Raw genomic sequence first — 103,466 nt, 5'->3', positions numbered from 1 at the left:
GAAAATTACGAATATCCGAAATAACCATATCCATCAAGCAACAGCTAAATTGGTGAAAACCAAACCAATGAGGATTGTTGTGGAAGACTTATCTATCTCAAACCTGTTAAAAAACAAAAAACTATCGAAAGCATTTTCCTTTCAAAAATTAAACTTCTTCTTTCAATGTTTATCGTACAAGTGTGAGAAGTACGGCATTGCGTATGTAAAAGCTGATAAATGGTTCGCCTCAAGTAAAATTTGCTCATGTTGCGGCGTAAAATACGACCATTCAGTTCAACCAGAAGGACAGTGGAGTTTAAAAATACGTGAGTGGCGTTGTGTTCCATGCAATAGTCATCACGATAGGGATGTAAATGCTGCGATAAATTTATCAAGATGGGTAAAATAAATGCTTGATAATAGGAGGTAACGATACTGCCTCGTGTGGAGTGTTATACCCTTCGTCCCTTCGGGGTTGCGAGAACACGATGAAGCACTAACTTGTATAAATTTGATTGAATTGTATAGATTTAGTTAAGTTTATTGTATCGGAGAAGGAGCTTTAACGGGAGAGAAACGTTTACAGTTTGCCAAAGAGGTGCAAGCACTTTGCAAGGAGTATGGTGTACCGTTTATTGTAAATGACGATGTTGAATTAGCCATTGAACTAGATGCAGATGGTGTTCACGTTGGACAGGATGATGAGGGAATTACATCTGTTCGTGAAAGAATGGGTGATAAAATTATCGGTGTATCTACACATACAATTGAAGAAGCGCGCTGGGCAATTGAAAATGGGGCTGACTATTTAGGCGTTGGACCTATTTTCCCAACGAGTACAAAAAAAGACACGAAAGCTGTTCAAGGAACGAAAGGATTAGCTCATTTTAGAGAACAAGGAATTATGATACCGATTGTCGGTATTGGTGGGATTACGATTGAAAATACTGCTTCTGTTATAGAAGCAGGTGCGGATGGTGTCTCTATTATTTCTGCGATTAGTTTAGCGGAATCTGCTTATGAAAGTACGAAGGAGCTAGTAGAGGAAGTAAGTAAGAGCTTGTAGAGGTGTAAAGCGAGCTATTTCGTTTATTTAAACAAACGTTTGATTAAAAAAGCACAAACCTTTTTAAATATAGGTTTGTGCTTTCTATTTAAAACATAATGGAAATTAAGAGCATTCCAATTCCGATAGAAGTAAAGGTTGCGATTAGACCAGGAATCATAAAGCTATGATTTAGTACATATTTCCCGATGCCTGTTGTACCAGTGCGGTCAAAGTTAATGGCAGCAACGATTGTCCCGTAGTTTGGAATGAAGAAGTATCCGTTTACTGCAGGGAACATCGCAATTAGTAATGCTGGTGGAATACCAAGAGATAGTCCAAGTGGCATTAAAGCACGAACTGTTGCTGCTTGGCTGTACAGTAAAATAGATAGAATGAATAATGCGATAGCAAATAGCCACGGTGCACTTGTTACTAAATGCTGAATAGATCCTTGAATCATATTTAAGTTTCCGTTAAAGAAAGTATCTCCCATCCAAGCGATACCGAAAATAGCAACAACTGCTGTTGCGCCCGCTTTGAAGACATTACCAGAAACAATGCTTTCTACATTTGGTTTACAGAAAATAATAATAAGAGCTGCGATCGTTAACATAACCATTTCAATTGTGTTTGGCATGGAAAGACGTGCTAACTTCCCATCAACTATCCATCCTGGACGAAGTGCTTCAAATGAACCGAGAAGTACGACAAGGAAAGTTCCTAATAGGAAAAGGATAACTGATAATTTAGCGCCTTTTACACCGACAAATTCTTTTTTCTCTTCAATCTTAGGAATCATTCCTTCTTTTAATCGTTTTAAGTATTCAGGGTCTTCATTTAATTCTTTCCCCATTTTGCTAGCAACAAATGCAGCAACCATACAAGCGATGAAAGTGGAAGGGATACTTACTTTTAAAATATCTAATAAAGTGATTTTATAGTCAGCTAACATTGCTAAAAGAGCAACTGTGGCAGCTGAAATGGGACTAGCTGTAATTGCTTGTTGAGAAGCGATTACGGCAATTGACATTGGGCGTTCAGGTCTAATTCCTGATTCACGAGAAACTTCTGCGATAACAGGAAGTACGGAATAGGCAACGTGACCAGTGCCAGCACATAGTGTGAATAAATAAGTAACAATTGGAGCAAAAAAAGTAATACGCTTTGGATTTTTTCGTAATGCTTTCTCAGCTAGATGAACAAGATAGTCCATTCCTCCAGCAGCTTGTAAAGCACCCGCAGCAGTAATTACTGCTAAAATCATAAGCATTACATCGATAGGAGGAGCGGTTGGTTGTAAGTGGAAGACAAAAACAAGTATTGCCATACCAACTCCACCCATTACTCCTAAACCAACTCCGCCTAAGCGTGCACCAATAAAAATACAGAGTAATAAGGTAAGAAATTGTAGCCAAAACATGATAAACTACCTCCGAAATTCATAAGTTAAGATATATTCGAATAGTTTAATTTGAATGAAAATTAAATAAATAATCAAAAGAAACCTCGATTTTTCTACATTTTTTATTATATAACACAAAAAAAGTAACATTCATGTATTTTTTGAAATTATTTCGAAAAAATAATACATTGGAACTTTACATTTATATCTCTAAATAAGTGGACATTTTAATCCGTATGTTGTAATCTTTGAAAGAGAATAATTTAATTCTCATAGAACTCCCATATCGTTCAACTCGTTCAGCGAGAAAGGCAAACTGATGGAAACATGAGGACGCAAAACTACAGGAGCTAAGGTCGAAAGGCTATGCTAGCCAGTTACCGGACGGATAGGGTTGGTCTTGACCAATGCTTTTTTCATTGGTCTTTTTTTTATATTTATAACCGTTTGAGAATGGTTATCGATTAGGTATGAAGATATTTTAATATTTAAATTTTATGTGGGTTTAATTTAGAAAGGTGATGTTAATGAAAAAATATTGGCACAAGCTATCGTTCCTTCAAAAAAATGTATTGTTAACTGTACTCGTTATTTTGACGCTTGTAGGTAGTATGGGGGCGTTAAGTTTTAACATGTTTCAAAATAGTATGATGTCTTTATTTGAAAGGCAGTCTTTTGAAACTGGAGATGCGGTATTACATAAATTAGATGCAGAAATATTGAGAGATGTTGCGAAGGACCCAACGGCACAGAGAGAGAAAAGAGAAAAGTTAACAGAGCAGTTAGATGAAGTTACAAAAGAATTGAGAAGTGTTGGACAAACGTATGTTGTTGGAGCAAAAACAAATACAAAAGGTGAGCTGCAGGTAGTTGGTTTGACTACGGAATTAGCAAATGCTGTTCCAGTAAAACCGGGAGATTATTATGAACAACCCGCTCATTGGATGAAGGCATACGATAAAGTAATGAGCACACAAAAAGCACAAATAACGGAAATATATGAAGATGAGCTAGGGTCATGGGTAACGATATTAGAGCCAATTACAGATGGTGAAGGGACCATTGTTGCGATTGTTGCGGCTGATGTAGATGCTTCTATTGTTCCTAGTACAAAGAAGAAATTTACGATGCAAGGTTTAATGTTTATTTGTATTTCAGTTTTAATTGCAACAGTTATCCAATTCTTAATTGTGCGCAATTCACTTGCTCCATTGCGAGATTTACGCGAAGGGTTGCGTAAAGTGGGCGAAGGAGATTTAAGTATTAAATTAGAAGAAAGACCAGATGACATTGGTATTATTAATGCATATTTTAATAATACTATCGAGAAGTTTAAAGGAATTATAGATAAAGTGAAACAGACGGCAGAACAAGTTTCTTCATCTTCACAAGAATTGTCAGCAAGTACAGAGGAGAATAGCATGGCAGTTCAAGAGATTGCGAGTTCTATGGTAGGATTAAGAGCTGGTGCCCAGTCTCAAGAAAATTCTGTACAACAATGCTTAGGTATTGTACATGAAATGGAAAATAAGATGGAAGAAATAACAGGGGCTGCGAAACAAGTCGCGGTTGCCTCAGAAGGTATGGAGCAACATTCAATTGAGGGTAATGGAGTTATTGAACAAATTATTAATCAAATGAGTTTGATCCAAAATGCAGTACAAGATTTATCTTCTATTATTTATTCGTTGGAAACAAGATCAAAAGAAATTAGTGATATTGTAACTGTAATTACTGGCATTTCAAATCAAACAAATTTATTAGCTTTAAATGCTTCTATTGAAGCTTCACGTGCTGGAGCTGCTGGACGAGGATTTGCTGTTGTTGCTGATGAAGTGCGAAAATTAGCAGAACAAACGGAAGCATCAGCAAAAGATATAGCTAAATTAATTGGGGAAACACAGGCCGAAGCAGAAGAGGCTGTAGTTTCAATGCAAAAAGGTTCAAAAGAGGTAGAGTCTGGAATTACACTCGTTCAAAGTAGTGGTTCCTTCTTTGAGAAAATTTCAAAGTCAGCCCAATCTGTTACAAATCAAGTTAGAGCCGTTTCTAGCAATTCAAGTGATATATTGCAAAATAGCCAGAACATTGTTCGTGTTGTAAATGAACTATCACATATTGCAAATACGTATGCGAATAGTAGTAGTAATATTGAAGAGAGTATGAAAGAACAGGAAATGTCAGTACAAGATATAGCTGAATTAGCTACTTCTTTAAGCTGGCTTTCACAGGAGTTACAAGAGTTAATTGGGGAATTTAAAAGTTAATATGACAATATAAGGTGTAGATATAATCTGCACCTTTCTCTCTAAAAATAATAATCAAATATCCGAATTTTAGGATGTTGTAGTGTGATTTTAATCATTGGGGGAAGATGTCCTCCGATGATTAAAGTTTCATTATATTTTTATACTATGGAGAGCGAGAGGATTCAGAATGAGTATTTTGTTAAAACGTTCATATATGGAGAGATATGAACAATTTTTGCAACATAATTATGAACCGCTTATGATACCGAAAGATTTTCAAGTAAGCGAATATAAGCAGAGGAAAGTAAAGGATAGCAAAGGGATTGAACAAAAGAAATTAGATGTAATAGTAGCAGCTTTTATATGGCTGCATCATATTAGTAATGAAAAGCGAATAGTCATTCCTTATTATATAGGACATAGCAGTTATCCGTTATGTATTACGATTGCACAAAAGCTTTCTTATGAAGAGTTGAAATTAGAAATTAGTGATCAAATGATGCAGTTAGAGAGCATGGAAGAAGTACAAAAGGTGTTGTTACAGTACGATGAAGAAAAGTGGGGGAAACCTGCAATTACAGTCGGAAAAGAAAATAGAAATAGTCAATTAAACATTATTGAATTCAAGGATAATTGTTTCGAAGTTTCTTATAATGAAATGCAATTAGAGGAAAAAACAGCGCTTCGCTATATGAACCAAATTCAGTATGTAATTCAGCAAGGTATTGCAAATGAAAAGCAATGTGTTGTAGATATGAATATTATTACAGAAGAAGAATTAGCGATATATAAAGAAATGAATGGCACAGAAGTACCATATCCGAATAAAAGTATTGCGGATATGTTTTATGAAACCGTAAGGAAATTTTCGAATCGTATAGCTTTATCTTCAGTGGAAGGAACATTAACATATGAACAATTAAATAAAAAAAGTAATCAAATTGCTCACATGTTATTACATAATGGAGTGAAACAAGGTGATTATGTCGGTATCTTTATGAAGAGAAGTATTGATACGGTAGTCAGTATAGTAGCCGTTTTAAAAACAGGTGCGGCATATATTCCGATTGACCCAGATTATCCAGCAAATCGAGTGCAATATATTATTGAGGATAGCCAATCAAAATTAGTTTTAACGAAAGAAGCGAAAGTACCGTTTGAGGATATTCGGGAATTATCTCTTTACGATATGGAACAGTTTCCGGAGACGGATGTAAACTTGTCTATTCACCTTGATGATATTGCATATATGATCTACACGTCTGGTTCTACAGGCAATCCAAAAGGAACCATGCTTGCACATCGCGGAGTAGTGAATTTATGTACATGGATGCAAAGACATTACGAATTAAGTGAAGAAGATATTTTCGCACAGTTCCCGTCATTTAGTTTTGATGCATCTATTTGGGAGTTATTCGCATCATTATTTTGTGGTGGAAATGTATATGTATTATTAGATGAGCAAAGAATGTCAGTGGATGCTTTTGCAAATGCAATTTATAAAGCAAAGGCAACATCTATTTTAGGTTTAGCTACAATTTTCTTACAACAAGTAGCGACATATCTTCCAGACGAAAGTAAGTATAAGCTGGATTCATTAAAGAGAATTGCAGTTGGTGGAGAAATGCTTACTGCTGAAGTGGTGAAATTATGGCGAGAGAGAATTGGTACCCATGTTCAGCTAAATAATGCATATGGTCCAACAGAGTGTACAATTACAACAACAACATATCCAATTCCAGCGGATTTAAATGACAAACTTGCTAGTATTCCAATTGGAAAGCCAGCAGATAATTATAAAGTTTGGATATTAAATGACAACATGAAGATTTGTCCAATTGGTATACCGGGAGAATTGTATATAGAATCAGTGGGTTTAGCGAAGGGTTACTTTAATAAACCAGAAAAAACAGAAGAAGTATTTATTCCGCACCACATAAAACATGATAGTAGGATATACAAAACAGGTGATATTGTCAAAGTATTGGAAGATGGAAACATTGAGTTTCTATATCGTAAAGACAATCAAGTGAAAATTAGGGGGCACCGAATTGAGCTTGGTGAAATCCAAAATACAATTGCGAAATACGAAATGATAAAAGATGCAGCTGTGTTTACGAAAAAAAGTGAAGAAGGTAGCCATTATTTAGTTGCTTTCTATACAACAATTAATGAAGTTGCTATGGAAACCTTAATACACGATTTAAGAGAACAATTACCAGATTACATGGTACCATCTAAATTAATTTATATTAATGAATTGCCACTTACACCGAATAAAAAAGTTGATTTGAAGCGATTAGCACAACTGGAAGAAGAATACGAACCAGTTCGTCTACAAGAATATGTTGCACCGTCTACTGAGGCGGAAAAGAAAATAGCACAAGCTTGGGGTGATGTATTAGGAATCTCGAAAATAGGTGTTCATGATGATTTCTTTACAATTGGTGGACATTCATTGAAGGTGTTACGAGTTTTAACTTTACTGAAAGAGAATTTTCCATATTTAACAATTCAAGACTTCTTCCAGGAAAGAACAATATATGGGTTAGCACAAATTCAAAGGGTAGTAAAAGTGGAGGAAGAAGAGGCATTTCGCGCATATAAAGTAATTCATGAGCCAGGGCCAATTTCACATATAAAAGAAGTGAAAAGCGGCATAGTTTCAAAAATCTTTTTAACAGGAGCTACAGGCTACTTAGGTTCCCATATTTTATATGAATTACTAAAAGATACAACAGCGCACATTTATTGCTTAGTAAGACCGACACAAAACATACAACAAAGAATTGTTAACACATTAACAAGTTATTTTAATGATATAAGTAAGGATTGGCTACAACGTATAACGGCAGTACCTGGTGATCTTGGAGAAGAGTATCTTGGTATGAGTGAAGAAGAGTTTCTACTCATACGTTCTAAGATTGATACGGTAATTCATTGTGGTGCAGATGTAAGGCACTTTGGAGATGTAGCTCAGTTCATAAATGTAAACGTTCATGGAACAAGCCGCATGCTAGCATTAACAGAAGAAGGAGCGTCATTCCACTTTATTTCAACAATTGGTATTCCGATAGAATTAGCGATAGGGCAATGGGATACATATATCGAAACAGGTGATTTTAATTACGATGTAGAGTTAGAGAATGTGTATTCTGATAGTAAATTGCAGGCAGAGAGCCTTGTTCGTGAAGCTTTAAAGAGCGGTGTACAAGGAAATATTTATCGTGCAGGTAACTTAGCGTGTCATTCGAAGACAGGTGTATTCCAACAAAACATTGAAGGGAATGCATTTTACCGTCTTATTAAAGCGATGTTACTCATTGGACAAGCTCCAAATGTGAAGTGGAAAATCGATTTTACACCAATTGATTTTGCTAGTAAATCAATTGTAGCGTATTTACAAGATTCAAAAATTGTAGGGGAAACGCTACATATATGCCATCCAAATCAAATTGAATTTGAACATTTCATACAGCTAATTGAGGAATGTGGATATAATCTTGAAATGGTTTCACTCTCACAATATATAGATACTGGACTTAAGTTAGCGAAGGAAGATGAAGTAATAGCAGAGCTAATTGCTTCGCAAGTTGCAGGTGATGGAGCACAACAATCCGAAATTGTAATGGGTACTCGTAGAACGAATGAATGGATTAAGAAAAAAGAACTGGTAGTGCCAGCAATTAACAAAGAATTTATTCAGCAATTATTAGTTCATGGTGAACGCGTTGGATATTTTCCAAAGATAATGAAATGATTATGTATGGTTTTGTTTGTTCAATAAAATAAATCATGCTACAATGAAAACGAATTAAGAACCGGGGAGCCAATTGGCTGAGAGGATGTAAGTATACATCGACCCTCAACCTGATCTGGATAATGCCAGCGTAGGGAGTTACTTTAAAGTGATGTAGCATAAGTTATTATAGAATAACTTGCATACAAGGCTTTCCTACATGGTAGGAAAGCCTTTTCTTTTTTTGAAAACTTATTTTTAAGGGGGATTTTATTATGTCACAACAAGTTACAATTTCATTTTCAGTAGTACCGCAAGCGAAGAACAAAGATGTATATTCTGTTGTTGATAAAGCAATTGAAGTTGTGCAACAATCGGGAGTTCGTTATGAAGTAGGAGCAATGGAAACAACGCTGGAAGGAGAATTAGATGTACTTCTTGATGTCATTAAACGTGCACAACAAGCATGCGTCGATGCTGGAGCAGAAGAAGTGATTACTTCAATTAAAATCCATTATCGTCCAAGCACTGGTGTAACGATAGATGAAAAGGTTTGGAAGTACCGTGATGAATATGCAAAACCAGAAGCAATCTAAACTTATTACAACTATTTGGCTTATCCTTCTCATTGCGATATGGGAAGGATCTGTTTCATTATTTAAAATTGAGCCGTGGATTTTACCGAAGCCTTCTGCCATCGTTCAAGAGTTAATTGGAATGAAAGATTTACTATTACCAAATACGATGCAAACACTGCAGGAAGTTATAATCGGACTGTTTTTTGCGATTTTACTTGGGACGAGCATTGCAATTCTTATGGACGTTATCCCTTTATTTCGTATTTTAATAAACCCATTGCTCGTGATTTCGCAAACAATTCCAATCGTTGTACTTGCACCGTTATTTATTATTTGGTTCGGCTATGGGATGTTACCAAAAGTAATGGTAGTCATACTCGTTTGTTTCTTTCCAATTGCGCTTAGCATTTTAGAAGGTTTTCAAACAGTAGATAAAAATATGTTGAAATTGTTGCAAACAATGAAAGCAACGAAATGGCAAGTTTACCAAAAAGTAAAGTTTCCAGCAGTGCTCCCATACTTTTTCTCAGGTCTAAAAATTGCAGTTACATATAGCGTAATGGGGGCAATTATCGGAGAATGGCTCGGTGCAAGTGAAGGGCTAGGGGTTATGCTTACGAGAGCAACAAAATCCTTTTTAACTGCTCGAGTATTTGGTGTTGCTGCGATTATCGTCATGGTGACGTTATGCCTGTATTTTATCGTGGAGTTTATGGCAAGAATAACAGCACCATGGATATATAGAAAGGACGGCAGAAAATGAAAAAAGGTTTAAAAGTTATGTTAGCTGCTTTATTAGCAGTAGGTGTGGCTGGATGTAATCCGGCGAAGAAAGAGGAAAGTGCAAGTAAAGATCAAAAAGTAAAAGTAGTATTAGATTGGTTTCCAAATACGAATCATACTGGCTTATATGTAGCGCAAACGAAAGATTATTATAAAAAGCAAGGATTAGATGTAGAAATTATCCAGCCAGGTGATAATGTAACTGCGGAGCAAATGATAGCTTCAGGAAAAGCTGATTTCGCAATAAGTGCACAAGAAAATGTAACGTTAGCCCGTGTGGAAGGGATTCCTGTTGTGTCTGTAGGAGCAATTATTCAGCATAACACTTCAGCTTTTGCATCGCTTAAGAAAGATAATATGACATCACCGAAGGATTTTGAAGGTAAACGTTACGGAGGCTGGGGAGGACCAGCGGAAGAGGCAACGTTAAAAACAATCATGGATAAGCATCAAGCTGACTTTAATAAAGTTGAAAAAATTATTTTAGGACAAACAGATTTCTTTAAATCAATTGGCCGAGATGCAGATTTCGAGTGGATTTATTACGGTTGGGATGGGATTGAAGCGAAGCGTCAAGGGAAAGAGTTAAATACGATTATGGTAAAAGACCTAGATCCAGCGCTTGATTTCTACAGTCCTGTTATTATTACGAGTGAAAAACATACGAAGCAAGATAAAGATTTTGTGAAAAAGTTTATGACTGCAACGACAGAAGGTTATAATTTTGCAATTAAAGAACCGAAAGAAGCTGCAGATATTTTAATTAAAGCTGTCCCAGATATAAATAAAGAGTTAGTACAAGAAAGTCAAAAGTGGTTAAGCACAAAGTATCAAGATGATGCTAAATCGTGGGGAGTACAGAAGGAAGAAATTTGGACAAATTACATGAATTTCTTATATGACAACAAAGTTATTAAAAAGAAAATCGATGTAAAAGATGCCTTTACAAATGAATTCCTTCCAAGTGAAAAATGAGCGGATTACAAATAAAAGATATTGTAAAATCTTTCGATGGAAAGAATGTATTAACAAATATTAGTGCTTCTATACGAGAGGGAGAATTCGTTTCCTTTGTAGGTCCGAGTGGTTGCGGGAAAAGCACATTATTAAACATGATTGCACACGTTGAAAATCCAACAAGTGGTAGCGTCACGTATAATGATAAGTACGTACAAGAGCAAGATGTTGTAAGCTACATGCCGCAACAAGATTTATTATTACCGTGGCGATCTGCTTTGCAAAATATTGTTCTTCCACTGGAGATTGAAGGAAAGCCTAAAAAACGAAGGCTGGCAGAAGGAATGGAAGCATTAAAGCAGTTTGAGTTAGATGAATATGCCGATCATTACCCAGATGCATTGTCTGGTGGTATGCGCCAAAGAATTAGCTTTCTTCGCACATATTTATGTGAAAAACCGATTATGCTCCTTGATGAGCCTTTTGGAAAATTAGATGCATTTACAAAAATGGAAGTACACAGTTGGCTTTTGAATTCCTGGCACCAGGAAAAGCAAACAATTGTTATGGTCACCCATGACTTAGATGAGGCCATTTTGCTTTCTGATCGCGTATTTATTTTATCTCAAAGGCCAGCATCAATAGTTGGCGAAGTACAAGTGAAATTACCTAGGCCGCGAACGATGGATATGTTAACATCACTTGAGTTAAAGAAGGATAAGGAAGAGATTTTAAGAGTATTAGCTCCTTATATGAAAAAATAGAAAAAGCCTTTTAACAGTTTTTAGCGTAATTACTGTTAAAAGGCTTTTTTATATAGGAGGAGAAAAATGAAATCTATTGAGAAAATAGTGGATTCATTAACAGTAGATCATTTTGAAGAAGGAACAAAAGAAAAAATGGAGAATAGAATATAACAGAGTAGTTTATACTCTTAATATAACAAATGTTAAAGGAGTGAAAGGATAAAATGACTTTATCAACTGTTCTTCAAATGGTTTTAGCTTAAGACGGGAGAAGTCTGCCCATTTTTAACAATTAAGCTAAATTGAAGACAGCAGGTAAAGAACCTTAATCCTTTTTTACGATAATATGTAATGGGTAAGGTATATTCACCTTACCCATTTTTATATACACAATTAAATAAGGCTTTATACTGTGAGTCTCTCTATTTAGCTTATGGATGATAAGTAAAGGAGAGAGAAAAATGAGTATATTAACAGTAGAAAATGTAAGTCATTCTTATGGTGAGAAAACCATCTTATATAATGCGTGTTTTCGACTATTAAAGGGAGAACATGTTGGGTTAGTTGGAGAAAATGGCATTGGAAAATCAACACTGTTACGTCTGTTAACAGGAGAAGTTATACATGATGATGGAAACATTGAATGGTTTCCACATGTGAAGGTAGGATTTTTACAGCAACATATAGATTTGCAAGAAGGCATTACAATTGAAGAATACTTGCAAAGTGCATTTTCTAATTTGTATGCGATTGAATGTGAAATGTTAAAACTTGCAGAAGAAATGGCGGAAGCAGAAGAAGTAACAAAATTGTTAATAAGGTATGGAGAATTACAAACGATATTGGAGAGTTCTAATTTTTATCAAATTCATACAGAAATTGAAGAAGTGGCAACAGGTTTAGGGTTGTTTGAAGTAGGGATGAAGAAGGATGTTTCAAAATTAAGCGGAGGGCAGCGGACAAAGTTGTTACTTGGAAAGCTTCTTTTAGAAAAAGCTGATGTTTTATTGTTAGATGAGCCAACAAACTATTTAGACACAGCACATATAGAATGGTTGCAATCCTATTTACAAATGTATGAAAAAGCTTATATTATCATTTCGCATGATGAAGTATTTTTAAACAATATTACGAACGTTATTTATCATCTAGAAGAACGAAAGGTTAAGCGTTATGTAGGTGGTTATAGAAGTTTTGTACAGAATTATGAAATGCAAAAGAAACAATTACAAGTAGCGTATGCGAAGCAACAAAAAGAAATTGCCCAGTTAGAAACATTTATTCAAAAAAATAAAATTCGAAAAGCGAAACAGGCAAAGAGCCGAGAAAAAGTATTGAAGAAAATGCAAAGGGTTGAAAAAGTTATTAATGTGCCACGGTCCCGTTTTGATTTTACTGTTTATAATGAACCGGTAAGCCGCATATTGCAGGCTGAAAAACTAAGAATAGGCTATAGGGATCCTTTATTTCCAAAATTGGATTTGCAAGTGAAAAAAGGAGAAAAGATAGCCATCGTTGGTCATAACGGTATTGGAAAAACGACAATGTTAAAAACGTTATTAGGTCAACTCAAGCCGTTAAGTGGTTCAGTTTCTGTTGGGGAACGAGTAAATCCTGCTTATTTTGCACAGGAAGAGTTTGCTTCAGAAATAACACCGTTAGAGAAAGTTTGGAAAGAACGACCAGATATGACAAAGAAAGAAGTACGTCAAGCATTGGCGAAGTGTGGATTGAAAGAGGAACATGTATTAAAGCCGCTTTGTTTATTAAGCGGAGGGGAACAAACAAAGGTACGACTTTGTGAACTTATCGTAACGAAAAGTAATGTTTTAATTTTAGATGAGCCGACTAATCATTTGGATATAGAAACTAAGAAGGCTTTGCAGGAAGCGCTACAACGATATAAAGGAACGGTCTTAATTGTTTCACATGAGCCTTCTTTCTATGAATCGTGGATAACGAAAATATGGAATATAGAAGAATGGCATGCTGAACAATATGAATAAAGAAAAGGCATTAGCTTTATGAGCTAATGCCTTTTCTTTGTGATTAACATGATTTTCGAGAACTCTTACATGAGAAGTGTATGAAGAAACACTCTTATGGTGCGCTTATAAGCGTGCTTTTTCTTTTGTTATGTTTATATTTGTAATAATACTAGATGCCTTTCCCTAATAGGCCACTATCTTTCTTTGTATATATAGATAGTTTGAAATGGAATGAAAATAATTCCTATATGTAAAGGATAATGTGATTAGTATAGGAAGACAATAGAAGTAAAAGGAAATTCATGTAAACTTCAGGTAAACTTCACATAAACTTCATATTAGAAATCGAATATAATTATAATAGGTTATTATAATGTTTGCTAGGATTCCTCTGACTTCGTCCTTGATTGTAACGGATTTATCAGAAGGAATAGTAATTTTATATATTCTTTAAAAAACTGTATGGAGTCAAACTTGAATGGCGTAGCAAGATAATGAAATTTCATGTAAAATAATAGTAAAAATATGTAAGGGAGGGAGTAATGTGGATGTGTTTTTGAATATTGCCGAAGAAAAAATTCGACAAGCAATACGGAACGGTGATCTCGATCATATTCCGGGAAAAGGCAAACCACTACAATTAGAAAACCTTTCAATGGTACCTCCAGAACTTAGAATGAGCTATAAAATTTTAAAAAACGCGGGAATGATTCCACCAGAAATGGAACTACAAAAAGATATATTAAAAATAGAGGATTTAATCTCTTGCTGTTACGATGAAGCGGAGAGAAAAAAGTTACAAGAAGAGTTAACAGCGAAAACACTACGTTTTCAGCAAGTAATGGAAAAGAGAAAGATTAAAGATAGTTCAGCTTTTCGTATGTATCAGGATAAAGTATTTCGTAAATTACGCTAAGAGGGATAAGATGAATACATTTGAAACGATAGAAGAATTAGCAACATATATTGAAGAACAACAAGTAGTACTGCTATTTATTAAAACGGAAAATTGCGGTGTTTGTGATGTCATGTTAAGGAAAGTAAATTACGTATTAGAGAATTATGATTACGTAGAGAAAATAGAGATATTGCTACAAGACATGCAAGAGATTGCGGGGCGATATGCCGTATTTACAGGTCCAACAGTTTTATTATTTTATAAGGGAAAAGAAATCCTTCGTGAATCGCGCTTCATTTCACTTGAAAATCTAGAAAGAACTATTCAATTATTCGAAGATTAAGGGAGGCTTTTATATGGAATTTATTATTGTCATACTATTATTTGTTGTAGTTGGAACAATTGTAACAGCAGTTCGATCAAACAAAAAGAAGGTAAATCTTACAAAACAAAATAACATTCATAACTCATCTAACAACTCATCACCACTATTTTTCTTTGCTGGATCTGATAATGATAGCTCGCACAATGGAGGCTCGCATGATTGTGGAGGGTCTTTTGGTGGAGATGGTGGGGGAAGCTGCGGTGGCGGCGGTGATTGATGAAAATGCGCCTTATATAGGCGTATTTCTTTTTAAACAAACGTTTGATTAGTTGGCTTACATATGCATAAAAACAGTTAAACAAACGTTTGATTAACTATTTTTAACATACTAAGGGGAAAGTAATGTTATTTTTATTAGCTGCGGGAGGCGTATTTCTTGTTAAATTAGGATTTAAAATTGGAACAATACATATGATTCGAACGTGGTTTGAGAGTACGTTTTCTTAAATAAGGAATATAGCCTCTTGCGATAGAGGTTTTTGATTTGTTATTATTAGACTGAACGGTCGGTTTAAAGAGGTGTGAATATGAGAAGAAGCGCAGAAGAGATAAAGAAAGAAATTGCATATAAAGCAGAAAGTCTGTTTTCACAGAAGGGCTATGCAGCTACATCTATGGAAGAGATTTGTGAAATTACAGGGCGAAGTAAAGGAAGCATTTATTATCATTTTAAAAGTAAAGAAGAATTATTTTTATTCGTAGTGAAACAGCATACGTATGATTGGCTTGAAAAATGGAATGAAAAAGAGAAGTTATATAGTACTAGTACCGAAAAACTATATGGTCTCGCGGAATATTATGTAGAGGACATACAGCAACCAATTTCAAATGCGATAGAGGAATTCTCTATGAGCCAAGTTGTAAGTAAAGAGATTCTGGATGAACTGTTAGCTTTAACTAGAGAATCATATGTTATGTTGGAGAAATTAATTGAAGCAGGCATACAGTCTGGAGAGTTTCGTGAAGATAATACGCGCGATCTTATGTATATTGTGAATGGATTATTATCAGGGCTTGGAGTACTTTACTACGAGTTAGATTATAAAGAGCTGAAACGTATTTATAAAAAGGCGATAGATGTATTGTTAAAAGGGATGGCAGCTGAATAATAGGTCAGTTGCTTTTCTTACAAATTAAATTAGACCGAACGGTCGGTTTATGAAAGGGGAATGAGAATGAACGCTTTATTTAAAAATCGAGCATTTATGCTCGTTATGGCATCTGATATTTTACAACAATTTGCAATTTGGATCAGAAATATGGCCCTTTTGTATTTCATAATGGAGCGAACGAATAATGATCCGGTTTCCGTTTCATTGTTATCGGTTATGGAATATGCACCTATCTTTATTTTCTCGTTTATCGGTGGTGCGTTAGCTGATCGCTGGAATCCGAAAAGAACGATGGTTGCTGGAGATGTGTTAAGTGTACTGTCTATTATAGGTATTGTTTTGTTGTTACAGCTGGATTATTGGCAGGCAATATTTTTTGCAACACTCATTTCCGCGATTGTAGGCCAGTTTTCTCAGCCATCATCTTCGCGTATATTTAAGCGCTATGTAAAGGAAGAACAGGTAGCAAATGCGATTGCATTTAACCAAACATTACAGTCATTATTTATGATTTTTGGACCAGTGGTAGGATCGCTTGTGTATACACAACTTGGTTTATTTACGTCGCTATATAGCTTAATCATTTTATTTTTGTTATCTGCTATTGCCCTTTCATTTTTACCAAAGTGGGTTGAACAAGAGCAAGTGGCGAGAGATTCATTGAAAAATGATATAAAAGAAGGTTGGAAATACGTTCTTCATACGAAAAATTTACGTATGATTACGATCACTTTCACCATTATGGGCTTAGCTGTTGGACTAACGAATCCATTAGAGGTGTTTCTTGTAATAGAACGCCTTGGAATGGAAAAGGAAGCAGTTCAATATTTAGCCGCAGCTGATGGAATAGGTATGTTAATTGGTGGTATTGTTGCTGCAGTTTTCGCTTCAAAGGTGAATCCGAAAAAGATGTTTGTATTCGGTATGAGCATATTAGCGATGTCATTTTTAGTAGAAGGGATATCTACATCATTTTGGATTACTAGTTTCATGAGATTTGGAACAGGTATTTGTTTAGCTTGTGTTAATATCGTTGTCGGTACGCTTATGATTCAACTTGTACCAGAAAATATGATTGGAAGAGTAAATGGAACAATTTTACCACTGTTTATGGGGGCAATGTTAATTGGAACTTCACTAGCTGGAGGATTGAAGGAGATGACCTCACTAGTTACCGTATTTTGTATAGCAATGTCACTTATTTTATTAGCAATAGGCCCGGTTTTACGTATGCAAATAAAGAAAGAAGATGTTGTTAATCGAGAGGAAATGACGAATTCATTAGCTTCGAAATAGCTATTGTAAGGGGGCTCAATTGCTCCCTTTTTTCATGGCAATCTTTTGACAATGAAATGTACCGACTATATACTAATGTTGTAAAAACGATTTTACATGTTAGGAGCAATGGTGTGAAAAATCAAATCTATGAATTACGCACTGAAAATAATATTTCACAAGGCGCATTAGCTGATAAATGTAAAGTTTCTAGACAGACGATAAATGCAATTGAGAATAATAAATATGATCCAAGCTTAGCGTTAGCTTTTCGTTTAGCGGAAGTATTAGGAACAACTGTTGATAAATTATTTTTGTACAAACAGTAGGGCCTTTCATTGGAAGGTGAACCGTTAAAAATAAAAAAGATCCCCTTCTCATATGAAGAGGATCTTTTTCTTATATCGTTTTAGTTTTCGGATTAGGTGGTGTAACAGATGTATTATTTTCCGGAACTCTAGTTAGTAAGAATCCACCGATAACGAACAGTACAATAATACTAAGTACGCCAGCGTTTGTTTTTCCTGTTAATTGAGTCGTCACACCAACTAATACTGGACCCATAATCGCGGCAAACTTGCCAAATATATTATAAAATCCGAAGAATTCATTTGCAGATTCTTTAGGTACTAGTTTCGCAAAGTAGGAACGACTAAGTGCTTGAATACCACCTTGAGAAGTGGCAACTAACATTGCTAAAATCCAGAAATCGAGTGTCGTTTTTAAGAAATAAGCATATGTGCAGATAATGATATAAATAATAATACCGACATATAGCATTTTTTTACCTGTAAATGTTTCTGATAGTTTGCCATACAATAAAGCGAATGGACAAGCTACAATTTGTGTGACAAATAAGATGATTAATAGATTCGTTGCACTAATCCCGAGATCAGTTCCGTAAGCTGTAGACATAGTAATAATTGTGTCGACCCCGTCAATATAGAAAAAGTAAGCGATTAGGAACATAAAGACAGTTTTATATTCTTTAATATTTTTAAAAGTATCAGCAAGGCGTTTGAAGCTCATTGTAATTGGTCTAGGATGACGTTCAATATAGTGCGTTTGCTCTACGTTTTTTAGCATTGGAATTGTAAATAACCCCCACCAAAGAGCTGTTATCGCAAAGGAAATTTGACTAGCAATGCCAACGGATAAAGGGATAGTTCCTTTTTGAGCAAGAATGATAAGTGCAATACAACCGATAAAAGGAATTGTACTTCCAATATACCCTAAGGCGAATCCTCTCGTAGAAATTCGGTCCATTCTATCTTTAGAAGTAACATCTACTAAGAATGCATCATAAAAAATATTTGCTCCAGCAAAACCGACTAATGCGAGCATATAGCATCCTAATAACAAGTACCATTGAGAGGTTGGAACAACTGCTAGCATACTTGTAAAGACAATACCGAGTCCAAAGAAAAATGTAAAAAATCGTTTTTTGAATCCTTTATAATCAGCAACCGTTCCGAGAATAGGAGCAAGTATAGAAATTAAAAGTGTTGCGAACGAGTTTGCATATCCCCAATATGCTGTTGAAGTTGCACCGGATAGTCCAGCTTCCTTTGCAGCGGCTTTAAAGTAGATTGGAAATAATGCAGTTGTAATGACGAGCGAATATACGGAATTCGCCCAATCGTATAATATCCAGCTTTTTTCTTGTCTGGACATTTTCTTCATATAATGTTCCCCCTTAAATTTGTTCTACTAACAGTGTACAAAAATAAAAATTATAAAAAGAGAAACAGTGATGATTTTTACATAACTTTTACATATATACACAGTTCTTTACAATTGAAGTAAATCCTCTACAATTGATCCGTCTGTTTCACCTAAGTGTAAACCAAGTAGTCTAGCAATAGTTGGACCTTCGTCAATCAGTCTCATATACGGAATGGTAACGCCGCTTTGAATACCTTTCCCAGCAGCGATAAAAATCGTTTCATAGTTAGGTTTTGTTGGAGAGTATCCGTGAGTTCCAAATGTATATTTTTTACTAGGCGTAACATCTTTTTCGGTAATTTCTTTTATAAAATCTCCTGTATAATTTTCAGTGAAATAATATCCTTCTTGTGCTTCTAACATAAATAAACAATTACCGTCTGCACCGCATTCTTTCGCATCCTCATCATGAAGTATAAATTCAATACCGTTTTGTTTATTTTGAAGCAGTTCTTCAAGGAGTAGTTGTACTTCTCGAATCGTATCTGTATCGTTTTTGTCTTTCACATATACATAGGCGGATCCATCGCAACTTTGGCAATAAGCATTCCAGTCTACTAATTTACCCTTTGAATTTATAGATATAAGCCCTTTTTGATGAAATAGTACATTTAATTGAATGGATTTGTTTTCACTTAAAGCGCTATGATCACCAAGAGCGATAATAGTGCTCTCTTCGTATAGGTCACTGTCTTTTAAAGCTTGAATAATTTTTCCTAGTCGCTCATCATGTCTATGAATTGCGGCTATTGTTTCTTTTGATTCAAAGCCATGATAGTGTCTTTGGGTGTCTAAATCGGTGAAATGTACAAACATGACATTAGGCTTTTTCGTCTGGATTGTATGCACAGCAGAAGCAAGTACGAAATCATCGAGTTCAGGTTGTGACAATCCATTTCGTATATGGCCGAAACGGCGATTTAAATCTAATTGATATAGCGGGCTACCGCTAAATAATGAAACTAAAACTTGATTTTGCCACGGTCTATTTGGAAAGATTTCTGGTAAATTGTAATCAATATTTGCTCTGCCGGTAACAGGCCATAGAAGGGCTGCTGTCGTTAAATTTGCTTTATGTGCTTCATCATATAATGTTGTTCCTTGTATTGATTTTCGGTACCAATGCCAATCTGGTGATTCACGTCCAGGTTGAAGTAACGTATTGCTAACAACACCATGCTTATTAGGGTAATTACCAGTTACGATTGTTGAGTGACTTGGATAGGTTACAGAAGGATAGATGGGCTCTACCTTTTCCACAATTGCGCCCTTTTTTATTAGAGATTGGAAATGAGGTAATGTTTGTAATATAGGAAAATCTAAAGCTGATAAACAGTCGAATGATAAAATGATGACACGATTAGTTAATGCTTTATCCATAAAGTAATCCTCCTAATTATATAAAACCTATTACTATATATTACTATTAATACCTAGTAATAAAAATATATTTTCGAATAAAATTTATTATTTATTTTCAGAAAAATTAAACATATAATCAAGTATAAGGGAATCTATGGAAGGAGGAAACAACATGGATTGGTTAGATGGATTTGGTATCTTTTACATCATTGGCGGAATTACGATTATTCTTGTATTTGCTATTTCGTATTTACTAAAGAAACGCTTTCCAGACAAGCAGTTCGATATTATATTTGCACTTAGTTTAATACTTCTGTGCTTAGCATCCTTTCCCGTTACAATGATGGTTATTGGTGGATGGGAAGGAATGGGATATGGATTTATTGGTTTCTTCATTCTACTTGGTACACTTATTGGTATGATTGCACACCAACTTGTGAAAATTACGCGGAAAAGCTACGTATAAAACTGTAAAAAATGAAAAGAATATATAAAAATAAGAAAATTCACTCTTGTTTTGTGGTGAAATTTATATTATGATATTCAACAAATTTATTTCGTTATAACGATGAAAAAGGACTAGTACATGTTCAACCTTTTTGGCAGAGAGAGAATCCGTCAGGCTGAAAGATTCTTAAAAAGGCGATATGGAACCTACCTTTGAGTTCTGCATATGCAGCGGGAATTTCCCGTTATCAAAAAGAGAGCATGCGCAATTTTTGTGCATGAATCAGGGTGGTAACGCCGGCAAAGCTCGGTCCCTATTTAGGGACGCGGGCTTTTTTGTATTTTCTAGAAGGAGGAAGACTGACTATGGTAAAAGAACAAGTACAAGCGATTACGAAGATGGAAGAGGACTTTGCGCAGTGGTACACAGATATTGTGAAAAAAGCAGAACTTGTTGATTATTCGAGTGTAAAAGGATGTATGATTCTACGTCCGTACGGTTATGCCTTATGGGAAAATATGCAAAAGGTTATGGATGAGAAATTAAAAGCAACTGGTCATGAAAACGTGTATATGCCAATGTTTATCCCAGAGAGTTTATTGCAAAAAGAGAAGGATCATGTAGAAGGATTTGCTCCTGAAGTAGCATGGGTGACACATGGCGGGGATGAAAAGTTAGTGGAACGACTTTGTGTACGTCCTACATCTGAAACTTTATTCTGTGAGCATTTTTCAAAAATTGTGCAATCCTATAATGATTTGCCAAAGCTATATAACCAGTGGTGTTCAGTAGTTCGTTGGGAAAAGACAACGAGACCATTCCTTCGTACAACTGAATTCTTATGGCAAGAGGGTCATACGATCCATGAAACGGCAGAGGAATCTCAAGCTGAAACGTTAAATATTTTAAATCTATATGCTTCTTTCTGTGAAGACTACTTAGCGATACCAGTAATTAAAGGGCAAAAAACAGACAAAGAAAAATTTGCGGGTGCAAAGGCGACTTATACGATTGAAAGTTTAATGCATGATGGAAAAGCACTTCAAACAGGAACATCTCATAACTTTGGAACGAATTTCTCTGAAGCATTTGATATTAAATTTTTAGATCGTAACGGTAAGTGGCAATATGTACACCAAACATCTTGGGGTGTATCAACAAGAATGATAGGTGGACTTATTATGGTTCATAGTGATAATAATGGGCTTGTAATGCCACCAAAAGTCGCTCCAGTACAAGTTGTTATCGTACCGATTGCGCAGCATAAAGAAGGTGTGTTAGAAAAGGCAACAGAGTTACAAGGGCGTATTCAAAACGTTGCACGTGTGAAAGTAGATGTTAGCAATAAAACACCTGGTTGGAAATTTAATGAGTATGAAATGAAGGGCATTCCAATTCGATTAGAAGTTGGTCCAAAGGATATAGAAAAGAATCAAGTCGTACTTGTAAGAAGAGATACGAAAGAAAAAGAATTTATATCAATGGATCAATTAGAAGAGCGTATTCCATCATTACTCGAAGAAATTCATAATTCTTTATTTAATAAGGCAAAAGTATTTCGTGATGAGAATACGTATAGTGTGACGAATTTCGAAGAGATGAAAAAAGTAGCTGATGAAAAGCAAGGATTTATTAAGGCGATGTGGTGCGGAGAATTAGCTTGTGAAGAGAAACTAAAAGAAGAAGTTGGAGTATCTTCACGTTGTATGCCTTTTGAGCAAGAGCAATTAGCTGACGAATGTATTTGTTGTGGTAAAGAAGCTAAGCAAGTGGTGTATTGGGGAAAAGCGTATTAATACTTTGTTGATAGATGATAAAAAGGACTTTGGGCTGCGTAATAAAATGCAATCCAAAGTCCTTTTTAGTTTTACAATTTGTTTCATGTATTTTTTAGATGGAGGGATGTGTTTTTATTTTGCATTTTTACGGCGAATAAATAGTAACATACCAATTAGGAACGTTGAAAGTCCCATTAAAATAGATGCAGGATAATGTGTTGCAGTATTAGGTAACTTATCGCCTTGTTTTTTCGCGTTATCTTTTGCATTACCATCTTGGGAACCATTGCCGCCTTGAGAGCTGCTATCGCCTTTAACACGGCTACCTTGAGAGTCATCGCTACCTTGAGAACTGCTATCGCCTTTAATACGGCTGCCGCCAGAACCGCTACCACCGGAACCGTTGCCACCAGAACCACTGCCGCCAGAACCATTGCCGCCAGAACCGCTACCACCGGAACCATTGCCACCAGAGCCGTTGCCGCCAGAGCCACTGCCATCAGAACCACTACCACCGGAACCATTGCCACCAGAGCCGTTGCCGCCAGAGCCACTGCCATCAGAACCACTGCCATCAGAACCACTACCACCGGAACCATTGCCACCAGAACCACTATCGTCCTGAGAACCACCATTTCCTGGTGGTTTATTATTATCTTTTGAGTTATCTTCTGCGAAATGATTATTATTTTGTACAATCGCGTTTGTTACTGGAGAGAAGTTTTCTGTTGCTGCATTACCGATATTTAAACCACTAAAAAAAGATAAAGAAAGAGTTGATGCTAAAATGAAGATTTTCGTCATTGATTTCCTCCTGAAAAATTAATATTCCATCTAAAATACATCCCTTTGTAATATTTCATAGGAAAAAGAGTTTTATGCAAAAAAAACTATATATAGAAAAAGGTGGTGTATTTCTAAAGAGAGAAAAGAGTTAGTGTAAACTCTTTCCCCCGCTATTCGCCGGGCGGGGTGTCCGTAAAAGCCTGATTGGTGAAGGCTAAGAATCAGTGGGGGATGAACAAAACACCCACTGATTAAAGTTTCACTGTATAAATAGTAGAGCAGTGAGAATTTTACATTCATTACAGTAGAGGAAGTGACAGCAGATGAAAGAATACATTGCATTTGATATTGGTGGTACGCAAATTAAATATGGAATCGTTTCAGAAGCAGGAACAGTACTAAAGCATAAAACAGCTCCAACAGAAATTCATTTGGGCGGGGAACAAATCGTTCAAAAACTCATCCTTTTATCCCAAAAATTAATAAATGAACATACGATTTCGGGAATTGGTATTAGTACTGCGGGAATTATTAATATTTATAAAGGGGTTGTAACGGGAGGGGTGGATCATATTCCGAACTACGCTACTATTCCTATTATTGATAGATTGCAAGAGGTATTAAAAGTTCCTGTATCCATTGACAATGATGTGAATTGTGCAGCATTCGGAGAAAAGTGGAATGGTGTTGGAAGAGATAAAAGAAACTTTATTATGCTTACCCTCGGAACGGGGATTGGAGGCGCAATTTTTATAGATGGAGAGTTATATAGAGGGCATTCGTTTAGTGCTGGTGAATGGGGGAATATGTTAATAGAAGGAAAAACTTTTGAAGAGGTTGCTTCTATTTCAGGGTTAATTTGTCTTGTAAGGAAATATAAAGGTGAAGGTGAGTGGGATGGGAAAACGATTTTTGAGTTGTATGATAAAGGAGATAGAGAGGTTACGAAAGCAGTTGAGGTTTTCTTTAAACATTTAGCGATTGGAATTAGTAACCTTGCGTATATTTTTAATCCAGAAATGATTGTTATAGGTGGGGGAATTACTGATAGAGGAAATCAGTTCTTAAAAGAAGTAAAAGAAGAGGTAGAAAAATATTTAAACAAAGAGATTTACAGTAATTGTGAGATTGAACTGGCACAAAACGGTAATTGCGCAGGAATGATTGGTGCTATTTACCACTTCTTACATCAGCATAAGTAAGTTATATGAATGTTTTCATATAACTGAGAATTTATCCTTTTTCTCACTAGGTAAATAATGCTACAATATAAGAGAAGAATACAATATTTTCCGATTCGGAAAATGCTTTGTAGAAAGGGAGAAACTTCATGCCTATTATTTTAGAAAAAGGTCAAAAGATCGATTTAACGAAAGGACAACCAAAAGTAGCAAAACTACAGGTTGGCTTAGGCTGGGATCCAATTGGGCAATCAGGTGGATTTCTGTCTTCATTATTTGGAAGTAAACCAAATGTAGATTGTGATGCATCTGTTGTTATGTTAGAAGGGGATCGTTTTTTAAATAAAAATGATTTAGTTTACTTCGGAAACAAACTTTCTACTTGTGGTAGTATTATTCATTCAGGAGATAATTTAACAGGTGAAGGCGCTGGTGATGACGAAACAATTTTCGTAGAATTACATAAAGTTCCGAGCCGTATTAATCGTTTAGTATTCGTTGTAAATATTTATGATTGTGTAAATCGTCGTCAAGATTTCGGGATGATTCGTAATGCATATATTCGTATTCAAAACCCGCAAACTGGTGAAGAATTAGCACGCTATAATTTATCGGATAATTATGCTGGCAAAACGACTCTAATCGCAGGTGAAATGTATCGCCATGGAAGTGAATGGAAGTTTTCAGCTGTTGGAGAAGGCACACAAGATAAAAACTTAAGTGAGATTGTATCACGTTATCAATAAAATAAACCGAGGAGGAATTGAATATGGCATCAATTTCATTGAAAAAAGGGCAAAAGGTAGACTTAACAAAAACGAATCCAGGTCTTTCAAAAGTTCTTGTAGGACTTGGTTGGGATACGAATCGTTATGACGGACAAAACGATTTCGATTTAGATGTTAGTATTTTCTTAGTAGGTGCTAACGGTAAAGTTTCAGGTGCAGAGGATTTCGTTTTCTATAATAACCCTAAAGGTGCGAATGGTGCTGTAGAGCATTTAGGAGATAACCGAACTGGTGACGGTGAAGGTGATGACGAAGCGATTAAAGTAGATTTAAAAAATGTACCTGCACATATCGAACGTATTTGCTTCACAATTACAATTTATGATGGAGAAGGACGTAGCCAAAACTTCGGACAAGTTTCTAACTCTTTCGTACGTATTTTAGATGAAGAAAAGAATGCAGAATTAATTCGTTATGATTTAGGAGAAGATTTCTCTATTGAAACAGCTGTTGTAGTAGGTGAATTATACCGTCATGCAGGTGACTGGAAGTTCAATGCAATCGGAAGTGGATTCCAAGGTGGATTAGCGTCTCTATGTAATAATTTCGGTTTAGATGTAGAGTAATAGATTTGCCCGTAAAAGCCTGATTGGTGAAGGCTAATAATCAGTGGGGATGAAGAAAACCCCCACTGATTAAAGTTTCACTTTATATATCCATCGGTGAAACAGATGTTTACTGATGGATATATTTTTAAATATTAAAATATAGAGGTGAATATAAATGGTAATTCAATTGCAAAAAGGACAGAAGATTGATTTAGGTAAGACAAGCCCTGGTTTAACAAAAGCAGTAATTGGTCTTGGGTGGGATATTAAATCTTATGACGGTGGATCAGATTTTGATTTAGATGCATCTGCTTTTTTATTGGATGTGAACGGAAAATGTACGAAGGAAACTGATTTTATCTTCTATAACAATTTACAGTCTCCTTGTGGATCTGTTTTACATACAGGGGATAACCGTACAGGTGAAGGCGACGGGGATGATGAACAACTTGTTGTAGATTTGAAAAAGGTTCCAGCAGATGTTCATAAAATTGCTATTACAGTTACAATTTATGATGGAGAAGGCCGTAATCAAAACTTTGGACAAGTCGGAAACGCATTCGTTCGTTTAGCAAATGAAGAAACAAACGAAGAAGTTCTTCGTTTTGATTTAGGGGAAGATTTCTCCATTGAAACAGCAGTTGTCTTTTGTGAATTATACCGTCATAATGGACAGTGGAAGTTTAATGCAGTAGGAAGTGGATTCCAAGGTGGCTTAGGTGCGCTTGTAAGAGCGTATGGCTTGGATGCATAGAAAGGAAACGATATTCGTTTCCTTTTTTTGACCTTTCTATAAATCTAGCAAAGAATAGGGGATAAAGGTAAGATGAGTATTTTGCAAGGAATCCTTGATACGTATGCTCAGTTTTTCGACTTGGACATGTGGATTAAAGTGTTGCAAGATCCAGTATCTTGGGGATTAATCGGTACACTTGTTGTACTTGAAGGGTTGTTATCAGCTGATAACGCACTTGTATTAGCGGTAATGGTAAAACACCTTCCAGAAGAAAAACGTAAAAAAGCATTATTCTATGGACTTATTGGAGCTTATGTATTCCGATTTATTGCGATTGGAATTGGGATGTTCTTAATTAAATTAGCATGGGTAAAAGTGTTAGGTGCACTTTACTTAGCTTGGCTTTCAGTTAAATACTTCATTGATAAAAGAAAAGGTAATGCAGAAGAAGAGGAAGCACATGGTATGAACCAAAATAGTATTCTCTTCAGAATGTTTGGTGTCTTCTGGGGAACAGTTGCGATGGTTGAATTAATGGATATCGCGTTCTCTGTAGATAGCGTACTTGCTGCATTTGGTGTATCAAATGAAGTTTGGATTCTATTATTAGGTGGAATGCTCGGTATTTTAATGATGCGCGGTATCGCTGGTGTATTCTTAAAATTGTTAGAGCGTATTCCAGAACTGGAAACGACAGCATATATTTTAATCTTAATTATTGCAGCAAAAATGTTACTGTCTGTTGTTCATATTGAAATAAGTCATGCAGTATTCTTTATCATTTTAGTTGTAGCCTTTGGAGCAACATTTATACTTCACTACATGAAGAATTCTGGACAAGCTAAAGAAGAAGTTGCAGCTACTAAAAATAATCATAAATAATTGAAATGGGTTTGCTCGTTTTACGAGCGCCCATTTTTTATAACCAAAAATAGTTTATAATAGAAGAAGGACTTAGAAAAAACGTAAATGTTTTTGGAGGTGAACTGTTGTGTTTTCACGTTTTACACTTCAACCATATGCATTAAAAGATGAATCAGATTTAAAGCAATTTGAAACACTTTTAGAAAAACGCCCACAATATGAGCTGACAGAGAATGAGATGAAATTTAGTTATATAGCAAGTCGAATCCTTGGTGTTCCTAATGATGTAGATGAATATTTTAATGAACTGTTTGATTATAGTGAAGCGAAAGGAATCGAAGTTTTACACGAACAAAATTTAAACAAAGTGATTGATTCGGAAAAGCTTCGTCATATTCAAGAAGTGTTTGGATTACATCAAGAAGCACCAAATGGTCTGACAGTAAATAGGTTAGTTGCACACTTATCAGGGAAACAACTTTTACCGAAAGTAGATAACCCTGATTTACAGCATTATATACATACGACGTTTATTTCTGTATTGAAATTATATGAGAAACAACATAATCAATCTTTAAAGACAGAAGGTTTCCGTCGTTTCTTAATCGATATGATTAAATTAAGCGAAAATTACGTAGCGAAGTGGTTCTCTACGATCAATTATAAGAAACAAATGCCGCGTATCGTTTGGTATGGTGATGCGACAGAGAGTCGTATATATTTCTTATATTTTCTTATTATGCTCGGTTGCGATGTACTTTATTATCATCCAGAAGGAAAAGATGGCTTTGAGAATGTGGATGAGGACGGCAGAACTTTTGTCGTATCGCACCAAAGTCGTATTTCATTGGAACCATTTCCCGACCGCCGTCGTGAACGTGTCGCAACGGTAGCGTATCAAGCTTCAAAGGAAATTGAGCAAGTGCTTCACCATGATAATTCACTATTATACAAACCGTGGCAATTCCGTTCATATACACCTGTAGCGCGTACATTAAAAACAACATACGATGAACTCTTTTTAATTACGAAAGAAAAGGCATTTGTACGCCCGACATTCTTTGTTGAAAATAAACATATTTATATCCCTTCTTTATTTGCAAAAATATCAGGTGTGTCAAAAAATGATAAAGAATATTTTCAACGATTAAAAGCTGTTACATCATTTGATAATAGTTTATTAATCAATACATTCCCGTTTACGAAAGAACAAAAAGCGAATTTCCAATATCATTATCGAGATGCATTAGACCGCGGGGGGAAATTACATCCAGATTTAATTATGAACAGTCATTGGTGGCCGCATAAACGATTGCCAGAAGGATTACAACATGGTATTGCAGAAGCGATTATTCATACGTGTGAAAGTGAAATGTGCAAACCAATTGCAAAAGAGACGAAACAAGATGTAGCGCTATATGTTTTCGCGCAACTTTCTCAAATACCACCGAATATTCTAGAACATCTTGAGAAATTTGATTATTCACAAGATGTACCGAAAATTGTTATATTTAATAATGAGAAGAGTGGAGAATTAACTCGTTCTGATGCTGTTTTATTACTATTTTTAAACCAAATTGGAGTAGATGTATTCCATTTCAATCCAACGGGAAGAAACGATATTGAACCGTATATTGAAGCGGGGGCATTTGATTCACATTGGCTTGAAGAAGTTAATTTCGATCTTGAGTTTCATGGTTCATCAGCCTATAAAAATTTATCACAAACAATAAAAGGACTATTTCGTCCATTTTTATAAGGAAAGGGAGAATACCATATGAATAACCCAGTCGTACTAGATTCGAAAACAGAATTAAATGAGCAAACAGCACAAGATGTTCGCTTGCAACTTAGACAAGATGCGGATGTACAACGTATTTATAATGCGGTAGATATTAAAGACCAATTAGAATTAATTGAGCTTGGAAAAGAACCATCTATGGAAATTTCACGCTTTGCAGATCAAATTTTACATACAATGTCTCTATCAAAAATAGAAGACTCTGGTGAGTTATTAAAACAGCTTGGTAAAATTATGGACCGATTTGATAGCAAAGATTTTGCGGAAGAGAAAAGCGGTTTCTTCTCACGTATGTTCAAAAAAGCGGATAAAATGATTGAACAAATCTTTAGCAAGTATCAAACGATGGGCCGTGAAATTGATAAAGTGTACGTGGAAATTACGAAGTATCAAGATGAAATGAAAAAATCAATTGGTACGTTAGACGGATTATATGAGCAAAACTTAAAATATTACTTAGACTTAGAAAAATACGTAGTAGCAGGAGAAATGTTATTAGATCGTTTAAATACAGAGCTAGTTCCGATGTATGAAGAGCGTGTACGTAATAATGATCAATTAGCAGGTATTGAATTAGAGTCGCTTAAAAACTCTGTTGAAATTTTAGAACAGCGTATTGACGATTTAGAAAAGGCACGTATGGTTGCTTTACTTACAGCACCACAAATTCGTATGATTCAACGTGGTAACAATAAATTAATCGGTAAGATCAATACAGCATTTATTACAACGATTCCTATCTTTAAAAATGGTATCATTCAAGCGGTAAATGCGAAGCGTCAAAAGCTTGTTGCAGATTCTATGGCTGAACTGGATCGTCGTACAAATGAGTTACTTAAGAAAAATGCACAAAATATTGCAACTCAAAGTGTGGAAGTGGCAAGGCTATCAGGCTCTTCTAGTATTAAGATGGAAACACTTGAAGAGACTTGGAACATCATTTCAAGAGGTATGCAAGAAACACAACAAATTGAAGAGCAAAACAAACGTGAGCGTGAAGAAAGTCGCAAGCGTATGGCTACATTAACAGAGAACATCAAAAAAGAATTACAAGGATAAATGAAAAGGCAATGAGGACTAGTCCTCATTGCCTTTTAGTTTCTCTTCACTAATTTAATGATTTCATTCACAACAAGCGGAATGATACTTAATAAGAGAACAAATCCCCAATCTCGCATCGTTAATGCATGCACACCGAATATATTGGCAAGAGGTGGGATGGAAATGATACAAACTTGCATAAGAACACCGATAAGAAGGGAGAAGACTAAATATTTATTTGTAAAGATCCCAATTGAAAAAATCGATTTCGTTCTTGAACGCAAGTTAAATGAATGAACGAGCTGAGAAAAACTAAGAACGACAAATGCCATCGTTTGAGCATGTAATAGGGCATCTTCATCAATTCGCTCTGGGAAAAGAGGGAATAAATTTGTATCTCCAGTATAGAATTTTGCTCCGGCGATAAAGGCTACTAGCGTTAAAAGTCCAATGACAGCCCCATTGAAAATAAGAAAAGGGATGCTACCGCTAAATAGGCTTTCTTTCGCACGTCGTGGCTTTTCCTTCATCACATCTGAATCTTCAGGGTCAACACCAAGTGATAGTGCAGGAAGTGTGTCGGTAATTAAATTGACCCACAAAATGTGGATTGGGCGTAATGGTGTCGCCCAGCCAAGTAAAATGGCTAAAAATAAAGCGATAATTTCTCCAAAGTTACAAGAGAGTAGGAAAAGAATTGATTTTTTTATGTTGCGATAAATATTTCTACCTTCCTCAACAGCTTTCACGATAGATGAGAAATTATCATCTGTTAACACGACATCTGCAGCCCCTTTTGCAACGTCTGTTCCTGTAATACCCATCGCTACGCCAACATCTGCTTGCTTTAAAGATGGAGCGTCATTGACGCCATCACCAGTCATAGAAACGATATTTCCTTTCGCACGTAATGCTTTTACGATTTTTACTTTATGCTCTGGAGAGACCCTAGCAAATACATTTAAGTGATTAATTTTGCTTGCTAGTTCTGTATCTGAAATGTTATCTAATTCAGTTCCTATCATAATTTCAGACTTTTCTTCAGCAATGCCAAGTTCTTTGGCAATTGCAAATGCGGTGTCTTTATGGTCACCAGTAATCATAACTGTGCGAATACCGGCTTTTTTACATTCTGTAATGGAATCTTTTACTTCTGTACGCGGTGGATCAATCATACCGACAAGACCAATAAAGATGAGGTCTTCTTCAAGATGATCTATATCCACATCGCTTGAATTGTATTGTTTAAATGCGAATGAAAGTACTCTTAAAGCTTCTTGCGACATGGACTGAGCAGCTTCCAATATTTGATTTTTATCAGCCTCTGTTAGAACTTCGATTTTACCGTTTTTAAATATGTGAGTACATCGAGGTAAGAGTTTATCGATAGCACCTTTCGTCATGCTATAGTAGCTTTCATCGTATGTATGTACAGTTGACATCATTTTACGATCGGAATCGAAAGGTACTTCGTTAACACGTTTATGCTTATTTTCTAAATCGTCCTTCTGAATGTTAAAAGAGCTTCCCGCAACGAGAAGAGCAATTTCAGTTGGATCTCCGGTTTGTGATTCACTACTATAAGACGCATCATTACATAGCACCATATTCTCTAACAGTAGACGTTGCGTATCGTTATTCACATTTAAACTTTCTAAGCGATTGTATGTGGTATCACCATAAAAGTGAGTAACGGTCATTTTATTTTGCGTTAACGTACCAGTTTTATCTGAACAAATAATTGTAACAGACCCAAGCGCTTCAACAGCTGGTAGTTTACGAATGATAACATTTTGTTTGATCATGCGCTGCACACCAATTGCTAGAACGATGGAAACAATAGCTGGTAAGCCTTCTGGAATAGCTGCAACAGCTAAACTAATAGCAGTCATAAACATTTCTAACGTATCTCGTCCTTGTAAAAAGCCGATGAGAAACATAACGATACAAATAGCTACAGCGACAAAGCCTAAATACTTACCGACTTGTGCTAAGCTTTTTTGAAGTGGTGTCATATCATCGTCTGCTTCATGTAAAAGGGTAGCAATCTTACCAATTTGTGAATTCATTCCAGTTTCAACAGCAACACCGACACCTCGCCCGTATGTAACAAGAGTAGACATAAAGGCCATATTTTTTTGATCGCCGAGTGGTACTTGTTCATCCGTTTGCATAGAAGGATGATAAAGTGCATCCTTATCAACAGGAACGGACTCACCAGTGAGAGCAGATTCTTCAACTTTTAAATTTGCCGTTTCGATTAGTCGCAAATCACATGGGATATAACGTCCTGCATCGAGCATGACAATATCACCTGGAACGACTTGTTCAGATGGAATTTCTTGTAGCTCACCGCCGCGTTTTACGATAGCTTTAGGCGTTGCCATTTTCTTTAGTGCTTCTAAAGCTTGCTCAGCTTTGGACTCTTGGATAACGCCGATAACTGCATTTAATATGACAACGAGTGCGATAATGCTTGCATCGGCCCATTCTCCTACAAAGGCAGAAATAAGGGCGGCGATAAGAAGGACGTATACGAGGACATCATTAATTTGGGCAAAAATCCGTTGCCATAAAGTGCGCTTTTGTTTTGCGATCAACTCATTTGGTCCATACTGCTTTACACGTTCATCTACGCTTTCGGTTGTTAAGCCATTTTGTTCATTTGTTTTAAAATCTGTTAATATTTGATCTTTCGTCTTACTGTACCAATTGCTCATAAGTAAGCACCTCCAGTAAAAACAGTTAGCAATGGTAGTGTTGCTATTATTTGTGAGTAGTATGTATGGAGAAAAAATCTAAGATGAGGTTCTACTTCTATTGTACAGTATTTTACAGTTGGTTGAGGGAAACAGAAGAGTTGTCATGAATTTGTTGGAAATAAAAAAGAGCCTCATATAAGAGAGGCTTTTTTATTTTTTAATTAATGTACCTAATTCTTCTGTAATAGCTTGCATTTCACTAATGCTGAATGTTTCACGTTTCATAACATGCTCATAAATGTCACGTAAGTCTTCGTACATTTCTTCATTAAAGCTAGCAGCTCTCATTGCTCCAGCATTAACCATACGTAATTTTTCTTTAATAGCTTCGACCATATATTCAACGTTTTCTTCTGACTTTACGGATAAATCCACCGAAGTGTCCCCCTTTAAAATAACATAAGGCTATCTTAACATTTTTTATCATTTTCGTTAATGAATCTTTTCAATCCTATTAAATTAGTAGGGATTTCCTTTATATTTAATAATTGGTTGTTTATACTATAAGTATATATTAAGAAATGCACCAAGAAGGGAAGAGACAAAAATATGGTTCAAGTATTGTTTGTTTGTCTTGGGAACATTTGCCGTTCTCCGATGGCAGAAGCGATTTTTCGAAATCTTGTCGTAAAAGAGGGACTCGAAGGGAAAATTGTCATTGATTCTGCAGGAACTGGAGATTGGCATATTGGTCATCCGCCACATAAAGGAACACAAAAAATTTTAAAAGAAAATGCAGTCACTTTTGAAGGAATTAAAGCAAGGCAAGTAGAAAAAGAAGACTTAACAAAGTTTGATTATATTATTGCCATGGACAACAAGAATATAGCAGATTTAAAAAGTTTAGGTAAAACTGGAGGCTATATTGGTAGGCTGTCCGATTTTGTTCCAGACGGTGGCTGGACAGACGTTCCCGACCCTTACTATACAGGGAATTTCCAAGAAGTATATGACCTTGTAACAGAAGGGTGTGCAAAGCTATTAGCTTTCATTCGAAATGAACAAGGAATATGAGGAAGCTTAGAAAGAAATACTTTCTAACATAAGAAATGAAAGGGTGAAGGAATATGGCGAAGAAAAATAATATTGCTCGAAATATTGCACTTGGTGTAGCTGCAGGTGTAGCTGTATCTATGTTGAAGAAAGAAAACCGTGAAAAAGTAAAAAATACTGCGGAAAAAGCAAAAACGAAGATGATTGAAATTGGTGAAAATGCAAAGATCAAAGAAAAAGTGCAAACTGTTACAGATAAAGGACGCGAACTTGCTGATTTCAATGTAGTGAAAGCGAAAGTAGCAGAAATCAAAAAATTGACGCCGTCTGTTGTAGAAACGTTAAAAGAAACGAAAGAAATTTTTAGTAAGAAAAAAATTGAGCAAGTAGAAAAGCCAGAAACAATTGAAATTCAAGCTGTATCGTCGAAGGTAGATGAGCTGAAAGCAGAAGAAGAGCCAGTAGTAGCTGAAGATGGTGGTATGAAAGAAGCGCGTGAATTATTTATGAAAGACTCAAATGTAGAGGAAAAAAAAACTGAAGCGTACATTGAGTTAAAGCAAGATAAAGAAGAGAAGAAAAGCGTTTAAACATATATGAAAAAATTTTTAGAAAAGGTGAGGAGAAATCGTACTTATTCGTTTGGTAAAGATTTGTATGACCGAACGATGCGCGATGATGTAGCGGGCTTGGCAGCACAGCTCGCTTATTTCTTCTTGCTTGCGATTTTTCCTGGGCTTGTTTTCTTAATTACGCTTCTTGGATTCATTGACCTTCAAACAGAAAGTGTGCTCAATTTATTAGAACCGTATGTACCGGAAGATGCAATGTACTTAATTGAAGTGAACGTAGATAAAGTTGTAAATGAGCAAAATGGTGGTTTATTATCATTTGGTTTACTATCCATGCTATGGTTTGCTTCAAACGGAGTGAATGCGGTTATGAATGCTTTCAACCGTGCGTATGATGTAACAGAAACACGCTCTTTTATTAAAACGAGAGCGTTATCAATTGTGTTTACATTAGCGATCATTTTCATGATTGTGTTTGCACTCATTGTTCCAGTTTTCGGACAAGTGATTGGGGCAGCGGTATTTAAAGCAATTGGTTTATCGGATAGTTTTTCTTACGTGTGGAGTATTACACGATTAGTAGCTAGTTTCTTCGTACTATTTGCGTTGTTTAGTTTTTTATATACATTTGCACCAGATCGAAAGTTAAAAAGAAGAGAAGTCATTTCAGGAGCAACATTCGCTACTGTAGGATGGATTGTGGTATCGTACTCATTTGCTTATTATGTAGATAAGTTTGCAAATTACGCCAATACATATGGTGGTCTCGGTGGTATCATTATTTTAATGTTATGGTTTTACTTAACTGGATGGGTAATTTTACTTGGCGGTGAAATTAATGGTTTACTCCATCATTATAGAACGGGTGACAATAATTCCCGTAATTAAAAATGAGCTCTTGTTCCATAATAAAAGGGAACAGGGGGGATATTTCATGAGTAATAATAAAAAGAACCACAACAATAAAAATAACAATAAACAAAAGAGCAGTTCGCATCCAAAGCATAAAACGAGTAGTAGTGCGAACGGGCATAATAGCTACCATTAAAAAAACGGGTCCTCTATGAGGGACCCGTTTTATTTGTTTCCTTTTAATAATCGTAAGCCATTCAAAATCACAAGAATCGTACTTCCTTCATGCCCGATAACACCGAATGGAAGAGCTAAAAATTGCAAGAAATTTGAACAAATAAGCATTGCGATTACAGCTAGCGAAAAGATTACGTTTTGTTTCACAATACGGTTCATTCGTTTTGATAAACGGATTGCTTGCGAAAGTCGAGATAGTTCGTTCTTCATAAGTACAACGTCTGCAGTTTCTAAGGCTACATCAGTTCCTTCACCCATTGCCACACCAATGCTAGCAGTAGCGAGCGCAGGGGCATCATTTATACCGTCTCCGACCATTGCTACTGTACCGTATTTTTCTTTTAACTTTTTAATCGTTTCAACTTTTGTTTCTGGCAAACACGATGCGTAATATTCCTTTATATTACTTTCAGAGGCAATTGCTTTTGCTGTTTCCTCATTATCGCCGGTAATCATAATGGCTTCAACACCAATACTTTGTAAATCACGGATGGCAGCTATTGTTTCTTGACGAAGCGTATCTTTTAAAGCGATAAGTCCAAGAATACCTTCTTCATCACTAATATAAACGACAGTTTTACCTTCTTTTTCAAGCGCGGCAGAAATACCATTATGAAATGTCTTTGTTTCTTCACCGATAAAATCAGCTTTACCTATTTTATAAGCTTTGTTTTCGAATATTCCTTTTAGCCCAAAACCAGTTACATCTTCAACATTTTCTGGTTTTATTAATGTAATGTCATACGCATGTTGTGCATATTTCACGATGGATTCAGCTAAAGGATGTGTAGAGTGACTTTCAATTGATGCTGTAATAGAAAGTACTTCTTTTTCTGTTATATTTTCTCGAACATATACATCTGTTACGGTAGGTTTTCCTTCTGTTAATGTTCCTGTTTTATCAAAGGCAATTGCTTTTACTGAGGCGAGGCGTTCTAAATGTATGCCACCTTTAAAGAGAATTCCATTTCTCGCTCCATTAGAAATTGCAGATAAAGTCGCTGGTGTAATGGCAGCAACGAGTGCACAAGGAGAAGCGACTACAAGTAAGATCATAGCGCGATAAAACGTTTCATTCCAGCTCCAGTCAAGTAAGAAATGAGGAACGAACATCATAAGCGCAACAACGATTAGTACCCCTTTTACATATGTTCCTTCAAATTTTTCGATGAATAGTTGTGATGGGGATTTTTCGCTTTGTGCACTTTGAACGAGACGGATAATCTTTTGAAATAGTGTTTGATCGCTCGGCTTCGTAATTATAACTTCGATAGCCCCACGTAAATTTACAGTGCCGGCAAATACTTCATCACCATGTTTTTTTTCATTAGGAATAGGTTCCCCGGTGATAGCTGCTTCATCGATATTTGTTTCACCATTATGAATTGTACCGTCAGCAGGAACGCGTTCTCCAGGTTTAATTAAAATAATGTCGTTAATTTGTAATTGTCTAACAGGAACACGTTCTTCGGTTCCATTTGAAATACGTAACGCTTCTTCAGGTTGTAAATCAAGAAGCGCTGAAATTTCTTTTTGACTTTTACTTAATGTATAAGATTCCATCGCACCGCTTAGTGCAAAGATGAAGATCAAAATAGCACCTTCTGCCCAGTAGCCAATTACTGCAGCCCCAATAGCAGCAAAGAGCATGAGCATTTCGACATTTAGCTCTTTTTCTTCAATGGTATCTTCAATACCTTCTTTCGCTTTTGCATACCCACCAACTATATAAGCAAGGATATAGCAAGTAATACCCACATGTATTGCATCGTTCTTTGTGAGTAACCAGCCAACTAAAATAAAAATACCAGATGCGATTGCAAATATAAGTTCATAGTGCTTTTTTAATGTTTGAATCCAAGATGGAGTAGGTACGTTTTGTTTCGATGGTAATGTTTTTACTTCCGAGTTCATTATTACTCACCCCTTTCAAATTCTTATTGAGAAGAAGAATCAAAATCGAAACCCCTATAAAACGACGAAAGCTGCCATCCATTAATGGATAGCAGCATTTCTGTTGAAAATAATTTTAATAGTTATTATGTTGTAATTATTCTATAGTATAACATATGTTTTTGAAAGATGGTATGTTTTTGTTTTAAGTATAAACTGAAAACTTGTGTTTTCACAGTTCCTTTGGTATATATGGATATTGTTCATAAAAAGATCGGAAAGGAAGACAACAAGTGAAGACAGAGAAATTTTTTACCCATCCGATTGGCGTATTTATTGCTGCAATAGTAGCAACTTTTTTATGGGGGAGCGCATTCCCTTTCATTAAATTAAGTTATGCTGAACTTGGAATTCAGCCACAAGAAGTTGGAGAGCAAATATTATTTGCTGGTTATCGCTTCTTCTTATCTGGAGTCATGCTCTTATGCTTTTTTAAAGTGTTAGGAAAAGATATGAACTTTAAAAAAGGAACGGGGAAACAGTTAGTACAAATTGGTTTATTTCAAACATTTCTTCAATATATATGTTTTTATATCGGAATGAGTTATAGTTCGGGAATTGAAGGAGCTATTATTTCGGGCACATCATCATTCTTTCAAATTATACTCGCGCACTTTTTATATAAAGATGATGCTCTCAATATGAGAAAAATAATTGGAGTCTCTATCGGCTTTTGTGGTGTCGTTTTAGTAAATGTACCGAGTGATGGTAGTTTATCATTCCATTTCGGAATCGGTAGTTTATTACTTCTTAGTGCAGCAATGCTGTATTCTTATGGGAATATATTGGCGAAAGAAGGTAGCAAAACGTTAGATGTTGGATATATGACAGCATATCAAATGATTTTTGGGTCAATAGGATTGTTATGTATAGGAGTATTTCAAGTAGGTGCAATGCCATTTACATTTAGTTTACATGCAATACTTATGCTAATCTATTTATCTTTCTTATCTGCAGCTGGTTTTTGCATCTGGAATACAATTATGAAGTACAATAAGGTTGGACAAGTATCAATGTATATGTTCTTTATACCTGTATTTGGTGTATTATTATCGAGTATGATTTTAGGTGAAACAATTCATTCATTTGTATTATTCGGTTTAGCATGTGTAGCTGCGGGAATTATCGTGGTGAATAGAACGCCAGCTAAGCAAAAAATAGAGCAAGAAAAACAAGTAGCATAGATAAAGGGAAAACGATTACAATGGAAGAACAGTACTGTTCTTCTTTTTTATATAGAAAAAGGATAATAGACTAGGTGCAACGAAAAAAGATACAAAAAGCATTTATTGAGGAGAACATATTATGAACGTACTTTACATGGTGTTAATCGGGCAAATCATTCTTTTTTTCATGGGGGCGATTTATGCAATACGGCAGACAAAAAGAACGAAGGAAAATATGCCGTTGCCTTTAGCAATTCGTCTTATTCTTAGTTTTTCTTTAACAGGTAGTGCCATTTTCATATGGTTACAAGACCCATCGGCAGAATATAGTACGTGGGTTGCGCTTGGTATGACTTTATCGACTGTAGGAGATTTGTTTATGGCCGGATTAATTCCAATTGGTCACAGGCTAATTGGAGGGATGGTTACTTTTGCTCTTGCTCATTGTTTTTATGTAAAAGCATTTTTGCAAACAGGAATTTCGTGGAATGGTTTTTGGATTGGTTTACTCGTATATGGACTTTTTCTCATTATAGGATGGTTCTTTTTTATCCGAAATGAAAAACAGGATAAGTTGTTTACGATAGGAGCTCTCGTATACGGATTATGGGTTGGAGGAATGGCTTGCTTTGCATTCGCCTTATATTACGGGAATTCAGGCATATGGTGGGCACCAGCGTTTGGTGGTTTATTGTTTGTGATTTCAGACTTCATTATTGGTGTAACAGATATTGGTGGACGCAAACTGAAGTATGAACCACTTTGGATTTGGTTTACATATGTCGCGGCTCAAATGTGTATTGTATATGTAGGATTATAAAAAAGATACTCTCAAAAATAGTAGATTAACTATTTTGAGAGTATCTTTTTTATTACTATGCTCCAGTCGAATTTGAGGTAGAAGTCGGGCTGCCTATAAAATCCCGATTGGTGAGGGGTGATTAAAGTTTCACTTTATGAGGATGTTATTTTTAAGTTTGTAATATTATGATTATATAATTCAGAATTTTATGGAAATTCATTAACGAAAGTCCTTATAATAAAAGTAAAAAGATGATGAGATGGTGGAATGATGCAAAAGAAAAAACGTTGGCGCGAATTTTTTGGAACAATTGCAATTGCATGTTTATTGGTATTTTTGGCGAAAATTTTTGTGTTTTTTCCTACGACTGTAAAAGGAGCATCTATGAGGCCAACGCTACAAGATGGGGATAAGGTAATTATTAATAAGTTAGCAAAACAATTTGAAAGCTATGAAAGGGAAGACATTATTGTTGTGAAGACAGATAATTTTTATGTGAAAAGAGTGATTGGTTTACCTGGAGATATAATTGAGATGAGAAACGATCAATTATATGTGAATCATGAAGTGAAAAATGAAGAGTATTTGCACAGTAATAAAAAACAAGCGGAAAAAAAACTTATGAATTTAACAGAGGACTTTGGGCCGATTACAGTTCCTAAAAATAAGATTTTTGTTATGGGTGATAATCGCTTAATAAGCAGAGATAGTAGAAATGGTTTAGGGCTTATTGATAGAGCAGATGTATTAGGAAAGTTAGCAGCTATTTATTATCCATTTGAACATATGAAAATAATAAATTAAAGTAAAAAACCAAGCAAATTGCAGTTTGCTTGGTTTTTTCTGTTAAATAGTAGGAGATTCGTTGGATACAAAGACATGTTCATGTTTCTTAGTAGTACTTAAAACGAACTTATGCTGTAGCAATTGTAGTTTAAATAATGCTAAAGGATCATGATACGTTTCTGGATTGCTTCTTAGTGTTGCCAATGTTTGTTCGTCTGTTTCAATCTCAAGATGAGCTGTTTCCACATTTTGTTTCAATATACTAAGTGGATCTTTAAAGAACATCATGATATCACGTTCTAATGCTCCTTCAAATACTTCAAATTGAAGGAAGAATTGTTTTGAGATTGCTTGAGCAATTTCTGTATAATCCTCTGTTTCAATATATTGTTTATATTTGTTTGCGAGCATAGATTGGTTTTTCTGCATATTACCAAATAGTTTTCCAGCACTTTTTAAGAAAAATTGTGTCGGTGTAAAGCGTAATAAAATATTGATGTTCGTTACTGTAATTCGATTTGTCATTCGTACAACATCTCGATTCCAATCATCTAATAATTTGAAATCACAAGGAAGTTTCATACGTTCTTCTTTATAGAGTTTATTGAAAGTTTCGCTCATTTCATCTAAATAAGCTTGTGCTTGAATAAATTCGTTATGAGCTGTTTCAATCCATTCTTGAATAGACCCAGTAAATTTAGGAAGAAGGACTTGTTGCACATGTTTTTGAATTCGTTCGTTCATTGCCGTATTTAATTCTTCATGAACTAATTTAAAATCACTATCTTCTTGAACTAGGTCAGAGCAACTCTGTAATAATTCAGGAATTTGAGAATGTATATCTCGTGTAATTTCTTCTTTCGTTAATAGATAGGATTCTGTAATCGAACGAATTTTATCTTTTTCAAGAGCAGTAAGATTGTTAATAAATCCATTCAGTTTTACTGAGATATGTTTATTCCAGCGTACTGCTTTCACTAATGTATTTTCTAATTCCACACGTTCATTCACAAGGTATGCGATTGTCTTTTGAGTAAACCATATTAGTTTTTCTATACGTTCTTGTTCCATGTTGCGTTTTGCAAGATTAGAGAGAACAGATTCTGTTACATCCCCAAGTTGCTGGCTACTCTCTTGTGAAGGAGAGTATGGGAAGAATTGTGCATTTGGGAAATGAACTTTAAGTTTACTAATTAATTTTTCATTAGTAGTCGTATTATTCGTATGTAATACGAAGTGAATTTTTAAGTTTGGCACCTGTTCACGTAAATAAAGTAATGTATCAAGTTCTTCACCATGTAATGGTGAAGCAGAATTCAATACGTAAAGGAGGCTATCTGCTGCTTGTAAGTATTCAAAATAGGAGCTATTTTTATCCAATTGTCCCTGAATAGATGGTGTAACAAGAAATGCAAACTTATTTTTTCTTAAAAATCTACTTGGTAGCTTAATTTCTATACATTTTTTCTCAAGTTCTAACTGGGAAGATGTAGCCATTATTTGATGGAGCTCATCAAAGTTCGGTATATTTCGTACATCCAACTCATTGAACTCTGTTATTTCAGTTTGGCTATCGTCTTTAAATAAAATAGGAGTTGTTAAAGTCTCAGTTAAGATATTTTCTCCTAATATGGAGTTGACGAATGATGCTTTATCATGGTCACTAGTGCCAGCTATTAGTAGTTGTGTAACATTTAAATCGCATAGTTCATGGACGAGTAGCGTAAATTGATGACTTAAATCTACATCATTTTTCTCAGCCCAAACAGCAATTGTTTCGAATAAATGAGAAACGGTTTCCATATTCACATTCTCTTCAGCTGATGAATTAGAAAGTAAAGCACCAGCACTTTTTACGAGTAATGATTCTAAAGTTGTAGGTGAAACTTCATTCCATGCTAACACTGCCGCAGAGACAATTAGAGAATCTTTTGTTTTCATTAAGCTAAACCAATTTGTTAATAAATCTGGTACAAGTCCTTGTAATTCATGCATAAAATGCTCACCAGTAATTAATGCAAAGTATGTCTCTTGGTAGCGAGAGGAGATTTCAGACCAATCATCATTATTATCTGTTTCAATATGTAAGAATAAGTGATTTATCGTTTGAATCCACGGTAGATACAACGTGTCATCTTGATAGCTATTCCAAAGAGCAATAACAAGTTCTTTAAATTGTACTTGATCAATTGTATATAGAGCTTTTAAAGACTCATAGAAATATTCTGGTTTAATTTGTTTAGTAAACCCTTGATTCACATAATTAATTAAAGTATCGAACCAGTGTAATGAGTTTGTTCGAATTCCTTCTTGAACTGCAAGCTCTATGGCGTTATTCCAATCTTCCTGTTTTTCATAGAAAGAGCGAGCAATGGCAGTAATATTTGGATAGTCAGGTTGAAATGCGACAGCCTCACTAATGGTTTTAAATGCTAGTCCTAAACGATCTTGTTCGATATAAAGAGAAAGGAGTTGCAGGGAAACTTCCATCGTAAGAGTCGTATCTTCTGTTTGAATAGATTGATACATTTCTTCTGCTTTTGGTAAGAAGCCTAGTTCAAAATAAGCGTCTGCAATATTTTTGGTTGCCCAAAGTGCAAGGTCGTTATTTACTTTGTCCCATTTAAATATGGCTGCTTCAAAGTCTTTATTTTGGTAATAAAATTCACCTTGAGCAAAGCGGACATTAGAAATGTTTGAGAATTCATTTTTTGATTCATTTATATATGCTTCACCAAGTACTTCCGATACTGGAGTAGAAGTTTCTTCTGTTAAAAATGTTTTATAGTAAACCTTTTGGATAAATTGATTTTCAATGGTCATGTTCGTTCCCCCTGTATAATTTAGAAAAATGATGTTGTATGTTAAAGGGCGCATGTTTTTTTATAGGTAGAAGTTGCATTATATAGACCAAACTATGTTTTTGCTAGATATATCATTTTTCCTGAGAGTTAAACCGTTGCGAAAAGTAACTTTCCTTTATTGTAACAAAAAAACAAGCATATGAATTTTTATTTTTTAATCCGGCTGTTTACAAGTAGTAAGAATTTCATCTCAAAATTGGATGAATATAAGGGAATAAAGTCGGAATTGGGCTGTTCGTAACAGCCCGATTCGAGCGGGCTAATAAGCAGTGGAGATGAACAAAACCCTCACTGATTAAAGTCGTCTTTTATCTCATCTAAAGGGATGAATAGAAGTAGAGTTCATTATAAAAACAATGTATAGTGAATATGTATACCATGTTTGTCTCAAAGATAGAAAGGGCACAATGTGGAATAACGATCGTGCATAGGATGTGTCTTCCGAATGGAACAACATATTGGCGAGTTAATCGCGCATTATGGGTATTTTGGAATTATTATAGCTTTGGCTGGTGGGATTGTAGGATTACCAATACCAGACGAGTTTTTATTGACCTTTATTGGTTATAATGTTTCAAAAGGAGTTATGTCAGGAACTGCTGCTTTTTTAAGTGGGATGGCTGGTGCAATGTTAGGTATTACATTAAGCTACATATTAGGTTTAAAACTAGGTCTTCCTGTTTTAAAAAAATATGGGCCGAAAATTAGAATTAAAGAACATCACATTGAAAAAACACATGTTTTATTTGAAAAATACGGTCCATTTCTTTTAATGATTGGTTATTTTATACCAGGAGTCCGTCATTTAACAGCGTATTTTGCTGGGGTTTCGAATTTAACACTTTGGCGTTTTTGTTTGTATGCTTACGGTGGTGCAGTCATTTGGATAAGTGTTTTTATCGGGCTTGGCTGGAAGCTAGGGGAGAAGTGGCGTTTCGTTGAGTATAGTTTACATCATTATGGAATATGGATTTTACTCATTTCGGCAGTTGTTGCATGTATTGTATGGTTTTACATAAAGAAAAAGAAAAACCGCTAAGAGCGGTTTTTTAGCTGAAAGCAATAAATAGTACACCAGCTGTAATGAAGATTACACCAATACCGGTCATAAAGTTTAACTTTTCACCGAGTATAATCATCGCGAGAATAATAGAAAACACTACACTTAATTTATCGACAGGGGCTACTTGAGAAACCTTTCCTGTTTTTAAGGCAAGAAAATAAAATAACCATGACGAAGCACCTGCAACCCCACTTAATGTGATAAATAGCAGTGCTTTTTTATTTAGCAGTACGTCGCCAATATTTTGAAATTTACCTTGTATAATAATAACGCCTACCATAAATAATGCCATAATAATAGAACGAACCGTTGTCGCAACATTGGCATCGATTCCATCTAAACCAATCTTTCCGAAAATAGATACAAGGGCAGCAGCAATTGCTGATAATAGTGCGAATAAGAGCCATGAACTCATAGTAAAATTCCTCCAATCTTACATTATTATACATGAAAACCATTCTCATGTATAAAGTGAAACTTTAATCGGTAGGGGTTCATCGCTCACTGATTATTAGCCTTCACCAATTGGGTGATTACTGCTGCAAATCGCGTGATAAATAACGAAAGAATCCCCACCTTATTTTTTTAATAAGATGGGGATTCTTATACTACTCTGCAATTTCCTCATATAAAAAGTACGTTACATTATAAATATGCTCTACTTCATCGTCCGTCATAAATAATAATTCGTCACGCTCAATCCCTTTTTTCTTTTCGATAAACTCAATCATATTTTTTCTTTCTTCTCTTTTCATCAATTTTATTTCTCCTCTCAATCTGTTTTAATACAGTTTATTTAAGTTATTGCTATTATATAACAGAATCTTTAGAAAGTTCCACCTATTTTATTGTTTTTTTCAGAAGAACTTTTCGACAAAACAAGCCCACCTAAAGGGGGCTTGTTTTATTTTATAGTCGTAAAAACTCGGGCTCCGTCGTACCAGCACCATCGATGTAATAAATTGTGTCAGGATTGATTTTAATTAGTACATAATTAGGGTCTTCAGGACCGAGTAACCAGCGTTTTAAGCTATTATTCCAAAACTTGTTTTTTAATGTGGAGTCTTCCTCGATGGAGGCTAAGCCCTCAACTTCAATATAATCTTCATCTAATTTTTTTCCTTCACGCCCAAGTAGTACATATACATTTGGATTTTTTTCGATATCTGTTATCTTTTTTGATTTTCGATCTGTTGCAACATATAGTACAAAATCTTCATGGAAAAACATCATAAAGGCGCTGTGAGGTTTATTTTCACGTACAGTAGATAATACACCGGTTCGTTGACCGCAAATAATTGTTTCAATTTTTTCTTTTAAATGCATGCTTTTAACCTCTTTCCACGATTTGTAATTTTTCCCGTCTAAACAAGAAAATGAAGTATCTTTCATACTTTTTTCATCAACATGATTTTTTAAACGTAATTGTGATGAAATGGGACAAGTTAGGAGAAGAATAATATTAATGATGAGGAGAAATACATACGATGGAAGGATGAAAAACATGTTTAATAAAATATTTCTTATAGTAGCACTTATAGGTGTACCACTTTCTGTACTCGGGAAAACACTTCACTGGCCTCAAACAATTATGTTTGCTGTATACTGTATTACTATTATTGCATTAGCGGGTTTTATGGGGAGAGCAACGGAAAGTTTGGCAATTGTTTCTGGTCCTAGAATAGGTGGATTATTAAATGCTACTTTCGGTAATGCTGTTGAACTGATCATTTCGATTTTTGCACTTCAAGCGGGATTAATTGAAGTGGTGTTAGCCTCTTTAACAGGATCTGTACTTGGAAATTTACTATTAGTAGGGGGACTATCTTTCTTTGTAGGAGGTCTTAAATACAAAAGGCAAAGTTTTAATGTGTATGATGCAAGGCATAATTCAGCTTTATTAATATTTGCTGTTGTCGTAGCTTTTGTTATTCCAGAGATTTTTTCGATGAAGATGGATGCCGGAAAGACCTATCAATTAAGTATCGGTGTTTCTATTATTATGATTATTATGTACCTTGCTGCTTTGTTCTTTAAGTTAGTTACGCACCGTGGTGTATATCAACATAAAAGTGATGAAGTAGCGCATGAGGAAGAGCCAGAGTGGTCAAAAGGTAAAGCATTACTCGTTTTAGCAATAGCGACAATTGCGGTAGCTTATGTGTCAGAAGCGCTCGTGCATACATTTGAAACAGTCGCGAAATCATTTGGCTGGTCAGAGTTATTTATAGGGGTTATTATCGTTGCGATTGTTGGGAATGCAGCAGAACATGCATCTGCAATTATTATGGCTTATAAAAATAAAGTGAATATTGCAGTTGAAATTGCAGTAGGTTCTACATTACAAATTGCCATGTTTGTTGCGCCTGTATTAGTACTGCTATCCATGTTTTTTGCAAACAGGATGCCTTTAGTATTTACCATACCAGAACTTGTTTCTATGATTACAGCTGTTTTCTTAACGATAGCGATTTCAAATGATGGAGATACAAACTGGTTTGAAGGAGGAACTTTATTGGCGGCATATGTCATTATGGGAATTGGTTTTTATTTATTGTGAAAAGTAGGCATAACAATTGTACCTAGAGAAAACAATAAACAAAGTAGTATATATACCTTTACGTAGGAAGGAGCCAGACAGGTGAAACGAGTATACAGCATATGTCTTTCAATTATGTTCTCGTTTATTTTATTATTTCCTAACAGTAGTTTTGCAAAGACGACAGTAGAAGTAAAAGTGCCTTCATCTGTTTTAAATATTTCAAAAGATAATACATTTCCAAATGACGCACAAGATTTGCCGCGTTTACAGCCGAGTAAATTTGCTCAAGAATTATTGAAAACAGCAAACATTAAAATTGAAAATCCAGACTTAATTCGGATGTTTAACGAAACGACAATTTCAAATGCACCACTTGCTGTAGGGTACAGGGCAAAAATTTATTTAGGGCAATGGGCATTAAATTATGAATCGATAGATACATCAATTAATTGGGAATATAAGCAAGTGAATCGCAATGTATATGATAATCGTGGAGGAGATCGCTTATATCCACTTCGCTATAAACAAGAAACGCAAAAGACGGTTGAGGGTGATTTAACAGCCGACATGAAAAATTCTACAGATGTGAAAAAAATGATGCTTTTAAAAGCACTTGAAAAGGTACAATTGCCTCTTTCATTTAAAACGACTGTTGGTTATGGTACGGGACATGAGCGTGTGTATAATATTAGTCCGAGTCAACTTGGATATTTATACGCTTATACACCAGCTGTAAATGAAAAAGGAAAAGTAACATTCGGAGAAGTGTACCTTGTGTTAAAGGGAAACCAAAAAAGGCTTGTTGTGAAAAATATTACCTCGCAAGGAATTGGAGCTGCAATTCCAATTCATGATCATTTATATTTTAAATTCATTTCATCTTCTCACTCGCAATAACGTGAAAAACGTCAGCTTATAAGCTGACGTTTTTTTTATAATGTAATGTTTGCTGTTTTTGATAAGAAATCTTCTGTCGGATAGTAGCTGTTTTTTACAAGAACATTCGGCCCAAGGCATTTTACTGCAGGACAGTGACAGCTTAATGATTTTGCTGTTTTTGAAGCGCTCCATTTGTCATATGCTTCTTGTAATGTATTTGTTTGTACGTTACCTAGAAGGGGAACGTCACCAAAATCAGTTACAATAATATTTCCATCGAAAATATTGACGTTTAAACGAGAACGACCATCTGGATCGTTACGAACTGTTACATTTTTGCTCTGTTGTAATTTTTTAAATGTGGCAATGTCTCGCTCGTCATCGCTACAAGCATAGAAAGGTAAAGTTCCAAATAACATCCATACATTTTCATCGCGAATTTCTAGTAAATGCTCAATTGCATCACGAATTTCAGCTTTTGTTAAGATCTCTAGATTACTCGCGAAATCACTTGGATACATTGGGTGAACCTCATGACGTTTACAGCCCATTTCCTCAACGATTTGACGATGAATATGTTCAATGTGTGGTAGAGTTCGTTTATTCAGCATTGTTTCGGCTGATACGAGTACACCAGCATCTGAGAGAGCTTTACTATTTGTAATCATTCGTTCAAATAATTTTGCACGCTGTTCATAAGTAGGTTTACGCTCCATCATTGCAAATCCGCCTTCAACGAAATCATCAATCGTTCCCCAGTTATGAGAAATGTGCAGTACGTCTAAATAAGGAATAATTTGTTCGTAACGTGCTAAATCTATAGTTAAGTTTGAATTGATTTGAGTGCGAACGCCTCGTTCATGAGCGTATTTTAAGAGTGGTGTTACATAGTTGTCGACGGATTTCTTTGAAAGCATAGGTTCTCCGCCAGTAATACTTAAAGAACGTAAATGAGGAATCTCATCTAATCGTTTTAATAAAAGCTCCATCGGAAGCGGATTTGGATCTTTCGGCTGTAATGTGTAACCAACAGCGCAATGCTCGCAACGCATATTGCATAACGTCGTCGTTGTAAACTCAACGTTTGTTAATAGTAGTTTGCCGTACTCTTCAAGGTCCATATACGCTTCCCATGGATCGTAAGAAGGAGTAATCGGCTTCATTTTTTGTGATATCGTCATATGAAATACTCCTTTGACTATTGAAATAACAATTTGTCCATTCTCTATAATAGAAGAATATGTACTTTTTATAAAGTGAAACTTTTTAGCAGAAAAAGAGAGAAGGCTTACATTATAGCGGATGACCGTGACAAAATTGATGAAATTTCATGCCCATAGCAATCATTTTTGCGGTATAATAAAAGCAACTCGAATTAAAAGGAGAGTGCCTTCATGGGAAAAGCAATTCAAGATAAAGATACACAATTAGTATATTTAAAAGAACGTTTAAATATGTTCATTGAAGTAATTGATACAATTGAACCTGAAGAAGTAGAGTTAGAAGATGTAGATCGTCTTCTTGCGATGTTAGATGAATTAGAATTAAAATGTGAGCAATTTAAAAAAGACGAATAATATATTAAAAAGGCTGCCAATACAAAATTGGTAGCCTTTTTCTGTACGGATAATAGAAGGACGGTAGAAAAAAAGGTATAATCAAGTTGTGAAAAATTTCATTTATCCTTTAATAGCATGAAATAAATAAAAAGCTGAAGAGTATAACAATGGAATTTTCATCTCATAACGTTTTGGTAGCGTTCACAATTGAGGGGGAAGTAACAATGGAAAAGCTTCAAGAAAGCATGTATCAACTAATTGTTGAAACGTCAACGAATTTACCGAAAGATGTTCGTCGTGCGATTCAACAAGCGAAAGAACGAGAAAATGCAGGGACTCGTTCAGCGATGGCACTTGGCACAATTACGAATAATATTAAAATGGCTGATGATAATATCTCACCTATTTGCCAAGATACAGGGATGCCAACATTTAAAATTTATACACCAGTTGGTGTGAATCAACTAAAACTGAAGGAAGCTATCTATAGTGCGCTTGAGCGGGCGACAAAAGATGGTAAACTTCGTCCAAACTCTGTTGATTCTCTTTTTGGTGACAATAGCGGAAATAACTTAGGACCAGGTACACCTGTTATTAAGTTTGAGCAATGGGAAAAAGATTATATTGATGCACGTTTAATTTTAAAGGGCGGCGGCTGTGAGAATAAAAATATTCAGTATAGCTTGCCATGTGAATTAGAAGGACTTGGACGCGCAGGACGCGATTTAGAAGGGATTCGTAAATGTCTTCTTCATGCAGTATATCAAGCGCAAGGTCAAGGATGTAGCGCAGGTGTAATCGGCGTCGGTATCGGGGGAGACCGCACATCAGGTTACGAATTAGCAAAAAATCAATTATTCCGTACATTAGATGACATCAATCCAGTACCAGAGTTAAAACAGCTCGAAGAGTACGTATTAGAAAATGCAAATAAGCTTGGTATTGGTACGATGGGATTCGGCGGAGAAACAACTTTACTTGGTTGTAAAATTGGCGTATATAACCGTCTGCCAGCTAGCTTCTATGTATCTGTTGCATATAATTGCTGGGCATATCGTCGCCTAGGTGTGAAAATCCATCCTGAAACAGGAGAAATTATGGATTGGTTATATCAAGAAGGTGAAGATACACTTCAGCAAGAAGCACAAGAAAAAACAGAGCAACGTGAGATTGTATTACAAGCACCAATTACAGAAGAGCAAATTCGTGAACTTCGCGTTGGGGATGTTGTAACCATTAATGGCATGATGTATACAGGTCGTGACGCAATTCATAAGCATTTAATGGATAACGATTGTCCTGTAGATTTAAACGGACAAATTATTTATCATTGTGGTCCAGTTGTAGTAAAAGATGAAAATGACAACTGGCAAATTAAAGCGGCGGGTCCAACGACAAGTATTCGTGAAGAACCATACCAAGGCGACATTATGAAGAAGTTCGGTATTCGTGCTGTAATTGGTAAAGGCGGAATGGGTGCAAAAACATTAGCTGCATTAGAAGAACACGGTGGTGTTTACTTAAATGCAATTGGTGGTGCAGCACAATATTATGCTGAATGTATTAAAGAAGTGAAAGATGTTGATTTCTTACAGTTCGGTATTCCAGAAGCAATGTGGCATTTACGTATCGATGGGTTTAAAGCAGTTGTAACGATGGACTCTCATGGTAACAGCTTACATGCAGATGTGGATAAAACATCACTTGAAAAATTAGCGAGCTTTAAAGAGCCAGTATTTAAGTAAACAAAAATGCATCTCGAATGATTCGAGATGCATTTTTTTGGTATATATAGAAAAACATGTTCAGCATGAAAGAATGCACAGCAACAGAAACTACAGGTACGATTATATATGGAAAGGAGACTATTTATGAAATATAAATGGTTATATATAGGTCTCATTTTTTCAATTATGATGGCACTTGTTCCAGTTTCGGCATTGGCTTATACAAATACTCCACACAACTGGGGAATCCCACGTCCTAAAAATGAAACAGTACCAGATGCAGGGAAATTATATACAGATTTACTACAAAAGAATGGCGGATTTTATTTAGGGGATACAAAGAAAAAAGATATTTATTTAACGTTCGATAATGGATATGAGAATGGATACACAGGCCAAATTTTAGATGTATTAAAAGAGAAAAAAGTACCGGCAACTTTCTTTGTAACAGGGCATTACATTAAAACGCAAAAAGATTTGCTATTAAGAATGAAGGATGAAGGACACATTATTGGAAATCATTCGTGGAGTCATCCTGATTTCACAGCGGTAAATGATGAGAAACTTCGTGAAGAATTAACGAGTGTAACGGAAGAAATCAAAAAAGTAACTGGACAAAAAGAAGTGAAATATGTACGCCCTCCGCGCGGCGTATTTAGTGAAAGAACATTGGCTCTTACGAAAGAAATGGGCTATTATAATGTGTTTTGGTCACTCGCATTTCTAGATTGGAAAGTGGATCAACAAAGAGGATGGCAATACGCGCATAATAATGTAATGACGATGATTCATCCAGGATCTATTTTATTACTTCATGCAATATCAAAAGATAATGCAGAAGCACTTGCAAAAATCATTGATGATTTGCGCGAGAAAGGGTATCATTTTAAAAGTCTAGATGACTTAGTAAAAGGCAATCAACCGTAAGCATGTATGCTTGCGGTTTTCTCATGCTATAATGATGTGTAAAAAGGATGGGGAAAACGTATGTGGAGCGAACATGTTACGTTAGAGTATCCGTACCATTTTGAAGAAGTGTTAAAGCGTTTATCTTTTGATCCACTAAACGTCATTCAATTAGATGAGAAAGTCATGTATGTCCCGCTTTGTATAGACGAGGAACAGATTGTTGTCCGTTTGCAAGGGATTGGTACTGTTCAAAATCCACAATTTTGGATTTCTAGTCAGGCAGGAGATCCGGAGAAAGTAATGAAACGAATGAAGACGATTTTTCATTGGAATGATTCGTTTCAAGATATACAAAATCATTTTTTAAACACATCATTACGTCCACTATTTGAAACATATGCTTATACTCCAATTATTTTAGAATTCGATTATTTTGCGTGTTTACTTCGCTGCATTATTCATCAACAAATAAATTTGAAATTTGCTACTGTGCTGACAGAGCAATTTGTAAAACGATATGGAACAGAGAAGAACGGTGTATTCTTTTTCCCTACTCCAGAAATAGTAGCAAATATTTCAATTGAAGAATTGAGAGAGCAAAAATTTAGTCAGCGAAAAGCTGAATATATGGTAGGATTAGCAAAGTGTATTATAGGTGGTAAGTTAGATTTAACTAGAATAGAAAACGAAACAGAAGAAGGGGTTGCAGCACAATTGTTACCAATTAGGGGGATTGGTGCATGGACAGTGCAAAACTTTTTAATGTTTGGGCTTGGACGGAAAAATATGTTTCCGAAAGCAGACATCGGGATTCAGCGTGCAGTACAAGGTGTATTTCAATTAGATGATAAACCGAGTGATGCGTTTTTAGAAAACGTGAAACAAGAATGTGAACCATACTGCAGTTATGCAGCGTTATATTTATGGAAAAGTATAGAGTAGAGGTGTAATAATGATACAAAAACAACATGAGAGTAAGTTGGAAGTTGGTCAAACATTTCCTGTGACAATTAAACGTCTTGGGATTAACGGAGAAGGCGTTGGTTATTTTAAGAGACAAGTTGTCTTCATTCCAGGGGCATTACCAGGAGAAGAAGTTGTTGCTGAAACAACGAAAATTCAGCGTGGCTTCGCTGAAGCAAAAGTGAAAAAAGTTCGTAAAGCTTCACCACATCGTGTGAAAGCACCATGTCCAGTATACGATGAGTGTGGTGGCTGTCAGCTACAACATTTAGATTATAAAGAACAATTAAATCAAAAACGTGATATTGTTGTACAAGCATTTGAGAAGTACATGAATAACAGTTTGGAAGAAAAAATTCGTCCGACACTTGGCATGGAAAATCCATGGCATTATCGTAATAAGAGTCAATTACAAGTGGGGCGTAAAGACGAGAAGGTTATTACAGGTCTATATAAACAAAATTCACATCAGTTAATTGATATTGCCCATTGTATGATTCAACATAAAGCAACGAATGAAGCGACAAAAGTTGTGAGACGTATATTAGAAAAATTAAATGTTTCTATTTACAATGAGAAAAAACAAAAAGGTTTAGTACGAACAATTGTGACACGTACTGCAGTTCAAACAGGGGAAGTACAAGTTACACTTATTACAACAAAAGAAGAGTTGCCAAATAAAGAACAATTTATTGCAGAAGTACAAAAACAGATGCCAGCTGTTAAATCAATTATGCAAAATGTAAACTGGCGTAAAACATCTGTTATTTTCGGTGATAAAACATTTAAATTAGCTGGAAAAGAAGTAATTCAAGAAACACTTGGTGATTTATCATTTGAATTATCAGCACGTGCATTCTTCCAGTTGAATCCAGAACAAACAGTTGTGTTATATGATGAAGCAAAAAAAGCAGCTGCTTTAACAGGAAATGAGAAGATTGTGGATGCGTATTGTGGTGTTGGTACAATCGGTCTTTGGCTTGCGAATGATGCAGCAGAAGTACGTGGTATGGATGTAATTCCAGAAGCGATTGCAGACGCAAGAAAGAATGCGAAGCGCCATGGATTCACAAATACGAAATATGAAGCAGGGAAAGCTGAACAATGGTTACCGAAATGGGTAAAAGAAGGATGGCGTCCTGATGTAATTGTTGTCGATCCACCTCGTACAGGTTGCGATGATAAATTATTGGAAACAATTTTAAAGGTGAAACCGAAACAAGTTGTTTACGTATCTTGTAATCCTTCTTCATTAGCACGTGATGTACAAGCGTTAATGAAGAGTTATGAGGTGGAATATGTGCAACCAGTTGATATGTTCCCACATACAGCTCATGTAGAAAATGTAGTGAAGCTTGTTAGAAAGTAAAGTTTATTCATATTCCCTCATGGTATGAGGGAATATTTTCTATGAAGGAGAATAATATGCACAATTATAAATTAACGATCCAATACGACGGTGCTCGCTTTAAAGGGTGGCAACGTCTCGGTAATAACGATAATACGATTCAAGGAAAAATTGAAAGTGTCATATCTGAAATGATCGGAAAAGAAATTGAAATTATCGGTTGTAGTAGAACAGACGCTGGTGTACATGCTTTGAATCAAATTGCTAACTTTCAAAGTGATGAGAAGTTAGTGGAACATAAAGTGAAAAAATATTTAAATCAATATTTACCTAATGATATTAGCATTACGAATGTAGAAGAAGTACATGAGCGCTTCCATGCTCGTTACAATTCTAAAGCAAAAACATATCTTTATAAAATTTGGAATGAAGAGCACACGAACCCATTTATGCGTAAATACAGTATGCATGTGAATAAAAAATTAAATGTGAAAAACATGAAAGAAGCTGCGAAACATTTAGTTGGTTCACATGACTTTACTGCTTTTTCAAATGCGAAATCAAAGAAAAAGTCTATGGTTCGCGAAGTATATACACTTGATGTGATGGAAGAGGCAGGATTCGTACAAATTAGGGTGAGTGGTAACGGATTCCTTCATAACATGGTACGAAAAATTGTTGGAGCATTAATTGAAGTTGGATTAGGACAATTAGATGCTGAAGCAATTCCAAACATTTTAGAGGGAAAACAGCGTAATCAAATTAATTGCCTTGCTGAGGCGAGTGGGTTGTACTTGGAGAATGTTGAATTTTAATAATAAGTAAAAATCGAGCTGATTAGGCTCGATTTTTTTATTATTTTGGAATTAAGAAGATTTCTCTTTCTTCATACGTATCTTCAAATTCCAAAAAGCAGCAAGCATAATAGCTGCAAAGGAACCGCTAATTGCTGCGAATAGCTTTGCGTAAGGAGAGGTATTCATATCAATGAGTAACATCATACATAAAAGGGTAGGGAAGAAGGCTAAGTATTGTAACAGCTTTAACTTGTTATCATTACTCATATATATCGTTCCTTTCTAACATGTTATATTTTTATCATAACATCAATTTCCATTTTTTTGCACATGGTGAAATATTCATTTCATATGTTTAAATGTAATTTTTTAATTCGATATTGTAAGTTTTGTCTACTCAATCCTAAAAATTTTGCAGCTTGTGAGATATTACCACTATTCGCTTTAAGAATTTGATTGATGTAGTTCTTTTCCATTTCTTCTATTGTGTGCTTTAAAGTTTTAGGTGCATCGGTATTGTGATCAGTTAGTGAAGACTGCATATTGAATTCTTTTTTTATTCGTTCGCGAAAGCGAGTGGGCATATGAAATGCTGTAATAATATTTTCATCTTCTATTAAGTTCATTGAACCTTCAATGATATGTTCCAACTCCCGTACGTTTCCAGGCCAATCGTATGCATAAAAGAATTCTCGTGTATGTACATCTACATCCGTTACATTGAGACCGAATTGAATATTGTACTTTTCGATAAAGTGATGAACAAGAGCTGGAATATCTTCTTTTCTTTCCCGTAAAGGCGGAAGACATAAAGTAACGACGCTTAAGCGGTAATATAAGTCTTCTCTTAATCGATCGTGTGTAATGGCTTCGAAGGGATCTTCGTTGATAGTTGCTATAATACGAACATCAATCTCTTTTTCTTGTGTACCGCCGATTCTTCGTATTGTTTTTTCTTGTATAGCCCGCAGTAATTTAGCCTGAAGTGTTGGACTTAATGAGTTGATTTCATCTAATAACAAAGTACCTCCGTTTGCTTCTTCAAATAAACCGGGTTTATCTATTGCTCCTGTAAAGGCACCTCGATTCGTACCAAATAATAAGCTTTCCATTAGGGTATCAGGTATTGCAGCACAGTTTTGTGAAATAAACGGTTTTGTTGAACGCTGACTTTCATTATGGATGCTTTGTGCAAATAGTTCTTTACCAGTCCCAGTCTCTCCTACGAGAAGTATGGATGAGGATGTACGAATGACTCTCTTTCCTTCCGCAATGATTGATTGAATGGCTCCAGAATCACCAATTATGTGATCAAAGGTAAATTTAGTATTTTGTTTTCGAGAAGAGCCCATTCTTGTTGTTTGTTTTAAGTGACTCATCTCTTTTGATATTTCAATAGCGCCTTTAATTTTTCCATTTTCTATTATAGGGAAAGTATCATTAATCGTCGTAATCTCTTGCCCTTTATTGTTAAAATACGTTTGTTTTATATTTTTGTTTGTTTTTCCGAGTTTTAATGCCTCTATGAGAGTACTATTTTTATTTTCTTCAAATGCAAATACTTCTAAAGGACTTTTGTGTAGCACATCTAAACGATCCATTGATTCAATTTCCATCATTTTACGGTTATAGATAATTGTTTTACTTTCCTCATTAATGATATGAATCCCGATATCGAGTTCATTGAGTAAAGTTTCATATAGCATATTCATTTCAATAATTTGTTTAAAATTAATTTCTTCTGTCTGCATGTATCATCTTCTCCTCGTTTCACCCTATGAAGACTGACTTTTTATAATTTTATTAAAATTCTTATAAAATCGCAAAATTTTTTTGCTATTTTTCTTTTAAAACTTTTCAAACGATAGAAAAATTTTGCAGTTAGGCAGATTTTTTTGTACAAAACTCTTATTTTATATGCGAATTAGAGGTTGGTACGTATTTTGCATAAATAATATTCAAAATCTCTAGAGGGGAGAAGAGGAATCTTTACAGGATATGTAACGTTCCAGTGTCAATTAATAAGAAGGAGGAGTTTATAAAGTGAAGACGGTTATAGAAGGCGTGTATAGTCCTTGTTACGGAAAAGTAGAGAAGTTATTCGTTACAAAAAGTTCTTACGTATACGAGTGGGAGAAATTAGCGCTCATTGAAACAATAGATAAACAGAAGGTAGAAATTAAGATAGGAATCAGTGGGTATATTGAATCATTAGAAGTAGTAGAGGGACAAGCCATCGCTGATCAAAAATTATTAATAACAGTGAGGGATGACCTTTTAGTAACAGGCAGTGATTAATATAAGTGATATGTATTTTGCTCTTTTAAATCATTATTTTTACTATAAATAATTTTAAAAACGCTTACATTAAATAGGTTTGCAAAGTGAAAAGGGGGGGATTTATATGATAGATCAAAACCAAGGATTAAAAAGGGAATTGAAAAGTAGGCACATATTTATGATTGCACTTGGAGGCGTTATTGGTACGGGTCTTTTTTTAGGATCTGGCTATACAATTCATGAAGCTGGACCTGGAGGAGCGATTGTGGCATATCTTGTCGGAGGATTTGTTATGTACTTAACGATGCTCTGTCTTGGAGAGTTAGCTGTTGCGATGCCTGATGCAGGGTCTTATCAAACGTATGCCACAAAGCACATTTCTCCTGCAGCGGGTTATGTAGTAGGATGGATGTCATGGCTAAACTGGTCCGCTACGATAGGTATTGAATTGATTGCAGTTAGTATTTTAATGAAACGATGGTTTCCTGATGTACCGTCATGGATTTGGTGTGTAGTGTTCGCGGTATTGCTCTTTGCTATTAATGCGTTATCCTCAAGAAGTTTTGCAGAAGTTGAATTTTGGTTTGCCAGTATTAAAGTAATTACAATTATTGCATTTATTATTTTAGGTGGGGCAGCAATGTTTGGTTTTTTAGATATGAAAGGAAATGAACCAGCACCGATGTTCTCTAGCTTTACTGATTACGGTGGACTTTTTCCAAATGGATTATCAGCTATTTTAATTACGATGATTGCTGTTAATTTTTCCTTCCAAGGTACAGAACTAGTGGGAATTGCAGCTGGTGAGAGTGAAAATCCAGAGAAAACGATCCCGAAGGCAATTAATAATACTGTTTGGCGCATACTTGTTTTCTTTGTACTATCTATTTTTATTCTTGCGGGACTATTCCCTTGGCAGCAGGCAGGCGTGATAGAAAGTCCATTTGTGGTTGTATTTGATAAAATTGGTATTCCTTATGCGGCTGATATTATAAATTTCGTTATTATTACAGCGGTATTATCCGTTGCGAATTCAGGACTATATGCAACTTCTCGTATGCTATGGTCTATGTCTAATCAAGGAATGATTAGCCCGATTTTTGGTAAGTTATCTAAAAACGGCGTTCCTATTTATGCATTGATTGTAAGTACGATTGTAGGGTGTCTCTCATTACTATCAGGCATTTATGCGGAAGACACAGTGTATTTATGGCTACTTTCTATCGCTGGATTTGGGGCAATATTAGTTTGGGCATCTATTGCTCTATCTAACTTATTGGCTCGAAGAACATATGTAAAGCAGGGCGGGGATGTTAAGGACTTGAAATTTAAAACACCATTGTATCCATTCGTTCCACTGCTTGCATTAGTATTAAATGTAACGGTAATTGTTGGTATGGCTTTTATTCCAGAACAAAGAATGGCATTGTATTGTGGTATTCCATTTATGATTGTCTGTTTACTATTTTACCGTGCGACAAGAAATAAGGAACGCAAAGTAGAACATATTGAAAAGACAAATACAACAGAAGTAGAAAGTTTATAATATTGAGTAATTTGGAGACTGTAAGATTGTAAACAGTCTCTTTTTTTGTGAAAATAAAGCTGGAAACATACTACGTATGCAAAGGGGAAATTAGTGATGAATCCAGAAGTTTCGCAGTTGCTAAAACAAATAGATGTAAGGAAAGAGGAATTGCTAGAACTTACAAAAACATTAATCCGTTTTGAAACACCTGCACCACCAGCAAGAAATACAAATGAGGCACAAGAATTTGTTGCGGAGTTTTTAAGAAAACGAAATTTTAGTATTGATAAATGGGATGTATATCCGAATGACCCGAACGTTGTTGGGATAAAAAAGGGAATAGAAAGTGAAACACATAAAAGTCTTATTATTAATGGGCATATGGATGTAGCTGAAGTTTCAGCAGATGAAGCGTGGGAAACAAATCCGTTTGAGCCATTTATAAAAGAGGGTTGGTTAGTTGGACGTGGTGCAGCTGATATGAAAGGTGGATTAGCTGGAGCATTATTTGCTATTCAGCTTTTACAAGAAGCCGGAATTGAACTGCCTGGAGATTTAATCTTTCAATCAGTAATTGGGGAAGAAGTTGGAGAAGCTGGCACGCTTCAATGCTGTAAAAGAGGTTACGATGCTGATTTTGCAGTAGTGGTGGATACAAGTGATTTACATATGCAAGGACAGGGGGGCGTAATCACCGGATGGATTACTGTGAAAAGCCCGCAAACATTTCATGATGCAACACGTAGACAAATGATTCATGCCGGCGGACGTTTATTTGGAGCAAGTGCGATTGAAAAAATGATGAAAATTGTGCAAAGCTTACAAGAATTAGAGCGCCACTGGGCAGTTATGAAAACATATGAAGGCTATCCATCTGGAACAACGACAATTAACCCGGCTGTTATTGAAGGAGGACGTCATGCAGCGTTTATTGCGGATGAGTGCCGTTTATGGATAACTGTGCACTTTTATCCAAATGAAACGCATGAACAAATAATAAAAGAAATTGAAGAATATATTGGGAAAGTAGCAGCTGCCGATCCATGGTTAAGTGAAAATCCACCGCAATTTAAGTGGGGCGGAGAATCGATGATTGTAGATCGAGGTGAAATTTTCCCTTCTTTAGAAGTAGATAGTGAGCATGTAGCTGTAAAAACTCTAAGTTCAGTACATGAATCTATTCTATCTAAAAATGCAATTTTAGATATGTCTGCAACGGTAACTGATGGTGGTTGGTTTAGTGAGTTTCATATTCCAGCTGTTATTTACGGACCAGGTACATTAGAAGAGGCTCATTCAATAAATGAGAAAGTTGAAGTGGAACAGTTAATCGAATTTACAAAAGTAATAACAGCATTCATATATGAATGGTGTCATACAGAAAAATAGAATAGTATGTTGAAATCGTAAGGGTATGTATACTTGTACGTTTTTTTATTGAACTATTTCAGAGCTGAATAGAAACAACAGCTGAAATAGTTCTTTATTTTTCTATGTCTTTCGTTTTAGTTCGAGTAACTTCTCTTTCGCTAATTCAACAGCAATTGCATCATCTAAATAGCCAATTGGAAAGAGATAGTCGGGAATAATGTCGGTCGATAAAATGAAATACAGTAATGCGCCTCCAAGAACTGCACGCTCTTCTTTTGAAATGGTTTCATTGCAAAATTGTTGATACATATCTGTTAATTGTTCTATGAAAGGGCCAGCGCTATCAATCTGTTCTAATTTGCTTGCGAAGCTGTCATGAATACGTTTTTCACCTTCTGTTGTTTGTGCATAGCGTTCATAATTTTCAAGTTCTTGTTTTACGCGAGTTGTTGTGTAGTCGAAATCGAATAAGTTAGAGGATTGCAGCGTTTGCTGAATGGTATCAAGAGATGTGTACATATCCGTCTTTTCTTTATTAATGTGAGGAGAATCAGGATACATTGCATCAAATAACAATTGGGGCGGAACTTGCAGACATTCCGCAAATTTTTGTAGATGTTTTTGTTTTGGTGGTTGTTTACCATTCATAATTCTTGAGATTGTTGCGGGATCAATATTTGTAAGCATTCCTAGTTGGCGCATGGATAAGGCACGTTCTTTTAAAAGTTTTTTTATTAATGTGCTAAGCCGCTCATTTGGATTTTCTTTAGGCATAGTGAAGGCACTCCTTTTTTATTGTTGAAAAAATGTTGAGTATTTATTACATGTATATGAAACAGACAGGCACAGTTGCTCAACATTTTCATAATATGCATGGAAAAGTGAAAAAAAGGGGTGACTGTTTATGAGTACAGCAGGTCTATTTTCAATTTTTTTAATCGGGATTGCTTCTAATTTAGATAATGCAGGTGTTGGGATTGCATATGGTATTCGTAAAATCCGAATTTCGTGGTTTAACAATTTTATCATCGCATTTTTTGGTTTTTTATTTACTTTACTAGCTGGATTTTTTGGGAATTGGATCGCGTTATTTATTTCAGAGTTTACAGCAAACCTGATTGGAGCAATCGTTTTAGGCGTAATCGGAGTGTTTATTTTATGTCAGCCGTTCTTGAGTCAAAGGGATGCTGTAGGATCTAAAGATGGTAGTGTACTTATGGGGATTTTACGTGATCCAGAAAAAGCAGATTTTGATGGTTCTAAAACAATTAGCTTTTCTGAAGCTATTGTTTTAGGAGTTGCATTATCTATTAATAATATTGCAGGTGGTTTTGATGCTGGAGTAACAAATTTAAACCTGTGGCTTACAGCAACTATTTCTGGGGTGTTTAGTTTTATTTGTATTAGTGGTTTTGCGTATGTGGGAAAGCGATTTTTAGCAGAATACTTAGGGAAATGGGCGACGATAATTGCAGGGGTGTTATTAATTCTTATTGGGATTGATCAGTTGTTGTAAGGAGAATAGAAAACAAGGTTCGAGTATTTCCTTGGAAATACGGCAAGAGATTGCATATATCGACGTACTTTTCTCCATACTAATACGGATTTCTATTAAAGAAAGGGGGATCTGTATGGGGCGCGGGAAAGCATTTGATCATAAGAAAAAAGGGCATGATCATCAACCACCTAAAGGAGCGTTCATTCATAAAGATGTAAATGAACATACTTTAGAAGAGGAAGAGCTACCAGTAAATATTGAAACGTATAAAAATAGTTTAAAAAAACATTAAAAGCACCTACATAGGTGCTTTTTTAACGTATATCTTCAATTAATTGTTCTGATTCTTCATGCATACTGTATTCGCTTAGCACTTGGATGCAAAGCCATTTTAATTCCTCGATCGTATGCTCAAGTTCTTCAGGAAGCACATGATGAATGTCTTCAAGTCCCATCCCGAAATGAATAAGTTCAAGTACTTGATCATCGATGTTCCGATCCATTAATAGTTCAAGTACTTCTAAATTGAATATGTATCGGTGAGCTTCGTCGAGTGAAACAACTTTTAGCTTTAAGCTTTCTACAATACTCAATATAAAAAGGAGAATTGTTTTTTCGAGAACAGGCTGTTTTCCCATTTGAAATATTAGTTTCATCTTTCACACCTCCACATATAGCGCTAGGTTGTACTATATTATTCAGGAGGGGGGCGTAAATATGCATAATAAAGAGAAACTTTCAGTACTGTTTTTATAAGGTTACTGATGGTCAGTAACAATGAATTTTTCGTAAAAAAAATCCTGCTATATGAGCAGGATAAAGTCTAATTAAAAAATGCTCCAACCTTCTTGAGCAGAAAGAAGTTCAAGAATTTTAAAACCAGCGATACTATTTCCGTTTGCATCTAAAGCCGGTCCGAAAATTCCAATCCCCATTTCGCCTTTTACGCAGCCGAAAATACCACCAGCTACACCGCTTTTTGCAGGGATACCAACACGAATTGCAAATTCACCAGATTCATTGTACATACCACATGTGACCATAAATGTTTTGCAGATTTTTGTAATATGTTTAGGGATAATTTGTTTTTTCTTATATGGATCATATCCATCCATTGCAAAAATTAAGCCAATACGTGCTAAATCGATGCAGTTTACTTCTACTGCACATTGACGAGTATATAAATCCATAAGTTCTTCAATATCACAATCGATAATTCCATTTTGTTTCATATAGTAACAAAGTGAACGGTTTAAATATGCTGTCTCTAATTCTGAATTGGCAACTTTAGAAGAATAATTAATAGTAGGATTATCTGTTATTTCACGTACAAAATGAAGGATGCGCTCCATTTTTTCCTCGTTATCTTTTCCTGCTAACATACTCGTAATAGCTAGTGCCCCTGCATTAATCATTGGATTAAGTGGTTTGGAAGGGCTTGTTGTTTCTAATTTAATAATAGAATTAAATGGGTCACCAGTTGGTTCCATTCCAACTTTAGAAAATACATATTCTTCTCCACGATCTAAAAGTGCGAGTGCAAGTGTAATTACTTTGGAAATACTTTGAAGAGTAAATAGTGTTTGTGAGTTACCAGCATGGATATATTCTGTTTCTTTATGGAAAATGGCAATCCCTAAATCATCTGGATTTGCATTTCCTAGTTCGGGGATGTAAGTAGCAAGCTTTCCTTTTTTTGTATATGGTTTTACTTGTTCTAACAACTGTTGTAAGTTGTTTGTTTCAATGCACTGCATAGTACCAACGCTCCTATTTCGAATTAACTAAGTTTACTTTTCCCGATATGCTCGGAAATAAATAATAACATGAAAAAGTGGAATGATAAAACGAAAGTTACATGTTATATAGCGGGTCTTTCGTTTTGATTATTCTGTATTAAAAAAGGAGAATTTTCCTTTTATATAACAGTTTGGAAATAGGAGATTTATCCATAAAAAATTCAAAAATAAAAACTACACATCTATACAACTATATGTTATTATTGTTATGTAAATAGAAAGCGTTTTCTAAGGCGTACTTATAATGATAACGATTTCATAAATTTGATAGGGGGAATTAAAATGTTGCAGTTTCTACAACGTATTGGTAAAGCATTGATGCTTCCAATCGCCGTACTACCAGCAGCAGGATTATTGCTTCGTTTAGGACAAGATGATGTATTTAACATTCCTGTTATGGCACAGGCCGGTGCAGCAATTTTTGATAATTTAGCACTTATTTTTGCAATTGGTGTTGCAATCGGTTTGTCTATTGACGGTAGTGGAGCAGCTGGACTTGCCGGAGCAATCGGATATCTTGTTTTACAAAATACAACGAATGCTCTAAGTAAGACATATTCAGCAGCAGAGTTAAATGATAAATTAAAAAGTGTTCAAGATTTAGTCGGTTCAGTAGATCCAACTAAATTAGCAGATACAATGACAAAGGTTTCAAAAGCAGCGGCGTTAACGCCGAAAATTAATATGGCCATACTCGGTGGTATTATTGCAGGGGTTGTTGCTGGTTTACTATACAACAAATTCCATAAGATTAAACTACCAGAATGGTTAGGATTCTTTGCAGGAAAACGTTTCGTACCAATCATTACTTCAATCGTAATGCTTCTTTTAGGATTAGTATTCGGTCAAATTTGGCCAACAATTCAAAGTGGTATTGATGCAGTAGCACACGGTATCGTGAACTTAGGTTCAATTGGTGCTGGTTTATTCGGATTATTAAACCGTTTATTAATTCCAATCGGTTTACACCACGTAATGAACACATACTTCTGGTTCGTACTTGGTGACTTTACAAATGCAGCTGGCGATATCGTTCATGGTGATATTGCACGATTCTTTGCAAAAGATCCATCAGCGGGTATGTTTATGACTGGTTTCTTCCCAATCATGATGTTCGGTTTACCAGCAGCATGTTTCGCAATGATTGCAGCTGCTAAACCAGAAAAACGTAAAATGGTTACAGGTATGTTAGGTGGTCTAGCATTAACTTCATTCTTAACTGGTATTACAGAACCAATTGAATTCTCATTCATGTTCTTATCACCAGTATTATATGGTATTCATGCTGTATTAACAGGTCTGTCTCTATTTATTACAACAACTCTTGGCATTCACGATGGTTTCTCATTTAGTGCCGGGGCAATCGATTACTTCTTAAACTTCGGTATTGCAACAAAACCATTGTTACTAGCAGGAATCGGTTTAATTTACGCAGCAATTTACTTTGTAGTATTCTACTTCTTAATTAAGAAGTTTGATCTAAAAACTCCTGGTCGTGAAGATGACGATGAGTTAGCTGAAGATGGAGATGCACCAGTTGCAGGTTCAATTGGTGAAACTTACGTATTAGCTTTAGGCGGAAAAGAAAACTTAACAGTTATTGATAACTGTGCAACACGTCTGCGCTTACAAGTAAAAGATGCTGGTCAAGTAAACGAAGCAGCATTAAAACGTGCGGGTGCAAAAGGTGTTATGAAATTAAGTAATACAAGTGTACAAGTTATCGTAGGTACAAATGTTGAATCTGTTGCCGATGATATGAAAAAACACGTATAAATCGTGAGATGAGAGGATATCCCAAAAGACTGATAACATCAGTTTTTTAGAGGGTATCCTTTTTTTATGTTAAGAATTTAACGGGAATCTTACTTTTGTAAATTTTCTTTTTCTTTTTTGTACATATAGGTTGGTAATCTGTTCAGTGCGTGATAAAGTAGGGATGACATAGAATAGAGTGTCACGAATCTATGAAAAATCTTGTGTAGTGGAATTAAATTATCGGTAAATAAGGGGAAAAAAGCAGTCATGGATCAGGAAAGAAATAATGTGAATGGAAAAGCACGTCGGCCGATTGTATACATAAAAAGAACAATCATTCTCGTCTTACTATTTTCAATTGTATATTTCATGTATACAAAAATTGTTGCGCATAATAAGAAAGAAGCAACTTTAAAAGCTGCAGCAGAAATGAAAAAACAAGAAGATGTAAAAAAGAAAGAAGAAGAAAAAAAGAAGCAAGAAGCACAAAAACAAAAAGAGCAGGAAGAACAAGTGAAGCAAGCGCAAGCTGTGGAACAGCCTGCTGAGGGACCACCTCAAGAAATTAATGAAAACGCTCAATTGGATCAATATTTACAAAATGCAGGATTTAGCGGGACAGCTGTTATTGTGAAGAACGGGAAAGTTCTTTTGAATAAAGGGTATGGTATGGCGAATAAAGAGAAGCAAGTACCGAATAATTCGGAAACAACTTTCTATATTGGTTCTATTTCGAAGGCATTTGTAGCGACTGCTATTATGCAATTAAAAGATCAAAATAAATTAAACGTAGAAGATACGGTTGCAAAGTATATTCCAGATTTCCCGCAAGGTAGTGGTATACAGTTAAAACATTTATTAACACATACATCAGGAATTCCTGAATATGAGCAAGGAACAGAGGATATTTCTCATGAGGAATTAATAAAACGAATAGGAAAGCAAAAGCGTATTGGGAGTCCAGGAGAGAAATGGAAGTATTCCGATTCGAACTATTCGATACTTGCCTACATCGCTGAGAAGGTAAGTGGACAACCGTTAGAAGAATATATTAAACAACATATTTTTGCTACTGCGGGTATGAAACATTCTGGTTTCGGTAAAGAGTTAGAGCAAACAAGGTTCCCATCAACGGGTTATAAAATCGTAAATAACAATATGACAACACCTAATATTCCAAGTATGTCACAACTATATGGTTGTGGTGATATATATACGAGTGCACATGATTTATATTTATTTAATGAAGCGCTATTCTCTGGAAAATTAATTTCGAAAGAGAGTTACGATCAAATGTTTACAGCCGTCAAAAAAGATTACGGATTTGGCTGGTATGTAGATCCAGGAAGTTATTCGAATCACGGTGTAATGCCAGGATGGAATTGCTTAAATGGATTTAGTAAAAACGGAAGTGTTTATGTCGTTTTATTATCTAACATTCAAAACAACATTAAATCGTTTGGTAAAGTGAATAACGACATTTATACGATGTTGCGAAATATTGAAGTGTAAGAGGCTATCCTTTTTGGATAGTCTTTTTTATTGAGGAAGTGTATGTGCAATGAGATAATGAAAAAAATGGAAAAGGGGGAGGGGTATGAGTATACATAAGCATCACGCACGTAATGCGAAACGTATTTTTTTTGTATCTGTCATTGCATGGATTATCGTTGCAATTGGACTAGTGATGGAATATAAAAAAGGGATGCTATTCACTTCGGAGAAAGAAAATTTAAAATTAATAGGTGTTGTACTACCGGCATTTGGATTATTAATATATAGTTTTATAGAAAAACGAAGATCAAAAATGCTCAAACAGGAAATTTATAATAGAGAGACTTCTGAGTTATTTGAGCAACAAAAATTTGTTGTTCGTAAAGAGGTAGGGGTATTTCAAGTAATAACGTACTTTGGATTAGATGGAAATACAGTAGGTTTTTTAAAAGAAGAGTATGATTTTGTTATTCAACGTGTATGGCAAGCTGTACTTTCTTTTCTTTTTAAGGGACTACATAAGCAACAATTTTATTTATATAATCATTCGGGAGAAAGATTGTTGCATGTTCAAAAGAAGACGGGAGTACGCAACTTTTATATTTTTTCGAATGTAGATGGAAAGAAAATTGGAGAGTTGAAACAAGTACTAAGTTTAACAAAGTGGGAATGGATCTTTTTAGGGGTGGATGGTAAAGCATTTGGTAAAGTGACTGGGGATCTTTCAGCAACAATGCAGAAAATAAACTGGCGAGATGGAACACATATTGATGTGAAAGAAGATGGTATTCCGTTAGAAGCTGTTAAGTATTTTTCGGCAAGTGGTGGTTCACTTGTTACAGCCTCTATAAGTGAACAGGCAGAATTACCACGAGCTGTTTATTACAGCGTTTCTGCCATAATTACAATTAAAAATTAAAATATATAAAAAGATAGATGGGATACCATCTATCTTTTTTATGTGATTAGAAAAGATTGTTTCTTTGAAAAATGTATGCCTTACCTATCACAAAAAAAGTCTGCTTTGTATACATTAAGATGTATGGATGTAAATTTTTATACTGTAAAAAATAATAGGAGGAGAAGCATATGTGTCTGTTCAGAAAATATTGGCATAAATTATCCCGATTGTTTAATAGACAATTAAATTATTTTTTAGATGATAAGTTAATGCCTGCTGTGGAACGGCTTTTATTTTCACAAAACTTCGCCAGATTTATTCAAAGAAACTCTAAGCAAGCTACAGAAGAATTTATAAAATCTAGTCAATTTCAATCCATTATTTGTAACATTTTAAAAGAATGTAATACATCACCGTTTAAAGAAATTGCACAGCAGTATTTAGGTAAAAACGTAGAAATTACTGTGACAGTTGGCCAGTTAACTGGTGTAATTGTAGCAGTTGGTGACGATTTTTTAACGCTGCAAGAAGGAATAGGAACTGAAGTTTTATTACCATTTACAAGTATTATATCAATTAAAGAAGTGTAAGGGAGGAGAGTTATATATGTTATTTACTGATGAATTGCGTGACCATGTTGGTGAGTTAGTGCAAGTTGTGACAGCTGTAGAAATCGTTGCAGGCATTCTTTTATCTGTAACGGATGGGGCAGTTATTGTTCGTACTTCTCCTTCTTATGGCCCACCAGAGGATGTAGTTGTGCGTACACCTATTATTGCTTATGTTCGCTTGGAAGGGTAAGAGTGATACAAATATGAGAGTATCAGTTGTTATTCCAGCGCACAATGAAGCAAGTACTTTATCACAAGTTTTAGTAGAAGTGGAGAAACTTGAACCGTATGAAATTATCGTAGTTGATAATGGATCAACAGATGGAACGAAAGAAATAGCGTTACAACATCATTGCCGTGTGATTCATTATAAACATTCTCTTGGCAATGATGTTGGGCGGGCAATTGGAGCTAGAGAAGCAAAAGGTGAAATTGTATTGTTTTTAGATGGTGACATCGTTATTGATAGTAAAGAGCTACAACGTTTCGTAAAAGGAATTCAGCAAGGTCATCAAATTGTTGTGAATAATTTAACATGGTCTGTTTATTTAAAGATGAGACCACATTATACGACAGTTGGAAAATGTATGTTGAATCGTTATTTGAATAAGAAAGAGCTTGTTGTTGGATCTTTAATCGCAATTCCACATGCGATGAGTAGGGAAGTTATTCAGACGCTTGGATGGTGGAATTTAGCAAATCCAGCATTATTTCAAGCGATGGCGATGTCTAGAGGAGTAGATATTGTCGATATGGCTTCGGTCGATGTAATTCACACAAATAAAGTTCGTCCTGTTCATACTGGTACATCACCTGGTTCTCCTTATCCGAAAGCGACTAGTCGTATTATGGGGGATCATTTACGTGCTCTGCAATACGTAATCGAAACATACGGTAAACGCGGCGGTTTTTCGGAGGGAAACAGGGATAGAGAGTTTATAGGGAAGTATAAACCAGTTTTATTGCAAAAGGGAAAAGCGAAATATAGTGCGGTTATACCAGTATCAGAAGAAAAAATGACTATAAGATCTGTTATACAAGAAGTGAAAAAAGCAGGAGTAGATGAAATTATAGTTGTTGCGAATGGAGCCGATGGAGCGACAATTGAACAAGCGAAGTCAGAGAATGTTATTGTTCTTGAATTTACGAAGGCGCTTGGACATAATGTAGCACGGGCGATAGGTGCCATGCATGCTACGGCAGATATTTGTTTATTCGTTGATGGTGATTTTGCTATTCCGGCAAAAAAACTAGTTCCATTTTTGCGTGCTATTGAAGATGGAAGCGATGTGGCATTAAATGATTTGCAATGTTTATTAGATATATTCCATCCCGCAGACCCAATCAGTATGGGAAAATATTTTGTGAATTTGGTAGCGAAACGACCAGATTTATGGAATAACTCATTAACAGCAGTGCCGCATGCTATGCATAAGAAGGTAATAGAGAAAATAGGATATGACTCTCTCATTATCCCACCATTAGCGCAAATGAAAGCTATTTTGGAGGGATTTTCTATTATAGCAGTTGAATTTGTAGATGTTATAAAAACAAATCGAGTACGCCCAGAACAACATGGATTTGTAAATGGACGTATTCCAGCATTTGACCGTATTTTTGGTGATCAACTTGAGGCAATTGCTTATCTATTACAATATACAGACGAACGCGGGAGTTTTACAGATGGAGAGCGGGATAGAGATATTATTCAACGATTGAGAAAGGAAGAAAAGAATATAGATGAATGCTAGTAGTAAAGTAGCTATTATTGGATTAGGATATGTTGGCCTGCCATTAGCGGTCCATTTTGCAGAAAGAGGATATACAGTACTTGGACTAGATAAAGATACTAGAAAAGTAGAGTCAATTATAAAAGGAGAAAGTTATATTCCAGATGTTTCTTCTAAAGATTTACAGCGGTTATTAACGAAAAATAGCTTAATAGTAAATACACCAGATAAAGGTGTTACTGAGTTCCAAACTAGTGATTATGTTATTGTGACTGTCCCAACCCCAATTAATGAACGAAGAGAACCAGATTTAAGTGCTCTCATTTCAGCTTCCCATTATATAGAAAAAAATCTTCAAAAAGGACAAACCTTCATTTTCGAAAGCTCCACATATCCAGGCACACTTGAAGAAGTTATTATTCCTATTATTTCTCAAGCAGGCCAAAAAGTAGGAGAAGATTTCTATATTGGATATTCCCCAGAGAGAATTGATCCAGCCAATAGTCAATATTCAGTTCAAACGATTCCAAAAGTTATTAGTGGGCAAACAGAAAAGTGTAAGCAAAAAGTACAGGATTTGTATAGCACTATATTTGATGTAGTTGTTCCGGTTAGTTCTCCAAAGGTGGCAGAGATGTGTAAGTTATTTGAAAATATTCAGCGCTTAGTCAATATTTCCTTAGTAAATGAGTTAAACACCCTATGTGAAAGTTTAGGAATTGATTTTTATGAGGCACTTGAAGCTGCCTCTACAAAACCATTTGGATTTACCTCATATTGGCCGGGACCAGGGATAGGAGGACATTGTATTCCAGTAGACCCCTTATATTTTCAATGGAGAATAAAAAAGAACGGGGAAATTAGCCAATTAATTGAGGCTGCACATGTAATTAATGAAGAAATGCCAGAGAAAATAGTCCGGAAAGTAAAAGACATGGTGCAATCACCTACAAAAGTTTTAATTGTAGGAATTGCGTATAAGAAAGATGTAAATGATTTGAGAGAATCACCGGCGTTACCAATTATTCAATTATTAATAAAAGAAGGATACGAGATAAAATACCATGATCCATATATTTCTTCTGCCGAAATTGGAGATAAGGTGTATCAATCTGTTTCCTTGGATGAGAAAACAGTTAAAGAGGCAGCGTGTATTTTAATTTTAACTGATCACTCGAATATAGATTGGAAGCTTTTTAAAGGAATGAAGCGAGTAATAGATACACGCGGAATTGTAAAGAAGGTGAGTGCATGAGTCAGAAATGTTTAATTACAGGTGGGGCCGGATTTATTGGATCTCATTTAGCTGAAGAGTTGGTGAAAAGAGGTTATGAAGTTACGATTGTGGATAACTTCTATAAAGGGAAAAATAAGTATCATAATGAGCTAATGAAAGAGATTCCGGTTATTCCAATCAGTGTTTTAGATAAAAATTCTATTTACGAATTAGTAAATCAACATGATGTAGTGTTTCATTTAGCGGCAATTTTAGGTGTGAAAACAACAATGGAAAAAAGTATAGAGCTCATTGAAACGAATTTTGATGGAACGAGAAATATTTTACAAGCAGCATTAAAAGGAAAGAAGAAAGTAGTCTTTGCGTCTACTTCAGAAGTATATGGTAAGGGCAAGCCGCCTTTCTCTGAAGAAGGGGATCGATTATATGGGGCAACTTCTAAAATACGTTGGAGTTATGCAGTTTGTAAAACATTAGAAGAAACATTATGTTTAGGATACGCATTAGAAGGCTTACCTGTAACGATTGTTCGTTATTTTAATATTTATGGTCCAAGGGCGAAAGATGGTCCATACGCAGGGGTAATCCCACGATTTATCTATGCGGCACTGCAAGGTGAAGATATTCTCGTATATGGAGATGGGAAACAGACACGCTGCTTTACGTATGTAAGTGATGCGGTAGAGGCAACGATTCGGGCAATGGATGAGAAGGTAAATGGTGAGATTATTAATATAGGTTCTGAGAATGAAAAGAATATAAAAGAAGTAGCAGAAGTAATTAAAAAACTAACGAAATCTTCCTCGAAAATTGTACAAGTTCCCTTTGAAGAAGTATATCCACATGGCTTTGAAGAAATCCCAAATAGAAGACCAGATGTAACGAAGTTAAGAGAACTCGCTCAATTTCAAGCGACAGTAACGTGGGAACAAGGATTGAAAGAAACTATTAAATGGTTTCGTGAAGAAAATAATGGTTAAGTCGCTATCGGTTATTATACCTGTATGTAATGAAGGGGAAACAATTTCAGATGTTATTCAATCGGTAAAACCATTAAACCCAGTAGAAATTATTGTAGTAGTAAATGGTTGTAATGATAGTACAGAAGAGGTTGCTGATCGTTTAGGATGTAAAGTAATCAAGTATACAGAGCTACTTGGAAACGACGTTGGACGTGCAGTCGGTGCAAAACATGCGATAGGTGATGTATTACTATTTATAGATGGAGATTTTGCTATTCCAACTTCAAAATTACAATTATTTCTTAATCCAATTTTATATGATCAGACCGACATCGTTTTAAATAATTTGGACGCATTGTTTTTAAAGAAACAAAAACCACATTCCATTACAGTATGGCGGCAAATATTAAATGCGCTGTTAGAGCGTGAAGAATTAAAAATTGATTCTGTATTATCTGTGCCTCATGCACTGACGAAAGAAGTCGTTCAAAGTATTGGATATGAATGCTTGGTTAATCCTATTGTGGCTCATTTGCGCATAGCACAAAGTAAATGGAGAATTAGTCGCCATTGTGCAATCGATGTTATTACGCCGAATAAATTTCGGCCGACTGAGCATGCTGCATATGGTACCGGTCTTTCTCAATCTGAAAAACGAATGATAGGTGATCATATAGAAGCTGTAGCAGAGCGAATAGTAGGCAGTGATGAGCGCGGAGGATATTATGATGGGAATAGGAAAAGAGATAGTGTTTATCATACGTTAGATTTTGAAGATTTTCATCAAGGATGGGGTGTTACATCTAAGTTATATAAAGGGAAACAATTATCTGTAATTATTCCCGTACAAGATGAAGAGAAAACAATTGGAACCGTTATAGAAGAGCTGCGCAAAATTGAACCTTTTGAAATCATCGTTGTTGTAAATGGTTCGTCAGATAAAACGGCAACCATTGCTAAAGACAAGGGAGCAACGACAATTGTATATAAAGAAGCGCTTGGAAACGATGTGGGGCGCGCACTTGGAACGTATTTTGCAAAAGGAGAAATTGTATTATTTATAGACGGTGATTTTGTTATTCCAGCGAGTGAGCTCTATCCTTTTGCGAAAGCTATTGCAGATGGAACAGATGTCTCATTAAATGATCTAGATCATTATTTAGATTTAAGAGTACCACTTCATCTTGTAACTGCATTTAAATATGCATTAAATTTAGCTTGCGATAGAAAAGATTTAGGTGTAGGATCGCTTATTGCAGTACCTAATGCGTTTAGTCGGACGTGTTTGAATGCAATTGGGTATAGGTCTTTACTGGCACCATGCGTGGCGCAGGTGAAAGCCATTCTTTCAGGATTTGAAATTGCATGTGTAAGTCGTGTTGAGGTCGATAAGATGAACCGCATTCGCCTTAGTGAACATTTTGCAAAAATAGGTCATCCACCAGCTGTAATCCGAATTATTGGAGATCATATAGAAGGGTTAGAGCAATTAATTGTATTAACAGATAGTCGTGGTGGGTTCCATGATGGAAATAGAAAAAGAGATGTTTTATAGGATAACAAAAAAAGTGTACAACATATGTACACTTTTTTGCTCTGTTATAAAAACTATAACAGATTAGGAGATAAGAGTATTACAGATCTACAATGGGTATTGTTCTTATATTACAAAATAGGACTCGTATATAAGAATACCAAAAAAATACAATTAAGGAAAGGGGTAATTTTAAAGACTTTTAAATGAAGTTAACACTATGTGTATAGTAGTTTGCTCAACATTTCACAAACATGTCACAACTATTTCGTTCACCTTCGTAAAAAAGTAGTATTCTAAGTGTGTAAGCTGTTATATAAAAAATCTTAGTCCTGTACTAATCAAAAATGGAGGAGATTAGGATGACTCAAGTATTAGAAAATGTAAAAAATGCGTGGGAAAACTTTAAAGGTGAAAAATGGAAAGCAGAGATTGATGTTCGCGATTTCATTTTAAATAATGTAAACGTTTACGAAGGAGAGGAATCTTTCTTAGCGGGAGCAACTGAAGCAACGAAACAACTTTGGGATCAAGTAATGGATTTAACAACGAAAGAGCGTGAAAACGGTGGCGTTCTTGATATGGATACAAAAATCGTTTCTTCTATTACATCACATGATCCAGGATATTTAAATAAAGATATTGAAAAAGTAGTCGGTTTCCAAACTGATAAACCATTTAAACGCTCTTTACAACCATATGGTGGTATTCGTATGGCGGAACAAGCTTGTGAAGCGTATGGATATGAAATGGATAAAGAACTTAGCAGTATTTTCAGAGACTGGCGTAAAACGCATAATCAAGGTGTATTTGATGCATACACACCAGAAATGAAAGCGGCTCGTAAATCAGGTGTTATTACTGGCCTTCCAGATGCATACGGACGTGGACGTATTATTGGTGACTATCGCCGCGTAGCGTTATATGGTATAGATCATCTAATTGAAGCGAAAAAAGCTGATTTTAATTTAACAGGCGGTGTAATGAGCGAAGATACAATGCGTTTACGCGAAGAGTTATCTGAGCAAATGCGTGCACTTCAAGAATTAAAACAGATGGCTGCTTCTCATGGATTCGATATTTCTAAGCCAGCTACAAATGCACAAGAGGCGTTCCAATGGTTATACTTTGCATATCTTGCAGCAATTAAAGAGCAAAATGGGGCAGCAATGAGCCTTGGACGTACTTCTACATTCTTAGATATTTACATTGAAAGAGATTTAGCAAATGGTACTTTAACAGAAGAAGCAGCGCAAGAAATTGTTGACCATTTCATTATGAAATTACGTCTTGTTAAATTCGCAAGAACACCTGATTATAATGAACTATTCTCTGGTGACCCAACTTGGGTAACTGAATCTATCGGTGGTATTGCTTTAGACGGTCGTCCATTAGTAACAAAGAACTCATTCCGTTTCTTGCATACATTAGATAATTTAGGACCAGCTCCAGAACCAAACTTAACAGTTCTTTGGTCTAAACAATTACCACAGAACTTTAAAAACTACTGTGCGAAAATGTCTATTAAAACATCAGCAATTCAATATGAAAATGATGACATTATGCGTGCTGACTACGGCGATGACTACGGAATTGCTTGTTGTGTATCTGCAATGAGAATTGGTAAACAAATGCAGTTCTTTGGCGCACGTGCAAACTTAGCAAAAGCATTACTATATGCGATTAACGGCGGTAAAGATGAAAAATCTAAAGCGCAAGTTGGTCCAGAGTACGCACCGATTACTTCTGAAGTATTAGATTATGAAGAAGTTATGCATAAGTTTGATATGACAATGGAATGGTTAGCGGGTCTATATTTAAACACATTAAATGTTATCCACTACATGCACGATAAATATAGCTACGAACGTATTGAAATGGCACTTCATGATACAAATGTTCTTCGTACAATGGCAACAGGTATCGCGGGTCTATCTGTAGTAGCAGACTCTTTAAGTGCAATTAAACACGCAAAAGTAAAACCAATCCGCGATGAAAACGGTATTGCAGTTGACTTTGAAATCGAAGGAGATTTCCCTAAATACGGTAACAATGACGACCGTGTAGATGAAATTGCTGTAAAGCTTGTGAAAACATTTATGAACAAGCTTCGTAAGCATAAAACATACAGAAATTCTGTTCATACAATGTCAATCTTAACAATCACATCTAACGTTGTATACGGCAAGAAAACTGGTAACACTCCAGATGGTCGTCGTACTGGAGAACCATTTGCACCAGGTGCGAACCCAATGCATGGTCGTGATACAAAAGGTGCATTAGCTTCACTATTATCTGTAGCAAAATTACCATATGAAGATGCACAAGATGGTATTTCTAATACATTCTCTATTATTCCAAAAGCACTTGGTAAAGAAGATGATGTACAAGTACGTAACTTAGTATCTATGCTTGATGGATACGCAATAAAAGAAGGACACCATTTAAATATTAACGTATTTAATCGTGAAACATTAATGGATGCGATGGAGCACCCTGAAAAATATCCACAATTAACAATTCGTGTATCTGGTTACGCTGTTAACTTTATTAAATTAACTCGTGAACAACAAATTGATGTAATTAACCGTACAATGCATGAAAGCATGTAAGTGAAAAAAGCATCCCTCTGCTTGTTGTAAATAGCAGAGGGGGCTGTTTCAATAAAGGAGGAAGTAACATGGTAAAAGGAAGAATTCATTCTGTAGAGTCTTGTGGTACTGTTGATGGCCCAGGGATTCGTTATGTCATATTTACACAAGGGTGTTTATTACGTTGTCAATATTGTCATAATGCTGATACGTGGGAGATAGGTAAGGGAAAAGAAATAACAGTCGAAGAAGTAATGCAGGATGTGACATGTTACCTTCCTTTTATTGAAGCTTCCGGAGGCGGTATAACAGTTAGTGGTGGAGAGCCGCTATTACAGCTAGACTTTTTAATTGAGTTGTTTAAGAAGTGTAAAGAGGCTGGTATCCATACAACAATCGATTCTTCTGGTGGTTGTTATTCTGAGGAACCAGAATTTCAAAATAAGCTAGATATATTAATGGATTATACAGATTTAGTTTTATTGGATTTGAAACATATTGATTCCAAAAAGCATCGTAAATTAACAGGAAAACCGAATGAACATATTTTACAATTTGCTCGTTATTTATCGGATAAAAATAAACCGATTTGGGTGCGACATGTATTAGTTCCTGGTATTACTGATAATGAAGAGGATCTACAAAAATTATCTAGCTTTATTCAAAGTCTGTCTAATGTTCAGAAAGTTGAAGTGCTACCATATCATAAGCTTGGTGTATACAAATGGGAGGCGCTTGGACATAAATATCCACTTGCAAATGTGGAACCACCTACTGAAAAAAATGTAGAAGAAGCGAAACATATTTTACAAGCAGTCTAATCCAAATATTGGGTTAGGCTTTTTGCTTTCTTTACAATAAAACCTAGAGTATATATATTGAAAAGAGTATACTGAAAATAGAATATCCATATTTTTGTAAGGAATAAGTGGAGAAATTTACATAATTGTAAAGGGAAATCAAAATAGTAAAAAGAATTAAGAAGTAAAAGAGTGAGTATCATGGAATAGAGAACACTTGTAAGTTATTGCGAAAGCTCTTATAGGAAAGTATAATGTAAAGATATGAGCACAGATAGGATTAAGGGGTCAATCTTATATGCTTTGCATATCCACGACAGGTACATAGCTGAAAGTGAAATATTAGAATCTGTTTATGTAGTTTTTAAGGAAAATGTTTTTCCTATTGTCGTATATGCAATATGGAGAAACAATAAGCTAGGAGTGGATTTGTTTGATAAAAAACCCCAAGGTTTTAATATTAACTGCACATTACGGTAACGGTCATGTGCAAGTAGCGAAAACATTAGAACAAACATTTCGCCAAAAAGGAATCGAAGATGTAATTGTATGCGATTTGTTTGGAGAATCACATCCAGTTATAACCGATATTACAAAATACTTATATTTAAAAAGTTATACAATAGGAAAAGAATTATATCGCTTGTTTTATTACGGTGTAGAAAAAATTTATGATAAGAAAATAGCATCTTGGTATGCGAATTTTGGAAGAAAACGTTTGAAATCACTTTTACAAGCAGAGAAACCGGATATTGTGATTAATACCTTTCCAATCATAGCTGTACCAGAGTTAAAAAAGCAAACAGGTATTTCAATTCCTGTTTATAACGTATTAACGGATTTTTGTGTGCACAAAATATGGATTCACCGGGAAGTAGATCGTTATTTTGTAGCAACTGATCATGTGAAAAAAGTTATGATTGATATTGGTGTGCCGGCAGAACAAATTGTTGAGACGGGCATCCCGATTCGTAGCAGTTTTGAGTTAAAGATAAATCCAGACATTATATATAATAAATATCAGTTATGTAAAAATAAAAAGATTTTACTAATTGTAGCAGGTGCTCATGGGGTGTTAGGGAGTGTCAAAGAACTATGCCAGTCATTTATGTCAGTACCTAATTTACAAGTAGTTGTCGTTTGTGGGAAAAATGAAGCTTTAAAACAAGATTTATTAGAGCTGCAGGAAGAAAATTCGGATGCATTAAAAGTATTTGGTTACGTTGAAAACATTGATGAATTATTCCGTATTACTTCTTGTATGATTACGAAGCCAGGCGGTATTACGTTAAGCGAAGCAGCAGCGTTGCAAGTACCTGTCATTTTATATAAGCCTGTTCCAGGACAAGAAAATGAAAATGCGATGTACTTTGAAAGAAAAGGAGCTGCAGTTGTCATTCGTGATGATAGTGAGGTTTTTGCAAAAACTGAGGCGTTGTTACAAGACGATATGAAGCTGCTCCAAATGAAAGAAGCAATGAAAGGTATTTATCGTCCGGAGCCAGCCGGTCATATTGTGGATGCAATTTTGGCAGAAAATCATGCAGAACCGAATCATATACCAATTAAATCACCTGCTCTTGCAGAGTCGTTTACTTAATATGAAACCCTCTTTTATATGTTTAAAGAGGGTTTTTTGTTTTTTAGATGGAATAGTAACTTATCCACAATGGGGATTACGCTTTCATTAAACAGTAAAGTCGGAATATTAACAACTATATCCACATTGTCCACAGTTTTCAGAAAAATATCCACAATTCTAACGTTTGATAGCTAGTACAATATATAAATTTGTGAAGGGTTTACAGAATTTATTCACAATTCTATAAAATATGTGGATAACGTTATCCACATAAAAAAGGTTCCTTATTTATAAGGAACCTTTTTTCTACTCTATCACGTAGAAAAAATATGTAATGAGAATGAATAATTAGGGGGGAGAACTTCTAATTATTCATTCTCACTTTAAATACTTTTCGAGCGATAACCCGCTGCGCGATCTGCTTTACGAAATTCTCGTTGGTAAAGAACTTCTTGTGTACTAGATAATGCATTTTTTGCTTTGTCACGTTTCTTTTTATCCATTACAAATCACCTCGTGTCTTAAAGTCACTATCTATCGTTTCCAAAGACATGGGGCGATATACGTATATGACAAAATGTTAATGATTAATTATTTTTTCTAAAAATTTAGATTATGCTTCTTTTAATTGGTGAGCATCTTGGAATGTTGTATCGCGCATTGTAGCAAGCGTATATTGATCTTTTGGAATTTCGTACAAGTTATATACTTCTTCATTCGCGTTAATTTCATCATAAACAGCTTTTCTTGTTTCGTTTGCTAGATTTACATATTGCAGTTTTTCTGCAGCTTTAATAGAACGAATATTTATTTTGCGAATACGCATAAAGATTGTTTCAATATCTAATTCATAGAAAAGTTCGCTGAAAAATGAATCTTTCGCCAATTTGTTATATCCTTTTCCGTGGTAAGGTTTGCCAAGCCACGTTCCAAGGAATCCGGCTTTTTCTTGCACATCAAATAAAGTAATTGTTCCGATGGGGTTACCCCACTCATCTAAAATTGTGCGTGAAATTAACTCTCCGCGCTCTTCAGCTTCAATTGTTTGTTTCGTTAAAAATAAATATTCTTCATAAGAATAAGCCTTTTGACGCACAAAAGGGAAGACAGCTGGATCCACCATTAACTCGTATAGAACGTGGCTGTCGTGTAAGTCGCGTTTTTTCAACATACTAACTCCTCCTCACACGAGGGTAGCATGACGAAAAAACACCCCACCCTCGAAATTTTTATATCAATCTTTAAAAAATTTCGGGGTGGGAATCGAACCCACTAGAACCAGTCTATAACGCTGGTGGCGCACCATTTGCCTTCCCCATTCATCAATTTGAAAATGATAATCACGACACAAATTGATTATGGTTTCATTCAGTTTATAATCGTATAATACTTTATCTAGTCAAAAAAATAAACTAGTTTTTTTTATTTTTTTTGTAAATTATTTTTCCATCAATCATAGTTAGTACAGGCTTGGCTAAATAATGGAAAGGATGGTGAGTCCATAACACGAGATCAGCGTCTTTTCCAACCTCAATGCTTCCAATTCTATCCTCTAAACGCAAATTTCGCGCTGGGAATATAGTGATGCCCTCCAATGCAGTTTTTTCGTCTAACCCTTCCCTTACTGCGACAGCGGCACACACATTTAAATATTGAATGGGTGTATAGGGGTGATCTGTTGTTATAGAAACTTCCACTCCGTTTTTTGATAATATGTGGTAAGTATCCCATGTTTTGTTTTTTAATTCGATTTTAGAACGGCGTGTAAGAGTGGGACCAACTGAAACCTTCAAGTTGTGTTTCGCAAGTTCTTCAACAATAAAGTGTCCTTCTGTACAGTGTTCAATACGTAAATCAAGATTGAATTCTGTTGCAAAGCGTAGAGCAGAACTAATATCATCTGCTCGGTGAGCGTGGATACGTACGGGTATTTCGCGGCGTAATGCTTTTAAAATAGGGAGCATTCGAAAGTCAGCTTCATGCCCGTAGTGCTGTGCTTCATAAAATGATTCCCGAAGTAACCCCATAATCCCCATACGTGTTATCGATTCTTTTGTTCCATTACTATGGACCTTTTTAGGGTTTTCTCCAAAGGCAATCTTTAAACCAGCAGGTTCTTGAATAATCATATGATCAATACAAGTTCCAGCTGTTTTTATTACACAAGTAGTGCCCCCGATAATATTTTGACTTCCAGGCATAACGTGGACAGTTGTAATTCCATTTTGTACAGCGTCTTGAAAGGCAATATCAAAAGGGTGGATTCCGTCTAAAGAACGGATATGTGGTGTTGAAACTTCAGATGTTTCATTTGCATCATTTCCAGCCCAACCAGTTCCTTCATCATAGAGACCAAGATGAGTATGGACATCAATAAATCCAGGTAAGAGATGAAGAGCTCGTGCATCTATAATGGTCATATCTTGAGTAGGCTGAATAAAAGGTTTGACCTCGGTAATTCGTTCTCCTGTAACAAGCACATCGCCTTGAAACTTTTGGGATGTAATAGGATATACAATGGCTTGTTTGAGCAATATCTTCATAGGTACCCCATTTCTGTTACTTTACAATATTAATGGAATGTAACTGGAAGGTTATTTGTGTAGTAATGCTCCGAATTCTAGAAAATGAAAGTTTGGCAGGGGATAGACTCCCTGTAAAACTGTATTTTAGAAGTACTACATTGTATGCGAAAGTATATTTTGTAATGCATGGTTTACTGTTGGAAATGTGTATTGATACCCATGTTCAATTGCTTTAATAGGTAATACATGCTGCCCTTCTAGTACAAGTATACTCATCTCACCAAGTAAAGCTTGAAGTATAAATGAAGGGACAGGTAGCCAATGAGGTTTTTCTATTACAGTGGCAATGGTTTCGCCGAATTCCTTCATTCTTATAGGCTGGGGAGCTGTAATATTAAAAGGCCCGTCAATTTCTTCTTTGTGTATGATGAAATCAATCATACGAACGACATCGTCTATATGAACCCATGATAACCATTGATTTCCAGATCCAACGGTACCGCCGATATAGAATTGATAGGGAATTAACATTTTTGGAAGGGCTCCTCCGTCTGCACCTAATACGACTCCAAGTCTGGTGTAGATTGTTCTTATTCCAAGAGAACGGGCTTTAGATGCTTCTTGCTCCCACAAATATACCGTATTTGCTAAAAAATCATTTCCAGGAGCCTCGTGCTGTTCTGTAAAAGTTTCAGTTTCAGATGTTCCATAATATCCAATAGCGCTTGCGTTAATGAATGTGTGGGGTTTCGCAGTGAGTGTTTGTAATTGTTTAATGAGTCCTTTTGCTGTTTGAATTCTACTGTTTAAAATTGCTTCTTTTTGTTTCTTTGTCCATCTACTATTAATAGATTCTCCAGCTAAATTAATAACTACATCGATAGAGGAGAGTGGAAAAGTGTGTAAATCCGGTGTCCATTGTACGTATTGAAGATTAGGAGATGAAGTTTCAGTAGTTTTTTTACGAGTAAGAATGTAAACCGTATATCCTTTTTGAATAAAAAAAGTAGAAAGGTATTTACCGATAAAGCCGGTACCACCAGAAATTGCGATTCTCACAATTATTTCCTCCTCATTATATATATTCTTGAAAAGCAAAAACGTTCCTTGACTATGTTAAAATAATAGAGAGGTGAGAGTATGGCTGTCATTACAAAAATAGAAGTACAAAAACGATCGAAAGAACGGTTTAATATTTATATTGATAAAGGTCAAGGTGAAGAGTACGGGTTTAGTGTGAATGAAGTAATCTTATTCAAACACGGATTACAAAAGGGCTTAGAAATTGATGAAATAGCGTTAGGAAATATTTTGTACAATGAAGAGGTACAAAAAGCATATTTACAAGCAATCTCTTATTTATCCTATCAAATGAGAACGAAACAAGAAATAGAAGACTTTTTACGAAAAAAAGAAGTGGGACAGGCCATCATCTCTGAAGTCGTTTCGAAATTATTACATGACCGATATATTAATGATAAAGAGTACGCCATTTTATATACGCGAACGCAAAGTAATGTGAACAGAAAAGGCCCAACTGTTATTAAAAGAGAGTTGTTAAATAAGGGTGTTCAGGATTTAATTATTACGCATAGTTTGCAAGAATATCCGAAGGAGAAGCAAATTGAGAATGCTTTATCTCTTATAGAAAAGAAGAAAAAATCTTATCAAAAGCATTCTTTTTTACAAATGAAGCTAAAGTTAGACGAGATGCTTGTTCGTAAAGGATATTCTAGAGATGTAATTCAAATTTGTTTGGAAGAATTAAAAGACGAAAAAGATGACGAAAAGCAACAAGAAGCGTTACACTATCATGGGAATAAATATTATGAGAAATATAAGAAGTATGACGGATGGACATTCGAAAATAAGATGAAACAAGCGCTATATCGAAAAGGATTCTCTATTGATGAGATAGAGATATTTTTGCAATTGAAACGTGAAGAGGGATGAGGGAATAAGATGAATATGCCAAAACGCTACAGTGAAATGACACCACATGAGCTAAGGGAAGAAATTGGGGTTCTGAAGGAGCAAGCAATAAAGGCTGAGCAACTTGGAATTGTGAATGAATTCGATGTATTAATGAGAAAGATGGCAATGGCTCGTGCTTATATGACTGATATAAACAAATTTCATATTGGTGAGACGTATGAATTAGTAGAAGAACCTGGTATATTATTTGAAATTACGTATTTCAATGGGGTATTTGCTTGGGGACATAAGCAAAATGATAATGAAGAGATTGGAATACCAATTTCTTTATTGCAAGAAAAATAAAAACCAGAGAGCGAATATCTCTCTGGTTTTCATCTTTGGTAGGCGTTAAAGGAGATAGGAGAATCTAAAATTGGCGTTTTTTACATTCGTTTGCCAATATAATGAGAGACTGGGTCTGTTGCGTCTGTCCGTTAACTTGCGCTTTTGCATGTTTCGGACGAGTCCACGTATGGTTAAATAATTCAGAACGACTATCTAAACGATCACGGTAGCTCATCTTTATCACCTCGTGTAGGAAGTTAATTTAATTTAATTTGTACTACTCTTCCTGCTGATTTGCAGCACGCATACGTTCTTGTGGGTGCGTGTTAATTGTGCCGTTAGGTCGTTTCGAAGCGAAGCGTGATTTCGCTTTCGGTTGACCATCGATTTTGCTGTTGTTTTTTGACTCAGACCAAAATTCGGCTTGTTTACCCATTGCGAACGCCCTCCTCATCATCAGTTGATACCTCTTTAAGAAGTATCACTTATAGAATGTGCAAAATAGAAGAAACTATCCTTTAGAAATGAAGGGATAAATAGGTAAAAGGAGATTAGGATATGAATGATATTTATGAAACATTAACGAAAGAGTTATTAGACAAGAATGACATGCTCTCTTACGGACAAGCTCGTGCATGGGTTGAATTACTGTGGGAAGATTTTCAAACAACTTATGCGAAATCAGGTCGTTACCAAGGTGATGAAATGACTGAACAAGTGGTACGAACATGGATTAATAATCATGGAGCGCGTCTTCATGAAATGCGTACAAATAATCCGAAGTATAGTCATTTAATTAATCAAGAAGATCATTTAAAACATTAAAAAAAGCGACTTAAGTCGCTTTTTTTAATGGGGAAGTAAATCCAGCTTCTTTCGAAGTTTTTCTTCACTAAAAATCCATCCTGTATAGGAACTAATAATATTCAAATTGTGATCGAGCTGAACGATTGCGACGAATGGATAATAATCTTTACTTCGATATCGCAAATCAATGAATCGCACTTCGTAATAATGATCGTAATCGAAAATATCCCAGCGATATACAGGGGAGAAAGATAGGAATGCTGAGATGTTTTCATCTTGTTTAGCGGCGCGCATAATAGCATTATCTGGGAACGGTACTCGATCGAATTTATCGTATATCATGATATTGCCACGATGCCATCTAGCAACGTAGTAAGAATCGTTTGTGACGATTGCTAAATGGTAATGATAAAATCGGTAAGAAGGAGAAATGATTATCTTCTCAACGTTATTGAAACGTTTGTATACGACGCTACGTATATTTCTGTGCATCATAATTCGTCCAATGTAGTAAACAATCATCAATATATATGCTGCTAAGGCAGTATACCCTTTATGGGAACCTACGAGCATGCAAGCAATTGCAAGCATATGGATAAAGAAAATGACAGTATCAAACGTATTGATTATGCCGAGCGCTACCCATTTTTTTGTAAATGGCCGTAATGCTTGTGTACCATAAGCATTGAAAATATCTACAAAGACATGAAGAAAGACGGCGATAAATGACCAAAGTAGTAGATGAAGATATGGAGCGTTCGAAAAGAAGGCGAAAGAGATGCCACTTATAAGGAATGACCAAAGAATCACTGCTGGAATGGAATGAGTAATCCCGCGATGATTTCTTATATATTTAGCGTTATTACGTAATTTTAAAACTGTATCGATGTCAGGAATATTGGAACCGGCAATTGTAGCAAGCATAACTGCTTGTGGTCCAATATCACTTTGTGCTATGGCTGGATCTAACGTTGCCAAACTGCCTAGAGTAACGCCCATAACAAGGTGAGTGGCTGTGTCCATAGAAATCCACCTCCGTTTTTTATTAATGTAACTCTTTTTATTCGATACCTCAAGTCCTTTGCCTTCTATTTCCTATGTCGTCTTACTTAAATTTTTTCCTAAAATCTTTATAATAGTACTTATATGCAAAAAAATGAGGGGGATCAAGTTTGACACTTGAAATATTAAATAAGTTTAACATAGAGCAGTTTCAAAATGATTTAATTGGTTGGTTTGAAGAAGAGCAACGCGACTTACCGTGGCGAAAAAATAAAGATCCATACCGCGTTTGGGTTTCGGAAATTATGTTACAGCAAACAAGGGTAGAAGCTGTAAAACCATATTACGCGAATTTTATGGGGAAGTTTCCTACCCTAGAAGCTTTAGCAAATGCTGGTGATGAAGAAGTATTAAAAGCATGGGAAGGTTTAGGGTATTATTCTCGAGCACGGAATTTACATGCGGCCGTAAAAGAGGTAAAAGAAGTATACGGCGGGATAGTACCGAGCGATGTAAAGAAAATTGAAAAGTTAAAAGGAGTAGGACCGTATACAAAAGGTGCTATTTTAAGTATTGCATACGGTATACCAGAGCCCGCAGTTGACGGGAATGTTATGCGTGTGTTATCCCGTATTTTATCTGTGTGGGATGACATTGCAAAGCCAAAGACTAGGAAAGTGTTTGAAGAAATTGTACGTGAAATTATTTCGGTAGAAAATCCATCTTATTTTAATCAAGGATTGATGGAGTTAGGTGCATTGATTTGTATTCCGAAAAATCCATCTTGCTTACTTTGTCCTGTACGTGAGCATTGCAGAGGATATGCTGAAGGGGTTCAAAAAGAATTACCAGTAAAAAGTAAAGCGAAAGCTCCTACAATGGTACCGCTCGTTGCAGGGGTACTTCAAACTGAAGATGGTCGTTACGTCATTAATAAGCGTCCGAGTACCGGATTATTAGCTAATATGTGGGAATTTCCGAATATTGAACTTGTTGAAGGGATTCGGAATCAGAAGGAACAGCTTATAGATTATATGAAAGAACAATTTGAGCTCTCAATTTCTATAGATGAGTATGCAATGAATGTACAACATACGTTTACACATCGTACTTGGGATATATTCGTATTTTACGGAAAAGTAACGGGGGATATTGTTGAAACAGATACATTGAAATTTGTATCGAAAGAAGCGTTTGAACAGTTACCTTTCTCGAAATCGCATCGCACGATTTATGAGAATTGCGTTGAGAAAATTACAATGCAATAAAGTGAAACTTTAATCAGTGGGGTCTTACTGCCCAGTGAATAGCGGGGGAAATGATAAAAACGTGTTCTAGAATTTTAGAACACGTTTTTTATTGAAAATAATTTTGTGCTTTGAGTTTAAAGAGATTCACGCTACATTGCAAAATCCTCAACTTTATAATCCACCCCGAGATTCAATTTCTTTTACAATCTCTTTATAAATTGTTTGTCCTTCTACATTTAGATAAGGCATAATTTGCTGGAATGAATGATGAAAATGAAATAATTCATCTTCTCTCCATTCGTTTTTTGAAAGCATCGTTAGCTCAGTCATATCACGTCCAGTGTACATATTTCCACCTCCATTACCTGTAGTTTGAATGAGTAACAAGAGATATATGCGGAAATTTTTCAAAAGAAAATTAAGGATAGCTTTTAAGTAAATTGGTTACATTATTGATTGTGGAGGTGAGAAAGATGAGTAAAAAACAACAAGGTTATAATAAGGCAACTTCTGGTGCAAGCATTCAAAGTACAAATGCTAACTACGGTACAGAATTTGCGACTGAAACAAATGTACAAGCAGTGAAACAAGCGAATGCACAATCAGAAGCAAAGAAAGCACAAGCTTCTGGTGCACAAAGTGCAAATGCTAGTTATGGTACTGAGTTTGCAACTGAAACAGATGTGCATTCTGTGCAAAAACAAAATGCGAAATCAGCTGCAAAAAAATCACAATCTTCTAGTTCAAATCAGTAATGAAAGAAAAACACTTCTCTAACTCGAGAGAAGTGTTTTCTTTGTGTGCGGATCATTGTAATGAAAAGAAAGTGAACGACATAACTTCTAATAAGTCAACAAATGTAGTCAAAGGAGAAATAAGTTCACGATTAGAAATATGTAATAGGAATTTAAAAGGGGGTAAGTAATGAACGATTTTGATAAGTTGGTGGGAGAACAGTTGGAAACGATGGATGAGCTTTTAAAATTGCAATCACATTTAGAGAAGTACCAGCAAATCGAAATGAGTGAAAAGGATACGTGCGATAAAAAAGATTTACATTTTATTCGCCAAGAAATATATAGAACAGAAGTAGCGTTGAAGCTATTACATGAAAAATTTGAAAAACAAACGAATAGTGTGATTAAATCTTTTGAAACTGAAAAAGTGATTTCAAATTTAGGATAAGATATACTGTTACCTTTAGCTGAAAGGTCCTTCTTTATATGGAAATGAGGAAGGGCTTTTTTTATTATCTTGATTGGTGAGTTCCAACCATCAATAGAGGTGGATCTCTCTTTAATTAAAGTTTAACTTTATGAGTAATGCGGCGGAAGCCCACACCTCCTAAAAAAGTTGGTTTATTCATTGTAAAAAATAGAGCCTTGTCGCTTTAGTTTTAAAATTTCGACAAAAAAGTTATAATAGAAAAAAAGTGGATGCAGTTCAAAAGGTAGTCTAGGCAACTTAAGAAGGGCATTTGCAGTTGAAAGAAGGGAGCATATATGGGATTTCCCAAAGAAGGAGAAAAAGTACAAATACATAGTTATAAACATAACGGCTCCATTCATAGAATGTGGGAAGAGACAACGATTTTAAAAGGGACACAGAGTCTTGTAATCGGAGCGAATGATCGTACAGTAGTGACAGAATCAGATGGCCGAACATGGATTACTCGTGAACCTGCGATTTGTTACTTTCATGCCAATTATTGGTTTAATGTGATTGGGATGCTAAGGGAAGAGGGAGTATATTATTATTGCAATTTAAGCTCACCTTTTGCATATGATTCTGAAGCGTTAAAGTATATTGATTATGATTTAGATATTAAAGTGTATCCTGATATGACATATACGCTTTTAGATGAAGATGAGTATGAAAAGCATAGTCAAATTATGCAGTATCCGCCTGTTATTGACACCATTTTAAAACGAAATGTAGCACAATTAACGCAATGGATTCACCAAAGAAAAGGTCCATTCGCACCGGATTTCGTAGATATGTGGTATGAGAGATATTTAATGTACAGAAATTAAAACAGACCTGCAGGGAATTTCCCGGCAGGTTTGTCCTATTAGAGGGGGGATTATGTGCAAGGAATAAAAAGATATTTACAGTTTGTTAAACCATATCGATGGCTTATTGCTGTTACGATTGTTATCGGTCTAGTTAAGTTCGGTATCCCGCTTATCATGCCATGGTTATTAAAGTATATTATCGATGATGTAATTCAAGGCGGAGGGCCGCTGCAAGATAAAACGTCCCAATTAATAACGGCAATTGGGATTGCTTTTTTTATTTTTGCAGTATTAAGACCGCCGATTGAATATTATCGTCAATATTTCGCGCAGCGTATTGCGAATACAATACTATACGATTTACGGAAACATATTTTTGGTCACTTACAAAAATTGAGTTTACGCTACTATTCGAATACAAAAACAGGAGAGATTATTTCACGTGTCATTCATGATGTAGAACAAACGAAGGATTTTGTAATTACTGGTTTGATGAATGTTTGGTTAGATACGGCAACAATTGCTATCGCTATTATTGTGATGTTTTCTATGAATATAAAATTAACATTTGTTGCGTTATTAATTTTACCTATTTATGTAGTCGCAGTGAAATATTTTTTTGGACGTCTTCGAAAATTGACGAAAGAGCGTTCACAAGCATTGGCGACGATGCAAGGATATTTACATGAACGTATTCAAGGGATGCAAGTGACACGTAGTTTTGCCTTAGAAGAGTATGAGGCGAAGCAGTTTGAAAAAAGGAATAATGAATTTTTGACGAAAGCACTAGCGCATACGAGTTGGACGGCGAGAACATTTTCGGCGGTAAATACGTTAACAGATTTAGGACCATTACTTGTGATCGGTTTTGCAGCATATGAAGTGGTTCAGGGGCAGTTAACATTAGGGACTATGGTTGCTTTTGTTGGATATATGGATAGTTTGTATAGTCCACTTCGCCGCCTTGTTAATTCTTCTACAACATTAACGCAGTCTTTCGCATCGATGGATCGGGTGTTTGAACTGTTAGATGAAAAATACGATATTGTGAATGTGCCAAGTGCGGTACAAACGAAAAAATTAAATGGTGAAGTGATATTTGATAATGTATCTTTTCGTTACAATTCGGATGAAAAAGAGGTATTACATAACCTTTCGTTAACTATGTTGCCAGGAGAGAAGGTGGCACTTGTAGGAGCAAGTGGGGGAGGGAAGTCATCTCTTGCTAGTTTAATCCCGCGTTTCTATGATGTTTCTTCAGGTGCAGTTTATATAGATGGGATAGATGTCAGAAAGTATGATATGAGAAATTTACGTAGTCATATTGGAATTGTACTGCAAGATAATTTGTTATTTAGCGATACAATTGGGGCAAATATTTTATATGGAAATCCGAAAGCTACAGAGGCAGAAGTGATTGCGGCTGCCAAAGCTGCGCAAATTCATGATTTTATTATAGAGTTACCTGATGGTTATAATACGGTCGTTGGGGAACGTGGTGTGAAGTTATCTGGTGGACAAAGGCAACGTGTAGCAATTGCACGAGTGTTTCTAAAGAATCCATCGTTACTTATATTAGATGAGGCGACTTCCGCTTTAGATTTAGAAAATGAACGATATATTCAACAGGCGCTTCAGACGTTAGCGGCTGATCGGACGACGATTATAATCGCACATCGATTGGCGACGATTACGCATGTGGATACGATTATTTACATCGAAGACGGTGAGATTAAAGAAACAGGTTCTCATGAAGAGTTAATGAAAAAAAGAGGATTTTATTACAATTTATATCAACTTCAACATATAACAGAAACAGCTCCTTTAGCCTAAAAGGAGCTGTTTTTTATTCGTCTTCTTTTTTATCGTCAATTTGGAGTTCTGTTTCTGGTTTATGGTATGTGTAGAAGCTATCCACTAATAAATCTAAATGCTCTACTTCTTCACTATAGTTAATAATTGAAGAAATAAGAGGGAAGAGATGTAGCCATGTTTTATATGCTTCTTCATCATCCTTGTTTTGATAATCCATAAAGATATCAATTAATTCTTGTTTACCCGTTTCAACTTCATCTAGCATTTCAACGGATTGTTGTTTCTTTGCTTTACCAATAAATTTTAATAAAACTTGTTCATGATAATGCGTTAATGAATCAAGTTCGTTTTGGATGGATTCTTGAAATTCTTCTGGCATATAGCGCAGTTCATTTTCAGTACGATGTAATGACTTTAACGTACTTAAAGCACGACTTGTTGTCGCTAACATTTGTCTGAATAAAACGAGCTTACGAATCTTTGCGAACTTTACTTTTTTCGTGTAGCTTCTTTCTTCTTTATACAGTAAGTAATAATGATTTAGTTTGATCATTTTTTCTTTCATACGATCAATATCAGTTTTTAACGTTGTAAAGTCAGAAGCTTGCCTGCTATTCATTCGAATCCATTTCACAATTTCTTCTGTATTATCAACGATACGATGATAAAGTTTTGTTTCGTACTTTGGCGGCATAAATACTAAATTTACAAGTGAAGCCGCAATAATTCCGATCATAATCGTCGCAAAGCGAAGTAAGGCAAAACTAAAGAAATCTTCGCCTTGATACTCCATAATGGCGATAACTGTTACTAAAGCGATTGATATTGTGTTTTCTAATCGTAATTGTAATGTAAGAGCAATTACTAATATACATGTTAATCCAATAATAAAAGGATTATGTCCAAAAGCAGTAGCAAATACGATAGCGAATACCGCACCAATGACGTTTGCTTGAATTTGTTCAAGAGCTGTTAAATACGAACGATATACAGACGGCTGAACAGCGAAGATGGCTGAGATTCCCGCGAATACCGGACTTGGTAAGTGAAGTAAAATACAAGCAAATAAAGCTAATGTGATGGCAATACCCGTTTTTAAAATGCGAGCACCAAGTTTCATACCCTAAATAAGATCCTTTCTCTTGTCATAATGAATGTACAACATGATACTATACATTCATTACAATATGTTAGCAAGTGATATTTTAGTGACGTTAATAAGAAATTAAGATTCATTTATACTTTTTCCTAATTCTTTTTAAACATCAATTTTTAGTAAAAAAACCTGCTGAATTTCAGCAGGTTTCAAATTGTTACTATAGATTACTATGAGAAGTGTACTTCGTCAATTTTTTCTTAAAAATGAAAATGAGGCATATCACTCTGTTGAGATAGATGGATCAGCCTGCTCTTTTTTCGGGATAATTTCAAAAAACTGATTCTGTATATCATCTAATAATGGTGTTAACAAAGCAACTTCTTCGTATTGCTCATGCTCGTTTAGTACACGAATATAGTCTAGCAATAATTCGGTTACATCTTGCAAACCGTTTTTACTAATTGGTTGTAATGTAACATTTGCCCCTTTTGCGATTCTTCTTTTTAAGGCCTGTTCTGTTAAACCTAAGTTTGAATCATGACGTAAATAAACAACACCGCCAGTCATACCAGCACAAATCCATGGACCGGGGTCCCCTAAAACAAGCGCTCGCCCATTTGTCATATATTCAAAGGCGAAACCTTTAATATTGGAGTATGCAGCTATATTTCCTTGCTCTTTTTTACGTAGTGGTTTTGTTATTCTACCTCCAATTATCATATCTGCTCCAGAAAGGCGAATACCAGCGCGAGCGTCGGCGTTACCTTGTACGTATAGTGCACCTTTTTGTGCGCCATATCCAAAGCCTTTTCCGACAGAACCGTTATAATATAAGCCGTCTTTTCCTTTTGCTTTCGTTATATAAATACCACCGCCAAAGGAAGTTTTGCCAATGCCATCTTGCGCACCACCATTTACGTGTATAAATAAATTTTCGCTATTGTAAGCGCCTAATCCATTTCCTGGAATAGAGCCGTTTGTATATTTTAATGTAAGTGGTTCAAGCTTGGTGTCTTCATATAGTTTACTGCGAACGCGATAACAAGATTCTAAACCACCCATAACACGTTGCTCTACGCCAACGCCTACTAATTCTTTTGAGTGTGGGGAGTGGACTGTTTCAAGTTGTTTTTCCTGTATGGCTGCTATTTTTGTAACAGATGGATATTCTATCGTTTGCAGTAAATTACATAAGTTCAATAAATTTTCGCCTCGAACTTGCTCTAGTAAATTAGAACACCCGACGATTTCTTGTAAATTTGTATAACCAAGCTGCCCTGTTAACCGTTTTAGTTCTAAGCCAAAAGTGGTGAATAAATGTAATAAACCAGCAACTGCACTTTCTAATTCCCGTGGGACGAAGCGGCGTAGCCCGTGTTCTTTTGCTTGCGCTTCAGATTCAATTTGTGTTGCGATTCCAACATGGCAAGTATCTAAATGACACCCGCGGCAAGTTGTACAGCCAATTGCAATCATTGATAATGTGCCAAATCCAATACGGTTTGCTCCAAGGAGCATAATTTTTAAGGCATCATTTACACTTCGAATACCACCATCGGCCCAAATTTCTACTTGATCTCTCATCCCTGCTTCTAGTAGAGCATTGTGAGCAGCTTTTACACCGATTTCTACTGGAAGACCTACATGTTGCAATGCGTGAATACGCGCAGCACCTGTTCCGCCATCAAACCCGCTAATGTTAATAAAATCAGCACCAGCTTTTGCGATGCCGACAGCAATTGTTCCAATGTTAGGAACGACAGGGACTTTTACAGCTACTTTTGCAAGTTGATTAGCCGTTTTAATTTCGGTAATCATTTGAGCTAAGTCTTCAATTGAATAAATATCATGGTTGTTAGAAGGTGAAATTAAATCTGATCCAATTGTAGCGTTACGTGCTTCGGCGATTTTGGCTGTTACTTTTGAACCAGGCAAATGTCCACCTTCACCAGGCTTTGCTCCTTGACCAATTTTTATTTCAATTAAATTTGATGAATTTAGTAATTCAGCGTTTACTCCAAATCGACCAGAGGCAACTTGTTGTCCGCGTGTATGTGGGTATTTACCAATCATATCTTTAATTTCGCCGCCTTCACCGTTCAAACTAATCATATTTAGTTGATCGGCAGCTTCTGCATACGCACGAAAGGCAATTTCATTTTGAGAACCAAATGACATGGAACTAATAATAAATGGTAGATCGTGATTCCGGATACTAATGGATACGTCTTCAGTTGGAACGATATGTTTTGCTTGTTTCGTTTGAACAAGGTGTCTGATTGCGATTGGATTATTGTTTTCTAATTCACTTAACTTTTCGCGGTAATCATCATAAGGATTTCCCTTTGCAACATCGCCAATGGCTTTCCAAATCCGCGGGAATATGTGAAATGACTTTCGCATTCTAATTTTAGGATTGTTATAATCATCCGCGCGCATTTTTGCATCTTCAGCAAGTGATTCAAGTGAAAAAGCTAAATCATTTGAACCGAAGAAATTTGTAATTTGTAGTATATTTGCGATTTCCTCATGTAACCCGATAGATGAATAGAGACGTCCGTAACCACGTAACTCATGAATTCCGATTGTTGAAATGACTTTCTCTAATCCTTTATTAAGGGCCGTATACAAATTCGTAATTGGTGTTTTTGTTCCGTCATTTACGGTCGCAAACAATAAATATGGATTAATACTGTCTGCTCCTAACCCATATAGCGTGACGATGTCATGTAAGGAGCGAAGGGCACCAGAACGTATAACGAGAGAGCAGTTGCGGCGCAATTTATTTTCACTTAATGCTTGGTGTACCTTAGCGGTAACTAAATGTGGATCAATCCACAATCGTTCATTTAGATGGGCTTTCGCGTCATCTAATACTAGTAGAGAAGCGCCATTGTTAACGGCAGCTATTGCTTCAGAACTAATGCGGTTTAATGCGCATTGCAAAGTTTCTGGTGAGCTGAATGTAGCAGAGATTGTGGCGATAGAGCTATGAGTCATGAATAGCTCTGTAAGTTGTTCGTACGTAATTGTGTGTAATTCTTCTGCAATAGATTGTGCTACGTTTCCTTCTAAAATAATTGGTGAAAGCATCTCAACTACAAATGGTTGCTTCGCACCGCTTAATAAACTTGGGCGTTCTCCAAGTACAGTACGTGTAGAGAAGTGTTCAATTTCACGGTCACGGTCAATTGCTGGATTTGTAACGACAGCTACACTTTCTTTAATAAAGTCAGCAATATTTCGTCTATCGGTATCAAGCGCGGCAAGTGGTGAATCGTGTCCTAGTGAGCGAATTGGCTCAACGCCTTTTGTTGCCATCTGTTCAAGGAGCTGAATATGTTCTCGATCCCATCCAAAAGCAACGTATTGTTTCGTTTCAACTTGAACAGAATCACATAATCCTTGGATTTTTTTCGTTTCAGGGATAGATAAGTTTAAATGGTAATCAGTAGTATCAACTCGCTTTTTAAAACGGTTATATACTTGGGTTTGGTATTTGTCATATTCATAAAGAACAAGTTCATCTTGTTCATTCCATTTTAATCCGACTTTTTCCCCAGGAGCGAGTGGTTTTGGTTCTGCTACATATTCAGTTGGTGATACAACTCCAGGTTCAGAAGAGAAAATATAAGAGCTCTCTGTCTCAACTTTCCATACTGGTCGTAGGCCAAGGGAATCAACGCTGAAAACAGCTTCATCTTTAAAACGGGAAATGATTCCAGCTGGCCCTTGTGCAAAATGTCCCCATGCTTCACGTATATACGTATATAAATCTTGTAAATGTGTTTCATAAAGTTTAATTTCATTAATAATTGGTGGGAATAGTATTTCCATTGCTTCAAATAAACTGTAGTCGTATTGAACAAGTAGAGTTTCTAAGGTGCGGTTTAAATCTTGGGAGTCACTGCCCCCAGCAGTAAGTGGTACATCAATCATTTCAGCTTGATCGCGTAATTTGGCAATGGTGTTAATTTCACCATTATGTCCGAGAATACTAAATGGTTGTACACGAAAAAAATTAGATAATGTATTAGTAGAATAGCGGTTATGTCCTAGTGTCATAGTCGAAGCGATAAGTGGATGTTGTAAATCATTGTAATAGGCAACAAGTGTATCGCCAGCACCTAGAACTTTATATACAACATGATCACGGCTTAATGAAGCGACATGAATTGCTTCGTTTTCCTCTATTTTTATTGTGACAGCAAATAATGTTTGCTCAATATTTGCAACTTCATGTTCGGCGATAAGGGCAACTTGCCAAAATAGTGGTTCTTCTTGTTTACCAAGTGGCCCGAGTGCATCGGAGTTTATTACATCGTCACTTTCGAAAAGGATTGCAAAGCTTTCGTTATTTAGTTGTGTACGAATATGGTTTTTTAAATTAACTATATTTGCGTTTTTGTTTAGAAAAAAATGTCCAACGATAAAGTGGGGATGATCCACAATCGTTGGATTATATCCGCTACTTTTTAGTTTTTCATTCCAAAGAGCTTTTGGTACATCAATGTGAATGCCGATGCCATCGCCTTCGCCATTAATGAAACCAGCTCTATGATTCATTTTGACGAGTGATTGTATGCAAAGATCAATGTTTTCTTTTGTAGGAATTTTTCGTTTCTCCATAACGGAAACGATTCCACACGCATCATGTTCTGCATTTCTATAATCTCGAAATAAAGACGGTGTCCATGTATTTTTTTTATTGAGCATCCGTCAATCCCCCCTCTTGTTAAAGTTTGAATAATCTTACTATTTAAGGCGTGAGTAGCCTTGTATACACGGATAGTAAGGATGTGAAATAAAAATAAAACAGATAATTATGAATAATTATACTATTAATGAGGAATTTATGAAATAGAAAAAAGGAAAAAAGAAAGATGTGCTTTCTTTTTTCCTTTTAATAATGGGATTATTTATTGTTTGCTAATGCAGCAAATGCTCTACCAACAGCTTCAATTGTATATTCAATATCTTCTTTTGTATGTTCTGTCGTTAAGAACCATGCTTCATATTTAGAAGGGGCTAAGTTAATGCCTTCTTGAAGCATAAGCTTGAAGAATCTACCGAACATTTCACCATCTGTATCTTGTGCTGCATCGTAATCTTCGATTGTATTTGTTGTGAAGTATACAGTTAAAGCACCTTTTAGACGGTTTAATGTAATATCGATATTATGTTTAGTCGCTTGCTCTAAAATTCCTTTTTCAAGCATTGCGCCAAGTTCATCTAATTTTTCGTATAGGCCTTCTTGCTGAAGAACTTCTAGACAAGCGATACCCGATGCCATAGAAGCAGGGTTTCCTGCCATTGTACCAGCTTGGTATGCAGGTCCAAGCGGAGCAACCTGTTCCATAATTTCTTTCTTCCCACCGTAAGCACCGATTGGAAGTCCGCCGCCAATAACTTTACCAAGCGCTGTTAAGTCTGGTGTTACGCCAAGTAAGTCTTGAGCACCGCCGTACATAAAGCGGAAAGCAGTAATAACTTCATCATAAATTACTAGTGCACCAGCTTCGTGAACAAGTTCATTCACTTTTTCAAGGAAGCCAGGTTTTGGCTCTACAATACCGAAGTTTCCAACAATCGGTTCTACAAGGATAGCTGCTACTTCATGTCCCCATTTATCTAATGCTTCTTTTAAAGTTTCTACATTATTAAATGGAACCGTAATAACTTCTTGAGCGATACTTTGTGGTACGCCAGCTGAGTCAGGAGTCCCTAGAGTAGAAGGGCCAGATCCAGCTGCTACAAGTACTAAATCAGAATGTCCGTGGTAACAACCAGCGAATTTCATAATTTTTGTGCGGCCTGTGTAAGCACGAGCGACACGAATTGTTGTCATTACTGCTTCAGTCCCAGAGTTCACAAAGCGTACTTTATCTAAAGCGGGCATTGCTTCTTTTAACATTTTTGCAAATTTTACTTCTAGTGCCGTTGGTGTTCCGTAAAGTACACCATTTTCAGCAGCTGTTGTAATTGCTTTTGTGATGTGCGGGTGAGCATGTCCCGTAATAATAGGACCGTATGCTGCTAAATAATCGATATATTTATTTCCGTCTACATCCCAGAAATAAGCACCTTTTCCACGTTCCATAGCAACAGGAGCGCCGCCGCCAACTGCTTTAAAAGAACGAGAAGGACTATTAACGCCGCCAACGATATGTTCTAAAGCTTCTTTATGTAATGCTTCTGATTTTGTGAATTTCACTACCATTCATCTCCTTACAAAAATCTATGTATTATTCTAACATGTTTTTCGAAAAGACGTATTGTTTGTGATAGAGAAGGCAGTTGGGTAAACTATTCGTTGTGACATTTAGGAAGGGGGTCCGATTATGAAATCGGTAATTGAGGTACAAGGGTTACGTAAAGAGTTTACAGCCTATTCAAGTCGTCCGGGTTTAAAGGGTGCATTTCGCGATTTATTAAATCGTAATTATAAAATAGTACCAGCAGTAAATGATGTGTCTTTTACTGTAAAGCAAGGTGAAATGGTTGGTTATATCGGTGAGAATGGTGCTGGTAAATCAACGACAATTAAAATGCTTACGGGGATTTTAACTCCAACATCAGGACAGATCATAGTAAATGGAATGAATCCACATAAACAAAGAGAGGAATTTGTAAGAACAATTGGTGTTGTTTTCGGTCAACGCTCACAGCTGTGGTGGGATATTGCGGTACAAGAATCGTTTCGTTTACTCAAAAAAGTGTACGGTGTATCAGATGCTCAGTATAAAGAACATATGGAGCACGTGATTGAAACGTTAGATATTGGTCCTTTATTAGATAAGCCAGTTCGAAAGTTATCTTTAGGCCAAAGAATGCGTTGTGAATTAGCCGCAGCATTAATTCATAATCCACCGTTATTATTTTTAGATGAACCAACAATTGGACTAGATGTTCTTGTGAAATTGAAAATACGTGAATTTTTAAAAGAGATGAATGAGCGTTATAAAACAACAATTTTATTAACAACTCATGATATTACGGATATTGAAGCTTTATGTGAGCGCGTTATCATGCTTGATGAAGGGAACATTATGTATGACGGTTCTTTAAATAATCTTCGCACACAGTGGGGAGCAGAGAAAGAAATACATTTTCAATTTGTTGCCCCAGTTTCATATCAGGAATTATCGATGGTTATGCCTGATAACCATGTCGTTTGGTCAAAAGCGAAAGAAGAAAATGCGTGGGTTGCAAAAATACCAAATGAAGAAGTGATTATTTCAATGCTCATTTCTAAAGTAGTACAAGCCTTTCAAATTAAAGATTTAAAAATTAATGAAGTATCTACAGAGGAAATTATTCGTAACATTTATGAAGAAGGTATTAGGCATGGGTAAGTATATTGAAATGATTCGAATTCGCTTTTTAATGATGCTTGCGTATCGCACAAACTATTATAGTGGGATTTTAATTTATACAATTAATATCGGCGCATATTATTTTTTGTGGCAAGCAATTTATAGCGGAAAAGAGAATATTGAAAGTTTATCTATTTCACAAATGACTACGTATATTGCAATCGCGTGGATGGCACGTGCGTTTTATTTTAATAATATAGATAGAGAAATTGCGATGGAAATTCAAGAAGGCCGTGTGGCTGTAGAATTAATTCGTCCTTACAACTATTTAGGTATGAAAGTTATGCAAGGTCTTGGTGAGGGGATATTCCGTTTTGCATTCTTTTCCATCCCGGGCATGGTTATCGTTACGTTATTATTTTCACTGCAAATTACAACGAATTTTCAAACGTGGTTATATTTCTTCTTATCTTTAATATTTAGTTTTATTATTAATACACAAATTAATTTAATGACGGGAATGCTTACGTTCTTCCTATTTAATAATAGCGGAATCATGTATGCAAAACGCGTTGTGATTGACTTGTTTTCAGGTCTATTATTGCCAATTAGTTTTTATCCGTTATGGGCCCAAAAAGCAATGATGTTTTTACCGTTTCAGGCCATTAGTTATATTCCGAGTATGATTTTTTCAGAAGGTATACAGGGAAGTAAGTTGTATGAGGCGTTAGTATTTCAAGTAGTTTGGGCAATCGTACTTATTATTCCAATTGTACTCATGTGGAGAACGGCGCGAAAACGTCTAATTGTACAGGGGGGATGATGGGATGCTATATATAAAATTATTTTTACAATATGCAAGTCAATATATAAAAACGAAACTGGAATATCGGGGCGATTTTATCGTTGGATTACTTTCTGATTTATCACTCCAAGCGGTTAATTTAATCTTTATTCTCGTTGTGTTTGGTCATACACAAGCATTAAAGGGATGGAGCCGAGAAGAAGTAATTTTTATCTATGGTTTCTTTTTAGTACCGTTTGCCATTTTTTCAGCCTTCTTTAATATATGGGACTTTAATGATCGTTACATTATTAAAGGGGAGATGGATCGTGTATTAACGAGACCAATTCATAGCTTATTTCAAATTATATTAGAAAGAATGGAACTTGAATCTTTAATTGGAGCCGTTACAGGAATTATTGTAATGTCATATGCAGCAGTAGAGTTACAATTATCTTTTTACTGGTATGATTTCTTCTTATTCTTACTGATGGTAGGTGGAGGAGCGCTTGTATACGGCGGGATATTTGTTACACTTGCGAGCCTTGGTTTTTGGTCGGATGCAAAAAGTTCTATTATGCCGCTTATGTATAACATAGGGAATTATGGTCGTTATCCGGTTAATATTTATAATCGTGTGATTCGCTTCATTTTAACGTTTGTCTTACCGTTTGCCTTTGTTGGAGTATATCCAGCAGCATACTTTTTAAGAAAAACAGAGTGGAATAGTTATGCATTTGCAACACCGATTGTTGGTATTATTTGTTTTACTGTTGCGATTACTCTCTGGAATCAAGGGGTAAAAAGGTACCGCGGTGCAGGAAATTAATTATAGAAGCTTGTTTGTTTCTATGGGATAAATCAGTCGCCTATCTCATACATATAAAATGAGGTGGAGGACATGTTATGGGGATTTATTCTATTAATTGCAGCAATAGCTATTTTAAGAAGTGTCCAATTATTATGGAGTTCATATTCGGATTCAACGCGTTTCTTTTCGCTGTATAATTTAGCCTCGTTATTTTTGATTTATACAACAGTACTAATTGCGTTTGGGTTAAGTTATGTTGTATTGGAGGAAATGGGTTTTACAGTTTTGAAAGAAGATGGAGAAAGAGTGACTGCTCATTCTTTTCAGCTCGTTGAAATTTGTTTGTATTTTAGTGCAGTCACTTTATTGTCCGTTGGATATGGTGATATAGCTCCGATTGGAATAGGAAGATGGATTGCGATCGGAGAAGCACTAATTGGATATACACTGCCGTTTGCTTTTGTGATGAGGTCAGTAATAGACAATGAAAAATAAGGCCGCATTTGTTATAGTTAAAGAAAAAGAAGGAGTGATGACAATGATTACAGTAGGAGAAATGGCACCGGAATTTACACTAGAGGGAAGTAACGGAGAACAAGTTCGTTTAGCTGATTTTCGTGGGAAAAATGTAGTTCTTTACTTTTATCCGAAAGATATGACTCCAGGGTGTACAACTGAAGCGTGTGATTTTCGCGATGCGTATGGAGTCTTTCAAGAAAAGGATACGGTTATTCTTGGAGTAAGTCCGGATTCAGCGAATAGACATCTGAAATTCATTGAGAAGCATGAACTTCCATTTGTACTTTTAGTAGATGAAGATCATAAAGTAGCAGAATTGTATGATGTTTGGAAATTGAAAAAGAACTTTGGGAAAGAATATATGGGAATTGAACGTTCTACATTCCTTATTAATAAAGATGGTGAGCTTGTAAAAGATTGGCGTAAAGTGAAAGTAAAAGGACATATTGAGGACGTTCTTTCTTATATAAAGTAAATGTGTAGTGGGGATAAAATATATAGAAGTAAGGCAAGTGTCTATACATATTTTACCGTCTGACATAAAGTGAAGTGTAGGGCATACCTCCTCAGATGATAGTATTCCAAGTGCGATTATGTCGCACTTTTTTCTATGCAAAATGTATAAGAAATAGGGAAAGATATATAAGGATAAGGCTATATACAAAAATAAACCACATACTTATAGTAGAAATATTGACGATTTATAAGAAAAGGAGTACACTCTTTATAAGAATTATAAAATAATAATCCGTATAGAATCGGGGTGCATGACGGTGGTCAAAGAAGAATTAAAAGAAGCGCTAGAAATGCTGAAAAATACGGGTGTACGCATTACTCCACAGCGTCATGCTATTTTAGAGTACCTTGTGGAATCTATGACGCACCCAACAGCGGATGACATTTATAAAGCATTAGAAGGTAAGTTTCCAAATATGAGTGTTGCAACTGTCTATAATAACCTACGTGTGTTTAAAGAAGTTGGGCTTGTAAAGGAATTAACTTATGGAGACGCTTCAAGTAGATTTGATTATGTTACAAGTCAACATTATCATGTGATTTGCGAAAAGTGTGGTAAGATTGTTGATTTTCCTTATGGGGGCTTGGAACAGCTTGAAAAAGAAGCTGAGAAAACGACAGGCTTCGTTATTAATAGTCATCGCTTAGAAATTTATGGCGTTTGTCCAGAGTGTCATAAGGCGTAATATATAATAAAGAAAGAGGCTGACGGCTTTACGTCGACCTCTTTCTTTATTATATAAGAGTAGCGTCAGGCTAATATGGGTTTGCAGCGTTAAGTTAGTAAGAGGATTATATAAAAATGTATCGAAATTACTTTAGATTGGTGAAAATGAAATCTGGAGGATACATTGTGAAGGAATATGATATTAAAAATAACATTCCAACATTGGAAGAATACAAATATTTATGTGACTCTGTAGGGTGGACTAATTATATGAATTTTGAAGTGGTGGAAACATCGCTCCAAAATTCTATTTACTGCATCACGGTCAATGATAATAATCGAATTATCGGTATGGGGAGAATTGTTGGTGATGGGGCTATCTATTTCTATATTCAAGATATAGTAGTGCACCCAGATTATCAAAGGAATGGTATTGGGAAGAAAATAATGAATGCTTTAGTTGAATACTTAAATTGGAATGCCCCTGATAAAGCATTTATTGGTTTGTTTGCATCGCAAGGCAAAACGTCATTCTACGAAAAATATGATTTTAAAGATTACTCGCCCAACATGACAGGGATGTTTACTGTAATATCGAAAAAACAGGCATAATGAATTTGGGGAGAAGACAGTAATCAAAACAAGGCGATTTCTTAGTTAAGAAATCGCCTTGTTTAATGACTTAAATTCACGCCCTTCACTATACTTCTATATACCTATGATTTATAGCTTTTCTTATTATACTTCTCATCAAATTCTTTTCCTTCTAGGTTTCGATCCATTGTTAAAGGTTGATTGCAGTGCATACATGCGTCGACACGACCGAGCATTTTTGTTGGTTTATCGCAGCTTGGACAAATAATTTGTACAGTCTTCGTAGATAACATACCAATCCAAAAGTAAACGACAGTACTAGCGATAACAGCTAAAAAGCCAACCATCATAAATGTTGTCATAATAATGATGTTGTCGCGGAAAAAGACTCCTAAGTATGCAATGAAGAGGCCGATAAATACTAAACTTAATGCAAAGGTCCGGATTTTATTGATTTTGTTTGAATACTTAATGCTCATTCTCACCAACTCCTATAACAATAATATAACATAAAATTTAGAATTTTCACTTATGTGTATGTGTGATAAAGAGATAAGATATGAATAAGAGGGAAGTCGATAAAGAAATGAATGGAAGATAGAATGATTTTTAAAATATGTTTTAAGGGTTTAACGGGATGTGAAATTTTTTTATGAAAAGTATTGACCCTGTATGTACGGCATGATATATTAATAACCGTCGCTGATGCGGAAACGCAGAAAACGACAAAAAAGAAATTGAAAAACTTAGTTGACATCGAAAAACGAAGATGTTAACATAAGGAAGTCGCAAATGAGCGACCAAGTAGTTCTTTGAAAACTGAACGAAACAAAC

General features: G+C 35.6%; 99 protein-coding genes, 3 pseudogenes, 2 riboswitches and 1 other annotated feature. Of the genes and pseudogenes, 73 read left to right on the top strand and 29 right to left on the bottom strand.

Features of this window, described 5'->3' with window-relative positions:
* Together BAQ48_RS06835 and thiE are read left to right on the top strand one after the other, a co-directional pair.
* On the top strand, positions 1-391 hold a 391-nt coding region (locus BAQ48_RS06835), incomplete at its 5' end, for an RNA-guided endonuclease InsQ/TnpB family protein (RefSeq protein WP_165613786.1).
* Positions 392-532: 141 nt separating this feature from the next.
* A pseudogene (gene thiE, locus BAQ48_RS06830) lies at positions 533-1,048 on the top strand (thiamine phosphate synthase); the annotation flags it as partial.
* 88 nt (positions 1,049-1,136) lie between these two features.
* Here the strand turns inward: thiE and BAQ48_RS06825 are convergent.
* Positions 1,137-2,450 (bottom strand): anaerobic C4-dicarboxylate transporter family protein, encoded by a 1,314-nt coding sequence (locus tag BAQ48_RS06825; protein WP_063221629.1) that lies wholly within the window; start codon positions 2,448-2,450, stop codon positions 1,137-1,139.
* A gap of 282 nt (positions 2,451-2,732) precedes the next feature.
* Positions 2,733-2,817: riboswitch (cyclic di-GMP riboswitch) on the top strand.
* A 142-nt stretch (positions 2,818-2,959) separates the two neighbouring features.
* Between BAQ48_RS06825 and BAQ48_RS06820 the strand changes: the two genes are divergently transcribed.
* The 14 genes and pseudogenes from BAQ48_RS06820 to BAQ48_RS06755 all read left to right on the top strand — a co-directional run bounded on the left by BAQ48_RS06820 (position 2,960) and on the right by BAQ48_RS06755 (position 17,471).
* Positions 2,960-4,699 (top strand): methyl-accepting chemotaxis protein, encoded by a 1,740-nt coding sequence (locus BAQ48_RS06820; RefSeq protein WP_071710491.1) that lies wholly within the window; start codon positions 2,960-2,962, stop codon positions 4,697-4,699.
* Positions 4,700-4,868: 169 nt separating this feature from the next.
* Positions 4,869-8,441, top strand: a complete 3,573-nt coding sequence (locus tag BAQ48_RS06815; RefSeq protein ID WP_116758483.1) for a non-ribosomal peptide synthetase family protein — start codon at positions 4,869-4,871, stop codon at positions 8,439-8,441.
* Positions 8,442-8,493: 52 nt separating this feature from the next.
* Positions 8,494-8,595, top strand: a riboswitch (TPP riboswitch).
* A 100-nt stretch (positions 8,596-8,695) separates the two neighbouring features.
* Complete coding sequence (locus BAQ48_RS06810; protein ID WP_000082898.1) at positions 8,696-9,016, top strand: MTH1187 family thiamine-binding protein; 321 nt, start codon at positions 8,696-8,698, stop codon at positions 9,014-9,016.
* A complete protein-coding gene (locus tag BAQ48_RS06805; RefSeq protein ID WP_001057167.1) occupies positions 8,988-9,761 on the top strand; it encodes an ABC transporter permease in 774 nt (257 codons plus the stop codon). Before BAQ48_RS06810 ends, BAQ48_RS06805 begins: the two co-directional genes overlap by 29 nt.
* Positions 9,758-10,756 carry an ABC transporter substrate-binding protein gene (locus tag BAQ48_RS06800; protein WP_071710490.1) on the top strand — a complete coding sequence of 333 codons (999 nt, stop codon included), beginning with the start codon at positions 9,758-9,760 and terminating at the stop codon, positions 10,754-10,756. The genes BAQ48_RS06805 and BAQ48_RS06800 overlap by 4 nt, the downstream gene beginning before the upstream one ends.
* Complete coding sequence (locus tag BAQ48_RS06795) at positions 10,753-11,502, top strand: ABC transporter ATP-binding protein (RefSeq protein WP_071710489.1); 750 nt, start codon at positions 10,753-10,755, stop codon at positions 11,500-11,502. Before BAQ48_RS06800 ends, BAQ48_RS06795 begins: the two co-directional genes overlap by 4 nt.
* 443 nt (positions 11,503-11,945) lie before the next feature.
* Positions 11,946-13,490, top strand: a complete 1,545-nt coding sequence (locus BAQ48_RS06790) for an ABC-F family ATP-binding cassette domain-containing protein (protein WP_071710488.1) — start codon at positions 11,946-11,948, stop codon at positions 13,488-13,490.
* A gap of 526 nt (positions 13,491-14,016) precedes the next feature.
* Positions 14,017-14,388, top strand: coding sequence for a DnaJ family domain-containing protein (locus tag BAQ48_RS06785; protein WP_071710487.1), 372 nt, complete (start codon positions 14,017-14,019; stop codon positions 14,386-14,388).
* Between the two features lie 10 nt (positions 14,389-14,398).
* Positions 14,399-14,713, top strand: coding sequence for a thioredoxin family protein (locus BAQ48_RS06780; protein ID WP_071710486.1), 315 nt, complete (start codon positions 14,399-14,401; stop codon positions 14,711-14,713).
* Positions 14,714-14,726: 13 nt separating this feature from the next.
* Positions 14,727-14,972 carry a hypothetical protein gene (locus tag BAQ48_RS06775; protein ID WP_071710485.1) on the top strand — a complete coding sequence of 82 codons (246 nt, stop codon included), beginning with the start codon at positions 14,727-14,729 and terminating at the stop codon, positions 14,970-14,972.
* Between the two features lie 113 nt (positions 14,973-15,085).
* A pseudogene (locus tag BAQ48_RS06770) lies at positions 15,086-15,202 on the top strand (histidine kinase); the annotation flags it as partial.
* Between the two features lie 80 nt (positions 15,203-15,282).
* Positions 15,283-15,864, top strand: a complete 582-nt coding sequence (locus BAQ48_RS06765) for a TetR/AcrR family transcriptional regulator (protein ID WP_071710483.1) — start codon at positions 15,283-15,285, stop codon at positions 15,862-15,864.
* Positions 15,865-15,930: 66 nt separating this feature from the next.
* Positions 15,931-17,163, top strand: a complete 1,233-nt coding sequence (locus BAQ48_RS06760) for an MFS transporter (protein WP_071710482.1) — start codon at positions 15,931-15,933, stop codon at positions 17,161-17,163.
* Positions 17,164-17,219: 56 nt separating this feature from the next.
* The gene (locus BAQ48_RS06755) at positions 17,220-17,471 is read left to right on the top strand and encodes a helix-turn-helix transcriptional regulator (RefSeq protein WP_079999805.1); all 252 of its coding nucleotides are present in this window, start codon (positions 17,220-17,222) and stop codon (positions 17,469-17,471) included.
* A 70-nt stretch (positions 17,472-17,541) separates the two neighbouring features.
* On the opposite strand, the gene BAQ48_RS06750 is transcribed toward BAQ48_RS06755, so the two are convergent.
* Positions 17,542-18,825, bottom strand: a complete 1,284-nt coding sequence (locus BAQ48_RS06750) for an MFS transporter (RefSeq protein WP_071710481.1) — start codon at positions 18,823-18,825, stop codon at positions 17,542-17,544.
* 108 nt (positions 18,826-18,933) lie between these two features.
* Positions 18,934-20,247, bottom strand: coding sequence for an alkaline phosphatase family protein (locus BAQ48_RS06745; protein ID WP_000356461.1), 1,314 nt, complete (start codon positions 20,245-20,247; stop codon positions 18,934-18,936).
* A 154-nt stretch (positions 20,248-20,401) separates the two neighbouring features.
* On the opposite strand from BAQ48_RS06745, the gene BAQ48_RS06740 reads away from it, so the two are divergent.
* Positions 20,402-20,695, top strand: coding sequence for a YesK-like family protein (locus tag BAQ48_RS06740; protein ID WP_071710480.1), 294 nt, complete (start codon positions 20,402-20,404; stop codon positions 20,693-20,695).
* A 93-nt stretch (positions 20,696-20,788) separates the two neighbouring features.
* Positions 20,789-20,995 (top strand) — a binding site (T-box leader).
* A gap of 47 nt (positions 20,996-21,042) precedes the next feature.
* The gene (gene proS / locus BAQ48_RS06735; protein WP_071710479.1) at positions 21,043-22,473 is read left to right on the top strand and encodes a proline--tRNA ligase; all 1,431 of its coding nucleotides are present in this window, start codon (positions 21,043-21,045) and stop codon (positions 22,471-22,473) included.
* A gap of 114 nt (positions 22,474-22,587) precedes the next feature.
* Here proS and BAQ48_RS06730 read toward each other — a convergent pair whose 3' ends face one another.
* Entirely contained in the window at positions 22,588-23,259 is a 672-nt protein-coding gene (locus tag BAQ48_RS06730; protein ID WP_071710478.1) for an LPXTG cell wall anchor domain-containing protein, read from the bottom strand.
* Positions 23,260-23,564: 305 nt separating this feature from the next.
* Here BAQ48_RS06730 and BAQ48_RS06725 point away from each other — a divergent pair, with 305 nt between their 5' ends.
* From BAQ48_RS06725 to BAQ48_RS06695, 7 genes are all read left to right on the top strand, one after another.
* Positions 23,565-24,443 (top strand): ROK family protein, encoded by an 879-nt coding sequence (locus BAQ48_RS06725; protein ID WP_071710477.1) that lies wholly within the window; start codon positions 23,565-23,567, stop codon positions 24,441-24,443.
* Between the two features lie 128 nt (positions 24,444-24,571).
* Positions 24,572-25,168 carry a TerD family protein gene (locus BAQ48_RS06720; protein ID WP_001121586.1) on the top strand — a complete coding sequence of 199 codons (597 nt, stop codon included), beginning with the start codon at positions 24,572-24,574 and terminating at the stop codon, positions 25,166-25,168.
* 23 nt (positions 25,169-25,191) lie between these two features.
* Positions 25,192-25,776: a TerD family protein gene (locus BAQ48_RS06715; RefSeq protein ID WP_000146724.1), complete on the top strand. Its 585-nt coding sequence runs from the start codon at positions 25,192-25,194 to the stop codon at positions 25,774-25,776.
* A gap of 157 nt (positions 25,777-25,933) precedes the next feature.
* Positions 25,934-26,512: a TerD family protein gene (locus BAQ48_RS06710; RefSeq protein WP_071710476.1), complete on the top strand. Its 579-nt coding sequence runs from the start codon at positions 25,934-25,936 to the stop codon at positions 26,510-26,512.
* A 72-nt stretch (positions 26,513-26,584) separates the two neighbouring features.
* Positions 26,585-27,376, top strand: a complete 792-nt coding sequence (locus BAQ48_RS06705) for a TerC family protein (protein ID WP_071710475.1) — start codon at positions 26,585-26,587, stop codon at positions 27,374-27,376.
* Positions 27,377-27,485: 109 nt separating this feature from the next.
* The gene (locus BAQ48_RS06700; protein ID WP_071710474.1) at positions 27,486-29,117 is read left to right on the top strand and encodes a YceG family protein; all 1,632 of its coding nucleotides are present in this window, start codon (positions 27,486-27,488) and stop codon (positions 29,115-29,117) included.
* 18 nt (positions 29,118-29,135) lie between these two features.
* Positions 29,136-30,218, top strand: coding sequence for a toxic anion resistance protein (locus BAQ48_RS06695; protein WP_001064411.1), 1,083 nt, complete (start codon positions 29,136-29,138; stop codon positions 30,216-30,218).
* 35 nt (positions 30,219-30,253) lie between these two features.
* Here BAQ48_RS06695 and BAQ48_RS06690 read toward each other — a convergent pair whose 3' ends face one another.
* Together BAQ48_RS06690 and BAQ48_RS06685 are read right to left on the bottom strand one after the other, a co-directional pair.
* A complete protein-coding gene (locus tag BAQ48_RS06690; RefSeq protein WP_071710473.1) occupies positions 30,254-32,920 on the bottom strand; it encodes a cation-translocating P-type ATPase in 2,667 nt (888 codons plus the stop codon).
* Positions 32,921-33,112: 192 nt separating this feature from the next.
* Positions 33,113-33,337: a DUF1128 domain-containing protein gene (locus BAQ48_RS06685; RefSeq protein ID WP_000366197.1), complete on the bottom strand. Its 225-nt coding sequence runs from the start codon at positions 33,335-33,337 to the stop codon at positions 33,113-33,115.
* A 174-nt stretch (positions 33,338-33,511) separates the two neighbouring features.
* On the opposite strand from BAQ48_RS06685, the gene BAQ48_RS06680 reads away from it, so the two are divergent.
* From BAQ48_RS06680 to BAQ48_RS06670, 3 genes are read left to right on the top strand one after another with little or no spacing between them, the layout of a single operon-like run.
* Positions 33,512-33,976 carry a low molecular weight protein-tyrosine-phosphatase gene (locus tag BAQ48_RS06680; RefSeq protein WP_000250918.1) on the top strand — a complete coding sequence of 155 codons (465 nt, stop codon included), beginning with the start codon at positions 33,512-33,514 and terminating at the stop codon, positions 33,974-33,976.
* 53 nt (positions 33,977-34,029) lie between these two features.
* The gene (locus tag BAQ48_RS06675; RefSeq protein ID WP_001085401.1) at positions 34,030-34,545 is read left to right on the top strand and encodes a DUF4075 domain-containing protein; all 516 of its coding nucleotides are present in this window, start codon (positions 34,030-34,032) and stop codon (positions 34,543-34,545) included.
* A gap of 6 nt (positions 34,546-34,551) precedes the next feature.
* Positions 34,552-35,415, top strand: coding sequence for a YihY/virulence factor BrkB family protein (locus tag BAQ48_RS06670; RefSeq protein WP_071710472.1), 864 nt, complete (start codon positions 34,552-34,554; stop codon positions 35,413-35,415).
* 189 nt (positions 35,416-35,604) lie between these two features.
* Here the strand turns inward: BAQ48_RS06670 and BAQ48_RS06665 are convergent, their stop codons facing one another.
* The gene (locus tag BAQ48_RS06665; protein ID WP_071710471.1) at positions 35,605-37,530 is read right to left on the bottom strand and encodes a heavy metal translocating P-type ATPase; all 1,926 of its coding nucleotides are present in this window, start codon (positions 37,528-37,530) and stop codon (positions 35,605-35,607) included.
* 272 nt (positions 37,531-37,802) lie between these two features.
* On the opposite strand from BAQ48_RS06665, the gene BAQ48_RS06660 reads away from it, so the two are divergent.
* From BAQ48_RS06660 to lepB, 3 genes are all read left to right on the top strand, one after another.
* Positions 37,803-38,753, top strand: a complete 951-nt coding sequence (locus BAQ48_RS06660; protein WP_000845683.1) for a DMT family transporter — start codon at positions 37,803-37,805, stop codon at positions 38,751-38,753.
* Between the two features lie 121 nt (positions 38,754-38,874).
* A complete protein-coding gene (locus BAQ48_RS06655; protein WP_071710470.1) occupies positions 38,875-39,555 on the top strand; it encodes a lysoplasmalogenase in 681 nt (226 codons plus the stop codon).
* 249 nt (positions 39,556-39,804) lie between these two features.
* Entirely contained in the window at positions 39,805-40,341 is a 537-nt protein-coding gene (lepB, locus tag BAQ48_RS06650; protein ID WP_071710469.1) for a signal peptidase I, read from the top strand.
* Positions 40,342-40,383: 42 nt separating this feature from the next.
* Here the strand turns inward: lepB and BAQ48_RS06645 are convergent, their stop codons facing one another.
* Entirely contained in the window at positions 40,384-43,146 is a 2,763-nt protein-coding gene (locus tag BAQ48_RS06645; protein ID WP_071710468.1) for a tetratricopeptide repeat protein, read from the bottom strand.
* A gap of 486 nt (positions 43,147-43,632) precedes the next feature.
* On the opposite strand from BAQ48_RS06645, the gene BAQ48_RS06640 reads away from it, so the two are divergent.
* Entirely contained in the window at positions 43,633-44,226 is a 594-nt protein-coding gene (locus tag BAQ48_RS06640; RefSeq protein ID WP_071710467.1) for a DedA family protein, read from the top strand.
* 10 nt (positions 44,227-44,236) lie between these two features.
* Here the strand turns inward: BAQ48_RS06640 and BAQ48_RS06635 are convergent, their stop codons facing one another.
* The 3 genes from BAQ48_RS06635 to BAQ48_RS06625 form a co-directional block, all read right to left on the bottom strand.
* A complete protein-coding gene (locus BAQ48_RS06635; RefSeq protein WP_071710466.1) occupies positions 44,237-44,665 on the bottom strand; it encodes an EamA family transporter in 429 nt (142 codons plus the stop codon).
* Between the two features lie 193 nt (positions 44,666-44,858).
* On the bottom strand, positions 44,859-45,005 hold the full coding sequence (locus BAQ48_RS06630) for a BH0509 family protein (RefSeq protein ID WP_000817786.1): 147 nt from the start codon (positions 45,003-45,005) through the stop codon (positions 44,859-44,861).
* A 154-nt stretch (positions 45,006-45,159) separates the two neighbouring features.
* Entirely contained in the window at positions 45,160-45,576 is a 417-nt protein-coding gene (locus BAQ48_RS06625; RefSeq protein ID WP_061676715.1) for a pyridoxamine 5'-phosphate oxidase family protein, read from the bottom strand.
* Between the two features lie 178 nt (positions 45,577-45,754).
* Here BAQ48_RS06625 and cax point away from each other — a divergent pair, with 178 nt between their 5' ends.
* Positions 45,755-46,810 (top strand): calcium/proton exchanger, encoded by a 1,056-nt coding sequence (cax, locus tag BAQ48_RS06620; protein ID WP_071710494.1) that lies wholly within the window; start codon positions 45,755-45,757, stop codon positions 46,808-46,810.
* Positions 46,811-46,891: 81 nt separating this feature from the next.
* A complete protein-coding gene (locus BAQ48_RS06615; protein ID WP_033665075.1) occupies positions 46,892-47,689 on the top strand; it encodes a YfkD famly protein in 798 nt (265 codons plus the stop codon).
* A gap of 35 nt (positions 47,690-47,724) precedes the next feature.
* Here BAQ48_RS06615 and yfkAB read toward each other — a convergent pair whose 3' ends face one another.
* Complete coding sequence (gene yfkAB / locus BAQ48_RS06610) at positions 47,725-48,852, bottom strand: radical SAM/CxCxxxxC motif protein YfkAB (RefSeq protein WP_000156030.1); 1,128 nt, start codon at positions 48,850-48,852, stop codon at positions 47,725-47,727.
* Between the two features lie 213 nt (positions 48,853-49,065).
* On the opposite strand from yfkAB, the gene BAQ48_RS06605 reads away from it, so the two are divergent.
* The 6 genes from BAQ48_RS06605 (at position 49,066) to truA (ending at position 54,992) form a co-directional block, all read left to right on the top strand.
* On the top strand, positions 49,066-49,248 hold the full coding sequence (locus BAQ48_RS06605) for an SE1561 family protein (RefSeq protein ID WP_000513558.1): 183 nt from the start codon (positions 49,066-49,068) through the stop codon (positions 49,246-49,248).
* A gap of 206 nt (positions 49,249-49,454) precedes the next feature.
* On the top strand, positions 49,455-50,975 hold the full coding sequence (fumA, locus tag BAQ48_RS06600; protein ID WP_000413532.1) for a class I fumarate hydratase: 1,521 nt from the start codon (positions 49,455-49,457) through the stop codon (positions 50,973-50,975).
* Between the two features lie 126 nt (positions 50,976-51,101).
* Positions 51,102-51,884, top strand: coding sequence for a delta-lactam-biosynthetic de-N-acetylase (pdaA, locus tag BAQ48_RS06595; RefSeq protein WP_071710465.1), 783 nt, complete (start codon positions 51,102-51,104; stop codon positions 51,882-51,884).
* Between the two features lie 60 nt (positions 51,885-51,944).
* Positions 51,945-52,808, top strand: coding sequence for a DNA-3-methyladenine glycosylase family protein (locus BAQ48_RS06590; RefSeq protein ID WP_071710464.1), 864 nt, complete (start codon positions 51,945-51,947; stop codon positions 52,806-52,808).
* Positions 52,809-52,818: 10 nt separating this feature from the next.
* Positions 52,819-54,198 (top strand): 23S rRNA (uracil(1939)-C(5))-methyltransferase RlmD, encoded by a 1,380-nt coding sequence (gene rlmD / locus BAQ48_RS06585; protein ID WP_071710463.1) that lies wholly within the window; start codon positions 52,819-52,821, stop codon positions 54,196-54,198.
* 56 nt (positions 54,199-54,254) lie between these two features.
* Entirely contained in the window at positions 54,255-54,992 is a 738-nt protein-coding gene (gene truA / locus BAQ48_RS06580; RefSeq protein WP_071710462.1) for a tRNA pseudouridine(38-40) synthase TruA, read from the top strand.
* Positions 54,993-55,043: 51 nt separating this feature from the next.
* Here the strand turns inward: truA and BAQ48_RS06575 are convergent, their stop codons facing one another.
* Positions 55,044-55,241 (bottom strand): hypothetical protein, encoded by a 198-nt coding sequence (locus BAQ48_RS06575; RefSeq protein WP_071710461.1) that lies wholly within the window; start codon positions 55,239-55,241, stop codon positions 55,044-55,046.
* An 80-nt stretch (positions 55,242-55,321) separates the two neighbouring features.
* The gene (locus BAQ48_RS06570) at positions 55,322-56,725 is read right to left on the bottom strand and encodes a sigma-54 interaction domain-containing protein (RefSeq protein ID WP_071710460.1); all 1,404 of its coding nucleotides are present in this window, start codon (positions 56,723-56,725) and stop codon (positions 55,322-55,324) included.
* A 292-nt stretch (positions 56,726-57,017) separates the two neighbouring features.
* Between BAQ48_RS06570 and BAQ48_RS06565 the strand changes: the two genes are divergently transcribed.
* The 3 genes from BAQ48_RS06565 to BAQ48_RS06555 all read left to right on the top strand — a co-directional run bounded on the left by BAQ48_RS06565 (position 57,018) and on the right by BAQ48_RS06555 (position 60,171).
* The gene (locus tag BAQ48_RS06565; RefSeq protein ID WP_071710459.1) at positions 57,018-57,272 is read left to right on the top strand and encodes a biotin/lipoyl attachment domain-containing protein; all 255 of its coding nucleotides are present in this window, start codon (positions 57,018-57,020) and stop codon (positions 57,270-57,272) included.
* 106 nt (positions 57,273-57,378) lie between these two features.
* A complete protein-coding gene (locus BAQ48_RS06560; protein WP_071710458.1) occupies positions 57,379-58,800 on the top strand; it encodes an amino acid permease in 1,422 nt (473 codons plus the stop codon).
* A 96-nt stretch (positions 58,801-58,896) separates the two neighbouring features.
* Positions 58,897-60,171 carry an acetylornithine deacetylase gene (locus BAQ48_RS06555; RefSeq protein WP_071710457.1) on the top strand — a complete coding sequence of 425 codons (1,275 nt, stop codon included), beginning with the start codon at positions 58,897-58,899 and terminating at the stop codon, positions 60,169-60,171.
* A 102-nt stretch (positions 60,172-60,273) separates the two neighbouring features.
* On the opposite strand, the gene BAQ48_RS06550 is transcribed toward BAQ48_RS06555, so the two are convergent.
* Positions 60,274-60,927, bottom strand: a complete 654-nt coding sequence (locus BAQ48_RS06550) for a helix-turn-helix domain-containing protein (RefSeq protein ID WP_071710456.1) — start codon at positions 60,925-60,927, stop codon at positions 60,274-60,276.
* Positions 60,928-61,057: 130 nt separating this feature from the next.
* Between BAQ48_RS06550 and BAQ48_RS06545 the strand changes: the two genes are divergently transcribed.
* Together BAQ48_RS06545 and BAQ48_RS27875 are read left to right on the top strand one after the other, a co-directional pair.
* Positions 61,058-61,669, top strand: a complete 612-nt coding sequence (locus BAQ48_RS06545; protein WP_071710455.1) for a manganese efflux pump — start codon at positions 61,058-61,060, stop codon at positions 61,667-61,669.
* Between the two features lie 115 nt (positions 61,670-61,784).
* Positions 61,785-61,943, top strand: coding sequence for a hypothetical protein (locus BAQ48_RS27875; RefSeq protein WP_000532411.1), 159 nt, complete (start codon positions 61,785-61,787; stop codon positions 61,941-61,943).
* A gap of 22 nt (positions 61,944-61,965) precedes the next feature.
* On the opposite strand, the gene BAQ48_RS06540 is transcribed toward BAQ48_RS27875, so the two are convergent.
* On the bottom strand, positions 61,966-62,307 hold the full coding sequence (locus BAQ48_RS06540) for a DUF3969 family protein (RefSeq protein WP_000766603.1): 342 nt from the start codon (positions 62,305-62,307) through the stop codon (positions 61,966-61,968).
* Positions 62,308-62,478: 171 nt separating this feature from the next.
* Positions 62,479-63,408, bottom strand: coding sequence for a glutaminase A (gene glsA / locus BAQ48_RS06535; protein ID WP_001149853.1), 930 nt, complete (start codon positions 63,406-63,408; stop codon positions 62,479-62,481).
* Between the two features lie 324 nt (positions 63,409-63,732).
* Between glsA and nagE the strand changes: the two genes are divergently transcribed.
* From nagE to BAQ48_RS06475, 13 genes and pseudogenes are all read left to right on the top strand, one after another.
* On the top strand, positions 63,733-65,226 hold the full coding sequence (gene nagE / locus BAQ48_RS06530) for an N-acetylglucosamine-specific PTS transporter subunit IIBC (RefSeq protein ID WP_071710454.1): 1,494 nt from the start codon (positions 63,733-63,735) through the stop codon (positions 65,224-65,226).
* 249 nt (positions 65,227-65,475) lie between these two features.
* Positions 65,476-66,720 carry a serine hydrolase domain-containing protein gene (locus BAQ48_RS06525; protein WP_071710453.1) on the top strand — a complete coding sequence of 415 codons (1,245 nt, stop codon included), beginning with the start codon at positions 65,476-65,478 and terminating at the stop codon, positions 66,718-66,720.
* An 85-nt stretch (positions 66,721-66,805) separates the two neighbouring features.
* Positions 66,806-67,621 carry a sugar ABC transporter ATP-binding protein gene (locus tag BAQ48_RS06520; protein WP_071710452.1) on the top strand — a complete coding sequence of 272 codons (816 nt, stop codon included), beginning with the start codon at positions 66,806-66,808 and terminating at the stop codon, positions 67,619-67,621.
* Between the two features lie 170 nt (positions 67,622-67,791).
* The gene (locus BAQ48_RS06515; RefSeq protein WP_071710451.1) at positions 67,792-68,193 is read left to right on the top strand and encodes an LSm family protein; all 402 of its coding nucleotides are present in this window, start codon (positions 67,792-67,794) and stop codon (positions 68,191-68,193) included.
* 16 nt (positions 68,194-68,209) lie between these two features.
* A complete protein-coding gene (locus BAQ48_RS06510) occupies positions 68,210-68,404 on the top strand; it encodes a hypothetical protein (RefSeq protein ID WP_000899464.1) in 195 nt (64 codons plus the stop codon).
* Positions 68,385-69,965, top strand: a complete 1,581-nt coding sequence (locus BAQ48_RS06505) for a glycosyltransferase family 2 protein (protein WP_116758482.1) — start codon at positions 68,385-68,387, stop codon at positions 69,963-69,965. Before BAQ48_RS06510 ends, BAQ48_RS06505 begins: the two co-directional genes overlap by 20 nt.
* Positions 69,955-71,199 carry a nucleotide sugar dehydrogenase gene (locus tag BAQ48_RS06500; protein WP_071710450.1) on the top strand — a complete coding sequence of 415 codons (1,245 nt, stop codon included), beginning with the start codon at positions 69,955-69,957 and terminating at the stop codon, positions 71,197-71,199. The genes BAQ48_RS06505 and BAQ48_RS06500 overlap by 11 nt, the downstream gene beginning before the upstream one ends.
* Positions 71,196-72,161, top strand: coding sequence for an NAD-dependent epimerase/dehydratase family protein (locus BAQ48_RS06495; protein ID WP_071710449.1), 966 nt, complete (start codon positions 71,196-71,198; stop codon positions 72,159-72,161). The genes BAQ48_RS06500 and BAQ48_RS06495 overlap by 4 nt, the downstream gene beginning before the upstream one ends.
* Complete coding sequence (locus BAQ48_RS06490) at positions 72,154-73,698, top strand: glycosyltransferase family 2 protein (RefSeq protein WP_071710448.1); 1,545 nt, start codon at positions 72,154-72,156, stop codon at positions 73,696-73,698. Before BAQ48_RS06495 ends, BAQ48_RS06490 begins: the two co-directional genes overlap by 8 nt.
* Positions 73,667-73,887 (top strand): annotated as a pseudogene (locus tag BAQ48_RS28190) (hypothetical protein). The gene BAQ48_RS06490 and the pseudogene BAQ48_RS28190 overlap by 32 nt, the downstream one beginning before the upstream one ends.
* Before the next feature lie 152 nt (positions 73,888-74,039).
* Positions 74,040-76,289, top strand: coding sequence for a formate C-acetyltransferase (gene pflB, locus BAQ48_RS06485; protein ID WP_071710447.1), 2,250 nt, complete (start codon positions 74,040-74,042; stop codon positions 76,287-76,289).
* Positions 76,290-76,357: 68 nt separating this feature from the next.
* Positions 76,358-77,089 (top strand): pyruvate formate-lyase-activating protein, encoded by a 732-nt coding sequence (pflA, locus tag BAQ48_RS06480; protein ID WP_000238464.1) that lies wholly within the window; start codon positions 76,358-76,360, stop codon positions 77,087-77,089.
* Between the two features lie 412 nt (positions 77,090-77,501).
* On the top strand, positions 77,502-78,668 hold the full coding sequence (locus tag BAQ48_RS06475; RefSeq protein ID WP_071710446.1) for a diglucosyl diacylglycerol synthase: 1,167 nt from the start codon (positions 77,502-77,504) through the stop codon (positions 78,666-78,668).
* Positions 78,669-79,033: 365 nt separating this feature from the next.
* Here the strand turns inward: BAQ48_RS06475 and BAQ48_RS06470 are convergent, their stop codons facing one another.
* The 4 genes from BAQ48_RS06470 to BAQ48_RS06455 all read right to left on the bottom strand — a co-directional run bounded on the left by BAQ48_RS06470 (position 79,034) and on the right by BAQ48_RS06455 (position 82,234).
* Entirely contained in the window at positions 79,034-79,153 is a 120-nt protein-coding gene (locus tag BAQ48_RS06470; RefSeq protein WP_000358480.1) for a YfhE family protein, read from the bottom strand.
* 110 nt (positions 79,154-79,263) lie between these two features.
* A complete protein-coding gene (locus BAQ48_RS06465; RefSeq protein ID WP_000914737.1) occupies positions 79,264-79,821 on the bottom strand; it encodes a GNAT family N-acetyltransferase in 558 nt (185 codons plus the stop codon).
* Positions 79,822-80,062: 241 nt separating this feature from the next.
* Positions 80,063-81,193, bottom strand: coding sequence for an amidohydrolase (locus BAQ48_RS06460; RefSeq protein ID WP_000698316.1), 1,131 nt, complete (start codon positions 81,191-81,193; stop codon positions 80,063-80,065).
* Between the two features lie 135 nt (positions 81,194-81,328).
* Positions 81,329-82,234, bottom strand: coding sequence for a TIGR01777 family oxidoreductase (locus BAQ48_RS06455; protein WP_071710445.1), 906 nt, complete (start codon positions 82,232-82,234; stop codon positions 81,329-81,331).
* Between the two features lie 81 nt (positions 82,235-82,315).
* Between BAQ48_RS06455 and recX the strand changes: the two genes are divergently transcribed.
* Complete coding sequence (gene recX / locus BAQ48_RS06450; protein WP_071710444.1) at positions 82,316-83,128, top strand: recombination regulator RecX; 813 nt, start codon at positions 82,316-82,318, stop codon at positions 83,126-83,128.
* A 9-nt stretch (positions 83,129-83,137) separates the two neighbouring features.
* Positions 83,138-83,455: a YfhH family protein gene (locus BAQ48_RS06445; protein ID WP_001057030.1), complete on the top strand. Its 318-nt coding sequence runs from the start codon at positions 83,138-83,140 to the stop codon at positions 83,453-83,455.
* Between the two features lie 64 nt (positions 83,456-83,519).
* On the opposite strand, the gene BAQ48_RS06440 is transcribed toward BAQ48_RS06445, so the two are convergent.
* Entirely contained in the window at positions 83,520-83,672 is a 153-nt protein-coding gene (locus BAQ48_RS06440) for a YpzG family protein (protein WP_000122093.1), read from the bottom strand.
* Positions 83,673-83,714: 42 nt separating this feature from the next.
* The gene (locus tag BAQ48_RS06435) at positions 83,715-83,873 is read right to left on the bottom strand and encodes a small, acid-soluble spore protein K (protein WP_000517891.1); all 159 of its coding nucleotides are present in this window, start codon (positions 83,871-83,873) and stop codon (positions 83,715-83,717) included.
* 122 nt (positions 83,874-83,995) lie between these two features.
* Between BAQ48_RS06435 and BAQ48_RS06430 the strand changes: the two genes are divergently transcribed.
* The gene (locus BAQ48_RS06430) at positions 83,996-84,262 is read left to right on the top strand and encodes a YfhJ family protein (RefSeq protein WP_071710443.1); all 267 of its coding nucleotides are present in this window, start codon (positions 83,996-83,998) and stop codon (positions 84,260-84,262) included.
* Between the two features lie 24 nt (positions 84,263-84,286).
* Here BAQ48_RS06430 and BAQ48_RS06425 read toward each other — a convergent pair whose 3' ends face one another.
* Positions 84,287-85,267, bottom strand: coding sequence for a metal-dependent hydrolase (locus BAQ48_RS06425; protein ID WP_071710442.1), 981 nt, complete (start codon positions 85,265-85,267; stop codon positions 84,287-84,289).
* 149 nt (positions 85,268-85,416) lie between these two features.
* Between BAQ48_RS06425 and mutY the strand changes: the two genes are divergently transcribed.
* On the top strand, positions 85,417-86,514 hold the full coding sequence (gene mutY, locus BAQ48_RS06420) for an A/G-specific adenine glycosylase (protein WP_071710441.1): 1,098 nt from the start codon (positions 85,417-85,419) through the stop codon (positions 86,512-86,514).
* A gap of 153 nt (positions 86,515-86,667) precedes the next feature.
* Here mutY and BAQ48_RS27870 read toward each other — a convergent pair whose 3' ends face one another.
* A complete protein-coding gene (locus BAQ48_RS27870; RefSeq protein WP_165613785.1) occupies positions 86,668-86,844 on the bottom strand; it encodes a hypothetical protein in 177 nt (58 codons plus the stop codon).
* A 125-nt stretch (positions 86,845-86,969) separates the two neighbouring features.
* On the opposite strand from BAQ48_RS27870, the gene BAQ48_RS06415 reads away from it, so the two are divergent.
* The 4 genes from BAQ48_RS06415 (at position 86,970) to BAQ48_RS06400 (ending at position 90,344) form a co-directional block, all read left to right on the top strand.
* Positions 86,970-87,251: a gamma-type small acid-soluble spore protein gene (locus BAQ48_RS06415; RefSeq protein ID WP_071710440.1), complete on the top strand. Its 282-nt coding sequence runs from the start codon at positions 86,970-86,972 to the stop codon at positions 87,249-87,251.
* Positions 87,252-87,420: 169 nt separating this feature from the next.
* Entirely contained in the window at positions 87,421-87,681 is a 261-nt protein-coding gene (locus BAQ48_RS06410) for a YgaB family protein (protein WP_071710439.1), read from the top strand.
* A gap of 317 nt (positions 87,682-87,998) precedes the next feature.
* Complete coding sequence (ntdP, locus tag BAQ48_RS06405; RefSeq protein ID WP_000506628.1) at positions 87,999-88,529, top strand: nucleoside tri-diphosphate phosphatase; 531 nt, start codon at positions 87,999-88,001, stop codon at positions 88,527-88,529.
* Between the two features lie 54 nt (positions 88,530-88,583).
* The gene (locus BAQ48_RS06400; RefSeq protein ID WP_071710438.1) at positions 88,584-90,344 is read left to right on the top strand and encodes an ABC transporter ATP-binding protein; all 1,761 of its coding nucleotides are present in this window, start codon (positions 88,584-88,586) and stop codon (positions 90,342-90,344) included.
* A 13-nt stretch (positions 90,345-90,357) separates the two neighbouring features.
* Here the strand turns inward: BAQ48_RS06400 and BAQ48_RS06395 are convergent, their stop codons facing one another.
* The 3 genes from BAQ48_RS06395 to hemL form a co-directional block, all read right to left on the bottom strand.
* Positions 90,358-91,446, bottom strand: coding sequence for an aromatic acid exporter family protein (locus tag BAQ48_RS06395; RefSeq protein WP_000765781.1), 1,089 nt, complete (start codon positions 91,444-91,446; stop codon positions 90,358-90,360).
* A gap of 258 nt (positions 91,447-91,704) precedes the next feature.
* A complete protein-coding gene (locus tag BAQ48_RS06390) occupies positions 91,705-96,141 on the bottom strand; it encodes a glutamate synthase-related protein (protein ID WP_071710437.1) in 4,437 nt (1,478 codons plus the stop codon).
* Between the two features lie 199 nt (positions 96,142-96,340).
* On the bottom strand, positions 96,341-97,645 hold the full coding sequence (hemL, locus tag BAQ48_RS06385; RefSeq protein ID WP_002017418.1) for a glutamate-1-semialdehyde-2,1-aminomutase: 1,305 nt from the start codon (positions 97,643-97,645) through the stop codon (positions 96,341-96,343).
* 121 nt (positions 97,646-97,766) lie between these two features.
* On the opposite strand from hemL, the gene BAQ48_RS06380 reads away from it, so the two are divergent.
* The 7 genes from BAQ48_RS06380 (at position 97,767) to BAQ48_RS06350 (ending at position 102,650) form a co-directional block, all read left to right on the top strand.
* Complete coding sequence (locus BAQ48_RS06380; protein ID WP_000843651.1) at positions 97,767-98,780, top strand: ABC transporter ATP-binding protein; 1,014 nt, start codon at positions 97,767-97,769, stop codon at positions 98,778-98,780.
* Positions 98,773-99,564, top strand: coding sequence for an ABC transporter permease (locus tag BAQ48_RS06375; RefSeq protein ID WP_000521520.1), 792 nt, complete (start codon positions 98,773-98,775; stop codon positions 99,562-99,564). Before BAQ48_RS06380 ends, BAQ48_RS06375 begins: the two co-directional genes overlap by 8 nt.
* 4 nt (positions 99,565-99,568) lie before the next feature.
* Complete coding sequence (locus tag BAQ48_RS06370; protein ID WP_000965747.1) at positions 99,569-100,354, top strand: ABC transporter permease; 786 nt, start codon at positions 99,569-99,571, stop codon at positions 100,352-100,354.
* Between the two features lie 72 nt (positions 100,355-100,426).
* Entirely contained in the window at positions 100,427-100,831 is a 405-nt protein-coding gene (locus BAQ48_RS06365) for a potassium channel family protein (RefSeq protein WP_000964349.1), read from the top strand.
* Between the two features lie 43 nt (positions 100,832-100,874).
* Positions 100,875-101,330, top strand: coding sequence for a thioredoxin-dependent thiol peroxidase (bcp, locus tag BAQ48_RS06360; RefSeq protein WP_071710492.1), 456 nt, complete (start codon positions 100,875-100,877; stop codon positions 101,328-101,330).
* 298 nt (positions 101,331-101,628) lie between these two features.
* Positions 101,629-102,057 carry a peroxide-responsive transcriptional repressor PerR gene (gene perR / locus BAQ48_RS06355; RefSeq protein WP_000237832.1) on the top strand — a complete coding sequence of 143 codons (429 nt, stop codon included), beginning with the start codon at positions 101,629-101,631 and terminating at the stop codon, positions 102,055-102,057.
* Between the two features lie 167 nt (positions 102,058-102,224).
* On the top strand, positions 102,225-102,650 hold the full coding sequence (locus BAQ48_RS06350) for a GNAT family N-acetyltransferase (RefSeq protein ID WP_071710436.1): 426 nt from the start codon (positions 102,225-102,227) through the stop codon (positions 102,648-102,650).
* Between the two features lie 104 nt (positions 102,651-102,754).
* Here the strand turns inward: BAQ48_RS06350 and BAQ48_RS06345 are convergent, their stop codons facing one another.
* Complete coding sequence (locus BAQ48_RS06345) at positions 102,755-103,111, bottom strand: YgzB family protein (RefSeq protein WP_000025054.1); 357 nt, start codon at positions 103,109-103,111, stop codon at positions 102,755-102,757.
* Between the last annotated feature and the right edge of the window lie 355 nt (positions 103,112-103,466).

Source organism: Bacillus luti, assembly GCF_001884105.1.
GTDB lineage: Bacteria > Bacillota > Bacilli > Bacillales > Bacillaceae_G > Bacillus_A > Bacillus_A luti.
Note: the sequence above shows the minus strand (reverse complement) of the source record. Positions and strands in the feature narration are given on the sequence as shown.

Bases quoted from the DNA above. Each gene is read 5' to 3' on its own strand.
- BAQ48_RS06825 (WP_063221629.1), bottom strand. From the start codon at position 2,450: ATGTTTTGGCTACAATTTCTTACCTTATTACTCTGTATTTTTATTGGT.
- BAQ48_RS06820 (WP_071710491.1), top strand. From the start codon at position 2,960: ATGAAAAAATATTGGCACAAGCTATCGTTCCTTCAAAAAAATGTATTG.
- BAQ48_RS06815 (WP_116758483.1), top strand. From the start codon at position 4,869: ATGAGTATTTTGTTAAAACGTTCATATATGGAGAGATATGAACAATTT.
- BAQ48_RS06810 (WP_000082898.1), top strand. From the start codon at position 8,696: ATGTCACAACAAGTTACAATTTCATTTTCAGTAGTACCGCAAGCGAAG.
- BAQ48_RS06805 (WP_001057167.1), top strand. From the start codon at position 8,988: ATGAATATGCAAAACCAGAAGCAATCTAAACTTATTACAACTATTTGG.
- BAQ48_RS06800 (WP_071710490.1), top strand. From the start codon at position 9,758: ATGAAAAAAGGTTTAAAAGTTATGTTAGCTGCTTTATTAGCAGTAGGT.
- BAQ48_RS06795 (WP_071710489.1), top strand. From the start codon at position 10,753: ATGAGCGGATTACAAATAAAAGATATTGTAAAATCTTTCGATGGAAAG.
- BAQ48_RS06790 (WP_071710488.1), top strand. From the start codon at position 11,946: ATGAGTATATTAACAGTAGAAAATGTAAGTCATTCTTATGGTGAGAAA.
- BAQ48_RS06780 (WP_071710486.1), top strand. From the start codon at position 14,399: ATGAATACATTTGAAACGATAGAAGAATTAGCAACATATATTGAAGAA.
- BAQ48_RS06775 (WP_071710485.1), top strand. From the start codon at position 14,727: ATGGAATTTATTATTGTCATACTATTATTTGTTGTAGTTGGAACAATT.
- BAQ48_RS06765 (WP_071710483.1), top strand. From the start codon at position 15,283: ATGAGAAGAAGCGCAGAAGAGATAAAGAAAGAAATTGCATATAAAGCA.
- BAQ48_RS06760 (WP_071710482.1), top strand. From the start codon at position 15,931: ATGAACGCTTTATTTAAAAATCGAGCATTTATGCTCGTTATGGCATCT.
- BAQ48_RS06755 (WP_079999805.1), top strand. From the start codon at position 17,220: ATGTACCGACTATATACTAATGTTGTAAAAACGATTTTACATGTTAGG.
- BAQ48_RS06750 (WP_071710481.1), bottom strand. From the start codon at position 18,825: ATGAAGAAAATGTCCAGACAAGAAAAAAGCTGGATATTATACGATTGG.
- BAQ48_RS06745 (WP_000356461.1), bottom strand. From the start codon at position 20,247: ATGGATAAAGCATTAACTAATCGTGTCATCATTTTATCATTCGACTGT.
- BAQ48_RS06740 (WP_071710480.1), top strand. From the start codon at position 20,402: ATGGATTGGTTAGATGGATTTGGTATCTTTTACATCATTGGCGGAATT.
- proS (WP_071710479.1), top strand. From the start codon at position 21,043: ATGGTAAAAGAACAAGTACAAGCGATTACGAAGATGGAAGAGGACTTT.
- BAQ48_RS06730 (WP_071710478.1), bottom strand. From the start codon at position 23,259: ATGACGAAAATCTTCATTTTAGCATCAACTCTTTCTTTATCTTTTTTT.
- BAQ48_RS06725 (WP_071710477.1), top strand. From the start codon at position 23,565: ATGAAAGAATACATTGCATTTGATATTGGTGGTACGCAAATTAAATAT.
- BAQ48_RS06720 (WP_001121586.1), top strand. From the start codon at position 24,572: ATGCCTATTATTTTAGAAAAAGGTCAAAAGATCGATTTAACGAAAGGA.
- BAQ48_RS06715 (WP_000146724.1), top strand. From the start codon at position 25,192: ATGGCATCAATTTCATTGAAAAAAGGGCAAAAGGTAGACTTAACAAAA.
- BAQ48_RS06710 (WP_071710476.1), top strand. From the start codon at position 25,934: ATGGTAATTCAATTGCAAAAAGGACAGAAGATTGATTTAGGTAAGACA.
- BAQ48_RS06705 (WP_071710475.1), top strand. From the start codon at position 26,585: ATGAGTATTTTGCAAGGAATCCTTGATACGTATGCTCAGTTTTTCGAC.
- BAQ48_RS06695 (WP_001064411.1), top strand. From the start codon at position 29,136: ATGAATAACCCAGTCGTACTAGATTCGAAAACAGAATTAAATGAGCAA.
- BAQ48_RS06690 (WP_071710473.1), bottom strand. From the start codon at position 32,920: ATGAGCAATTGGTACAGTAAGACGAAAGATCAAATATTAACAGATTTT.
- BAQ48_RS06680 (WP_000250918.1), top strand. From the start codon at position 33,512: ATGGTTCAAGTATTGTTTGTTTGTCTTGGGAACATTTGCCGTTCTCCG.
- BAQ48_RS06675 (WP_001085401.1), top strand. From the start codon at position 34,030: ATGGCGAAGAAAAATAATATTGCTCGAAATATTGCACTTGGTGTAGCT.
- BAQ48_RS06670 (WP_071710472.1), top strand. From the start codon at position 34,552: ATGAAAAAATTTTTAGAAAAGGTGAGGAGAAATCGTACTTATTCGTTT.
- BAQ48_RS06665 (WP_071710471.1), bottom strand. From the start codon at position 37,530: ATGAACTCGGAAGTAAAAACATTACCATCGAAACAAAACGTACCTACT.
- BAQ48_RS06655 (WP_071710470.1), top strand. From the start codon at position 38,875: ATGAACGTACTTTACATGGTGTTAATCGGGCAAATCATTCTTTTTTTC.
- lepB (WP_071710469.1), top strand. From the start codon at position 39,805: ATGATGCAAAAGAAAAAACGTTGGCGCGAATTTTTTGGAACAATTGCA.
- BAQ48_RS06645 (WP_071710468.1), bottom strand. From the start codon at position 43,146: ATGACCATTGAAAATCAATTTATCCAAAAGGTTTACTATAAAACATTT.
- BAQ48_RS06640 (WP_071710467.1), top strand. From the start codon at position 43,633: ATGGAACAACATATTGGCGAGTTAATCGCGCATTATGGGTATTTTGGA.
- BAQ48_RS06635 (WP_071710466.1), bottom strand. From the start codon at position 44,665: ATGAGTTCATGGCTCTTATTCGCACTATTATCAGCAATTGCTGCTGCC.
- BAQ48_RS06630 (WP_000817786.1), bottom strand. From the start codon at position 45,005: ATGAAAAGAGAAGAAAGAAAAAATATGATTGAGTTTATCGAAAAGAAA.
- BAQ48_RS06625 (WP_061676715.1), bottom strand. From the start codon at position 45,576: ATGCATTTAAAAGAAAAAATTGAAACAATTATTTGCGGTCAACGAACC.
- cax (WP_071710494.1), top strand. From the start codon at position 45,755: ATGTTTAATAAAATATTTCTTATAGTAGCACTTATAGGTGTACCACTT.
- yfkAB (WP_000156030.1), bottom strand. From the start codon at position 48,852: ATGACGATATCACAAAAAATGAAGCCGATTACTCCTTCTTACGATCCA.
- BAQ48_RS06605 (WP_000513558.1), top strand. From the start codon at position 49,066: ATGGGAAAAGCAATTCAAGATAAAGATACACAATTAGTATATTTAAAA.
- fumA (WP_000413532.1), top strand. From the start codon at position 49,455: ATGGAAAAGCTTCAAGAAAGCATGTATCAACTAATTGTTGAAACGTCA.
- pdaA (WP_071710465.1), top strand. From the start codon at position 51,102: ATGAAATATAAATGGTTATATATAGGTCTCATTTTTTCAATTATGATG.
- BAQ48_RS06590 (WP_071710464.1), top strand. From the start codon at position 51,945: ATGTGGAGCGAACATGTTACGTTAGAGTATCCGTACCATTTTGAAGAA.
- rlmD (WP_071710463.1), top strand. From the start codon at position 52,819: ATGATACAAAAACAACATGAGAGTAAGTTGGAAGTTGGTCAAACATTT.
- truA (WP_071710462.1), top strand. From the start codon at position 54,255: ATGCACAATTATAAATTAACGATCCAATACGACGGTGCTCGCTTTAAA.
- BAQ48_RS06575 (WP_071710461.1), bottom strand. From the start codon at position 55,241: ATGAGTAATGATAACAAGTTAAAGCTGTTACAATACTTAGCCTTCTTC.
- BAQ48_RS06570 (WP_071710460.1), bottom strand. From the start codon at position 56,725: ATGCAGACAGAAGAAATTAATTTTAAACAAATTATTGAAATGAATATG.
- BAQ48_RS06560 (WP_071710458.1), top strand. From the start codon at position 57,379: ATGATAGATCAAAACCAAGGATTAAAAAGGGAATTGAAAAGTAGGCAC.
- BAQ48_RS06555 (WP_071710457.1), top strand. From the start codon at position 58,897: ATGAATCCAGAAGTTTCGCAGTTGCTAAAACAAATAGATGTAAGGAAA.
- BAQ48_RS06550 (WP_071710456.1), bottom strand. From the start codon at position 60,927: ATGCCTAAAGAAAATCCAAATGAGCGGCTTAGCACATTAATAAAAAAA.
- BAQ48_RS06545 (WP_071710455.1), top strand. From the start codon at position 61,058: ATGAGTACAGCAGGTCTATTTTCAATTTTTTTAATCGGGATTGCTTCT.
- BAQ48_RS27875 (WP_000532411.1), top strand. From the start codon at position 61,785: ATGGGGCGCGGGAAAGCATTTGATCATAAGAAAAAAGGGCATGATCAT.
- BAQ48_RS06540 (WP_000766603.1), bottom strand. From the start codon at position 62,307: ATGAAACTAATATTTCAAATGGGAAAACAGCCTGTTCTCGAAAAAACA.
- glsA (WP_001149853.1), bottom strand. From the start codon at position 63,408: ATGCAGTGCATTGAAACAAACAACTTACAACAGTTGTTAGAACAAGTA.
- nagE (WP_071710454.1), top strand. From the start codon at position 63,733: ATGTTGCAGTTTCTACAACGTATTGGTAAAGCATTGATGCTTCCAATC.
- BAQ48_RS06525 (WP_071710453.1), top strand. From the start codon at position 65,476: ATGGATCAGGAAAGAAATAATGTGAATGGAAAAGCACGTCGGCCGATT.
- BAQ48_RS06520 (WP_071710452.1), top strand. From the start codon at position 66,806: ATGAGTATACATAAGCATCACGCACGTAATGCGAAACGTATTTTTTTT.
- BAQ48_RS06515 (WP_071710451.1), top strand. From the start codon at position 67,792: ATGTGTCTGTTCAGAAAATATTGGCATAAATTATCCCGATTGTTTAAT.
- BAQ48_RS06510 (WP_000899464.1), top strand. From the start codon at position 68,210: ATGTTATTTACTGATGAATTGCGTGACCATGTTGGTGAGTTAGTGCAA.
- BAQ48_RS06505 (WP_116758482.1), top strand. From the start codon at position 68,385: ATGTTCGCTTGGAAGGGTAAGAGTGATACAAATATGAGAGTATCAGTT.
- BAQ48_RS06500 (WP_071710450.1), top strand. From the start codon at position 69,955: ATGAATGCTAGTAGTAAAGTAGCTATTATTGGATTAGGATATGTTGGC.
- BAQ48_RS06495 (WP_071710449.1), top strand. From the start codon at position 71,196: ATGAGTCAGAAATGTTTAATTACAGGTGGGGCCGGATTTATTGGATCT.
- BAQ48_RS06490 (WP_071710448.1), top strand. From the start codon at position 72,154: ATGGTTAAGTCGCTATCGGTTATTATACCTGTATGTAATGAAGGGGAA.
- pflB (WP_071710447.1), top strand. From the start codon at position 74,040: ATGACTCAAGTATTAGAAAATGTAAAAAATGCGTGGGAAAACTTTAAA.
- pflA (WP_000238464.1), top strand. From the start codon at position 76,358: ATGGTAAAAGGAAGAATTCATTCTGTAGAGTCTTGTGGTACTGTTGAT.
- BAQ48_RS06470 (WP_000358480.1), bottom strand. From the start codon at position 79,153: ATGGATAAAAAGAAACGTGACAAAGCAAAAAATGCATTATCTAGTACA.
- BAQ48_RS06465 (WP_000914737.1), bottom strand. From the start codon at position 79,821: ATGTTGAAAAAACGCGACTTACACGACAGCCACGTTCTATACGAGTTA.
- BAQ48_RS06460 (WP_000698316.1), bottom strand. From the start codon at position 81,193: ATGAAGATATTGCTCAAACAAGCCATTGTATATCCTATTACATCCCAA.
- recX (WP_071710444.1), top strand. From the start codon at position 82,316: ATGGCTGTCATTACAAAAATAGAAGTACAAAAACGATCGAAAGAACGG.
- BAQ48_RS06445 (WP_001057030.1), top strand. From the start codon at position 83,138: ATGAATATGCCAAAACGCTACAGTGAAATGACACCACATGAGCTAAGG.
- BAQ48_RS06440 (WP_000122093.1), bottom strand. From the start codon at position 83,672: ATGAGCTACCGTGATCGTTTAGATAGTCGTTCTGAATTATTTAACCAT.
- BAQ48_RS06435 (WP_000517891.1), bottom strand. From the start codon at position 83,873: ATGGGTAAACAAGCCGAATTTTGGTCTGAGTCAAAAAACAACAGCAAA.
- BAQ48_RS06430 (WP_071710443.1), top strand. From the start codon at position 83,996: ATGAATGATATTTATGAAACATTAACGAAAGAGTTATTAGACAAGAAT.
- BAQ48_RS06425 (WP_071710442.1), bottom strand. From the start codon at position 85,267: ATGGACACAGCCACTCACCTTGTTATGGGCGTTACTCTAGGCAGTTTG.
- BAQ48_RS27870 (WP_165613785.1), bottom strand. From the start codon at position 86,844: ATGTACACTGGACGTGATATGACTGAGCTAACGATGCTTTCAAAAAAC.
- BAQ48_RS06415 (WP_071710440.1), top strand. From the start codon at position 86,970: ATGAGTAAAAAACAACAAGGTTATAATAAGGCAACTTCTGGTGCAAGC.
- BAQ48_RS06410 (WP_071710439.1), top strand. From the start codon at position 87,421: ATGAACGATTTTGATAAGTTGGTGGGAGAACAGTTGGAAACGATGGAT.
- ntdP (WP_000506628.1), top strand. From the start codon at position 87,999: ATGGGATTTCCCAAAGAAGGAGAAAAAGTACAAATACATAGTTATAAA.
- BAQ48_RS06395 (WP_000765781.1), bottom strand. From the start codon at position 91,446: ATGAAACTTGGTGCTCGCATTTTAAAAACGGGTATTGCCATCACATTA.
- BAQ48_RS06390 (WP_071710437.1), bottom strand. From the start codon at position 96,141: ATGCTCAATAAAAAAAATACATGGACACCGTCTTTATTTCGAGATTAT.
- hemL (WP_002017418.1), bottom strand. From the start codon at position 97,645: ATGGTAGTGAAATTCACAAAATCAGAAGCATTACATAAAGAAGCTTTA.
- BAQ48_RS06380 (WP_000843651.1), top strand. From the start codon at position 97,767: ATGAAATCGGTAATTGAGGTACAAGGGTTACGTAAAGAGTTTACAGCC.
- BAQ48_RS06375 (WP_000521520.1), top strand. From the start codon at position 98,773: ATGGGTAAGTATATTGAAATGATTCGAATTCGCTTTTTAATGATGCTT.
- BAQ48_RS06370 (WP_000965747.1), top strand. From the start codon at position 99,569: ATGCTATATATAAAATTATTTTTACAATATGCAAGTCAATATATAAAA.
- BAQ48_RS06365 (WP_000964349.1), top strand. From the start codon at position 100,427: ATGTTATGGGGATTTATTCTATTAATTGCAGCAATAGCTATTTTAAGA.
- bcp (WP_071710492.1), top strand. From the start codon at position 100,875: ATGATTACAGTAGGAGAAATGGCACCGGAATTTACACTAGAGGGAAGT.
- BAQ48_RS06345 (WP_000025054.1), bottom strand. From the start codon at position 103,111: ATGAGCATTAAGTATTCAAACAAAATCAATAAAATCCGGACCTTTGCA.